At 42.0% G+C, this 115,343-nt stretch carries 125 protein-coding genes and 1 other annotated feature (2 of these 126 running past the window's edge); of the genes, 21 read left to right on the top strand and 104 right to left on the bottom strand.

What is annotated here, in order from left to right; all coding sequences use genetic code 11:
• Together IEV27_RS11115 and IEV27_RS11110 are read right to left on the bottom strand one after the other, a co-directional pair.
• On the bottom strand, nt 1-126 hold the 5' portion of the coding sequence (locus tag IEV27_RS11115; RefSeq protein WP_229735150.1) for an aspartyl-phosphate phosphatase Spo0E family protein. It extends 30 nt beyond the left edge of the window; 126 of the gene's 156 nt are visible here — the first part of the coding sequence; the start codon lies at nt 124-126; the stop codon falls past the left edge of the window.
• A gap of 19 nt (nt 127-145) precedes the next feature.
• Nucleotides 146-784, bottom strand: a complete 639-nt coding sequence (locus tag IEV27_RS11110) for a cell wall hydrolase (protein ID WP_229735148.1) — start codon at nt 782-784, stop codon at nt 146-148.
• Nucleotides 785-1,464: 680 nt separating this feature from the next.
• On the opposite strand from IEV27_RS11110, the gene IEV27_RS19975 reads away from it, so the two are divergent.
• From IEV27_RS19975 to IEV27_RS20090, 3 genes are all read left to right on the top strand, one after another.
• Nucleotides 1,465-1,665 (top strand): aspartyl-phosphate phosphatase Spo0E family protein, encoded by a 201-nt coding sequence (locus IEV27_RS19975; RefSeq protein ID WP_268235658.1) that lies wholly within the window; start codon nt 1,465-1,467, stop codon nt 1,663-1,665.
• Nucleotides 1,666-2,160: 495 nt separating this feature from the next.
• A complete protein-coding gene (locus IEV27_RS20095) occupies nt 2,161-2,316 on the top strand; it encodes a Spo0E family sporulation regulatory protein-aspartic acid phosphatase (RefSeq protein WP_188377522.1) in 156 nt (51 codons plus the stop codon).
• A gap of 517 nt (nt 2,317-2,833) precedes the next feature.
• Nucleotides 2,834-2,956, top strand: coding sequence for a poly-gamma-glutamate hydrolase family protein (locus IEV27_RS20090; protein WP_188377521.1), 123 nt, complete (start codon nt 2,834-2,836; stop codon nt 2,954-2,956).
• A gap of 496 nt (nt 2,957-3,452) precedes the next feature.
• Here IEV27_RS20090 and IEV27_RS11090 read toward each other — a convergent pair whose 3' ends face one another.
• The 21 genes from IEV27_RS11090 to IEV27_RS10990 form a co-directional block, all read right to left on the bottom strand.
• Nucleotides 3,453-4,595: a DegT/DnrJ/EryC1/StrS family aminotransferase gene (locus tag IEV27_RS11090; RefSeq protein WP_245345372.1), complete on the bottom strand. Its 1,143-nt coding sequence runs from the start codon at nt 4,593-4,595 to the stop codon at nt 3,453-3,455.
• A gap of 2 nt (nt 4,596-4,597) precedes the next feature.
• A complete protein-coding gene (cysQ, locus tag IEV27_RS11085) occupies nt 4,598-5,386 on the bottom strand; it encodes a 3'(2'),5'-bisphosphate nucleotidase CysQ (protein ID WP_188377520.1) in 789 nt (262 codons plus the stop codon).
• A gap of 54 nt (nt 5,387-5,440) precedes the next feature.
• A complete protein-coding gene (cysC, locus tag IEV27_RS11080; protein WP_188377596.1) occupies nt 5,441-6,040 on the bottom strand; it encodes an adenylyl-sulfate kinase in 600 nt (199 codons plus the stop codon).
• A gap of 9 nt (nt 6,041-6,049) precedes the next feature.
• Nucleotides 6,050-7,825 (bottom strand): SLC13 family permease, encoded by a 1,776-nt coding sequence (locus IEV27_RS11075; RefSeq protein ID WP_188377519.1) that lies wholly within the window; start codon nt 7,823-7,825, stop codon nt 6,050-6,052.
• A gap of 12 nt (nt 7,826-7,837) precedes the next feature.
• Nucleotides 7,838-9,016, bottom strand: a complete 1,179-nt coding sequence (gene sat / locus IEV27_RS11070; RefSeq protein WP_188377518.1) for a sulfate adenylyltransferase — start codon at nt 9,014-9,016, stop codon at nt 7,838-7,840.
• A gap of 12 nt (nt 9,017-9,028) precedes the next feature.
• Entirely contained in the window at nt 9,029-9,988 is a 960-nt protein-coding gene (locus tag IEV27_RS11065) for a GNAT family N-acetyltransferase (RefSeq protein WP_188377517.1), read from the bottom strand.
• A gap of 101 nt (nt 9,989-10,089) precedes the next feature.
• Nucleotides 10,090-10,896, bottom strand: coding sequence for a sulfotransferase (locus tag IEV27_RS11060; RefSeq protein ID WP_188377516.1), 807 nt, complete (start codon nt 10,894-10,896; stop codon nt 10,090-10,092).
• Between the two features lie 4 nt (nt 10,897-10,900).
• On the bottom strand, nt 10,901-11,518 hold the full coding sequence (locus IEV27_RS11055; protein WP_188377515.1) for a sugar transferase: 618 nt from the start codon (nt 11,516-11,518) through the stop codon (nt 10,901-10,903).
• 74 nt (nt 11,519-11,592) lie between these two features.
• Nucleotides 11,593-12,813, bottom strand: coding sequence for a glycosyltransferase family 4 protein (locus IEV27_RS11050; protein ID WP_188377514.1), 1,221 nt, complete (start codon nt 12,811-12,813; stop codon nt 11,593-11,595).
• A 77-nt stretch (nt 12,814-12,890) separates the two neighbouring features.
• Nucleotides 12,891-14,117, bottom strand: coding sequence for an O-antigen ligase family protein (locus tag IEV27_RS11045; RefSeq protein WP_188377513.1), 1,227 nt, complete (start codon nt 14,115-14,117; stop codon nt 12,891-12,893).
• A 13-nt stretch (nt 14,118-14,130) separates the two neighbouring features.
• Nucleotides 14,131-14,991, bottom strand: a complete 861-nt coding sequence (locus tag IEV27_RS11040; RefSeq protein WP_188377512.1) for a sulfotransferase domain-containing protein — start codon at nt 14,989-14,991, stop codon at nt 14,131-14,133.
• Nucleotides 14,991-16,460, bottom strand: coding sequence for a lipopolysaccharide biosynthesis protein (locus IEV27_RS11035; protein ID WP_188377511.1), 1,470 nt, complete (start codon nt 16,458-16,460; stop codon nt 14,991-14,993). Before IEV27_RS11035 ends, IEV27_RS11040 begins: the two co-directional genes overlap by 1 nt.
• 124 nt (nt 16,461-16,584) lie before the next feature.
• Nucleotides 16,585-17,913, bottom strand: coding sequence for a UDP-glucose dehydrogenase family protein (locus IEV27_RS11030; RefSeq protein WP_188377510.1), 1,329 nt, complete (start codon nt 17,911-17,913; stop codon nt 16,585-16,587).
• Nucleotides 17,914-17,933: 20 nt separating this feature from the next.
• Nucleotides 17,934-18,812 (bottom strand): UTP--glucose-1-phosphate uridylyltransferase GalU, encoded by an 879-nt coding sequence (gene galU, locus IEV27_RS11025; RefSeq protein WP_188377509.1) that lies wholly within the window; start codon nt 18,810-18,812, stop codon nt 17,934-17,936.
• Between the two features lie 11 nt (nt 18,813-18,823).
• Nucleotides 18,824-20,674, bottom strand: a complete 1,851-nt coding sequence (locus IEV27_RS11020; RefSeq protein ID WP_188377508.1) for a polysaccharide biosynthesis protein — start codon at nt 20,672-20,674, stop codon at nt 18,824-18,826.
• Nucleotides 20,675-20,704: 30 nt separating this feature from the next.
• Nucleotides 20,705-21,472, bottom strand: coding sequence for a tyrosine-protein phosphatase (locus IEV27_RS11015; protein WP_188377595.1), 768 nt, complete (start codon nt 21,470-21,472; stop codon nt 20,705-20,707).
• Between the two features lie 275 nt (nt 21,473-21,747).
• Nucleotides 21,748-22,515: a tyrosine-protein phosphatase gene (locus tag IEV27_RS11010; RefSeq protein WP_188377507.1), complete on the bottom strand. Its 768-nt coding sequence runs from the start codon at nt 22,513-22,515 to the stop codon at nt 21,748-21,750.
• 498 nt (nt 22,516-23,013) lie between these two features.
• Nucleotides 23,014-23,778, bottom strand: coding sequence for a tyrosine-protein phosphatase (locus IEV27_RS11005; protein ID WP_188377506.1), 765 nt, complete (start codon nt 23,776-23,778; stop codon nt 23,014-23,016).
• A gap of 107 nt (nt 23,779-23,885) precedes the next feature.
• Nucleotides 23,886-24,221 carry a helix-turn-helix domain-containing protein gene (locus IEV27_RS11000; protein ID WP_308808311.1) on the bottom strand — a complete coding sequence of 112 codons (336 nt, stop codon included), beginning with the start codon at nt 24,219-24,221 and terminating at the stop codon, nt 23,886-23,888.
• 271 nt (nt 24,222-24,492) lie between these two features.
• The gene (locus IEV27_RS10995; RefSeq protein WP_188377505.1) at nt 24,493-25,260 is read right to left on the bottom strand and encodes a tyrosine-protein phosphatase; all 768 of its coding nucleotides are present in this window, start codon (nt 25,258-25,260) and stop codon (nt 24,493-24,495) included.
• Nucleotides 25,261-25,399: 139 nt separating this feature from the next.
• On the bottom strand, nt 25,400-25,729 hold the full coding sequence (locus IEV27_RS10990) for a helix-turn-helix domain-containing protein (RefSeq protein ID WP_188377504.1): 330 nt from the start codon (nt 25,727-25,729) through the stop codon (nt 25,400-25,402).
• A 175-nt stretch (nt 25,730-25,904) separates the two neighbouring features.
• Here IEV27_RS10990 and IEV27_RS10985 point away from each other — a divergent pair, with 175 nt between their 5' ends.
• Nucleotides 25,905-26,627: a CBS domain-containing protein gene (locus IEV27_RS10985; RefSeq protein WP_188377503.1), complete on the top strand. Its 723-nt coding sequence runs from the start codon at nt 25,905-25,907 to the stop codon at nt 26,625-26,627.
• Nucleotides 26,620-28,344, top strand: coding sequence for an ABC transporter ATP-binding protein (locus tag IEV27_RS10980; RefSeq protein ID WP_188377502.1), 1,725 nt, complete (start codon nt 26,620-26,622; stop codon nt 28,342-28,344). Before IEV27_RS10985 ends, IEV27_RS10980 begins: the two co-directional genes overlap by 8 nt.
• 282 nt (nt 28,345-28,626) lie before the next feature.
• Here IEV27_RS10980 and IEV27_RS10975 read toward each other — a convergent pair whose 3' ends face one another.
• Both IEV27_RS10975 and IEV27_RS10970 read right to left on the bottom strand, forming a co-directional pair.
• Complete coding sequence (locus IEV27_RS10975; RefSeq protein ID WP_188377501.1) at nt 28,627-29,034, bottom strand: hypothetical protein; 408 nt, start codon at nt 29,032-29,034, stop codon at nt 28,627-28,629.
• A gap of 44 nt (nt 29,035-29,078) precedes the next feature.
• Nucleotides 29,079-29,987: an ArsR/SmtB family transcription factor gene (locus IEV27_RS10970; protein WP_188377500.1), complete on the bottom strand. Its 909-nt coding sequence runs from the start codon at nt 29,985-29,987 to the stop codon at nt 29,079-29,081.
• Between the two features lie 208 nt (nt 29,988-30,195).
• Between IEV27_RS10970 and IEV27_RS10965 the strand changes: the two genes are divergently transcribed.
• The 7 genes from IEV27_RS10965 to dgoD all read left to right on the top strand — a co-directional run bounded on the left by IEV27_RS10965 (nt 30,196) and on the right by dgoD (nt 38,926).
• Nucleotides 30,196-31,476, top strand: coding sequence for an ABC transporter substrate-binding protein (locus IEV27_RS10965; RefSeq protein ID WP_188377499.1), 1,281 nt, complete (start codon nt 30,196-30,198; stop codon nt 31,474-31,476).
• A gap of 72 nt (nt 31,477-31,548) precedes the next feature.
• Nucleotides 31,549-32,430, top strand: coding sequence for a carbohydrate ABC transporter permease (locus IEV27_RS10960; protein WP_188377498.1), 882 nt, complete (start codon nt 31,549-31,551; stop codon nt 32,428-32,430).
• An 11-nt stretch (nt 32,431-32,441) separates the two neighbouring features.
• Nucleotides 32,442-33,278 carry a carbohydrate ABC transporter permease gene (locus IEV27_RS10955; RefSeq protein WP_188377497.1) on the top strand — a complete coding sequence of 279 codons (837 nt, stop codon included), beginning with the start codon at nt 32,442-32,444 and terminating at the stop codon, nt 33,276-33,278.
• An 18-nt stretch (nt 33,279-33,296) separates the two neighbouring features.
• Nucleotides 33,297-36,071: a glycoside hydrolase family 2 protein gene (locus IEV27_RS10950; RefSeq protein ID WP_188377496.1), complete on the top strand. Its 2,775-nt coding sequence runs from the start codon at nt 33,297-33,299 to the stop codon at nt 36,069-36,071.
• A 37-nt stretch (nt 36,072-36,108) separates the two neighbouring features.
• Nucleotides 36,109-36,747: a bifunctional 4-hydroxy-2-oxoglutarate aldolase/2-dehydro-3-deoxy-phosphogluconate aldolase gene (locus IEV27_RS10945; RefSeq protein ID WP_188377495.1), complete on the top strand. Its 639-nt coding sequence runs from the start codon at nt 36,109-36,111 to the stop codon at nt 36,745-36,747.
• A gap of 8 nt (nt 36,748-36,755) precedes the next feature.
• Nucleotides 36,756-37,781 (top strand): 2-dehydro-3-deoxygalactonokinase, encoded by a 1,026-nt coding sequence (locus IEV27_RS10940; RefSeq protein ID WP_188377494.1) that lies wholly within the window; start codon nt 36,756-36,758, stop codon nt 37,779-37,781.
• Nucleotides 37,778-38,926, top strand: coding sequence for a galactonate dehydratase (dgoD, locus tag IEV27_RS10935; protein WP_188377493.1), 1,149 nt, complete (start codon nt 37,778-37,780; stop codon nt 38,924-38,926). Before IEV27_RS10940 ends, dgoD begins: the two co-directional genes overlap by 4 nt.
• 475 nt (nt 38,927-39,401) lie before the next feature.
• Here dgoD and IEV27_RS10930 read toward each other — a convergent pair whose 3' ends face one another.
• From IEV27_RS10930 to IEV27_RS10920, 3 genes are all read right to left on the bottom strand, one after another.
• Nucleotides 39,402-39,611 carry a hypothetical protein gene (locus IEV27_RS10930; protein WP_188377492.1) on the bottom strand — a complete coding sequence of 70 codons (210 nt, stop codon included), beginning with the start codon at nt 39,609-39,611 and terminating at the stop codon, nt 39,402-39,404.
• A 335-nt stretch (nt 39,612-39,946) separates the two neighbouring features.
• Nucleotides 39,947-40,738, bottom strand: coding sequence for an aminoglycoside adenylyltransferase domain-containing protein (locus IEV27_RS10925; RefSeq protein WP_188377491.1), 792 nt, complete (start codon nt 40,736-40,738; stop codon nt 39,947-39,949).
• A gap of 41 nt (nt 40,739-40,779) precedes the next feature.
• The gene (locus IEV27_RS10920) at nt 40,780-41,226 is read right to left on the bottom strand and encodes a DUF4871 domain-containing protein (RefSeq protein WP_188377490.1); all 447 of its coding nucleotides are present in this window, start codon (nt 41,224-41,226) and stop codon (nt 40,780-40,782) included.
• 165 nt (nt 41,227-41,391) lie between these two features.
• Between IEV27_RS10920 and IEV27_RS10915 the strand changes: the two genes are divergently transcribed.
• Nucleotides 41,392-41,676, top strand: a complete 285-nt coding sequence (locus IEV27_RS10915; protein ID WP_188377489.1) for a hypothetical protein — start codon at nt 41,392-41,394, stop codon at nt 41,674-41,676.
• Nucleotides 41,677-41,794: 118 nt separating this feature from the next.
• Here IEV27_RS10915 and IEV27_RS10910 read toward each other — a convergent pair whose 3' ends face one another.
• From IEV27_RS10910 to IEV27_RS10895, 4 genes are all read right to left on the bottom strand, one after another.
• Nucleotides 41,795-42,001 (bottom strand): hypothetical protein, encoded by a 207-nt coding sequence (locus IEV27_RS10910; RefSeq protein ID WP_188377488.1) that lies wholly within the window; start codon nt 41,999-42,001, stop codon nt 41,795-41,797.
• A gap of 2 nt (nt 42,002-42,003) precedes the next feature.
• Nucleotides 42,004-42,531, bottom strand: coding sequence for a GrpB family protein (locus IEV27_RS10905; RefSeq protein ID WP_188377487.1), 528 nt, complete (start codon nt 42,529-42,531; stop codon nt 42,004-42,006).
• Nucleotides 42,528-43,280: a hypothetical protein gene (locus tag IEV27_RS10900; protein ID WP_229735147.1), complete on the bottom strand. Its 753-nt coding sequence runs from the start codon at nt 43,278-43,280 to the stop codon at nt 42,528-42,530. Before IEV27_RS10900 ends, IEV27_RS10905 begins: the two co-directional genes overlap by 4 nt.
• Before the next feature lie 263 nt (nt 43,281-43,543).
• Complete coding sequence (locus IEV27_RS10895) at nt 43,544-43,828, bottom strand: hypothetical protein (RefSeq protein ID WP_188377486.1); 285 nt, start codon at nt 43,826-43,828, stop codon at nt 43,544-43,546.
• 133 nt (nt 43,829-43,961) lie between these two features.
• Between IEV27_RS10895 and IEV27_RS10890 the strand changes: the two genes are divergently transcribed.
• Entirely contained in the window at nt 43,962-44,138 is a 177-nt protein-coding gene (locus tag IEV27_RS10890; protein WP_188377485.1) for a hypothetical protein, read from the top strand.
• Between the two features lie 226 nt (nt 44,139-44,364).
• On the opposite strand, the gene IEV27_RS20085 is transcribed toward IEV27_RS10890, so the two are convergent.
• From IEV27_RS20085 to IEV27_RS10875, 3 genes are all read right to left on the bottom strand, one after another.
• Nucleotides 44,365-44,436 carry a putative holin-like toxin gene (locus IEV27_RS20085; RefSeq protein WP_373868097.1) on the bottom strand — a complete coding sequence of 24 codons (72 nt, stop codon included), beginning with the start codon at nt 44,434-44,436 and terminating at the stop codon, nt 44,365-44,367.
• Between the two features lie 206 nt (nt 44,437-44,642).
• Nucleotides 44,643-44,855 (bottom strand): hypothetical protein, encoded by a 213-nt coding sequence (locus tag IEV27_RS10880; RefSeq protein ID WP_188377483.1) that lies wholly within the window; start codon nt 44,853-44,855, stop codon nt 44,643-44,645.
• Nucleotides 44,856-44,931: 76 nt separating this feature from the next.
• The gene (locus tag IEV27_RS10875) at nt 44,932-45,474 is read right to left on the bottom strand and encodes a GNAT family N-acetyltransferase (protein WP_188377482.1); all 543 of its coding nucleotides are present in this window, start codon (nt 45,472-45,474) and stop codon (nt 44,932-44,934) included.
• 651 nt (nt 45,475-46,125) lie between these two features.
• Here IEV27_RS10875 and IEV27_RS10870 point away from each other — a divergent pair.
• Nucleotides 46,126-46,524: a hypothetical protein gene (locus tag IEV27_RS10870; protein ID WP_188377481.1), complete on the top strand. Its 399-nt coding sequence runs from the start codon at nt 46,126-46,128 to the stop codon at nt 46,522-46,524.
• Nucleotides 46,525-47,535: 1,011 nt separating this feature from the next.
• Here the strand turns inward: IEV27_RS10870 and IEV27_RS10865 are convergent.
• Entirely contained in the window at nt 47,536-47,853 is a 318-nt protein-coding gene (locus IEV27_RS10865; RefSeq protein WP_188377480.1) for a MazG nucleotide pyrophosphohydrolase domain-containing protein, read from the bottom strand.
• Nucleotides 47,854-47,937: 84 nt separating this feature from the next.
• Here IEV27_RS10865 and IEV27_RS10860 point away from each other — a divergent pair, with 84 nt between their 5' ends.
• On the top strand, nt 47,938-48,522 hold the full coding sequence (locus tag IEV27_RS10860) for an LOG family protein (RefSeq protein ID WP_188377479.1): 585 nt from the start codon (nt 47,938-47,940) through the stop codon (nt 48,520-48,522).
• Between the two features lie 394 nt (nt 48,523-48,916).
• Here IEV27_RS10860 and IEV27_RS10855 read toward each other — a convergent pair whose 3' ends face one another.
• The 6 genes from IEV27_RS10855 to IEV27_RS10830 all read right to left on the bottom strand — a co-directional run bounded on the left by IEV27_RS10855 (nt 48,917) and on the right by IEV27_RS10830 (nt 56,299).
• On the bottom strand, nt 48,917-50,044 hold the full coding sequence (locus IEV27_RS10855) for a GerAB/ArcD/ProY family transporter (protein ID WP_188377478.1): 1,128 nt from the start codon (nt 50,042-50,044) through the stop codon (nt 48,917-48,919).
• 40 nt (nt 50,045-50,084) lie between these two features.
• Entirely contained in the window at nt 50,085-51,290 is a 1,206-nt protein-coding gene (locus IEV27_RS10850) for a Ger(x)C family spore germination protein (protein WP_188377477.1), read from the bottom strand.
• Complete coding sequence (locus IEV27_RS10845; protein ID WP_188377476.1) at nt 51,283-52,851, bottom strand: spore germination protein; 1,569 nt, start codon at nt 52,849-52,851, stop codon at nt 51,283-51,285. Before IEV27_RS10845 ends, IEV27_RS10850 begins: the two co-directional genes overlap by 8 nt.
• Nucleotides 52,852-53,251: 400 nt before the next feature.
• Nucleotides 53,252-54,478 (bottom strand): MFS transporter, encoded by a 1,227-nt coding sequence (locus tag IEV27_RS10840; RefSeq protein WP_188377475.1) that lies wholly within the window; start codon nt 54,476-54,478, stop codon nt 53,252-53,254.
• Between the two features lie 62 nt (nt 54,479-54,540).
• Nucleotides 54,541-54,802, bottom strand: a binding site (T-box leader).
• A 483-nt stretch (nt 54,803-55,285) separates the two neighbouring features.
• A complete protein-coding gene (locus IEV27_RS10835) occupies nt 55,286-55,648 on the bottom strand; it encodes a hypothetical protein (protein ID WP_188377474.1) in 363 nt (120 codons plus the stop codon).
• A gap of 282 nt (nt 55,649-55,930) precedes the next feature.
• Entirely contained in the window at nt 55,931-56,299 is a 369-nt protein-coding gene (locus IEV27_RS10830) for a DUF3221 domain-containing protein (protein WP_188377473.1), read from the bottom strand.
• A 505-nt stretch (nt 56,300-56,804) separates the two neighbouring features.
• Here IEV27_RS10830 and IEV27_RS10825 point away from each other — a divergent pair.
• Complete coding sequence (locus tag IEV27_RS10825) at nt 56,805-57,992, top strand: Ltp family lipoprotein (RefSeq protein ID WP_229735140.1); 1,188 nt, start codon at nt 56,805-56,807, stop codon at nt 57,990-57,992.
• Between the two features lie 126 nt (nt 57,993-58,118).
• Here IEV27_RS10825 and IEV27_RS10820 read toward each other — a convergent pair whose 3' ends face one another.
• The 10 genes from IEV27_RS10820 to IEV27_RS10775 form a co-directional block, all read right to left on the bottom strand.
• On the bottom strand, nt 58,119-58,736 hold the full coding sequence (locus tag IEV27_RS10820; RefSeq protein WP_188377472.1) for a YdeJ family lipoprotein: 618 nt from the start codon (nt 58,734-58,736) through the stop codon (nt 58,119-58,121).
• Nucleotides 58,737-58,880: 144 nt separating this feature from the next.
• The gene (locus tag IEV27_RS10815; protein WP_188377471.1) at nt 58,881-59,489 is read right to left on the bottom strand and encodes an FMN-binding negative transcriptional regulator; all 609 of its coding nucleotides are present in this window, start codon (nt 59,487-59,489) and stop codon (nt 58,881-58,883) included.
• 18 nt (nt 59,490-59,507) lie between these two features.
• Complete coding sequence (gene paiA / locus IEV27_RS10810) at nt 59,508-60,023, bottom strand: spermidine/spermine N(1)-acetyltransferase (RefSeq protein WP_188377470.1); 516 nt, start codon at nt 60,021-60,023, stop codon at nt 59,508-59,510.
• Nucleotides 60,024-60,044: 21 nt separating this feature from the next.
• Nucleotides 60,045-60,497, bottom strand: coding sequence for a MarR family winged helix-turn-helix transcriptional regulator (locus IEV27_RS10805; RefSeq protein WP_188377469.1), 453 nt, complete (start codon nt 60,495-60,497; stop codon nt 60,045-60,047).
• A gap of 105 nt (nt 60,498-60,602) precedes the next feature.
• On the bottom strand, nt 60,603-60,800 hold the full coding sequence (locus IEV27_RS10800; RefSeq protein ID WP_188377468.1) for a hypothetical protein: 198 nt from the start codon (nt 60,798-60,800) through the stop codon (nt 60,603-60,605).
• A 19-nt stretch (nt 60,801-60,819) separates the two neighbouring features.
• Nucleotides 60,820-61,053, bottom strand: coding sequence for a hypothetical protein (locus IEV27_RS10795; RefSeq protein ID WP_188377467.1), 234 nt, complete (start codon nt 61,051-61,053; stop codon nt 60,820-60,822).
• A gap of 16 nt (nt 61,054-61,069) precedes the next feature.
• Nucleotides 61,070-61,276 carry a hypothetical protein gene (locus tag IEV27_RS10790; RefSeq protein WP_188377466.1) on the bottom strand — a complete coding sequence of 69 codons (207 nt, stop codon included), beginning with the start codon at nt 61,274-61,276 and terminating at the stop codon, nt 61,070-61,072.
• Nucleotides 61,277-61,291: 15 nt separating this feature from the next.
• Complete coding sequence (locus IEV27_RS10785) at nt 61,292-61,567, bottom strand: hypothetical protein (RefSeq protein WP_188377465.1); 276 nt, start codon at nt 61,565-61,567, stop codon at nt 61,292-61,294.
• Nucleotides 61,568-61,692: 125 nt separating this feature from the next.
• The gene (locus IEV27_RS10780; protein ID WP_188377464.1) at nt 61,693-62,664 is read right to left on the bottom strand and encodes a class F sortase; all 972 of its coding nucleotides are present in this window, start codon (nt 62,662-62,664) and stop codon (nt 61,693-61,695) included.
• A 15-nt stretch (nt 62,665-62,679) separates the two neighbouring features.
• On the bottom strand, nt 62,680-64,014 hold the full coding sequence (locus IEV27_RS10775) for a copper amine oxidase (RefSeq protein WP_188377463.1): 1,335 nt from the start codon (nt 64,012-64,014) through the stop codon (nt 62,680-62,682).
• A 308-nt stretch (nt 64,015-64,322) separates the two neighbouring features.
• Between IEV27_RS10775 and IEV27_RS10770 the strand changes: the two genes are divergently transcribed.
• Nucleotides 64,323-64,934, top strand: coding sequence for a poly-gamma-glutamate hydrolase family protein (locus IEV27_RS10770; RefSeq protein ID WP_188377462.1), 612 nt, complete (start codon nt 64,323-64,325; stop codon nt 64,932-64,934).
• Nucleotides 64,935-65,271: 337 nt separating this feature from the next.
• On the opposite strand, the gene ggt is transcribed toward IEV27_RS10770, so the two are convergent.
• The 14 genes from ggt to IEV27_RS10700 all read right to left on the bottom strand — a co-directional run bounded on the left by ggt (nt 65,272) and on the right by IEV27_RS10700 (nt 81,379).
• Entirely contained in the window at nt 65,272-66,933 is a 1,662-nt protein-coding gene (ggt, locus tag IEV27_RS10765; RefSeq protein ID WP_188377461.1) for a gamma-glutamyltransferase, read from the bottom strand.
• Nucleotides 66,934-66,937: 4 nt separating this feature from the next.
• The gene (locus IEV27_RS10760) at nt 66,938-67,108 is read right to left on the bottom strand and encodes a hypothetical protein (protein ID WP_188377460.1); all 171 of its coding nucleotides are present in this window, start codon (nt 67,106-67,108) and stop codon (nt 66,938-66,940) included.
• Nucleotide 67,109: 1 nt separating this feature from the next.
• Nucleotides 67,110-67,586, bottom strand: a complete 477-nt coding sequence (pgsC, locus tag IEV27_RS10755; protein ID WP_188377459.1) for a poly-gamma-glutamate biosynthesis protein PgsC — start codon at nt 67,584-67,586, stop codon at nt 67,110-67,112.
• A 13-nt stretch (nt 67,587-67,599) separates the two neighbouring features.
• Nucleotides 67,600-68,793, bottom strand: coding sequence for a poly-gamma-glutamate synthase PgsB (gene pgsB / locus IEV27_RS10750; protein ID WP_188377458.1), 1,194 nt, complete (start codon nt 68,791-68,793; stop codon nt 67,600-67,602).
• Nucleotides 68,794-69,541: 748 nt separating this feature from the next.
• Nucleotides 69,542-70,201, bottom strand: coding sequence for a carboxymuconolactone decarboxylase family protein (locus tag IEV27_RS10745; RefSeq protein WP_188377457.1), 660 nt, complete (start codon nt 70,199-70,201; stop codon nt 69,542-69,544).
• A gap of 163 nt (nt 70,202-70,364) precedes the next feature.
• The gene (locus IEV27_RS10740) at nt 70,365-70,538 is read right to left on the bottom strand and encodes a hypothetical protein (RefSeq protein ID WP_188377456.1); all 174 of its coding nucleotides are present in this window, start codon (nt 70,536-70,538) and stop codon (nt 70,365-70,367) included.
• 12 nt (nt 70,539-70,550) lie between these two features.
• Nucleotides 70,551-72,212, bottom strand: coding sequence for a gamma-glutamyltransferase family protein (locus IEV27_RS10735; RefSeq protein ID WP_188377455.1), 1,662 nt, complete (start codon nt 72,210-72,212; stop codon nt 70,551-70,553).
• Nucleotides 72,202-73,362, bottom strand: a complete 1,161-nt coding sequence (locus IEV27_RS10730; protein ID WP_188377454.1) for a CapA family protein — start codon at nt 73,360-73,362, stop codon at nt 72,202-72,204. Before IEV27_RS10730 ends, IEV27_RS10735 begins: the two co-directional genes overlap by 11 nt.
• A 12-nt stretch (nt 73,363-73,374) precedes the next feature.
• Nucleotides 73,375-73,824 carry a poly-gamma-glutamate biosynthesis protein PgsC gene (gene pgsC / locus IEV27_RS10725; protein ID WP_188377453.1) on the bottom strand — a complete coding sequence of 150 codons (450 nt, stop codon included), beginning with the start codon at nt 73,822-73,824 and terminating at the stop codon, nt 73,375-73,377.
• A gap of 10 nt (nt 73,825-73,834) precedes the next feature.
• Nucleotides 73,835-75,025 carry a poly-gamma-glutamate synthase PgsB gene (gene pgsB, locus IEV27_RS10720; protein ID WP_188377452.1) on the bottom strand — a complete coding sequence of 397 codons (1,191 nt, stop codon included), beginning with the start codon at nt 75,023-75,025 and terminating at the stop codon, nt 73,835-73,837.
• Nucleotides 75,026-75,318: 293 nt separating this feature from the next.
• Nucleotides 75,319-78,402 carry an efflux RND transporter permease subunit gene (locus tag IEV27_RS10715; protein ID WP_188377451.1) on the bottom strand — a complete coding sequence of 1,028 codons (3,084 nt, stop codon included), beginning with the start codon at nt 78,400-78,402 and terminating at the stop codon, nt 75,319-75,321.
• The gene (locus IEV27_RS10710) at nt 78,403-79,743 is read right to left on the bottom strand and encodes an efflux RND transporter periplasmic adaptor subunit (protein WP_188377450.1); all 1,341 of its coding nucleotides are present in this window, start codon (nt 79,741-79,743) and stop codon (nt 78,403-78,405) included.
• 245 nt (nt 79,744-79,988) lie between these two features.
• Nucleotides 79,989-80,534: a transposase gene (locus IEV27_RS10705; RefSeq protein ID WP_188377449.1), complete on the bottom strand. Its 546-nt coding sequence runs from the start codon at nt 80,532-80,534 to the stop codon at nt 79,989-79,991.
• Between the two features lie 221 nt (nt 80,535-80,755).
• Nucleotides 80,756-81,379 carry a hypothetical protein gene (locus IEV27_RS10700; RefSeq protein WP_188377448.1) on the bottom strand — a complete coding sequence of 208 codons (624 nt, stop codon included), beginning with the start codon at nt 81,377-81,379 and terminating at the stop codon, nt 80,756-80,758.
• A 193-nt stretch (nt 81,380-81,572) separates the two neighbouring features.
• On the opposite strand from IEV27_RS10700, the gene IEV27_RS10695 reads away from it, so the two are divergent.
• Nucleotides 81,573-81,752: a YjfB family protein gene (locus IEV27_RS10695; protein ID WP_188377447.1), complete on the top strand. Its 180-nt coding sequence runs from the start codon at nt 81,573-81,575 to the stop codon at nt 81,750-81,752.
• Nucleotides 81,753-81,826: 74 nt separating this feature from the next.
• Nucleotides 81,827-81,988, top strand: coding sequence for a hypothetical protein (locus tag IEV27_RS10690; RefSeq protein ID WP_188377446.1), 162 nt, complete (start codon nt 81,827-81,829; stop codon nt 81,986-81,988).
• A gap of 49 nt (nt 81,989-82,037) precedes the next feature.
• On the opposite strand, the gene IEV27_RS10685 is transcribed toward IEV27_RS10690, so the two are convergent.
• Both IEV27_RS10685 and fabZ read right to left on the bottom strand, forming a co-directional pair.
• Nucleotides 82,038-82,295: a hypothetical protein gene (locus IEV27_RS10685; protein ID WP_188377445.1), complete on the bottom strand. Its 258-nt coding sequence runs from the start codon at nt 82,293-82,295 to the stop codon at nt 82,038-82,040.
• A gap of 210 nt (nt 82,296-82,505) precedes the next feature.
• Complete coding sequence (gene fabZ / locus IEV27_RS10680; protein ID WP_188377444.1) at nt 82,506-82,928, bottom strand: 3-hydroxyacyl-ACP dehydratase FabZ; 423 nt, start codon at nt 82,926-82,928, stop codon at nt 82,506-82,508.
• A 139-nt stretch (nt 82,929-83,067) separates the two neighbouring features.
• On the opposite strand from fabZ, the gene IEV27_RS10675 reads away from it, so the two are divergent.
• Nucleotides 83,068-83,214 (top strand): lmo0937 family membrane protein, encoded by a 147-nt coding sequence (locus IEV27_RS10675; protein ID WP_188377443.1) that lies wholly within the window; start codon nt 83,068-83,070, stop codon nt 83,212-83,214.
• A 39-nt stretch (nt 83,215-83,253) separates the two neighbouring features.
• Here IEV27_RS10675 and IEV27_RS10670 read toward each other — a convergent pair whose 3' ends face one another.
• The 36 genes from IEV27_RS10670 to IEV27_RS10495 all read right to left on the bottom strand — a co-directional run.
• Nucleotides 83,254-84,339 carry a class I SAM-dependent methyltransferase gene (locus IEV27_RS10670; RefSeq protein ID WP_188377442.1) on the bottom strand — a complete coding sequence of 362 codons (1,086 nt, stop codon included), beginning with the start codon at nt 84,337-84,339 and terminating at the stop codon, nt 83,254-83,256.
• 3 nt (nt 84,340-84,342) lie between these two features.
• The gene (locus IEV27_RS10665) at nt 84,343-85,671 is read right to left on the bottom strand and encodes an FAD-dependent oxidoreductase (RefSeq protein WP_188377441.1); all 1,329 of its coding nucleotides are present in this window, start codon (nt 85,669-85,671) and stop codon (nt 84,343-84,345) included.
• A 194-nt stretch (nt 85,672-85,865) separates the two neighbouring features.
• Nucleotides 85,866-86,138 (bottom strand): DNA-directed RNA polymerase subunit beta, encoded by a 273-nt coding sequence (locus IEV27_RS10660; RefSeq protein WP_188377440.1) that lies wholly within the window; start codon nt 86,136-86,138, stop codon nt 85,866-85,868.
• Between the two features lie 19 nt (nt 86,139-86,157).
• Nucleotides 86,158-86,976, bottom strand: a complete 819-nt coding sequence (locus IEV27_RS10655; RefSeq protein ID WP_188377439.1) for a flagellar hook-basal body protein — start codon at nt 86,974-86,976, stop codon at nt 86,158-86,160.
• A gap of 15 nt (nt 86,977-86,991) precedes the next feature.
• Nucleotides 86,992-87,819 (bottom strand): flagellar hook-basal body protein, encoded by an 828-nt coding sequence (locus IEV27_RS10650; RefSeq protein ID WP_188377438.1) that lies wholly within the window; start codon nt 87,817-87,819, stop codon nt 86,992-86,994.
• A 15-nt stretch (nt 87,820-87,834) separates the two neighbouring features.
• Nucleotides 87,835-88,836, bottom strand: a complete 1,002-nt coding sequence (locus tag IEV27_RS10645) for a rod shape-determining protein (protein ID WP_188377437.1) — start codon at nt 88,834-88,836, stop codon at nt 87,835-87,837.
• A 168-nt stretch (nt 88,837-89,004) separates the two neighbouring features.
• Nucleotides 89,005-89,283 carry a sporulation transcriptional regulator SpoIIID gene (gene spoIIID, locus IEV27_RS10640; RefSeq protein WP_188377436.1) on the bottom strand — a complete coding sequence of 93 codons (279 nt, stop codon included), beginning with the start codon at nt 89,281-89,283 and terminating at the stop codon, nt 89,005-89,007.
• 377 nt (nt 89,284-89,660) lie between these two features.
• Nucleotides 89,661-90,599: a stage II sporulation protein SpoIIQ gene (gene spoIIQ / locus IEV27_RS10635; RefSeq protein ID WP_188377435.1), complete on the bottom strand. Its 939-nt coding sequence runs from the start codon at nt 90,597-90,599 to the stop codon at nt 89,661-89,663.
• A 261-nt stretch (nt 90,600-90,860) separates the two neighbouring features.
• Nucleotides 90,861-91,871, bottom strand: a complete 1,011-nt coding sequence (spoIID, locus tag IEV27_RS10630) for a stage II sporulation protein D (RefSeq protein ID WP_188377434.1) — start codon at nt 91,869-91,871, stop codon at nt 90,861-90,863.
• A 125-nt stretch (nt 91,872-91,996) separates the two neighbouring features.
• On the bottom strand, nt 91,997-93,307 hold the full coding sequence (gene murA / locus IEV27_RS10625; RefSeq protein ID WP_188377433.1) for a UDP-N-acetylglucosamine 1-carboxyvinyltransferase: 1,311 nt from the start codon (nt 93,305-93,307) through the stop codon (nt 91,997-91,999).
• A gap of 34 nt (nt 93,308-93,341) precedes the next feature.
• Nucleotides 93,342-94,061 (bottom strand): YwmB family TATA-box binding protein, encoded by a 720-nt coding sequence (locus tag IEV27_RS10620; RefSeq protein WP_188377432.1) that lies wholly within the window; start codon nt 94,059-94,061, stop codon nt 93,342-93,344.
• A 135-nt stretch (nt 94,062-94,196) separates the two neighbouring features.
• The gene (locus tag IEV27_RS10615) at nt 94,197-94,430 is read right to left on the bottom strand and encodes a DUF1146 family protein (RefSeq protein WP_229735136.1); all 234 of its coding nucleotides are present in this window, start codon (nt 94,428-94,430) and stop codon (nt 94,197-94,199) included.
• A 703-nt stretch (nt 94,431-95,133) separates the two neighbouring features.
• Nucleotides 95,134-95,538, bottom strand: a complete 405-nt coding sequence (locus IEV27_RS10610) for a F0F1 ATP synthase subunit epsilon (RefSeq protein WP_188377431.1) — start codon at nt 95,536-95,538, stop codon at nt 95,134-95,136.
• Nucleotides 95,539-95,624: 86 nt separating this feature from the next.
• Nucleotides 95,625-97,037: a F0F1 ATP synthase subunit beta gene (atpD, locus tag IEV27_RS10605; RefSeq protein ID WP_188377430.1), complete on the bottom strand. Its 1,413-nt coding sequence runs from the start codon at nt 97,035-97,037 to the stop codon at nt 95,625-95,627.
• A gap of 38 nt (nt 97,038-97,075) precedes the next feature.
• Nucleotides 97,076-97,939, bottom strand: a complete 864-nt coding sequence (gene atpG, locus IEV27_RS10600) for an ATP synthase F1 subunit gamma (RefSeq protein WP_188377429.1) — start codon at nt 97,937-97,939, stop codon at nt 97,076-97,078.
• A gap of 52 nt (nt 97,940-97,991) precedes the next feature.
• Nucleotides 97,992-99,500 (bottom strand): F0F1 ATP synthase subunit alpha, encoded by a 1,509-nt coding sequence (gene atpA, locus IEV27_RS10595; RefSeq protein ID WP_188377428.1) that lies wholly within the window; start codon nt 99,498-99,500, stop codon nt 97,992-97,994.
• Between the two features lie 15 nt (nt 99,501-99,515).
• Nucleotides 99,516-100,064 (bottom strand): F0F1 ATP synthase subunit delta, encoded by a 549-nt coding sequence (locus IEV27_RS10590; RefSeq protein ID WP_188377427.1) that lies wholly within the window; start codon nt 100,062-100,064, stop codon nt 99,516-99,518.
• Nucleotides 100,061-100,582 (bottom strand): F0F1 ATP synthase subunit B, encoded by a 522-nt coding sequence (gene atpF, locus IEV27_RS10585; protein ID WP_188377426.1) that lies wholly within the window; start codon nt 100,580-100,582, stop codon nt 100,061-100,063. The genes IEV27_RS10590 and atpF overlap by 4 nt, the downstream gene beginning before the upstream one ends.
• Before the next feature lie 216 nt (nt 100,583-100,798).
• Nucleotides 100,799-101,011, bottom strand: a complete 213-nt coding sequence (atpE, locus tag IEV27_RS10580) for a F0F1 ATP synthase subunit C (RefSeq protein ID WP_026799008.1) — start codon at nt 101,009-101,011, stop codon at nt 100,799-100,801.
• A gap of 50 nt (nt 101,012-101,061) precedes the next feature.
• Nucleotides 101,062-101,784, bottom strand: coding sequence for a F0F1 ATP synthase subunit A (gene atpB, locus IEV27_RS10575; protein WP_188377425.1), 723 nt, complete (start codon nt 101,782-101,784; stop codon nt 101,062-101,064).
• Between the two features lie 24 nt (nt 101,785-101,808).
• Nucleotides 101,809-102,177 carry an ATP synthase subunit I gene (locus IEV27_RS10570; RefSeq protein WP_188377424.1) on the bottom strand — a complete coding sequence of 123 codons (369 nt, stop codon included), beginning with the start codon at nt 102,175-102,177 and terminating at the stop codon, nt 101,809-101,811.
• Between the two features lies 1 nt (nt 102,178).
• Nucleotides 102,179-102,397 (bottom strand): AtpZ/AtpI family protein, encoded by a 219-nt coding sequence (locus IEV27_RS10565; RefSeq protein ID WP_188377423.1) that lies wholly within the window; start codon nt 102,395-102,397, stop codon nt 102,179-102,181.
• Between the two features lie 209 nt (nt 102,398-102,606).
• Entirely contained in the window at nt 102,607-104,760 is a 2,154-nt protein-coding gene (locus IEV27_RS10560) for a S8 family serine peptidase (protein WP_188377422.1), read from the bottom strand.
• 210 nt (nt 104,761-104,970) lie between these two features.
• Nucleotides 104,971-106,113, bottom strand: coding sequence for a non-hydrolyzing UDP-N-acetylglucosamine 2-epimerase (wecB, locus tag IEV27_RS10555; RefSeq protein WP_188377421.1), 1,143 nt, complete (start codon nt 106,111-106,113; stop codon nt 104,971-104,973).
• A 10-nt stretch (nt 106,114-106,123) separates the two neighbouring features.
• Nucleotides 106,124-106,756 carry a uracil phosphoribosyltransferase gene (upp, locus tag IEV27_RS10550; RefSeq protein WP_188377420.1) on the bottom strand — a complete coding sequence of 211 codons (633 nt, stop codon included), beginning with the start codon at nt 106,754-106,756 and terminating at the stop codon, nt 106,124-106,126.
• Nucleotides 106,757-106,982: 226 nt separating this feature from the next.
• Nucleotides 106,983-108,239 (bottom strand): serine hydroxymethyltransferase, encoded by a 1,257-nt coding sequence (glyA, locus tag IEV27_RS10545; RefSeq protein ID WP_188377419.1) that lies wholly within the window; start codon nt 108,237-108,239, stop codon nt 106,983-106,985.
• 33 nt (nt 108,240-108,272) lie between these two features.
• The gene (locus IEV27_RS10540; protein ID WP_188377418.1) at nt 108,273-108,818 is read right to left on the bottom strand and encodes a TIGR01440 family protein; all 546 of its coding nucleotides are present in this window, start codon (nt 108,816-108,818) and stop codon (nt 108,273-108,275) included.
• A 66-nt stretch (nt 108,819-108,884) separates the two neighbouring features.
• A complete protein-coding gene (rpiB, locus tag IEV27_RS10535; protein ID WP_188377417.1) occupies nt 108,885-109,325 on the bottom strand; it encodes a ribose 5-phosphate isomerase B in 441 nt (146 codons plus the stop codon).
• A gap of 206 nt (nt 109,326-109,531) precedes the next feature.
• Entirely contained in the window at nt 109,532-110,146 is a 615-nt protein-coding gene (locus IEV27_RS10530) for a low molecular weight protein arginine phosphatase (RefSeq protein WP_188377416.1), read from the bottom strand.
• Between the two features lie 53 nt (nt 110,147-110,199).
• Complete coding sequence (locus IEV27_RS10525; RefSeq protein WP_229735125.1) at nt 110,200-110,742, bottom strand: manganese efflux pump MntP; 543 nt, start codon at nt 110,740-110,742, stop codon at nt 110,200-110,202.
• A gap of 60 nt (nt 110,743-110,802) precedes the next feature.
• On the bottom strand, nt 110,803-111,840 hold the full coding sequence (locus IEV27_RS10520) for an L-threonylcarbamoyladenylate synthase (protein WP_373868096.1): 1,038 nt from the start codon (nt 111,838-111,840) through the stop codon (nt 110,803-110,805).
• Nucleotides 111,841-112,074: 234 nt separating this feature from the next.
• A complete protein-coding gene (locus IEV27_RS10515) occupies nt 112,075-112,392 on the bottom strand; it encodes a hypothetical protein (RefSeq protein WP_188377414.1) in 318 nt (105 codons plus the stop codon).
• Nucleotides 112,393-112,442: 50 nt separating this feature from the next.
• A complete protein-coding gene (spoIIR, locus tag IEV27_RS10510) occupies nt 112,443-113,054 on the bottom strand; it encodes a stage II sporulation protein R (RefSeq protein ID WP_188377413.1) in 612 nt (203 codons plus the stop codon).
• Between the two features lie 56 nt (nt 113,055-113,110).
• Nucleotides 113,111-113,950, bottom strand: a complete 840-nt coding sequence (gene prmC / locus IEV27_RS10505) for a peptide chain release factor N(5)-glutamine methyltransferase (protein WP_188377412.1) — start codon at nt 113,948-113,950, stop codon at nt 113,111-113,113.
• A 1-nt stretch (nt 113,951) separates the two neighbouring features.
• On the bottom strand, nt 113,952-115,022 hold the full coding sequence (prfA, locus tag IEV27_RS10500; protein ID WP_188377411.1) for a peptide chain release factor 1: 1,071 nt from the start codon (nt 115,020-115,022) through the stop codon (nt 113,952-113,954).
• A gap of 80 nt (nt 115,023-115,102) precedes the next feature.
• Nucleotides 115,103-115,343, bottom strand: partial view of a hypothetical protein gene (locus tag IEV27_RS10495; RefSeq protein ID WP_188377410.1) — the 3' portion only. It continues 167 nt past the right edge of the window; 241 of the gene's 408 nt are visible here — the last part of the coding sequence; the start codon falls outside the window, past its right edge; the stop codon is at nt 115,103-115,105.

Raw genomic sequence — 115,343 nt, 5'->3', positions numbered from 1 at the left:
CAGCTCGTCCAGCTCCTGCACCAGCTTAACCATCTCTTCGTAGTCTTGACTGGTATGATAAACCGTGGACAGGTCTTCCTTACGCGCCTCCCCTACAAAGTTCACTATAATGGACATTTGGACCATACGTTTCCTACCCTTTGAGTTATTCCGCGACGGTAGCAAAGAGATGGCCACCGATTTGCCTGTGAGAGCGTGTATGGGCAAAAATCCAATCAGAGGTAGCGGTGTGAGGGTTGTAAAAGTATGTAGAGCCGTCACTTGGGTCCCAGCCCCTCCATGCGTCTTTCACCGCGCGGTACGCGTAGCTGCCGGGGTTTAACCAGTACTGTCCGTCAGCCACAGGGGTAAATCCATTCTTCTGATAAATCACTTCCTCAATGGATGAAGGAAACTCTGAAGAATAGACACGATTTTTAATGACGGAGGCTACCGCAACCTGTCCTTCATATGGCTCCCCGCGGGCCTCTCCATGAACGACACGGGCAACCTTTTCGATCTCGATCAGCCGATAAGACGTTTGAGGACCGAGTACACCGTCTACAGGAAGGTCAAAATCCTGCTGAAGCTGCTGAACCGCCGCCTCTGTTAACGAGCCGTAATACCCGGTGGGTGCCGGATCCAAATAGCCGAGTAAATGAAGCTTTTCTTGCAAATCTGTAACCCCAGCGCCCTGATCCCCATTCGACAAGATGTCGGATTGGGCGGAGGATGCTATCGGAAAAACCCCGATGCCCAATAGTAAAATAATAAAAATGGCTAAGAATATCCTGCGTTTCTTCAAAGACTCACCTCTTCTACACATTTCTGTAAGAATTAAAACAATTTGACAAAAACCTACAAGACGCTTTCCCTATTAAAACTCGCTCAAACGCGTGAGGCTAGGAACAGGAGAATAAGGCTAAATCTTCACAATAAATGGAATTTTGTTTCATCCAATTTTTCATTTATTGGTGACAAAAGTCATGACAGTGGATTCAGGAGTTAAAAAACAGGCAAGGAGTTCCCTGCCTGTACACACGTTCTTTTTAGAATAAACCATCCAAGTCTTATAGAATGACCCGTCTTCCCTGCACAATCTAAGCTTACTATTTAGAAGGATCTAAAAGCCAGGAGAACTAACTTGAACGATCCATCTTGCTAGACAGTTTACATAAAAAGGGTTCGTTGTTAAATTGGTGGGGTATTAACAGAATGGGAATAGCAATTGCGGAAAAGAGTAGGACTGAAACCAAAATTGAGATATCTTCTTGTTATTAGAGTTCCCTTATTATAAGACGATTCAGCATTTAACCTTGTAAGGATCTAAGTAAAGTATCTGTTTGTTTAGAATACTAAAGTGGACTGAGGTTATTACTGAATAAGAAGCATCAAGGGAAGCAAACCAATTTACTAGCTAGAGGATAACTATGGTTTAGTCTGAAGTTGTATTAATCAGTGAACTTCTCCACTTATACCTTACGGATGCAATTTAAGTGGAGAGGGAGTATAGAACTGTCGAGTATCAAGGATTTACAAGAAAAGATAGAAGCACTCAGAACAAAAATGTATAAAACGTATGAAAATAACCCGAATGACCCGCAATTACTTGCTATTTCCCAATCGCTGGATAAGCTTTTAAATGAGTTGGAACGATCAATGAGAAATGAGAAAAAACCTAAATAATAACCATTCAAGGTTATTATTCTGTCATTCTTACTTCTCAAATAACACGAAGATGTAAAAGGTTTTCGGCAACCTACTTTAGTCTTTCGTGATGGGTTATTTTTGTATGTTGGCCCAATACTTTTATGAAAGAGTATTGGGCTTTTCATTTGTTGTTTCTCTTTTTATTATGTTTGTAAAAAGTACCTAAAGCTCTTTTACAATCCCTTTCCTCAACTTCCCCCTAGTTAAGTTTCTTCATTTTACTATTCTATTTTTTTGACCACTTCTTTTGAATCCAAGCTGAAAAAATGATTATAAAGACACTAAAAAATCTACTCTCTTAGACTTCTCATCAGGTAAAGCGTGTATGTTTTCCCTTAAAAACTCCTTTAATTAAGCCAATTTAAACCATCCTGTATTTACTCCAAATAATACTCAACATGTTTTGCTTTTAATAAATAAGGTACCATATTGATATGTTATTAATTCTTTCTTGAAAGGAGTAAGGAAGGATTGAGCAGAGAAAAGACTGAGCTAGAAAAAAAGATAAAGGGTGTACGTAAAAAAATGTTTCGAGCTTATCATACTAAGCAAAATTATGACGAACTCCTTAACATCTCTAGACAATTAGATAAATTACTTAAAGAACTAAGACGTTTGGACAAGTAGCTTGTCTACTAACAGGACCGTTAAATGTATTAACAAATTTCGAAAAATAGATTATTTGTCAATTATAATGAACTGCAACAAACATATTCTGCAGTAAATCATTCTTAGGTTAGAAAATTTAAAACTCCATTTTAAAAGAAGGGATATTATGAAGAGAGAGAATTATAACTTAAGTGATCGGGTATGCGCTAAATGTAAGAAGAAGAAAGCGTATCATCACTTTTTAGGAAAAGGGCAGGATTATTTGAATTGTCATTCTTGCCGTGTATTAAAAAAAAGGAAACGGGAAAAAGCTAGGAAACAGTTTTTGGAGGAAGGGAAAATTTATTGGGACCGTCTATAAAGGCGAATTTCTACCGGCTCTATCCTATCTTAAATAGGTAGCGGTCAATTTTTAAAATTCTCCATTACAAAAGAGGATCATATTTGCCTAAACTGTTTAAACAAGGCTCTTTTATATTCATGAAACTAACAGTAAGAGTGTTAGCTTTAGTACTGGCAACCCTACTGTTTCAAAATGGATAGTCACATAATTTTCAGCAACTTACATATAAGTTCTACTCGTTTCGATAAGCCTCAAGCATTACAGATGATCTCAAACATTAAGTATCACATAGCCTTTCACATGCATTCGGAGTAGAACCGAAAACTAAGAGGAGTTGATCGGATAAAGAGCAGAAGAAAATGGTTTCGATGTCTCAGATTACTGAACACCATGACGGCGACCACCCCTGAAATTATATCAATAAAACTAAGACAGAAGACGGAAGAGTTCAAATCGTATGAGGAGCAAAGTTAACTCGGATATAGTAAAGATAAGAACAGTGTAAAACTACATCACTCTCCAGCTGAAGCACAAGTGGACTTTTCAGGACGTAGAGTAGGACAAGAGGATCACGAATAATTGGGAGAATATTAAGTGAAAGAGGTGGAGCAAAAGATGGCATGACAAAAGCACTTAAAGGGTGTAATTGAAGTACATTTAAATTCTTTTTGTCAATCTTCTACCATTTTCTATTTACCTTCTATTGAACGATGAGGGTTCAACAATGAGTATAATGTTATGGGGAGGAGGCATGAAATTCCACATCACAGGAGTTTCATGCCTAATTTGTTTAAAATTAATTTATCGAGCATTAAGATCTCGGTAGTAACATCTTGATATGTTCAATTACTCTTTCTTGATCCTCTACACTCATGTTAGATCCACTTGGTAAGCAAAGACCATATTCAAACAAATAATCCGAGACACTATTCTCTTCCTCATGAGAATAATATTTCACTCCCTCGAATAGAGGTTGAAGATGCATAGGTTTCCATACAGGACGCGCTTCTATATTATTTTCATTTAATTTTTCTACGATTTGATGGCGTGATACTCCTGTAATTTGTGGATCAATAGTTAGTGCAGTTAACCACCGATTTGATATGGAGCCCTCTAACTCAGGTTGAAAATTCATACCAGGTACATCATTAAAAGCCTCATAATACCTTGCAAATATCGAACGACGCTGGGAAACTCTCTCATCTAGTACTTCCATCTGGCCACGTCCAATACCAGCCACTATATTACTCATACGGTAATTATATCCACTCTCAGAATGTTGATAATGAACTGCTTGATCTCTCGCCTGTGTGGCTAAGAACCTAGCATCTTTTAACGCTTCTTCATCATTAGAGACAAGGGCCCCTCCCCCTGAAGTAGTAATGATTTTATTTCCATTAAAAGAAAACACTCCAAATCGTCCGAATGTTCCACTTTTCTTACCTTTGTATGAACTTCCTAATGATTCTGCTGCATCTTCTATTACAGGAACATCATAGCTGTTACAAATGGATACAAGTTCATCTATTTTTGCACTCTGGCCATATAAATTTACAATTATGACTGCCTTTGGTAGGTTGCCTTCTTCTTCAGCTTCAGTAAGCGCAGTTTTAAGGGCCTGAGGCGACATATTCCAAGTATCCAGTTCTGAATCGATGAATACAGGATTTGCACCTTGGTATAAAATTGGGTTTGCACTAGCAACAAATGTTAGTGAGGAGCAAAATACAGTATCTTTTTCCCTAACATTCAATAACCTTAATGCTAAATGGATAGCTGCAGTACCTGAGTTTACTACTGCAGCGTCCTCAATAGAATTATATTCTGCTAAATCTTTTTCCAACCCGTTTACATTATTGCCAAGTGGAGCAATCCAGTTTAAATCAAATGCTTCTTGTATGTATTTTTGTTCATTTCCACTCATATGTGGTGAGGATAAATATATACGCTTCATTATTATTCAGCCCTTCTTGCTAAAAACCAAGGATTTCTTAGGTTTTCTTTATTATAAACTAAAGGTGTATCGTCATTTGCTATATCTACCTTTCCTCCAGACAGTTCAACGATCGCTTGGCCTGCCCCAGTATCCCACTCCATAGTAGGAGCATAACGAGGATAAAAATCAGCCTTTCCTTCTGCCACTAGACAAAGTTTTAATGAACTTCCTGCTGAAATTGTTTCAACTTTCTCATACTTATTCTCTAAGTTTTCTATAAACGCTTTTGTCTCTTCAGACATATGAGATCGACTTGCCACTACTTTAGCAACTTTGGTATTAGGTGGTTCTATAGGTAATAATTCTGCATTTAATGAATAATCATCAGTGGAATTAGTGAGTACTGAAGAAACTTTATATGCGCCTTTACCTTCTTCAGCAACATACAAATTATCAAGTGCCGGAGCGTAGACTACTCCTTTTATAGGCTTTCCATCTCTAATTAGGGCAATATTGACTGTAAATTCACCGTTCTTCTTAATAAACTCTTTCGTACCATCAATCGGATCCACTAACCAGAACTCTTTCCATTGCTTTCGCTCTGCATAGGATAAATGTTTACCTTCTTCACTTAAAATCGGAATACCAGGATAATGGTCTTCGAGTGATTTCTTAATTACTTCATGAGATCGTTGATCCGCAATGGTTAACGGGGATTCATCTTCCTTATACTCGACTTCAAAATCTGTTTCGTAAATTTTCATAATTTCTTTTCCTGCTTCGATAGCTGCTTGAATAATTGGCTGCATGTTATTCCTCCTAGTAAAAATCGCCAGCTCACAGAAAGCTGACGACTATTATCGTTAAATGTATTGGTTATCTTTCAAGTAAGATACGACTCTATCGACAGACTCCTCTAGAGTTAACTTATCTGTTTCCACAACAATTTCGGCCTGCGCAGGTTCTTCATATGGATCATCAATACCTGTGAAACCTTTAATTTCTCCAGCACGAGCCTTCTTATATAACCCTTTAGGATCACGGTTTTCTGCTTCTTCTAAGGAACATTTTGTGTAAACTTCGATGAATTCTCCGTCTTCAAAAAGTTCACGTGCTTGGTCGCGGTCTTCTTGATAGGGAGAAATAAAAGCAGTAAGAGTAAGTACACCTGCATCGTTCATTAGTTTAGCTACTTCACCAATACGACGGATGTTTTCGGTCCGATCTTCAGCACTAAATCCTAAATTTTTATTTAACCCCTGTCTTACATTGTCTCCATCCAGACGGTAAGAGTGAATACCTAATTCAAATAAAGCTTTTTCCACTTCCACAGATAGAGTAGACTTCCCTGAACCTGACAGTCCGGTAAACCATAGGACAGGGCTTTGGTGATTTTTCTGCTTCTGACGATCTTGTTTTGTTACTTTTGAATCGTGCCACGTTAAATTTGATGCACTCATAATTATTTCCTCCTATACAAATTGATAATAAATGATAAATACTGAAGTGACCATGACAAGTAGGGTTAAAGGTAATCCAACTTTTATATAATCTTTAAATCGATACCCCCCAGGACCATAAACAATGAGATTTGTTTGATATCCTATTGGCGATAAGAAGCTAGCTGATGCAGCAATAGCTACTAAAATCGCTATGCCCATGGGATCGATTCCTGAATCTATGGCTACCTCGTATGCGATGGGAAACATGATGACAGCAGCTGCATTGTTCGTAATAAACTCAGTAAATAGATTCGTTAAACAATAAATAACGATTAGAATAGTAATAACCCCGAGAGGAGCCAATCCATTAACTAACTGTGTTGCAATCCACTTAGCCGTACCGGTTTGTATGATTACATTTCCTATTCCTAATGCACTGGCAATTAAGAGTAATACTTGAAACTGAACAGATTGTTTAGCCTGCTTAGGAGTTATCATTTTTGTTAATAGCATGATTCCAGCCGTGATGACCATAGCTTTAAAAATCGAAAGTACTTGGAATGTCACTAAAGCGATCATACTCATTAACAAAATAAGAGCAAACCAGCCCTTTGATTCGTTTTCATAAAATTTCTGATGTTGTACGGGAGAGATAACGTAAAAATCTTTTTGCTCTTGAGATTTCTCTTCGAACTCTTCACCAGTAACGACGAGCATTAAATCTCCTGCTTTTGGAACAATGTCCCCTATTTTCCCTTCCACTCTCTCATCGTTACGATGGACAGCCATCACAGCAGCATCATACCTTTTTCGAAATCGGCTTTGTTTAATGGAGCGCCCCAGTAATGATGATTGATGGGATACTACGATTTCTTGAAGCTTGTTGCTGCCATTTTTCAAATCGTCTAGGGATAAATCTGTACCTGTATCTAATTGCAATCCTTTACGTTTTTGCAAATCGGCAATTGTTGAGATCATTCCAGTAAATATTAATCGATCCCCTACCTGAATCTTTGTTTTTCTTGTTACAGGGGAGATCTTACCTGAACTACGTATAATTTCTATAAGGTATAAACCTTTTAGATTGCGCAAGTCTGCTTCCCCTACTGTTCTATTTAAATAAGGAAAATCACCTGTAACGACCATTTCACTCAAATAATCTTTAGTGCTCTCGCTCACCTTGTCAATTAAACTTCGATGATTAGGTAAAACTTTTGGGCCAATAAAAATCAAGTAAAGTAAGCCAATAATAGTAATAGGTATGCCTACAACAGCTAATTGAAAAAATAAAAAGCCGTCCATTCCAAAATCCAGCATAAGACCATGGATCACTAGATTCGTAGAGGTCCCCATCAACGTAATCGTGCCTCCAAGAATTGATGCGTACGACAACGGTAAAAGATATTTAGAAGGAGCGACGTCGTTCTCTGAAGCCCATTTCCTCATAATAGGTGTTAAAGTTACTACAATTGGTGTGTTATTTAAGAATGCCGAAAAGCCTGAAACAGGGACAATCAATCTTGATAAAGCCCCTTTATGGGACTTTGCTCTTGCAAGAAAAGAAGAAATTAACCTCTCTACTAAGCCACTTCTTTCAAACACGCCCGCTACAATGAACAGTAATGCAACCGTCAGCATCCCTTGGTTAGAAAAACCGACGAGTGCTTCATCTGTTTCAATAAAACCTAGCAAAATGAATAAAAAAAGTGTAGAAAATACTAATAAATCAGGCCGGGCTACCTCAAAGAAAAGCCCGACCAACATAAGCAGTAAAGCGATGATCACTATGATCATTTCGTAGGTCATGCTAGATCATCCTTAGTTTTGTTTCATCCCTTTAATAAGTACATCGGCTACCTCAGGACGAGAGAATTCTTTTGGTGGACGCTCCCCATTACGAAGAAGTTCACGCACTTTAGTTCCGCTTAAGTGGACATGATGTTTTTTATCATGTGGACATGTCTTAGCAGAAGCCATGTTCTCACAAACTTCACAGTAGAACGCATGCTCAAACTTAAAGATACTGATACCTAACTCATCTTCGTATTCCGAGATTAGATCCTGCGCATCGTACGTACCATAGTAGTCACCTACACCAGCATGGTCACGGCCTACAATAAAGTGAGTACAGCCATAATTTCTGCGTACAATCGCATGAAGGATTGCTTCACGTGGACCAGCATACCGCATTGCTGCGGGGTAAATAACTAAACGCACACGGTCTTCAACATAGTAGTTTTTTAAAATCGTTTCATAGCTTTCCATACGTACATCCGCTGGAATATCATCAGATTTCGTTTCACCGACTAGCGGGTTAAGAAGTAAGCCATCTACAGCTTCCAATGCTGTTTTTTGAATATGTTCGTGAGCTCGGTGAACAGGGTTACGTGTTTGGAAACCAACAATGGTTTTCCAGCCAAGATCAGCAAACATTTGACGAGTTTCCGCAGGATCAAGGTAGTAATCTTCAAATCCACCATGATCTGGACGGTTTAATAGAGTGATTGGTCCACCTAAGTAAACATTGCCCTTTTCATATACTTTCTTCACACCAGGATGTGCTTCTTCTATAGTGCCGTATACATTTTGAGCTTCTACTTCTTTATCGTATGTATACTTTTCTTCAACTTTAATTGTTCCGTAAGTTACTCCGTCTTCGCCAACTAATGCTACTTCTTCACCAATACTAATTTCTTCGGCTTGATCTTCATTCACTGGTAGAGTAATAGGAATACTCCATACAGTACCATCTTTTAAGCGTAGTTCTTTTACTACTCTTTCATAATCTTCTTGGCCCATAAAACCTTTAAGAGGGCTAAATCCTCCTATACCTATAAGTTCTAAATCAGAGATAGCCCATTTATTAATAGTCAACTTTTTTAATTCATAAGATTCGTCTATCTTTGACTCCCTATCAATTCCTTTTAATTCTAAATTCACCAAATTAAAAAAAGTTTCTTTATTTAATGTATGATTAGTCATTGTCTGACACTCCATTTCTACAAAATATTACTTTCTATATGCAGGAAAAAAATTTGTAGTTAAATCATTTCCTTTTTTATAAGTTAGTTCTTTATAAACATCTGGTATGTGTATCTTCTTACCAATGTAAAATGGAATTGTTCCATCTTTAGCGAATCTAATTTTAAATTTAAATAGTGGATCTGAGTTACTTTCATAACCTCCGCCTAAATGAAAAAATTTAAACCCATTTTGTAAAAGAAATAAGCTAGTTTCATACAATAACAAGTCATTGGCAGCTACTTTTAAACCTTTAGATAACGTTCCTGAAAAATGATAATGTCCAGATGGATATGAAAGCATAACTATAGAAGATGATACTATACTTTCATCTAAGTAAGCATTAACTAATATCACATTTTCTTCTAAGTATTTAAAAGTATTATAGAAAAAACTAATATTAAAATAATAAGATTCTGGTGCATTCTGTTTTTTCATTGTATCAATGTAAATATTATAAAAATCTTCTATATCTTCAATAGATGGATTATCAATAAATTCAATTTTCACTCCATTTTTTTTTGCTTTTCTAATCATGTTACGTTTTTTAGAGTGTACATTTCCCCATATTGTCTCTTCATCAGACAAGTTCATCTTAACAGTATCACGAACGTAGTTTATATCATAACTATTAGAAAAATAATTAACGTTTTTTTCAAGTGGATGGAACCTTACAAATTCAGATACTATATTATTCTGGAGACAATACTCAGAAAAAGATTTATCGAATTCTTTAATTAGACTATCAGCATCAGTCTTTTCAATATGGCTACTTAAACTTTTAATTAAGGGGCCCGAATAACCGTACACAGTACTAATATCAAACATTCCGTTAGAGTCAGGAATTTCCCTTTTGAAAAAAGGATAAATAATTTGTAAGCTTCCACCCTTGTAAAACTCGGCAACACAGATTATATCCTTATCTTTAGTACTATTATAAATTTTCATATAATCCACGTTATAATAAATGTCTAAACCCTTCGTAATATAGCAAGGACCATCGTTACTTCCAATTTCATAAACTTTTAGAATAAGTACTCACCTCCAAATTACAAAAATCTATGTAAACGAGTATCTTTCACCTCTGTATAAATTCGATTTATTATATTATCTGGTAATTCTCTCTCCCATTCTTGAATATCTTTCTTACCCTTAAAAACACTATATACGTCTTCATGGTGTAGCGATTTTGACTTTCCAATAAAATCATTAGTCTGACTATTTTTCGTCAATGATGCAAACTCAAATAGATCATCAATAACGTTATTAGTATCTCTAACTAAATTCTCGTATCTAACCACTTTAAACTTCTTTGGATATTTTGATTCCATATAAAGAAACAAATTTGTGAGTTCCTTCCACTTATTGAACCCATACCATTCCTCAGGACGAAATAAGTTCTTACTCTCCCCAAAATACCATTGCTCTTCAAAGTCCCATTCTGGTAAAAATTCACGTGGTGCTTTTCGCCACGAATTCATTACTGCTGCAGGATTCCTTACAATACCAACTACTTTAGTATTTTCAAAATGTTTTAGAAATGAAGGGATCATGTAGTGGTACCGTACCATTTTCATTACTAAAGAATGTGGATTATAGTCTTTACTCTTAAATGAGGGATAAAAACCTGTTTTCTTCTTATCAGCTTGATCCAAAAAAACATCTTTTGTAACATATAATTCTTTAAAAAATTGATCAATTTCTCCTTTAGTACTATGAGGTAATACTCTATTCTTAAATTTATAAGAAAACAGAGGCTGAAATTTATACACTGTTTCTGGCGAACTATCGAATAACTGTCCTAACCAAGATGTTCCGGACCTAGGAGCTCCGTGAATTGAAATAATATTTTTCATTTACCTACTTCTCCTTCCTTTTGTCATCAAAATCTTCTTGCTCACCCATAGTTTGATTATTTGAAACCCCTTCCCTAAATAAAACTACTTTTATAGTTTTAAGAAGGATTTTAAAATCTAACAAAAAGGAATAGTTTTTGACATACCAAACATCATATTCGATACGCTTAGACCAAGGAATTGAGTGTCTTCCATTCACCTGGGCCCAACCAGTTACCCCTGGTTTCATACCTAATCTTTGTTTTTGGTAATTATCATACTTATGTAAATGGTTTGGTAACACTGGGCGAGGCCCAATTATACTCATGTCCCCTTTAAGAATATTTAAAAGTTGTGGTGTTTCATCTAAGCTTGTTTTTCTTAATAATACTCCTGGCCTAGTTACTTTTTGATTAATTTTTATCTGCTTATCATTATAACTTTCAGAATGATCCCCCGAAGTCATTGTTCTAAATTTAAATATAGAAAACTGCTTCCCATCATATCCAAGTCTTTGTTGTTTAAATAAGACTGGTCTTCCATCATCAACTAGGATTGCTATTGCTATAAGGAGAAAAAACGGACTCATTAAAAATAGACAGCCTAATGACATTAAAATATCAAATACTCTTTTAGCCTTCACAATACACGCTCCTTTAAACTCTTTCACTAAACTAGATACTAGTAAAAGGGTGAAACACTTATATAAATTAAATTCTATTTATAATTCAAAAGTATTTTTTCAACTTTTTCAGCTAATTTTTTTCGATCATATTGTTTTTCAGCAAGTTGTCTTGCCCTTCTTCCCATTTCTTTTAGCATCTCTTTTTCTTTCTTTAGGTCAATTAATAATTCCCCTAATTCACTTGGTTTCTCTGGATTTACGTAAAATCCAATTTGATTATCTTCAACTATATCTTTAGTCCATCCATTAGAATTTACAATAGTAGGCCTAGCTGCGGCTAAGGAATCAAAAAACTTATTAGGTGAATTAGTAGCTAAAATAGGTAAATTCTTAAATATAGTTAAAGTTATATCGCTTCCTTCCAGCACATTAGGCATATTTTCCTTGGATATTTTCCCCAAAAAAATCACATTATCTAATCTATGTTTGTTTACCATGCTCTCAAGTTTTGGTTTAGTTTTTCCATCTCCAGTCAAGACAAAACAGATATCTTCAACTCCTTTTTCTTTCAGATATTTTGCAGTTTTAATAATATAGTCTAGGCCGTTGGCAACGCCCATTGAACCTCCATGAGTAACTATTAAATTATACTTTTTCTTTAATGTTGACAACATAGGAACTGCTTTAGCATTTTTCTTACCAAACAAGTCAATATCCGAGCAGTTAGGTACTAAAGTGGTTTTATTTTTACTAATACCAGTATTTATAACTCCATCTTGCATTCCAGGAGATAATGCTACAATGTGTTCAGCATTTTTGTAAGTTGTGGTTTCTAAAATCTTTAATAACTTAATAATAATCTTATTTTTTATAGCGCCTACTTTAATAGGGACTTCCGGCCATAAATCCCTAACTTCAAATATATATGGGGTTTTATTAATTTTCTTAGTTATTAAAGCAGGTACAGCTACTGTTAAAGGAGTAGACGTAGCAAAAATAACATCATATTTTTTTGATTCTTTTAAACTTATGAAAGTAGAATTTATCATAAAAGACAAAAAAGATAATATTCTCTTCGGATAACTCATATAATTAGAATATTTTCCTTTGACCGCAATTACTTTCATACCATCTATATTATAAACTTTCGCATTTTTACTAAATTTTTCTACAGGATAATCGTAATTTATATCAGTGGTAAGTACAGTTACCTCATGACCTTTGTTAACTAGATGTCTTCCAAACTCGTAGGATCTTGTGCCACCAGCATCTCCTCTAGTTTTAAAATACTGATGTATATATAATATACGCATTTCTTGGCCTCCATAATTAATTTAGGTACGTCATTTCCAATATTGAATTTAAATAAAACTACTCAGAAAATCCCTTATTATTCTTCAATTGGTAAAACCTTGTATAAATTCATAGAAAAAACGGAAAAGAAAAATATAAACCTACTATCAAATAAGTCTCCCGAAAATTGACTTGTAATTAAGGAAAAAGTAAAAGCTAGTAATCCAAAACTGACAAGTGAAAAGCTTTGTAAAGATTTGTTTTTTTGTTGGAGAATAAATAATTTATTAAAATTAAATAAATTAGATATTATAAAAACAGATAATATAATTAACCCTAATATCCCAAATTCTGCAGCTATCTCTAAAATTAGATTATGGGGATATATATCCCATTTACTATAAAAAGGGAATGAGTTTGTACCCTCGCCCAAAAAAGGATTTTCATAAAATATATTAATGGCTTCACTATACATATCTCTTCTCGCACCTATAGAATTTCCGCCTTCTACGTCATTAAATAAGTGTTTGATCCTACTTTCATAAAAGAAAGTAATTTGACTAGAAAAAATATAGAACAATAGGGGAGGAGTAATTAATATTAAAAATAGTAATTTGATATTGATAACTATCCTTCGACTAAGAAACAAGAGCAATAAACCTAGTAAAAAAGCCACAAACATAGCTAAGTAAACTCCTCGTGAACCTGAGAAAATTATCGCGATACAGAATAAAGCGAGAACAGCAAGGAAGATCACTTTAAGATAAAGTTTTAAATTTTTCTTTATTGAGTAAAATATCACCAGTCCAGATAACAGACCTGTAAACATAAACCTCCCAAAAACGTTAGGTCCTCCGCCCAAGACAGAGATCCTTGCTTCATTTACACCACTATTAATGATGTTGAGTGATAATATTTTTGGAAGAGCAATAATTAATAAAATAAAGGATATAATAAAAAAACCTAATACTAGATTTTCAAAATTATACTTATTACTCAGATTAATTGTTGCTAATAAGCAGGTTACTACAATTATTGAAAATTCAAGTACTTTTTGTACACCTTCATACGGCACTGGAGAGTTTATTACTCCAATCAAGAGCATTAAAAAGAAAGTGATATAATATTTCTCTGAGTAAGTAATGTTTATACTATTCATTTTTTTTGATTTGTTAATAATCGTTAGTAAAACACAAAAAGATAAAATACATAAGGTGATACTATATTCTTGGTGAATTTCTATTCCTATTCTTTCAAAAGAGCTCTTCCCTGAGAATAATACAAAAGGTAAGTAAATACAGGGGTCTAAAAATCGCTTCATCATATCCATTTATCCTTTAAATTTTTAACCAATGGTCTAAGTTTTTATTTAGTAATTTTGAAGTTTTCATGGTTGAGTCCCTATAATGATTTAACAATTCTTTTTTTACTCTTTTATCGACTTTTATATTTTCATTTTTTTTATTAAGTTTTCTGTACATTTCACCTAATCTAATCTTTCTGATTAGTAGGATAACCCATGGTGCGTTGCGCTTCATAAATTTGTATAGAGTTACTCTGATTTTTTCTAATTTATAGTATTTAGGTACTATACCAATACTAACTTCTTTGTTAGTGGTTGCTGCTACATAATTACTTTTAACCTCCAAAAAATTATATAAATCTTCCAAGACAGTTTGTGGTTCTCTATCTATATCGTCTTTAAGAATAATATGTATATTGCTTTCTCCAAAAATTTCAATATAATTCATTAATTGATTGTAATACTCACCTTTCTCCAACAACTCTGGGTATAATTTAATAGCTCTTTGGTAATTTTCTATATTAATATTACTAATATTTAGATTCTCCCCTTTATCCTCATTTCTGTAAATATGTTTATAATGAGAGATAAACCTTTCAATAGGGTTTCTTAATGATATTACAATTTTAACTTCACCTAGTGAGTTATAAATTCTTTCTGGTGCAAACTCATCATCTAGATAGGAGGTGGAAAACTCTCCTACAGCCTTATAATTCTCAGAACCCTTGAAGTTTTTTTCAATGTACCAATTATAACCATTCTTGTAGTGCCTTGAAAAATAATGGATTTCTTTAATTTGGCTTATGAATATCTCGGGATGGTACCTCAAACATTCAGAAATCCATGTGGTTGCACACTTCATACCACCTACACCTATAAAATTAGGACCTGACATCAACTATACCTCGCTTTGTTATTAATTTGTTTTATTTTTTTAAATTTTGAAAACATCCACAAAACAGTATCCTTATTAATTAAATAAGAAATTATTAAATATAAAAATAGTTGTAATATTAATAATATACATAAGTAGAGAAGATCGGATTGGAAACTCCAGTAAACACTTAATAGATATTCTTTAAAAGTAAAATAAAATATATACGTTATGGTTGTTGCTAATAAAGGTTTATAAAATGAAATTATTACCTGCTTAAAGTCTATCTCTAAGGTTTTAACTATTTTAACAAATAGGCGAGTTTCAAATAAGATTGTATTAATTAATATCCCTACAGAAACTGCGATGATTCCCCATTGAGAAGTGAAAACAATAATAGGTACTAACAAAATCGTTGAATATAGTTTATTACTGAGATCTATTTCTGGACTCCCAAGTCCTTGGTAAATTCTACTGATGACATGACCGAAGGAAGCTACACCACCAGTTGCTACAAGTACTTCTAGTACATGCACTGTTGGAATCCATTTCTCCCCATAAACACCTAGTATAAATTCATTTGATGTAAAAACAAATCCAAAACATATTGGTAGGATCAAAAATAGAAATTTACTTAAAATGTTTAAAAAAAATTGGGATACCTTATACAAGTTATCTTGATTCCTAGCTACTTCTGGAAAGACAACTTTTGATATCGACCCTCCAATGTAAAACTTTGTTAGCATCCCCCACTGGAATGCAATTGTGTACAGACCCAAACTATAGCTACCTAGTAATTTTCCAATAATTAAATAATCTATATGATTACGAGTGAATTCCACTACCCTAATCCCTAATACTTTTGAGCCAAAGGGAATTATTTCTTTAATTAATCTATAATCAGGATAGCTCAGAAAGTTGTTTATTCCGAAATATTTCAATAATATTACTGAATGAACAGCAGGCTTAATAACTAACCTAGCACTTATAGCGTAGAAAATCATATTATAATATAGCAGTATAAATGTTAAAGTAACTGCAATTGCTTCAGATAATAACTCTGTTATTGTATATTGTCGAAATTTCCTTTCTCGCATAAGTAGACCTTTATAAGTAACTCCTAACGCCCCTAAAAATATACCCAAAACAGAAAAATTTAGAATAGTTCTAATACCTTCCATATCATAAAATTGGGCTATTATAGGCGCCAACCCTAATATAATAATACTCAAAATAACTGAAAGAGTTATGTTCAAGTAAAAGGTCGTTGAGATTAATTTATTCGAGATTTCTTTTTTTTGTATTATAACTGCGTTTAACCCTGCCTCTTGAACAATATATATAAAAAGTATTATCGTTGATGTGATTCCTATTACTCCGAAATATTCTGGGGATAGAATTCTTGCTAAAGCAATATTCGTAATTTGTGCAATTACTTGAACTAGTATTGTGCCGCCGGTCATCCAAGCAGCATTTTTAAAAAAACTCATATTACCCGACCTTTTACCTTTGCATTTTCTTTATGCTGTTTGTAGTACTACAATATATTAATTTAAGACATTCTATCGGTCTATTATTATTTTATTAAGCGATTATAATCACTACTGGTAAGCTTTAATTGTGAATTTTTTCTTTACTCAAACTTACTGTAGGTCTTCCAATAGAGTGATATTCAATATATTCATCTTCCATAGTTTTCAAAGAAAAACAGTTTCTTCCATCAAACAATAGAGGGTATTCCATTATTTTAAAAGTACTGGGAGGAAGATATTTTATTTCATTCCATTCAGTAAGTATAATTGCAGCGCTACTGCCTTTAAGTGCATCTTCGATACTAGAAGCATATTGGACCGTAGAGTTGAAAATCTTTTTTGCTTTCTCTATAGCAATTGGATCATAAGTTACAACTTCTACATTCTTATCTACTAAACTTTTTATAATTGGAATTGAAGCCGCTTCTCTCATATCGTCAGTGTTAGGTTTAAAGGATAAACCTAACACTGCAATTCTTTTTCCTTTAATATTTGGAACCCTCTTGTAAAGTTTATTTAGCAATAATCTTTGCTGATATTGATTGACTCTTATAACTCCTTTAAGTAAATTAAAGTCATATTCTACATTCCCAGCAATTTGAACCAATGCTTTTGTATCTTTAGGAAAACAAGATCCACCATATCCAATACCTGCATTTAGGAACTTATCGCCAATTCGCTTGTCCATCCCCATGCCGTTAGCTACGTCTTCTACGTTCGCATTTAGACGCTCACAAATGTTTGAAATTTCATTAATAAAGCTAATTTTTGTAGCAAGAAAGGCATTAGAAGCATATTTAATCATTTCGGCACTTTTGACATCTGTTCTGAAAACTGGTACGCCAAATGGTTGATTAATTTCTTCAATTACATTAGCAGCTTCTTCGCTGGCAGTTCCTACGACGATTCGATCACCATTAAAGGAATCATAGATGGCTGAACCTTCTTTTAAGAATTCAGGATTAGAAACAACTTCTACCTTAACATTGGCAACCAAGTGATGATCTATAATGGATTGAATTCGATCGTTTGTACCTACAGGCACCGTACTCTTCGTTACTACGATAGTATCTCTAGAAACGTTTGTCGCAATGTCTTTTGCTACTTGCTCCACAAATGCTAGATTAGCTGAACCATCTTCTTTTTCTGGAGTACCCACAGCTATGTAAATGACTTCAGCATTTTCAAACCCTTCTTCATGTTGAGTAGTGAAAAACAACCTGTTTTCATTTATATTTTTAGTCATCATATCAGATAGTCCTGGTTCGTAAATAGGGGAGAAGCCCTGTTGCATTTTTAATACTTTTTCTTCATCAATATCAATACACGTTACGGTATGACCGATTTCTGATAAACTTACGCCTGTAACCAATCCGACATACCCAGTACCAACTACTGCTATTGTTCTCATCTTCATTCCTCCATCCGATGTTATTGACTTACTTTATTACCAACCAGCGATTCTAATAATTCTTCTACATCTGAACCAATCTCTTCATTTTTCAAAGCGAATTCAATAGTCGTTTTTATAAACCCGAATTTTTCTCCAACATCGTAGCGACTTCCAGCAAAGTCATAAGCAAACACACTTTGTAATTCGTTCAGTTCTTGAATCGCGTCTGTTAATTGAATTTCTCCACCAGCACCGGTTTTATGCCGCTCTAGGAAATTAAAAATTTCAGGGTTTAACACATATCGTCCCATAATCGCTAAGTTTGAAGGAGCTGTCCCCTGCTTAGGTTTCTCTACAAACCGATTCACCTGATAGAGACGTTCACTTTTATCGGATGGATCAATAATGCCATAACGATGCGTTTGATGATCCTCTACCTGCTGCACACCAATAATTGAAGAGTTTGTTCCTTCATATTGATCGATGAGCTGTTTTAGACAAGGTATATCAGATTCTACAATGTCATCACCCAATAGTACCGCAAATGGTTCATTACCAATAAATTTACGAGCACTCCATACGGCATGTCCTAAGCCTTTGGGTTCTTTTTGACGTATGTAATGAATATCTACCTTCGACGTTTCATTAACCTTTTCTAGTAAATCGAACTTTTCTTTTTTCATTAAGTTATCTTGTAATTCGAAGTTATTATCGAAGTGATCTTCAATCGCCCGTTTTCCTTTACCTGTTACAATAATGATATCTTCAATGCCTGATTGAATAGCTTCTTCGACGATGTATTGAATGGTTGGTTTGTCTACAATAGGTAACATTTCTTTTGGCATCGCCTTTGTAGCTGGTAAGAACCTGGTACCTAAACCCGCTGCAGGAATAATCGCTTTCTTAACTTTTCCCATTTAAACTCCTCCTATTTCGTCAAAGATACTGGTTTATTCTTAATTAATTTAAATACGGTATCCTTAATACGCTCAGGTTCAATATTCACAAACTCTACATCAATAAAATTATATAAATCTTCTACTCGAACATCATTGTTTTTTCCAATGTAGATTTTTGGATAAATTTGTTCAGGATGCACTTCATTATCACCAAGTAATTCTTCATACATTTTTTCACCCGGACGTATTCCGTTAAATTCAATTGGAATTTCTTTTTCCGAAAACCCTGAAAGTGAAATAAGGTTTTTAGCCAAGTCCACAATTTTAACTGGCTCACCCATATCAAGTACAAAGATCTCACCGCCACGCGCTAACGCGCCTGCTTGAATTACTAGACGAGAGGCTTCAGGAATCGTCATAAAGTATCTCGTCATATCTGGATGAGTAACCGTAACTGGTCCGCCGTTCGCAATTTGTTTTTTAAATAGTGGGATAACACTTCCCCGACTACCTAGCACATTGCCAAATCGTACGGCTACGAATCTCGTTTTGCTCACTTTACTTAACGATTGTATCACCATCTCAGCTACTCTTTTTGTTGCTCCCATTACGTTCGTCGGATTCACGGCTTTATCAGAAGAGATCAGTACAAAGTTAGGAACTCCAGCTGAATCAGCTGCTTCTGCCACATTCTTGGTACCAAACACGTTATTTTTCACCGCTTCTTTTGGATTGGCTTCCATTAACGGCACATGCTTATGAGCTGCAGCATGATAAATATAAGAAGGTTGATAGTCATGAATGATTTCAAAGATTCGATCACGGTCCTGGATATCGGCTATGACGGTCATAAGTTCGGTTTCTGTATCGAGTTGCTTTAACTCCATGTGAATGGTATAAATGCTGTTCTCACCGTGACCTAACAAAATCAATCGTTTAGGTCCGAACTTGATCAACTGCCGGCAGATTTCAGAACCAATAGAGCCGCCCGCTCCTGTTACGAGTACGGTTTTCCCATTGATCTCACTAGAAATGGATTGAATATCTAATTCCACAGGTTCTCGGCCTAATAAATCTTCAATTGACACATCGCGAATACTACTGACCGATACATTACCTAATGCAATATCTTCGATCATAGGCAGCGTTTGCACATTTTGAACGACGCCTTTAGCCTCTTTAATAATTTGCTTCATTCGTGATAGTTCAGTTGAAGGCATGGCAATAACGACATGATTCACGTGATACTTTTTAGCGACGGCTTCTAAGTCGCTCGTTCCCCCTAATACAGGAAGACCGGCTATCGTTAAGTGCTGCATCGTAAAGTCATCATCAATAAAACCAACCAAATTTGAATTCACTTCATTCGAGTTTTTCATCTGCCTGGCCAGCATCTGTCCCGCTGAGCCAGCTCCTATAATTAACGTCTGTTTGGCATTTGGATTATTACGAACCAGCTTGGCTTTTTTCCCTTTAGGATTAAGTGTAATTCCATATGTCTTATAGTAACGCCACGCAAATCGAACACCGCCGATGAGTAAAATATGTAGCATCCAAGTAATGATTAGAGCTCTTCGATAAATAAGTTCAAAAGCTAATAATTGTACAACGGCTGCCGATACAATGGATAAGGACACAACAATAAGAATTCCTATTAGTTCCTCCATACTGGCATACCGCCATTTTCTTCGATACATCCCAAACATGCTAGAAAACAAATGATGAGTAGCTAGTAAAGTAAGTGCAGACACAAACATCATTAGATCAAATACCGTGTTGGAAGGTCCTAAGAAAAAGTGCGAGAAGTAAATAGAAAACGAAACAATAGCAGAATCAATAAGAATTAAGAGAAGCAATCTTTTTCTAAAAGCTGTAGTCAAAGAAAATCACTCTCCTTTCAATGAATAGATTTAAAATATTCCTAAGAATTTTTTCTTCTTAATAGGCTGCGGTGAATCCGCTGCAAGTGCGTCACCTTTTACTACATACTCCGCATTTTCCGCAAACAAATAAACCATGGACGGTCCATAGTTCTCTTTTAGTACGTCGTATGCATCTGTCATACAAAACCCTCGGCTTGTGGTGTTGTGCGCATCAGATGCAATCAGGTGGGTTAAGTTAGCTTCGATTAATTGGTGGGTGAATTTTTTGATGTTTTTCCCAAATCTTCCGGTTAAGCTCGCGGCCGTAATCTGGGTATAGGCCCCTTTACTGACCATGTCGAACAGGAGACTGGGATGCTGGATGATTTGTCGGTTGCGTTCTGGGTGTACGATTATTGGTTGATAACCTTCAAGTTGAATATCAAATAGCAGTTGCTTAGCGTATCTCGGTACAGCATCGGATGGAAACTCAACAAAGACATAGTTTCCTAGATTCGTTAAAGGAAGAATCTCGTTTGCTTGCAGTCCTTCGATCATATCTCCGTGAATTCTCGTTTCTTGTCCAGGTAATACTGTGAGGGGAATCTCAGAGATTTCTAGATTCTTATTAAGATCTGCTACTTTATTTAAAATGTTTTCTTTAACGTTCGTGTACTTGCCGTTTTGATGGTGTGGGGTTGCAATGATTGTATGTATGCCATCTTCTACGGCTGCTTTCGCCATTTCTAAGCTGTCCTCTACCGTTTGAGCGCCATCGTCTACTCCAGGTAGAATATGGCTGTGGATATCGATCACTACATCTTTCTCCTCTCTGACGTTCACAGTTCGTTCACTTTAATGGAAATAATAATACTAGTATAGCAGGTTTTTCCTGTGGTTTGAAGGTAGTTCTTGATAGATTTACACTAACTTTGTAAATAATTAACGAATACCGGTGTCATAACAAGGATTTACCAATTCTTAATTTTTTATGGATTTTTGACGTATCCGCTTTCATTATCTGAATTTTTCCAAGATAAAAATAACTAAGCCTATAAATTTTAGGCTTAGTTATCGGCTCACCTATTTAATTAGAAAATCCCGAGTACTTTCTTTTTCTTCACGTGGAGTGGTGGATCGCTTGCTAATGGTTCGTTATCAATAACGTATTGCGCGTTATCAGAGAAATAGTCCATCATCGATTGCCCGTAATGCTTTCTAATTTCATTATAGGCTTCCTTCAATTTAAATGCTCGTCCTTTCGCATTTTGGGCATCAGAAGCAATCACATGGGTTAAGTTCGCATCTATAAGTTGATAGGCTATTTTTTTGGCTGTTCTTCCAAATTTCCCCGTTATGCTTCCAGCCGTTACTTGTGAGAATGCTCCATTTTTGACGAGTGAATAAAGAAGGTTTGGATTATCTTGTAATTGTAGGTTACGTTCAGGGTGCACGATGATTGGCTGATAACCCTCAACTTGCAAATTGAATAACAGGTTGCTTGCATAAGATGGTACCTGATCATGTGGAAACTCTACAAATACGTATTTGCTATATTCATTAATTGGTAGGATTTCTTCTTTCTGTAAATCCTCTACCATTCCTCCATGAATTCTCGTTTCTTGACCTGGCAATACAGTAAGCGGGATCTCTTCCTCTTCCAGAACCCGATTCAGTTCACTTACTTGAATAAGAATATCGTTCTTGTAATTTTTAAAATCGCCATTCTGATGATGCGGAGTAGCTACTATGGTATCGATTCCTTCTTCCACTGCAACTCTCGCCATTTCGATACTCTCTTCTATTGTCTGCGCTCCGTCATCGACACCTGGTAGTATGTGACTGTGAATATCGATCATAAGATTATCCCTTCCCTCTATAGAATCTATGCCTGTTCCGATAGCTAGAAATTTGTCTATTTATATTCTAGGGGTTAACTGACCGTACCACTTTACATTACATCTTAAACCAGGTTTTAAATAAATAAGTCATACCTCTCAATTACTGACTATATAATTTGTACTATTTTAAGAGAGACTGATCTATGCTTCTTCATTTAAGGGTTCTTCGCTAGAATTTTTGACCTGTGATTAGGTAGTTCACCGATACAACCAATACTTTATCTTCTAATCAGTGAATCGAGGGATGATACTGTTTTTTTTCGATAGAACTTACGTAACACTTCGCAAAGCACGCTCGTTTCCCTAATTATGCCATAGAGAATCCCCATTGTTTGCGAACGGTAGGAATATGATCCCCGATCTTTTCACCTTCTTCTTTTGTCAATGTGCGATGTTCCGTTCACTTCAAACGAAAAAATAACTAAGCCAAGAAGGCTTAGTTATTGAATCACGTCTCTAAAACAACCCTAGCACTTTTTTCTTTTTCACTCGTTCTGGCGGATCACTTGCTAAAGCTTGTCCATCAATGACGTATTCGGCATTCTCTATGAAGTAATACACCATGGATTGCCCGTACTCTTTTTCCAATTCATTGTAGGCTTTCTTCATATAATAGCCGCGTTTTTTTGTATTGTGCGCATCTGATGCGATTAAGTGAGTGAGGTTCGCTTCAATCAATTGGATCGCTGTCTTTTTAGCGGTTCTTCCAAAGTCCCCTGTCACACTTCCAGCGGTGACTTGAGAAAATGCACCATTTTTAATTAAGGAATAGAGAACATTCGGGTTCTCTTGAATTTTTAAATTGCGCTCAGGGTGGACGATGATCGGCTGGTAGCCTTCAACCTGAAGGTCAAAAATCAGTCTACTTGCATAGTGAGGCACATCGTCGTGTGGAAATTCAATGAAAACAAACGTACTGTCTTCGTTAATGGTTAAGATTTTTTCTTTTCTCAAACCTTCGATCAGTTCATCGGATATACGAGGTTCTTGCCCAGGTAATACTTCTAGTGGGATGTTCTTTTCACGGAGTATGCGGTTCAGTTCGCTTACTTGAATAATAATATCGTGCTTATAGTTGCTGTATTGTCCGTCGTGATGCGGAGTAGCGACAATGGTCGTGATCCCTTCTTCAACGGCCGCTTTGGCCATTTGAATACTTTCTTCGATCGTCTGTGCTCCATCATCAACGCCCGGTAAGATATGACTGTGAATATCAATCATTTGATTTCCCCTTCCCTTTATTTCCTATCCCTATTTTTGTCAGGTTCTCTTTTTTGTCCTGACTTTCTCTTTACGTTTTCTCTTTCTAACGAGCTGTCCTACAAAAATTATTTCTTATCTTGCTTCTTCCGCCATCTGTTGAATTCGAGATAATCGCGGAACTGCTCCTTCGATACTCCTGAGTTCATGGCTTCTACGACGAGCTCAATCCAACCTTCGTCGAGAGGTTCTTCATTCTTCTCCCCGAGAATGAGATAGTTGACGGAGACGTCTAACTCCAAAGCTACCTTCTCTACGAATTGAATGGACGGATTGGATTGAACTCCCCGTTCGATGGAACTAATGTACGATTTCGCAAACCCCGTTCGTTCCGCTAACTGGATAATGGACAATCCTTTTCTCTTCCTAAGCGCCTGAATCCGATCCCCAATCACTACATTCACCTACTTTACCTGATCCGCCATCAAAAATTTCGTTAATGGAAAATACATGAGACTTTTTAATTATTAATATACCACATAAGGTACGATAATCCAATATATAGAATAAATGTTTTTTATAAAGAATTCATTTTCTCGAGAGTGCATTATAGAGGAATCTTTCGGTGTTCGAAACAAATGGAAAGTAAGTTGTTCATTATAATATGAAGAGTTTCCCATAAAACAAAAGACCCATTTCTTTTGTCGAAATGTGTCTTTTTATGGCGGGATCTTATTAAAGAATGGAAAATACCTTCTTACGCTTTGGATGTTCGGGTGGTTCACTATAAAGTTCTTCACCTTCGATGATGTAATGCGCGTTGTCCATTAAGGCATAGGTCACGGCTTGACCAAAATGCTTTTCTATCGTCGTAAAGGCCTGTTTCATATACAGTCCTTTTTTCGTAACTTCATGCACATCTGAGGCAATCACATGAACTAAATTGGCTTCAATCAGCTGCATGGAAAGCTTCTTCACAGCCCGTCCGTACTTCCCGCATAGGCTGGCGGCGGTCACTTGCGTGTAGGCACCGTTTTTCACAAGTGTGTAAAGCAGCTGCGGATTCTGCTGGATTTCGGGATGACGCTCGGGATGAGCGATGATCGGCCGATACCCTTCTAACTGCATACTAAAGATGAGGTTTGTCGTATAGTGAGGCACGTGATCTTTAGGCAAATCGAGGAGCACGTACTTCTTGTTATCATTAATGGTTAACATCTCGTTGTTGAGGAGATCTTCTCCCATTTCTCCATAAATGCGCGTCTGCTGGCCCGGGATCACTTTGACGTGAATGTCTCTTCGCTTGAACGCCTGATTCAGCTTCTTCACTCTTTTGATAATGTCTTCTTTATGGTTGGTATGCTCCCCGTTTAAATGATGAGGAGTCGCCACTATCGAATCGATCCCTTCGGCAAGTGCTGCCTCTGCAATCTCTATACTTTCCTCGATCGTCTGTGCGCCATCATCGACTTCCGGGAGAATATGACTATGAATATCAATCATGACTTGTCCCCTTCCTGCTACCCTATGTTCTTTTTTTATTTATCGTAGCACCTGAGGGGTGAAAAATTTGTCGGATTCACGCTATTCGCTTTTTATAATTTTGTAGAAAAAAGCACTTGATCGAGGGATCAAGTGCTTCTTAATTGTTGCGGTTCGTTCGCCACTTATTAAATTCAAGGTATTCGCGAAACTGTTCTTTCGAAAGTCCAGAACTCTGTGCTTCTTGCACAAGCTCCAGCCAATCGTCGTCTAAGTGGACTTCTTTCTCAGCTGCATCTCCGTGGAGGAGATAATTCATGGAGACATCCAGTTCTCTGGAAATCTTCTCAAGAAACTGAATCGAGGGGTTGGATTGAAGATTGCGTTCTATTGAACTCAAATAGGACTTGGCGACCCCTGCACGTTCGGCGAGCTCTGATAATGATAAATGGCGGTTTTTACGGATTTGTTGGATGCGATCACCGATCATCCTATCACCTTCTTTCATGTGTATGAAACAATTGTAGCATAATTTGTCGCGGTGTTCTATTTAAAGCACAAAATTTTTGCTAGTAGATGTTTCCTATTTTTTGATTGAGTTGGCAGAGGTGTTGAAAGCGCACACTTTAGTTATAATAAGAGTAGTACAAAAAGGTGGTGTTCAGATGAGTGAATTAGTGGCCCGGTTTGAGCTGGCATTTAATCAGATTCATCAAATATTAAAGGAAATGAATCGTTTTCCGAAAAACGATAACTTCGTGGAGCTGCTGCAGCGTTCGAAGGAGCGCAGCGTGATTAAGGAGCACTTTGATTCGCTTCGGCAGTATGCGAAGCTGCGCAATGCGATTGTGCATGAGCGCGTGAGGGATGACTACTATATTGCTTCCCCTCATCTTGAGGTTGTGGAGGAGCTTGAGTTGATTAAACAAACGCTTGACCAACCTCCAAAAGCGCTTGATATCGCGACTCGGCCGGTGATGTTTTTTTATACGGACTCCGAGCTACTAGAGGTCATGAATGCGTTTCGTGAGCATGGCGTCTCGCAGTTTCCGATCTATGACGGCATGGGCGGCCGCTTCCTTGGACTGCTGACAGATACGGCGATTGTTCGCTGGATGAGCAATCATGCCGTGGAGGGTTGTGTACCTGTTGAAGGGGTGAAGGTGCGTGACGTGCTGGCTCAGGACTGCGCGAAGAATGTGGAGTTTCTGCCTGAGAAAGCGACGGTGTTTCAAGTGGAGGATATATTTGAAGAAAGTCATATGGCTGCAAGAAAACTAAAAGCCGTGATTGTGACAAAAGACGGCGGGGTTGACAGCTCGCCGCTTGGCATCGTGACGACGTGGGATTTAATTAAAGTCGACGCTGAGGGAACGGAGGATGAGTGATCAGAAGCGTTCGGTGAAAGACTTTTTCTCCTATATAAAGGCGGGTTTGCCGGCGAAATGGCTCGTCGCTGTAGCGCTCGTATTAAGTTTACTTGAAACGGCTGCTAGTTTAATTGTTCCATTGTTTGCAAGAGATCTCGTGGATCAGCTGGCGGGCGGTGGATTAAGTAAGGGCTTGATCGTATTTCTGGCCGTAACCTTTTTGGTCCAGACAGTGTCCGGCGGCTTTTCCTACTACATCCTGGCTTATATTGGCGAACATATCGTCGCGCATATCCGCCGGCAGCTGTGGAATCACATCCTTCGTCTGCCTGTCCGTTATTTTGACGAACATGAGTCAGGTGAGACGATGAGCCGGATTACGCAGGATACGACGATGGTGAAGAATTTGATTACGAATCACCTGGTTTCGTTTGTCACTGGTGTGATTACGATCATCGGGGCAGTTGTGATCCTGCTGACGATTGATTGGCGGATGACGGTGATTATGCTGTTGTCGGTTCCTGTCGCATTGTTCGTTTTAATGCCCTTAGGCCGGATCATGTACCGGGTGTCACGAAGGCTGCAGGATGAGATGGCGGACTTCAGTGCGAATTTGGGCCGGGTGTTAAGCGAGATAAGGCTGGTGAAGGCTTCGAATGCAGAAGCAGCCGAGAGTCGTAAGGGTGCGCACGGCATTGGGCAGCTGTTTACATATGGATTAAAAGAAGCACGCATTCAAGCGATCATCTCCCCGTTCGTTACGACGATTATTATGGTCGTACTGGTTGTTTTGATCGGGTATGGCGGCGTACGTGTCGCATCTGGTGCGCTTAGCGCCGGGTCGCTCGTCGCTGTGATCATTTACGTGTTTCAAATTATCGTGCCGTTCAGCCAGATGGCGACGTTCTTTACCGCGTTTCAAAAAGCAATGGGGGCGACGGAACGGATTCAATTTTTACATAAGATCGATGTGGAGAAGGAAGCAGGTGATAGAATGATTGAAGTCGATAAACTTGCGTTTCACGATGTGTCGTTTGGCTACGCGGGGTCAGAGCGTGTGATCCTAAAAGGTGTGAGTTTTGCCGTGCTGCCGGGAGAAACGGTCGCGCTTGTCGGACCGAGCGGTGCTGGGAAAACGACGGTATTTTCTTTAATTGAAAGGTTTTATTCCCCTGCGGAGGGGGAGATTGTGGTCGGAGATGTGCCGCTTGAGTCGATCGAACTTGAGGAGTGGCGGCGGTCGATCGGCTACGTGTCGCAGGACAGCCCCGTCATGTCAGGAACGATTCGCGATAACATTTGCTACGGATTAAAGGGCGAGGTGTCTGATTTTCAAATTGGCGCGGCCCTGCAGCAGGCGAATGCGATTGATTTTGTGGCGGATTTAGAAGAAGGCATTCATACGCGCGTCGGTGAACGCGGCGTGAAGCTCTCCGGCGGCCAGCGGCAGCGTATTGCGATTGCCCGGGCACTGCTTCGTGATCCTGACGTGCTCTTGCTTGATGAAGCAACGTCGAATCTGGATTCGGAGTCAGAAGCTGCGGTGCAGGAAGCCCTGCGGACGCTGATGGAAGGCCGGACGACGTTAGTGATTGCGCATCGTTTGTCGACCGTAGTGGATGCGGATCAGCTGTTGATGCTTGAGGATGGCATGATTACGGGACGGGGCCGGCATGCGGAGTTGTATGAAGGGAATGCGCGGTACCGGGAACTTGTGGATCAGCAGATGCTGTAGAAAAAAGCTTATATTCTCGATAGAGAAAAGGGTTTTAGGAAACGACTCCCTTTCCACGGGCGAATGGTGTGCCTCCTCAGGCTAACGCCTTCCGGGGTCACACCTTATTCGTCTCTCCCGTAGGAGTGTCGCCATTTCCTAAAACCCTTCGCGATAATGTAGTTTAAATGAAACCATTGGCCTGCCCCTACCGAAAAATAGTCCTCTCTTCTCACGAGCAGACAGACTTTCCGTCTTGCTCTGCTTCAGATAGTTACTTTTTTCTGTTCTCCTTTCATGGAATTATCCTTCAACTAAAGACTGGTAGATGGCCTCTTCATCATTTTTCTCTACCATAATAAAGGCAGGAGCATCCCCTTTTGAGTACTCTCTGTCATTGACTGAATAGATCTTTGTGCCTTTTGGAAGCTTTGACGCATACAAGTTTCGATACCACCACGTGTTCGTTGTTTGTTTTTTCACTTCTCCAATAGCCTTGTTTTTGGTGTAGTCATTGTCTTTAATCCACTCTCTGTCAGAAACATTGGTATAGATCAATCCATCGAGCTTAAGGATGTCGGCGTCGGGGTTCTCGCTTACTATCTCTTTTGCTGTGGGATTACCTGCACTTTCATGAGATTGAAAAATCATGGCCAGTACCATAATGACTAATCCAGCCACGCTTATAAACATTATCAGTTTTTTCTTCAAAGAAATCAGCCTAAGTTAAACTCTAATAAACAATCTCCACTGTTTTATTTGTATGAAATCTCTAACACTAAGTCTTGGTCATAATTCCCGAATTTTGAACCAAATACATTTAATCCACCTGAGTTTACTGCTTCTTTCTTCGCTTCTAACCGTATTGAAATGTAAGGGTTGTTTTGTAGGTTTAGTTCTTCGATCGTCACATTTGAAACTTTTTCTCCATCTACAAAGGTACCCTCTTGATTAACTTTCCAGTTTTTTAACACGCCATATTGCGTATTGTTTGTCCCCCACCAGTAAGGCGTTAAATTCCCACGTACCCCTCCGAAGTCTCCAGGGCTTGTCCAATACCCTATATCTATGTCGTTTATGACACATGAGATATCTGATGGCCAGTCATTTTTATAATAAGTGGCTTCCGAACATAACTCCGCTGAGAAATTGAGTTCTTCCACAGTCACTTCATCCGGGATTCGGTTCGGGAAATGATAGTCGATATATCCCGATCTGAACCATATGAGTTGTGCATTTTTTCTTTCTGGTTCATAAAAAGAGCGGGGTTCATCTTCCACATGAATGATTCCATTCTCACTTAATAGACCGCACGTTGGCTCCACCTTGCAATTGACGAATTCCCCTACCGGTAATTCGTATCTGAATAAATTGGGAATAGGCTCTTCTTTATTCCTTAAATTAATGATGATTCTATCAAATTTTTTTGAACTCACTTTTTGAGATCCTCTGCCGGGAACCTTTTCTGTAGAAATTAAGTTTGCATCTTCTAACTTATTTACATTGGTAGCTGTTGAGGAAAAAGGAATTTCTAATGACGCCGACAAATCATTGACGTTTTTCGGACCTTCACTCAACAGTTTAAGAATGTCCATACGATGGTCATTTCCTAAAGCTTTACAAACTTCTATAGCTTCTTTTAGGGATAATTCAAGTGTTCTCATTTTTCACTCTCCTATTATTACTCTATTTTAAGTAATCATCTTATAATTACTACTTTTTTTCAAGTAAAAAAAGATTTTATTTTTAATAAATCGCTTTAAACCAATGTTTTATTTAATAAAACTAAAATATCTGACAAATTTCCATTGATTTATTATCATTTTTTATGTAATAATAACCCTATACTAAAACAAGGGGAGGATTTTTTAGATGAAAAATGTAACCGTATTCATTTTTATGTTGGCTTCTACACTGCTTTTCATTTCTGGTTGTTCGAATGGGAACGACGAATCATCTGAAGGAAGCAGCGAATCGGGGGTCACTGAATTAAGCTTTTGGGCTCCGTTTAGCGGAGGAGATGCAGATTTTATGAAGTCGATGATTTCGGACTTTAACGAGGAGCATGAAGATGTGGAAGTCGACTACTTAACCGTAACGGATGATGAGTATTATACAAAGTTCCGTACTTCTGTTACATCTAATCAAGCCCCTGATATTGCTATTGCTCACGCTTCAAGAATAGCCGAACTGCAATCCGCTAATTTAATTGAAAGCATAGAAGGACCTGCAGAAGAAGCGGGAATTGACTGGGATACGTATAACGAGAACATTGTAAACGCTACGATGATCGACGATGAACATTACGGTGTTCCTTTGGACACACACGCCTTGATTATGTTTGCTAATAAAACCATTTTAGATGAGGCTGGCGTCTTAAATGATGATGGGATGCCTGAGGTAGGAGAAGGAGCAGAAGGATTTAAAGATTTTCTAACACAAATTCAAGAAAATACTGAAGATGATGTGTTCCCTCTTTCAGCAACTTCCAGTGGATATTCTCCATTGCGCATTTGGTGGACGCTGTATAGTCAAATGGGTGGAGAACTATTAAACGAAGAAGGTACGGAGGCCGCTTTTAATAATGAAGAAGGACTTGAAGCTCTAAGCTATATGGGAAGTCTTACTGAGGAAGAGTTGTGGCCGAAAAATATTCAAGATGGTGGAGAGATTTTTCAATCTGGAAATGCCGGCGTTCACATTAATGGTGTATGGATGACTGGAGTCCTTGAGCAAAATGATGATTTGGACTTTGTAGCACTGCCTATTCCTAATATGTATGAAGAAGAAGCGACTTGGGGAGATTCTCACTCCTTTGTATTGCCGACAAAACAAGATCAGGCTGATGAAAAACGCGAAGCCGCTATTCAATTTTCAGATTGGATCGCTGAAAATGCTGCGACCTGGGGAGAAGCTGGCCATGTTCCAAGTAAATCATCGGTTGTAGAGTCTGAAGAATTTCAAGAATTGGAATACCGCAAAGATTACGCAGAACTCACAGATTACGTAAGTTTTACTCCGAGCAATGAAAATATCACAGCAATCAATGATGCGCTTGCTGATCAGCTCTCTACTTTCACAAGTGGACAAACAAATGAAGAAGAAACGTTAGAGATGATGGAACAAGAAGTAAATAATATCCTTTCTGAATAAAGGAGAACGGAAGCAATAAAAGAAGGGTGGTCTTTGATAAGGGCCCCCTTTCTTTTTAAGGAGGCGAATTACATGAAGGACCTTTTCAGCAAAAAAGGAGACCATCTGGCTGCTTATTTATTTCTAGCTCCCTTTTTAATGATATATGGAATGTTTATGGTCTATCCGATTATAAAAGGAATGAAGATAAGCCTCAGTGAATGGAAGTTCGGTTTAGACCCTGAATTTGTTGGTTTGAAAAATTATAAAACGATGTTATCGGATGGCTACTTCTGGGAGGCTCTTGGGAATACGTTGTACTTCGTATTGATTTCAACTCCCGTGTTAATCATTCTGGGGCTGCTTGTCGCGCTGATTGTAAATAGTGGATTAAAAGGAACCGTTTTCTTGCGGGCGGGATTTTTCCTCCCATTCATTCTTTCTATTTCTGTAATGGCGAGTATCTGGGTGTTCATTTTTCAGCCATACACAGGTCTTATGAACTCTATACTACAGAAATTCGGAGTACAGCAGGAGATATTTTGGCTGAATGAACCGAATCTTGCCTGGATGTCGATTTTAATTGCTACGGTATGGTGGACGTTAGGTTTTAATATGGTTCTGTTCTTAGCGGGACTTCAGGAAATACCAAAAGAGCATTATGAGGCTGCCCAGATTGATGGTGCCGGCCCGGTCCGCACGTTCTTTTCGATTACATTGCCTTCGTTAAAGAATGTCATTTTACTTATCGTCGTTTTGCAAACGATTAATTCATTCAAATTATTTGGACAGCCATATTTGATGACAGAAGGTGGTCCGGGAAGTTCAACTAGACCGTTGGTACAGTACATCTACGAAAAAGGCTTTGTTGAACAAGATATGGGAGTAGCTTCATCCATGTCTTACGTATTGTTCGCTATTACCATTCTTGTCGCAATCATTCAATTTAAATTCTTCACAGGGAAACAGGAATAGGGGGGAGATTAATGACAGCACGCAAGAGGAAAAAGATGAACGTAAGTCGGAAATTACTCTATATATTCAGCTATCTATTTATAGCCGCCTGGTTAATTCCTATCGTATGGATGTTTATTACTTCCATAACTCCTAGAGGTGAATCCGTCACCATTATTAGTGAGCTATTCACACCTCCTTTCACATGGGCGAATTACGAGTACGTATTAGAAAATGCGATGATTTGGAGATGGACCTTTAACAGCTTTTTTGTCGCTTCGATTACGACGGTATTAACATTACTGCTGACCTCTTTAGCTGCTTTTGCCTTGTCCAGGCTGAGATTTGTGGGGCGAAATTTAATTTTCTGGCTCATCATTGCAGGGTTAATGGTACCGATTGAAGCCATGATCGTTCCATTATTTCAAATCATGATCGAGTTGAATATAGTGAATACCTATAGTGCTTTGATTCTGCCGAACTTAGCTATGCCGTTAGGTGTCTTTTTATTAAAGCAATTCTATGATGGAGTACCAAATGAACTAATGGAAGCAGCAAAAATGGACGGTGCGGGTTTGCTGAAAATCTACTGGAAAATATTCCTTCCCTTATCCCGGTCAAGTATGGCTGCGCTAGGTATCTTTACCTTTATTATGTCGTGGAATGACTTCTTATGGCCCTTCCTGGCTGTAAATAGTGAATCTATGTTTACTCTTCCAGTGGCTATTCCGACCTTCCAAAGTTCATTTTCTTCGGAACTTATGATTCCGATGGCTGTTAACACATTAGCTAGTGTACCAGCGATCATTGTATTCATTTTATTCCAAAAACACATTATTCAAGGGATTGCTATGACTGGGATTAAGTAGCAGAAAGGAATCGATTCTATGAGAAATCAAATGACGTTATCAGGTCAATGGGATTTCAAAATTGACCCATTAAATAAAGGCGAAACAGAATTATGGCATAAGGGGATTGGGGAGAGTGAAATAATCACTGTCCCTCACATTTGGCAGCAAGATGAAAAGTATCTCGATTATAAAGGGGCAGCTTGGTATCAAAAGCGCATAGATGATGTATCTTGCTCTGATGAAAACGAGCTGTTTATATGTTTTCAGGCTGTCGATTACCAGGCAGATGTCTGGTGGAACGGAAATAAGATCGGATCCCATGAAGGAGGATTTACTCCTTTTGAATTTAGGATTAATAAGGATTTAATAGAAGAAAAAAACAGCTTAATTGTGAGAGTTTATGACCCGGCTGATAATGCTGAAATTCCAATTGGTAAACAAGGCAGCTGGTACACAAGAGTGAGCGGTATATGGCAGGATGTTTTTATCGAAGAACGACCTGCGCCATATATTTCAGAAGTTTTTCTAACTCCTATAGTCGATGAGGAACGACTGGAATTATCTTTTCTCTTAGAGGGTGAAACGAATGACCAGTCAATAACAGGCTTTCACTATTCCATCGCTCCTCACAGCTTGGGGTTAGAAAAATGGTCACAAGGCGAGCATTTTTCCGGCACCGTTTTAATGGAAGACATTAAAGTGGAAAACCATAAGGTTACTTGTCACATTAAGGTGCCGGGGATAAAAGTTTGGGAGCCGTCCCTCCCTTATTTATATGAGTTGAAAATTAGCTTGCTGGAAGGAAGTAAAGACAGCTCCACTACAACTTTCGGTTTTCGTAAAATCGAACAGCACAACAACGAATTGTACTTAAATAATGAGAAAATTTTTATTCGGGGGGCTTTAGACCAGGCGTTCTATCCAGACACTATATACATAGCTGATTCTGATGAGACGATCATTAAGGAAATAGAATTAGCTAAGGAGATGGGATTTAATTTATTAAGAAAGCATATCAAAGTAGAACTTCCACGTTACTTATATTGGGCCGATCGCCTCGGTATGCTGATTTGGGCAGAACCACCGAATTACGTGAAGTGGACGCCTCAGGCAAGAAGAAGATTTATTCAAGGTTTAAAAGATATGATTACGCGTGATTACAACCACCCTTCTATTATTATATGGTCCGTGTATAACGAGGAATGGGGACTCGAATGGGACCTCGATAATGACAAAGAAAAGCAAGCACATGTGCAGCAATCCTACGAACTTGTGAAAAAATGGGATCCCACAAGATTAGTTTGTGATAACAGTGGATGGTCCCATATTCAAACGGACATCAACGATTATCATCGATATTTTGTTTTGCCGGAACAACATAACCAATGGAAGGAAGACGTACACTCACACATTATTGGCGAACCTGACAAAAACTTTGTGCCAGGTTTTCAATCGGATAACGAGCCGCAGATCGTATCAGAGTTTGGGGTGTGGGGGCTTCCAGACGTTGATAAGCTGAAGAGCTTTTACAATGGGGCAGAGCCCTGGTGGTTTGTGAATCAGGGTGAACAGACGCATCAAGATGATTATAAAAGGCCCTCCACTCTATTCCAAAACTTCGATAAATTCGGGATATCCAAAGCTTTTCAAAACTATGAAAAGCTGGCCGTTTTATCTCAAAGAAGAATGTTTCGAGCGACTAAAGCGTTAATAGAAGAAATGCGTAAACAGTCAGAAATGGCAGGGTATGTCGTCACAGAATTTACCGATATTGAATGGGAAACAAACGGATGGCTGGATTTTATGCGTGAGCCGAAAGAAGGCTTTGAAAATCTAATTGATTTTAATGGGGCAAATGGAATATTTGCTGAGCTGCCGACTCATAATTACTGGCAGGGAGATCTCGTATCCATAGATTTGTTTTTACTTGCCGATCTTAAGAGGGAAGAACCTGCACAAGTGAAGTGGTCAATTGTAAAGGAAAATCAGGAGGAAGTACAATCTGGTGAGTCAGAACTGTTAGTATCGCATAATTTGACTACTCATAAGAATGCAATTGAATTTGAAGTGCCAGAGATAGAGAAACCTGTGTTTTTTTGGTTGAAGTTAGAGCTTTTCGTGAACGGTGTGAGGGTGGCGAAAAATGAAGAAGAATTAACCTTCACTCCCTCCTTGGAAATAGAAGATTTAAATATGTTTGTTGATGTTAAGGACGAGAATTTTAAAAACACACTTATGGAAGCAGGATTTTCTCAGCCTCAAGAGGAGATTTCCAATTCCTCCACTATTATCTCAGATTATTTGGATGACAAATTACTCAATCATGCGAAAAAAGGAGGCCAAGTCATTTTTCTGGCAGAAGAAGGAGATAAGATAAAAGAAAAAAGTATGTATACATTTAGAAAATTAGATTTAGGTGAAAGCTGGGCCAGAGCTTCATCCATGAATTACGTGGATAAAGAATGGTTTGGTGATCTACCTCTAAGAACAGAAATGGGATGGGAATTTGAGGGGATGTTCCCAGACTACGTCATTCCGTTTACAGACTATAAGAAAAATAGTAATAACCGTACAATTCATATGTTCGGAAACCCGTCCATTGCAGAAAGTGCTGACGTTATATCCGGGTATTTCCAGGGATGGCTCGGACAAAATGGCGGTACATTGATAGAGCAAAAATATGGAGAGGGAAAGATTTTAACGACGACATGGAAAATAAAAGAAAGCCTTTCCTCTTCCCCAATCGCCCAATATATTTTAAAAGGCATGATCCATAATCTATCTCAGAAAAAGGTAACGGTTAAAGAATGAGAAACAGATAACACTTTGATAGGCAGGAAGTGAGTGAATGAAAAGAACACTAGATCGGATAAATGAAGAGAAAATCGTGGCTATCATCAGGCTGGACAACACTGAACATATCGAGGATATCGTTAAAAGTTTATATAAAGGCGGAATTCGGGTGATCGAAGTGACACTTAACACGCCCGGGGCATTAACGTGCATAAACAAAATGAAAGAGAATTACAATGATTTAGTCGTCGGAGCTGGCACGGTGCTTGATAGTGAAAGTGCAGGCGCATCCATTCGGGCAGGCGCAGACTTTCTTTTAGCACCCACCTTAAAAAAAGAAACGATAGAAACAGGAAACCGATACAATATTCCTGTTATACCAGGCATTATGTCTCCGACAGAAGCTTTGACTGCCTACGAATATGGGGCGCAGCATGTGAAAGTATTTCCTGCCCCCTCGGTCGGTGAAAATTTTGCGAAGGACTTAAACGGTCCCCTTCCCTTTTTAAACGTCATGGCAGTGGGCGGCATTACGGTCGATAACGCAGCGAGATACTTTAAGAAAAACTGGAACTCCGTTGGAATTGGCAGTTCGTTAGTAAGCAGCCAACTGATAGCTGATAGAAATTTTGATGAAATAACAGCAAGAGCGGAGCAGTTTATTCAGGTAAGAGATCAATTTAACACTTACTAAAGAAGCGGGTGAAAAATATCATTATCATAATAGATTCCGGAACAACAAATTCACGAATTCGTCTTCTAGATGAAAAGGAAGTATCCATTATCACTTCTATAAAACTAGAGGTGGGCGTAAGAAATACAGCGATCGATGGTCATAACGAAAAGTTAAAACAAGAATTGGCGCAAGGAATTCAGCGACTGCTTAAGCAGCAGTCCATTTCCTCCCATGATATTTCGTATATAGTCGCGGCCGGAATGATTACTTCAAACTTAGGAATTCATGAAGTGCCACATATTACGGCCCCGGCTCGATTAGATGATTTTATTAAAGAAGTGCAAGTTGTAAAGACTGAGGAATTCTTAAATATACCTTGTCTTTACATTCCGGGTATGAAAAACGTGGTGGCTGATTCCTTAGAAGAAAATCTAAGTGTGATTAATCAATATGACGTGATGAGAGGAGAAGAAGTTGAAGCCTACGGGCTCCTTAAACAACTTTCTCCTAAAGGAAAAGGTCTAATGATACTGCCCGGATCTCACACAAAGTACGTTTTAATTGGCGAAAACAAAGAATTACTGAGCTGTCGATCCACGCTGGGTGGTGAAATGTTAAAAGCAGTGAGAGACGAAACCATCCTTTCTGATTCTTTAAATTCCACACTCGTTGAAGAGGTAGTTCCCGAATACCTTATTAAAGGCTTTCTCGCTGCTCAAAAAACAGGAGTTACGAGAAGTTTGTACCATATCAGGCTGCTTCAGCTCTTCTCCGAATTAAATGCGAACGAGCGAGCCAATTACTATGCAGGTGCCATCTTATATTACGATGTAGAAGCTTTGGAGCAAATGATGGAAAATGAACAAGTTAACTGGATAATGATCGGTGGGTCTGAACCATTAAAAAGTTTGTTCTATCACCTGCTGACCTATGTATATGAGAGCACAGAAATTCTTATGGCTGAAGAAGAGAAATCCGAAATGGCGAGCGTTTACGGAGCGGCCGAAATTGGACAATTATATCATTCTATTAATGAGGAGCTGTCTGAATGAAAATACTAGACTATGAACTTTTTCAAGTACCACCCAGGTGGCTGTTCCTAAAAATTGAAACAAACGAGGGTATTACTGGATGGGGAGAACCCGTTATCGAAGGAAGAGCTCATACCGTAAAAGCTGCGGTTGAAGAACTAATGGAACAACTCATCGGAAAAGATCCACTTCGTATTGAAGATCATTGGAACATGATGTACAGATCAGGCTTTTATCGTGGCGGACCGATTTTAATGAGTGCCATCGCGGGCATTGATCAGGCACTGTGGGACATAAAAGGAAAATATTATAATGCTCCAATCTATCAGCTGTTAGGAGGAGCCTGTCGTGATTCTATTAAAGTTTATTCCTGGATTGGCGGGGATCGTCCTTCTGATGTAGGTCAGGCTGCAAAAGAAGCAGCAGCGACAGGATTTACTGCGGTGAAGATGAATGGAACCGAAGAACTTCAATACATCGATTCGTACAGCAAAATTGACCAAGCCGTCGAACGAGTTGCAAATGTTCGAGAAAGCGTAGATCAAGATGTGGGGATTGGCATTGATTTTCACGGAAGAGTTCACAAACCTATGGCGAAAATCCTTGCGAAAGAATTAGAACCCTATCGTCCGATGTTCATCGAAGAACCGGTACTTTCAGAAAATAATGAAGCCTTGCGGGATATTGCAGCTCATACACATATCCCTATTGCGACAGGCGAAAGAATGTATTCAAGATGGGATTTTAAGTCGATTTTATCTGAAGGATTTGTTGATATTATACAACCTGATTTATCTCATGCCGGAGGAATTACAGAAACTAAAAAAATCGCTTCCATGGCTGAAGCTTATGACGTAGCTGTAGCTCCGCATTGTCCACTGGGACCCATTGCGTTAGCAGCCTGCCTGCACGTAGATGCTACAGCTCATAACGCCTTTATTCAGGAGCAAAGCTTAGGCATTCACTACAACAAAGAAAACGATTTACTGGATTATGTTAAAGATCGCAGCGTCTTTGATTACAAAGATGGGCACGTTAAATTTCCACAAGGTCCTGGACTAGGTATTGAAATTGATGAAGAGTATGTAAGAATGCGTGCGAAGGATGGCCATAACTGGAGAAATCCTGTATGGCGGCATAAAGATGCAAGTATAGCAGAATGGTAAAATGAATTCATAAATAGGTCGGCTTCACAGAAAATACATCGAGTATGAGACTTCTATAGTTTCATACTCGATATAAGCTTTTGTGTTCCTAATGTACATCAGGAAGTAAAGCTTGTTTATACCATCTTGTCTTCTTTGTTTAATAACTCCTGTAAATTACAGATAAATCGAATGAATTAAATGCTTTATCCCTATGATTGTCGTTTAACGCTCTTTCAATCTTCCTGCCATTCTCCCTATTCCCCCGCTTTTTCCTTTACTACAACAACTCTTACTTTAAGTCGATACAGAACCCCGCCAATTTAACGTAAAATAAATGGGATGATCCGAGGCATTTTTCATATCCTTCTTAAGAAAAGAAAGGTAATCTGCTGGATAAGTCCATTGATAAATGCATTCTACGTTGATTGGTTCATATTGCTCGAACGCATGAGATGACTTTCTTCGTATGTATATTCAACGTCTCCTGTGCCCCTTAAGATTTTCTAATAAATTCAAAGGTTAAAGCTGAAAGTATGAATGAGACAAGGATCATGATTGGGTTGACGATGATTAAAGCAATTAAATTCGTTTTATAATTAATGGGAACAAACATCTCCCACAGTGCCCCGACTCCTTTCCATAACACGTAAAAAAACATAATGGCTAAAGCAAGACGGATCACTTTTTCAAGCAGCTTCCTCAACGTTACGCCTCCCTCCCTTTCCAGTAAGACGGTGCCCCTTTACATCCAGATCCGATCACTAACATCAGGGTTATGATCAAAAGAAAAAGAGGCAGAAGGAGCAGGAAAGGTGAGTACTTCATGAAGATTTTTTCTTTTCGGATCATACCTATTATGGAACACGCAAAATTTCATCACCTGGCGAGAAGATAGAATTAATAAAACAAATACACCCAAACTTAATAAAAGTTACTTACCTTACTATTCTATAAACTAAACCTCTATTTTATCGTCTTTATGAATATCTTCCGTGCCAGCTTCCAATGCCGTCTCGTAGTACCAGCACTTATGCTCGATCAGTTCCACGCCTCTAATTCCTTTACATCGCGATCAATTGAATGTTTGAACAAAAGGAGTTCTTTTCTTTCAAACGAATAAAGGGGTTTATCACTTCGATAACTGCCTAAAGCTTTCTCAATGGTTCTGCTCATCTTTTCCGGGAATGAAATGACTCCCCATTCCCCCGCTTCTTCCTTTGATACGGCAGCCCCGGTTTTAACGTACAACAAGACGCGCAGCATATTTAATGTACAATAAATAGGGTCATTCTCTATATTTTCGATACACTCTTCATAATCGCCCATAACGGAAGATAAGTAGTCTGCTGGCGGAATCTCAGGAAATACTTCAGTGATGGGCGGCCCTGTAAGGCAGATGCCTCGCTGATTGATGATATGAATATGGGCAGCTAGATCCGGATCTGTTTTTATTTCTTCATTTATGAATATGGATGGATCGTTTGATAAAGCAGCTCTCCAATGCTCGCTGTAATGAAAATCAAACGGAAAAGGATGGGTGCTTTTATGTAATTGCTCTTGATGCAAGAAGCTGATTTCGATTGGATAAGGATCGTTAGAGTTTTTCAAAAAGAGTGCCGCCAGCCTCGCTTTTGTTTCATTCGATATTGGATGATGGGTGATTACGAGCAGGTCCAGATCACTGCGGCGGGGGTTGAATCCGCCCATGGCCAGTGAGCCGTGCAAGTAAAAGCCGAGGGGCTGGTCACCCAGAATGTATTTTGTCTCCTGTACAAGACGCCAAACGAAATTCTTTAGTTTGGAAGGGGCATTTTTCCAATCATAAGTCATAGAAGCACCTCCCTGTCTATTGCTCACATTTACCGATCATTTTACGGTTGTTCGTTTTCTCCCTCCTGAACTTCAATGTAAACAGACCCATGAAGGGAGTCATTGATATAGGCGTTTAACTTCCACATTCCGCTATCAGGCAAGGACATAGTTGAAGGAACGGAAGCATCTGCACCATTATGTTCTTTTACTGCGACAGGGACTTCGTCCAGCACATTCACTTCATCTCCCGATTCGTGGATGCCGACGACTTTTAAATCACCTTCTAACTCTTCTTCCTCCCCCCAGAAATGCCACATATACTTTTGGATTTTATCAGGATAAAATTTAGTGACTTCACTGCCATCATAAATAAAACCTACATGATCTTTCTCTCCAATCATCTGATAAGAACCTGATTCAAACCGTTCGCTTTCTTTCCATTCTTCTTCCGAACAGCCCGTTAACCATACAAGTAAAACAACAAGCAAAGGGTATAATTTTCTCAAGGGCTCCCTCCTTTTGGAAAAAATTCTCTATACTAATCATTCCAAATACTTACAGATAATGCAACCTTCTTCTTCAAGGCTATGGTATTGAAATCATATACGTGTTCCCCTTAAACTAACAGGCAGATTAGTTTAATAAGCAGATAGCAAACGGAGGATTTCCAATTGAGAACGGATGCCATAATTTTTGTTTTAAGTACGATTGTATGTATTGCGATGGCAATCTTTTTATCCAAATACCTTACAAACAAAGGGTTTAAAAAAGGAGCACTCATTATACCGAGTCTTCTTCTAGGAACTGGGTTAGGTGTGGTTATAAGCATTATGGCAGGCGGAACATTTGTAGAGTCTTTAGTGGTGATTGGAGTAATGGTGTTGATTTCGTTAGGGTACACGCTGGGTTTAGCAAGAATGAGAAAAACCTATCCATCATTAACAAAAAATAAATAGTTTCTACTTCTACTATAAACACCAAACTTTAATAGAGGGTTACCTTCATTAGGTAACCGCTCGTTTCTATATGACTTTTTGTTTTTTCATTCTGCCTACTCCTTTATTGAACCTGTCTTTACTCACTCTTTTTTTCTGCATAAACACCCACCAGATATTTTAAAATGTAGTAAACCATCAACACAACGACACCCACTAGAAATACGTTGTAGTCATCAAAAATCGTTGATGCAAGAACTACGGCTGCCACTAAATAGATGACGGCGAATCCCTGCTGATATTGTTTCTTTTTTGATAAATCATCAGGATTTTTTACAAAAAACACCCCTATCCACTCTCATGCCCCTTGTCATACCAAATTAGCGCTTTACTCTCGCTTTCCCTCACCAGCTGCTCTTTCCCCTGGATGTACGACGCTATATCATATGGGAATTGCTGAGCCATCTTCTGTTTTAACTCTCCATACTGCTGCTTTTCATAGGGATGCGTTCTGAGGTAATCACGAAACGCCAGATGCCGCTTGATTTCATGGCTATCTTCTTCATAAAAATGAACATGATGCGAGCGTTGATCGCCGCCTTTTTCAAAATACCTGCGCTGCGGGATCCCATTCTCCCCCTTAGGCGTGTACCCCATCTGCTTCATTTCTTCATTATATTGATCCACGAGCGTAATGTCTTTTACGACAGGCATGATGTCAATAATGGGTTTCGCCTGTAATCCTGGCACAGAGGTGCTGCCGATGTGGTGGATCTCAAGTATCTCAGTCGTGAATACCTCACGCAGCTTTTTCGCTTCTTCTAAAAACATCATCGGCCATTTTTCCAGATAAGGTTCAACTGCAACTTTTCTCAAAAAAACCACCCTCCGTCCATGTTAAAAAAGCGGGTTAACGGGACCTTTCTTCCTTCACGGTGCCATTTATGATATTCCTTAAACAATTGGTGAACATCATGTTCAAACCGACCTTCGACCAAATTCTTTACAGCTAGGAAGCTGCGCCAGTAATCGAACATAATGCCCGTCAGGCTGCCTTGATAGCTGGCATGTCCGAACGCATCCAATAAATGATCGCCGTACTTGTCTTTAAACATCTCGACCAATTGTGACTCAACCTCTACGATCTCTTGAAACTCTGAATCACTTAAGATGTATTTTCTTGCTAAGTAATCACACATCCCTTCCTCAAACCAGATGCTGTCCTCCCGCTCGTCCTCAAACTCATCGACAAATAAATCGATGTGATGCGTTAACTCGTGACCCGCGATGGTAAGTAATTGGTTGAGCGGCAGGTTATGATAATACTCTTCAATCGAAGCATTCCTTTTATCCTCCAGCTGATCGAGAAACAGCTTCTTCCAGGCTGATAAATCAGGAGTAAGGTAAATCGTATCTTTATTCGTAAACGCGGGAATCGGAAGGTCGGAAAATATGCTGGTTGCTGCCTCTTTGGACGTCCATACGAATGCTTTAGGCAGATCGTTAAGAGCAAAGTTTTGTTCTAAGTATTTTTGATAGTCGGTAAGTTGATCTTTGAAGTGTTCGATGACGGCTTCGTGTTGTTCATATTCTGTTTTAGATTCAAATGCGTAGAAATGTTTCATGGATGGCTGCTCCTTGTGAAGGTTTATGACTTAAGATTCTCTAATAATTTTAAAGATTAAAGCAGAAAGAATGAGCGATACGGCTGCCATTACGGGTACGACGAAAATGATGGCCATGAGGTTCGTTTTATAATTAATCGGTACAAATATCTCCCATAGTTCCCCCCACTATGTTCCTAACACGATAAAAAATCCGAGGGTCATAGCAAAATAAATCACTTTTTCAAGAAGCTTTCTCAATTTTATCTTCCTTTCTCTTTGGCTCATAATCTAACCCCAATCATCGGCCCCAGGCTGATAATCAAAAGAAGAAACGGCACCAGTAAAATGAAAGGAGAGTACTTCATGTAGCTCTTCTCTTTTCTGCTCAAAGCTATTATGGAAAAAGTAAAAGAAGCTATGTAGAGAATCAGCCCTGTGAAAAGAACCTGGCTATATTGAAAGATACCTAAGGGTGTAAAAGGCGTGATGATCAAAAACATACCTGCTAAACCTGATACGAGAGAGCATAAACTATTAATCTTTATTTTGGTTTTCGTTAAAGCCAAACTAATCACCTCCCCAGCTGCTACATGGCATTAGAATGATTTTCCCTTTCTTCTATTATTTTGAAAACAGGGGTTTTAGGGTATAGCTCTATATTCATACATAAGAGCGAATGTTAAAGGGGGAAAAGTAAACTTGAGTAAAAGAAAGAAGAAATATTTAGAACTTATCATTGTTTTCGTTCTCTTTTTATTAGTTACCCTTTTAACAGAATTACCAGATTACCTACTTGTTACATTAGTTACCTGGTTATTATTAGAGATATCGTCCATCGAATTTAAGCATAGGAGGAAGAAGAAATCCTCTGATTAATTTTAAATTTACTACGTGAATAACGAAAGTATGAGACGGCCCCATGCCCGGTCCATGTGTTTATTTCTGAGAAAATGTGGTATGATATAAGTAACAAATCATATAATAAAGAAATGACCACAGCGCGAACTGTGGTCAGATAGATACCCACTCTTCTGATAGGGGATTGGCGTTATCTATTCTGTAGAGAAAAAATAGCCCTTACCCATTTTGCCGAACAGGGGGGCTATTTTTTTGTGCTAAAAATAGCGACAACGACAGCGATTAACGTTATGATCAGTGAAGAAAAAGAAATCATAAGCGTTAAAGCCTCAAAGGTTGTCATGGAATCACCCCCTTTAGGGGACAACTCCAACCACCCTATCCTTTACCAAACGATGATAAATCGAATGGAGTATCTATTACCTATTATACCATAATCATCCATTAATCACCTTTGCTTCCAAAAATAAACCCCTTTGATATCAAGGTTCTTCAGCCATGTTTCACCTGCTGGCGTGGCACTCAGCCGGTGTTATGCTCCTCATTTTTTGTTCCGTTCTTTTTCTTATAAATCACGTAAATTACGTTGCCGATCACGATCAATAAAGAACCAGTCAGTGACCCTAATATAGAGAACGGACCAAGATTAAATATGAGACTTGCAATGGTTCCCCCAATAAACATCATTAAAGCATACCAACTAAGACGCCATTCAGAAGATAATATACCTTTCATATTTTCTTGCTCCCTTCTTTGATACCATATGTCACTTTTTCACCACTTCTGTACCAGATCCTTACCTGATCTTTTTCTATCGTAAACTCCCCATCAGCAAAGTGTTGTAATACTCCCCGTCAGATAACCATTTGTCGTTTTGTAAAATTCCCTCTACTTTAAACCCACAGCTCTTATACATACTGATAGCTTTCTCATTTGTTTCGAGGACACTTAACGTCATTTTTCTTATATGATTAGAATCTGCCCAGCTAATCGATTCTTTCAATAAGTTCTTTCCTATCCCATATCCCCAATAAGCCATTAACACACCTACACCAAATTCCACCTTATGCGAGCTTCTCTTTAATTCATTTCCTTCGCATCTAGAAAAGCCAGCAATTGCTCCTTTAACTTCAGCTACTAAAAATATATTGGTAAGACTGTCTGAGTCCTTCTTAATTATTTTCTGAAACCCTTCTTCGTCTATGTATGCTTCTCCCTGTACTCTATCCATATATTCAGTTTCACCATCGATCTGTAATCTAACTTCCGACAGGGCTTTAGCATCTTTGCATTCAGCGGACCTAATGAGGTATTGCAGATTATGAATAGCGTACTCTCTTGGTTTTACGATCATTTCAATCTCCTTCCTTAATACTTCTTCCCATATGAAAGATTTTACATTTGGAAGTGAAAGAGGCTTGCAATCGACCTTCCTACTTACTTATTTCCGACCCGAAATTTATGAACTCAAGTAACATAAGCAAATACAACGATAGAGAAACAGAGGATCCCGCTGCTCATAAAAATAATAGTGAAAATTTTTCAACCAATTGTGGCAGCGTTCATCATAAATAAGCTAATTGTTATCAAAGCCAAACATTCTTAAGATATAAAAACCCGTTTAATAAAGCACCACCCAGTAAAATAAATAATCCAATCATCACGAATCCATATGTAAAACCTCTAACCATCGAGAGTAAATCTAGAAACATATTTTTTATAGTATTTATAATAAATTGCAACTCAAAGTCACCCCCCCTTTTTATTCAATTGTAAAACAGTTAAATGGCGTTTAAACATTTCACTAAACTGCTTTGTTAGTGAAAAAGCGATCCTCCATATTTAACAATCGCTCCCTAGTGTTAAAGACTCATATAGAGATATCCTAAACTGCGTTAGAGTTCTTTTTAATACTTTCCTTACAGAACGTCTCAAGTGTAATTATATGGTAAAGTTGACACGGAGATGTTTTGGTTAAGTTTCAAATAAAAAGAGGTGACACGTAATGGGTGATTATGTCCTATTGATCCCGTTATTAGTTGTAGTTATTGCTGTGTTATATCGTTCAAATGCTTTCCGTAAGATTGTTAGATATATTGGTTATGGGTACTTCCTTGGACTGACGTTAGTCTTCATTATAGTGAGAGAAAGAATTAGTTATCTTTATGAACATCCTCCTATCCCTGATATTTATTGGGAGAAAAACTCAAATTGGAGTGATGCAGGACTGTTTCTATATTTAGTGCCAACAGTAATTATATTTTTCATCTTATTCTTTTCTTGGTTCAAAAGAGAGAAAGAATTAATAGAAAAACTCCTTATTCTCCTTTTTTTTATTGGTGTATTAGTATTAATTTTCGTATATGCCTTTTTCTTTAGTATGACTTTAGGTTATAGACCTTAAAGTAACTGCTTATAAGGGTACAGTTAAACTATATATGGGAAACCCTGATAAAAGAGTTTCCCATAACCACGCAATCACTAGGAGAGAAATCCCCCCTTCATTTATATCAATTGCATAGTATATGTAATACAAATTGGAAAAAAGTGAATTTATTACATTTAAGTGTAACATAGCAAAGTTAAAGAACAGCTCACTTCCTATCTTTATTTCGGCCCTTCAAAAACCTTTTGTAATTATTAAGTGAGTGGGCAAATATTCTTTATGGGATAAACGGTTCCATTAAACGAAAGACTTGAATCCAAGATAAACCTGCTATGATTTATTGTTAGAACTACCGTTCGTTAAATAAGAGGTTAATGTTTAAATATGTTTAAGGTTCTTGAAAACCGTAAACACCAACAAAAGTTAGGATTAGACTAACCAATAGCATTGCAATACTACAAATAAACAATAATATTCTGTACTTGTTCCTTTCAGCAAGACAAGCAAACAAAAAACCTAGAAAATTGTAGAGATTAAAAAATACAATAAACGCTGTACCTTTTGTTTCGAAAGTTAAGGTTTCATAAAGATTTCCACTATTTGAAATAGAAATAATCATACTTAATCCCAATAGAGTAGATATTACTGATACTATTGAAAAAATTCTCCTCATTTCTCTCAACCCTCTTTGAATATTCTTATTCTACGAAAGTACCTAGGATGAAATAGAAAGAAGCTTTTATTTATTATCTGCTAGGTAGTTCAATACTCTCATCTATAATTAGAATGGAACAAACGATGGTTAGAGATTCGCCCCGTTTGCTGAAGACTTGATTTCGAGATAACTTGGAGCAGAACTTAAACTAACGCCCCGATAGCCTTCTACACCTTAATATAAACTCCAATCCATTGTTTGTTGAAAGGTAATCAGACCGTAATCATTAACTTAACCTACTCTGTTAGCACAATAAGTGATAGTCACTATGCAGCTATCGCCCTCGTTTTTGGAAGACTTGAATTCAAGATATATTAAACATCATATCGTTTTGAAAGTTTTTCTTTATGTGCATGGAACACTTCTTCTAAGGAGATATCATATTTATTCGCAATAATGATGAGATTTCCTAATACATCCCCTAATTCTTCCGTTAACTCTTGTTTATTTCTTGAATAAGATTCATCCTTTTCGTCTGGACGATCTCTGCCTATCTCAAGAGATCTGATAGCCCGGGCTACCTCTCCCGTTTCCTCAGCTAAAAAGCCAATTCTTATAAAGATATCTAGCTCAGACCACCCTCTAGTTTCATAATATTCTTTGATCCATTGTTGAAACTCAGTAACATCCATTTTTACTCCTCCTTACATTAGCCATAGTTTAACAAAGGATTCTAAGTTTTGTATAATACTCATGGTGAATTTAGGAGGGATAGGATGAAAAGAATAGCTGTATTTTGCGGTTCAAGCTCTGGAGCATCTGAAGCTTACATAGAGGGGGCGAAAAAACTCGGGAAAGAAATGGTTCAAAGAAATATCACTCTCGTCTATGGCGGGGCAAGTGTAGGAATGATGGGAGCTCTTGCAGATACGATCTTAGAGGAAGGCGGACAAGTGATTGGTGTTATGCCCGACTTTCTGGAAAAGAGGGAAATCGCACATAAGCGCCTAACTGAACTAATCGTTGTTGAATCTATGCATGAAAGAAAAACCAAAATGTCAGAACTAGCTGATGGATTTATTGCTTTACCAGGTGGTCCAGGAACGATGGAGGAGTACTTTGAAATTTTTACTTGGGCGCAATTAGGACTTCACCAAAAGCCATGCGGCCTTTTGAATGTTAATCGTTATTTTGATCCACTTTTAGCTTTATTTAAACACATGACAAAAGAGCAATTTCTAAATGAAAAATATCTGTCTATAGCTTTATCAGACCCGAACCCATCTCGTTTGTTAGACCAATTTAATTCCTATGAGCCACCAAAAGTAAAGACTTATATCACTTCCAAAGATGAGACTTAACGCGAAACCACAGACCATTTTTTGTCTGTGGTTTCTTTTAAAATACTCGACAGGAGCTCCTTAAGTAACTAATCGCTCCCCCTATAATGGAATTATTAAGGAATAATCTTTAACATTTTTCATTATAGCCCTGAGGGGATTGCATAATAGAAGCGATTAAGCTCGCTGTTAACCTATTATTAAAGTGGTGGATTTTCCACACCTAATTGTATAAAATTTTATATTTACAGGGATTATAAATAGGAATGATCTCATTTAAATAGGAGGTAATTTAAATTAAAACATGGCTCATCTTCTTGTTAAACATCCTCTTAGCTACAGTTACTGCCTATATCATAGATTATTTACAAGGCATACCGATCAGGAACTGGATTCCCCAAACATATACCTCCATTTATACACTTGTGTTTTTATTAGTTCTTCCATGTTTGTGCTTACTCGCTTTTTCTTTAATAAAAGCAATAAGACAGTAAAGCATTGGGAACCCAACAGCGAAGAGTGGAAAAATAGTGATCAGCGCAAATTTCCCTTCGTCTAAATGAGCAGGGAAATTATCTGCGATGATAATGGATGTATAAAGAATGACAATAGCTGTTGGGAAAATCAGCTTTTCTTTCTTTTCAACTTTAAATAGATCCGCCATTGCGACAATCGCAGCGTAATAAAAAACAGCGGTTTTAAAAAAAACCCCTATAACCAAGGTAAGAACAGCTATTACATCAAGATGTTCAATAAGTTCCATGATCTCTATTCCTTGAATGGCACTCAACAAAGGAAATTGCGACCGAGTCACTACATCTACTCCAAGGACAGTTAAATTGATAAAAGTAGAATAAGTAATTAGAATTCCGCTTACCAAAATGCCGGATATCCCTGTCTTTAAAACTTTTTTTCTATTATTGATATAAGGAAGCAAAAAAGCAAAGGCGACCATCTCACCAAAGGGAAACATAATGGTTTGGGTGTAGACCGCTTGGATAACAGGCTCCCATCCAAACTCCAACACAGGTAACACTTGTTTTATATTTATCAGTCCAGATAAGAAAAAAAATAAGCTCCCAAGCATACTCAAAATGATCACGAGACCCCAAAAAATCTCGGCTGTCCTGGCAAGCACCTCCATCCCCTTATAAAGAACGTAAGCGATAGAAAAAATCATTAGCCCGCTAACAAACAAGCTGGGGGTTTGACTTAAAACAGTAGCGCCAATAAGTCCTCCTACATCACGCAAATCCCTGGCTGCAGCATAAATCAAAAAAGGAATATAGAGTAAACCAATAAACCCGCCGATATACTTTCCCAGCAGCTTTTGAGAGTAACCAATTAAAGATAGATCGGGATAAAGCTTGTAGAGATAATAGTAAATCATAAATAACAGGATCCCCCCAAATATACCGATAAAAATGGCGATCCAGGCATCTTTTTTTGCATCTAAGCCGCTTCCCACAACCAAAATTGTTCCAAATACAAATAAATTAAGCAAGGCAAAGAATTGCCCCGAACTTATTTTCTCCTTTACCACGGTCTCACCTCCCAATGTTTAGTCCCTATCGCCCCACTTTCTACTCCCTACGGTAGGTTTCTTTCCTCATTCCCGTCTTTATTACATAAGCGTCTACTTGGATATTGACTTCTAATTCAGGAAAAATCTCCTCATAATTTTTTTTAATATCTCTCCAGGCTTTTGGACGTTCACGATTGATAGCTTCCCCAAAGCCAAAAACATCACTATTTTCCTCTTTAGCTATCTCGATTGCTTTTTCGATTTCCTGTTTCGTTTTTTCTTCTAATTGTTTTTCAATGTCCAAAATCGAATGGCGGTCCGCTACGTCCATTTCGCAAAGCACTTCCTCCACTTCCGCTTCCTGCTTTACATGAATATCAATGGCAGGGGTCCTTTCTGTTTTAAAAGCTCGGAAAGTAGTTCGTGTATCTGTCACACTAATGGAAAGCGCCTTTGTTTTTTGATTACAATCTAGAGTAACAATTGCCCTGTCAATTTTATTAATTACATATAGAATGCCACGGGCCTCCTCCCTATCTACCCAACGAACAAGCTTACCTTTTTTAAAAAGCGCCACCCCCTCAGATTTAATAAGGGAATTGGGTGTAGTTTGTTCTATATTTGACTGACTTTGTCCGTCTTCTGATTGCCCTATAATACTAACCCCACTGGCAAGAGGTTCAATTCCCTCGCTAGTGAATTTCCGGCCAAACTCTAACACTTTTACTGAAATCGTTTCTCCTAATGACTCTCCAGATACTTTACTTGTTTTTAAAAGCTTTTCAGCAGGGATCTTTTCTAATGGAGAAAGAATGCTTAATGTATTTTTGGCCGTATTGTCTTTAGCAATGAGTACCCTGGGGGTGGACCGAAACTCCTGATTCCTTTCTAATAAATCAAAGATGTCTTCTATTCCACTTCTCGCTAATTCTTCACCGATGATGATCACTTGAGTATAAGGGAAAAATGTTTCCCGCGGAGTTTGCTGAGATATTCTCCTAATAGCTGATACAAGCGTATCCCCTTTGGCTGAATAAATCGTTGTTGTAGAGGAACGTCCAGATGCAGCCTCCTTTCCTCCAACGACCTCTGGCGGATTAATAAGTTCAATGGTCACTTCATATCTTCCTTCATCTTCAACCTTATCGATACCTAAGGCTGCCACAATAGAGAAGTCATCCATTTCTTTCCTATCCCAGCATCCTGTCAATAATGCACAAACTACAGCTAACATAAGAAAAACAACCAACAATCTTTTAGCCATTAGAATCCCCCTCTTTGTTCAAGGGGTTCGCCGTATTTACAGTATTGTCTCGTTTGAATGTAAACTTTTGTTTTACTTTTGGTGGAAGTCTCACAAATGTATCTGCCTGAGCCGCTAAATTGAATGGAGATAAAGGTTCTAAGTAAGGGACACCAAAAGAGCGCAGACTATTCATATGAGCTGCCATCATGATTACAAGTAAAATCATTCCATAAAAACCGGCAGTAGCTGCTGAGACCATGAGTAAAAACCGAAGAATTCGGGCTGGTATTGCGATTGAAAAGGACGGGACAGCAAAACTTGAAATCGCCGTAATCCCTACGACGATAACCATCGCTGGAGAAATGATACCCGCTTGGACAGCGGCTTCTCCAATGACAATGGCCCCCACAATAGAAACCGCCTGCCCCACAGCTCGCGGCATACGAACCCCTGCTTCTCGTAATATTTCAAAGGTGACTTCCATTATTAAAGCTTCAACAAATGCCGGGAAAGGCACCCCTTCCCTCTGAGCAGCAAGATTAATAAGTAAAGGAAAAGGAAGCATTTCCTGATGATAAGTTGTCAATGCGATATAAATCGAAGGGGCAAATAAGGAAAGAAAAAACACAAAGAATCTTAATAACCGTAAAAGAGTCGCAATATCTGCTCTCTGGTAGTAATCCTCCGGTGATTGGAAAAACTGAAAAAACGTTGCAGGAGCAATAAGCACGAATGGGGTTCCATCAACTAAGATAACCACTCTACCATCAAGCAAATTTCCTACCGCCGCATCCGGACGCTCTGAATTAACCAGCTGTGGAAAAGGGGTACTCGTATGATCCTGAATAAACTCTTCAAGATTACCTGATTCAATAATAGAATCAGTGTCTATTTTTTCTAATCTTCTCTTAACTTCTTGTATTAAATCATCTTTGGCTATGCCCTTCATATACATAATTGAAATATTTGTTCTTGAAACTGTACCTATTTGAAAGGTTTCAACCCTCAAATTTACATTTTTAATCCTTTTTCTAATCAAGGTAACATTTACTTTCAAAGACTCTGTGAACGAATCTTTAGGTCCTCTAACAACCGTTTGAGAAGTCGGCTCTTGAATGGCACGCTCTTCCCATCCTTGTGTTTCCCCGCTGAGGACTTCGTTCCATCCATCAATCATAACCAGCGTACTACCTGAAAGAATAGTCAGAACCAGTTGGTCCCAATCATTTATAACCTTCACATTAGAAAGGGTTAGCGCATTCATCCTCAGTTCGTTAAACACATCCTTTTTTGGTGTGTTTTTGTCAAAATCTGAATGATTAAGTTTTAAGGATTCCAGAATGAATTCGTTTACCAACGTTTGGTCAACAAGTCCATCCATATAAATGGAAACCACCCTAATGTCCTTTTTCATTCCCGTATTCAATTCTCTTATGATGATTTCAGAATTATCCCCAAACTCATCTGAAAGTCGTTTGATATTCTGTGAAAGATCATCAGAAATAGGCAATTCTTTCTGCGAATTGCCTGATCTAGTCTCCTGTTTTTTTTTGTGAAATGGATTCCAGTCAAATTTCATGATTCCCACCCTATCCAGGAATTACCTCTTTTATCCATTTTCGCCAAAAAGAGAGGGAGAATATACGTGCAAAATACAGTTTTATTATCTGTCATTTGACTGGATCGTGGAAGTGAGTTTTAAAACAGCAAGAAAGACTGCCCGATAATGCGGTCGCTGAAACTACATGAAAAGTGATTAAGACAGAGTTTGTTTATGGAGAAACCTTTAACTCCACTAGTTGTATCTAAACAAATAAGAACCTAAATAGTGTTATCTTAGTATATTTCGAAACTGAGTCTTCCAGATAACTGCCCTTATATGGAAGACCTGAATTCGAGAAAACTGTTCTTACTATAAATTATTTTTATTACTCCTTACTACAGTAAACTGCTTCGTTGAGCTAACACACTGAATGGCCCTACGCTTTCACAGCCTCACGCTCATCTACTTGTTTATCAAACTTTTTCACAGTATAAAAACTCATAAAACACAATCCCCCAGTAACCATAAGCATGATAAACACCCCAAAGATGACTGACATTTGAATCGATACGAATTGAGCAGCCAGCCCAATAGAAATCGTGGCGACTATGATAAAAAAAGCTTCGATCAATCCATAGATACTTGCTACCCTCCCCATTATGTGCACAGGGATGCGATCCTGGTAGAAGGTGTGAAAACCTGTATTGGCGAATGCGAGTGAAAAGGACAGCAAGACGAACCCTAACGCAGCCATTGCAAAATGAGTTGAAAATGCGTATACGATATAGCCGACAGAAACAAGTAATGAACCCAGCCCAATTAAAAATGATGTGGTTATTTTTCTAGCAAATAAGGCGTTCACAACAGCCCCTGCTGCAATTCCAAATCCTGCGATACTGACGAGAAAGCCGTACTCCGTGTCCGATAACTGCAACACTTCCTTAGAAAACGCCGCCTCTAACGAATCTAACGCTGCAGCCATAACCATCATAAGGCTGAACAGAAAATAAATCGCCATCACATAGGGAAAGTTCCGAGTAAACAGCAGCACGATATTCCTATCCTGCTTTAGCACTCCTAATGATAGCTTCTCTTGTTTCACGGATGAATCCGCTAGTTTAGGCAGCATCAGAGTAATCAATCCTGACCCTAAAAAAGTTAAAGCATTGACGTAAATCGCCATGTAAGGAGTGCCCAACATAAACAGCAAACCAGCTATGGCAGGTCCCAGCAAAAAGCCACCAGAATCTATGAGACTTCTAAATGAATTGAACCTTTTTTTATTTTTGGAAGGGATCCATTTAGTTATGTAGGTCATAGAAGCAGGTTCAAATACTGAGCTTCCCATGTTGATTAGGAATACGAGGGAATAGATCAGCCATAAGGATGAGAATGAAGGAAGCATAAAGATCAGTAAAGCCCTTATGATATCCAGCCCTACCATAAGGTTTCGCTGGTTCAGGCGGTCAATGATGGTTCCCGACCAGAAATTTGTAAACAGAGTAGCAAGTGGTTTTAAAATATAGAGAGCGGCAACAGCGAGAGGCGACCCCGTCATATCTAATACGATCAAGTTTAGTGCGATTAAATAAATCCAGTCCCCTATATTCGATAATCCGATACCGAATAGTAAAAGAAAAGGTTTTTTCCACGATTCATTCATACAAAATCCTCCTTCGCGATTGATTTTGACAATAAAAAAACCCCACCCCCAAGACATGTCGTCTTGGAGGCGAGATTATCGTTTCATCGCGGTGCCACCCCAGTTTGTTAATACGTCGCCATATTAACCTTGTCAGGTACGCCAGCTGACCCGCTGGTTATACCCTATCTCTATAACGGGAGCTCCCGTCACACCATCTCCTCAAAAAGGTTCCGATGTGATGCTCTGAGGTTTGATTCAGTAACTTATTCCTGCCCCTTTTCACCTGACGGGGCTCTCTGGAAAGAATAATCGTTTACCTACTCTTCTCTTCATCGCAGTTTGCTATTTCTCTGTATTATCCATTTATCTGTTATTTTTGTAAATAATGTTCACATAATTTCAACGTAAATTTTAGTTCATTCTATGGCATTTCTTTTCGTTGAGGTTCCACTTCAGATTCGCAGTGAAGCTACCAAGAAAAAAAGCCACGAAAAGGTACCAAACATATGTTAATACCCGTTCACCAATAAGAGTAGTAGGATCTAAATAATGGTCAAAAGAAAGAAGAAAAATTAGCAAATACATTGCTGTAAAGAACAAACTTCTTTTGACCATATATGACTGCTTGCCTTTTCTTTTGTGTGCGGACCATTTAGTTAGAACTTGTCTGTCTTTGTTACTCAATATATTCCCACCTTAAAAGCAGAAGTTTATAATTAGATATTTTATGTAATTTGGTATGTTTTTTGTAAGGTGTGTCTTAACTACCCCTTATTAAATAGTTGCCCCGAATAACGGAAAACTTAAAATTGAGATGTCTAAATACTATGGTTCCTCTTTTTCAACAATAACTTCACTAGCCGTTTTATTGTCAATTTCGTTATTTTCGCCTTTGTCTATTACCCATATATGGACAATGTGATGATCTGTTTGACTTACAAATTCATCTAACTCCTCAAACCGTTCAACCTCGCCGCTGAGCTCCGTCTTATCGTCTATTAAAATTTTATAGGTAGGATAAGAGGCTTCCGGGTCTACATCGTCTTCCCCTACAATGATACTGTTCTCTTTGACTTCATTAATTGTCCCTTGAAAATCCGCATCGTACATATTATCATCTTCACGATCACAGCCTGCGGCCAAAAGCGAGATCACTAGTATGGTCATGCTTACTACTTTTTTTCTCATAAATTCCCCTTCATATATGGTCTTCTGTCAGGTTTAATTAAACGTGCCTACCATTTCCATCACACCTATTATCACAAAAAATATCACAAAGAAACTTGTCGTTTTTTTATAAAAACTTTAAGGTCCGTCAGAGTAATTTGATTTCCAACTTTCCCCTACTACCCACCACGAATACGGTGAAGCAACTCCCAAAGTGCCTACTAGTAAGAAAAAAACACCTAAAAACATTTAAAAGCCTCCTCATCATTTTACCTTGAGTATCTGAAAAACAAAGCCCTTATACTAATTTATAGTAACCTTTTCTACCATCTCCGCTCCACGTTTGGGAGGGTCTGAGTCCTCTTGTCCTTCATTACGATCCCAGTAAACCACTACTTGATCTCCCGTTTCTACGTTGTCATAACTGTTTGATGAGATCGAATAATAGGCTCCTTCACGATCTTGAGCCATAGCTATTACTTCCTCTGAAGTCTTATCTTTAATCTCATCTTCAGTCATGTCTGGCACCACTAGAATTTGATTTTCCTCTTCATCTTTTTCTACGATGACTCCTTCTACTTTTTCGATGTCTTCCTCTTTTTCAGTTAAAGAGGAACAAGCAGAGCTGGTAGTAACCAAAAGGATTAGAAATATACAAACAAAGAACCTCATATCTATTCCCCCTTTTAAAGCGATCACTTACAACAAGTAATTATCTATAATTACCTGCGCCCTTTCATCAATGTTTAGCGGTAAAATGTACCCATGAGCAAAACACAACGGGTTTTGGACAATGTTCAGAATGCGGTTATGAAAATTTAATTCCTATTAGAAAGTTTACACCAAATCCATGAAAATTTGGTAAATTCCCTCAAGTGGACGTTTCCGATTCAAAAGTACAAACCACCGTCCCCCGTCGCAAGGGAGATGTTTTAAAGCTCTTTGTAAAGCCAATGGATTATGCTAATCCCATTATTCTTTATTAGCTACCAATGTAGAGATCAGTTAATAACAAGGCCTGTTTTTACATTTTTTATAAAAGGTGCTAATAAATTACTAACACGAATTACCTGAGTAAGCATGGCTTTGGAAGTGGTATAATAGAATCAGAATGAGGGCAGAAATCCTCGTACGATGTAATCAGTTCGTTTAAAACTTAATAAGGGGAGGTTAATCAATGGATGCATTCTTATTCATCTTAATGGTAGCAGCTTTATCAGGCATGATATTCTTTGCTGTCTTAGCCTTCGTCAAAGGGAAGGAGAACAGGCTGCGGAATTTTGCTAAATCAGGTGGTTTCCTGTTCGCACTTCTAGCTTTATCTATGATTTTTGGATCAACGGGTGATGATTCGGCATGGGAAACAATTTTATTGATCTTAATCTTAGCAGCATTAGCAGGGATGGTCGTTTTTGTTGTCTTGGCCTTTGTGAAAGGTAAGGGGACCAGGGGCAGAAACTTTGCTAAATCAGGTGGTTTTCTGTTTGCCTTTGTAGTTCTAGCCGTGATTTTAGGATCGATCGCTGAAGAAGCACCTGTTGCTGAAGAGGCTGCAGTTGAAGCCTCCGCAGAAGAGAAAGAAGCGGAAGAGGAAGCTCAAAAAGAAAAAGAAGAGCAAGAGGCTAAAGAAGCTGAGGAACAAGCTCAGAAAGAGAAAGAAGAGCAAGAGGCTAAAGAAGCCGAGGAACAAGCTCAGAAAGAAAAAGAAGAGCAAGAAGCTAAAGAGGCCGAGGAGCAAGCTCAGAAAGAGAAAGAAGAGCAAGAGGCTAAAGAAGCCGAGGAACAAGCTCAGAAAGAAAAAGAAGAGCAAGAAGCTAAAGAAGCCGAGGAACAAGCTCAGAAAGAAAAAGAAGAGCAAGAAGCTAAAGAAGCCGAGGAACAAGCTCAGAAAGAGAAAGAAGAGCAAGAAGCTAAAGAAGCTGAAGAAAACAGCGTAACAGGTTCACAAGAACAAGCTGTTCGCACGGCTCAAAACTATCTAGATTATACGGCATTCTCTAAAACAGGATTGATTGATCAATTAGAGTATGAGGGATTCAGTACGGAAGATGCCACATACGCTGTAGAAAATATCACGGTTGATTGGAGAGAGCAGGCGGTTATCGCAGCGCAAAACTATATTGATTATACGGCTTTTTCAAGACAGGGGTTAATCGACCAATTAGTGTTTGAAGGATACAGCACAGAAGATGCAACACACGCTGTAGAGAATATCACAGTGGATTGGAGAGAACAGGCAGTTATTGCGGCTCAAAACTATCTTGATTATACTTCTTTTTCAAGACAGGGGTTAATCGACCAATTAGTGTTTGAAGGATACAGCACAGAAGATGCCACATACGCTGCAGGTCAGGTTGGTTTGTGATAGAAATGTAAAGGGAGCAGCTGTTTGCTGCTCCCTTTATCTCTATCATCGTTAACACTTCTTGAATCTCTTACAACTTTTGGTCTTACATTCGGGCATGAGGCACGAAATTTTATCAATTTTTATTTATTGCATATTTATCTTTTCGATAATGTTTATGATTTCTTCGTCATTCCCCGGCTCTACGTACACTTCTTCTGTGTTGTTAATCATGTCTTCCATGTCTTCACGAATGGCGTCATCATCGAGATGATCAGGACGGGAAAGACCGCCATACCAACGTATCGGCACGTCATACACATTAATCGTACCATCCCCATTCCCACTATAGATTACGCCCTCTCCATCGACGAGGCGAGAGCCGCGCAGCTGGACGACATCTTCTGGATAGTCCAGACTAATTTCCTCATCAGGATTAAGCGGTGTGCCGGCCGGGATGTGCTGGACACTTAATTCTTCAATGTCCTGATTCGGTCCGAGCTGTCTCCAGACGCGGGCATACTCAATCTCTTCGGAAGAATATTCATCGAGGGCTTGTTCTTCTTTTTCATATGTATCCTCTGAATCGTCATCGTTTGTTTCTTCAGAAGGAGTTTCATTCTCTTCCGTATCTTCTGCATCTGATTCGTCGCTTTCCTCGTCTTTTGGCTTATTTTCTTCTGAGGCCGTGTTTTCTTCTTCAGAGTCAGCAGGTTCTGTTTCTGACTTCCCCTCCGTTTGAACATGCAGCGAGCAATAGTGCAAGCAGCAGCAGGGCGAAATAGCTCAATTTCGTTCGATTCTTCATTGAATCACTCCTTTATAAGTAGTCTCACTCACCCTCACTAATTATTCCAGAATAATCCAATTATTTCAATTCATTTTTTACATAATTTACAATTCCCATTCTTACTTTTTAAGATTTTCCTTCATAAGCGAGGCAATTTTTCGATCACCCTGCTGCGAAGAGTTCTCTAACTGCTTAATGACTCGTTCCTGCCGTTCCACCGGGTGGTTTTGACTTAATTTTGCTTTTGCCTCAATCTTAGTAATTTTTACTCGAAACGCTGTAATACCTTTACTCATCCCCTCGATAAAACCAGGCTCCAGGTCATTTAAATCGTACGTACTGTCAGGGTTTTCATATTTAGTGACCAGCTCATGCAGGGAATCGTAAATCGTTTGACTGTCCTCTATTAATTCCATTTTTCCATAAACATGAGCTGATACGTAATTCCAGGTAGGCACGGCTTTCTCTGTTTCATACCAGGACGGTGAAATGTAGCAATGGGGTCCCTGAAAAACGGCAAGTACCTGCTGGAACTCCGCATCCTTCCACTGCTCGTTCGCACGCGCAAAATGGCCGTACAGCGTGTGTTCTGATTCATCTAACATGAGCGGAAGGTGTGTAGCGCACGGTTCTCCGTTATGCTGTGAAAAAAGAATCGCAAATCCATTGGCATGGATAAACTCATAGACTTCATCCTCATTCATTTTAAAATGCTTGGGAATATACAATCAGCATCCACCTTTCTACTATAGGTTTTTCACCATGATGATGTCCGTCTGCTCTTCGTCGCCCATATAAAACGAGTGAGCTCCCGTTTGAACAAACCCCATCTTCTTATAAAACGCGATCGCATTCTCATTCTTTTCCCATACGCCGAGCCAGATGGTCGTTTTATGCTGTTCTGCTGCCATTTCGATCGCTAGATGCAGCAGATCTTTCCCCAGTCCATGTTTCTGAAATTTATCGATGATATAAATCCTTTCGATTTCAAAGGAGTTCTCTCCCATATCCTCCGTCTGGGCATCGCCGGTATTCACCTTTAAATAGCCTGCGAGCTCCTCATGAACATAAATAAAATAAAAGTGCGAGTTCGGGGCAGCCAATTCTTTTTCCACTTGATGAATGGTAAACGCCTTGTTCAAATAGCTCTCCATATTTTCCGGAGAATTCTGATGCTGAAAGGTGTCCTTAAAGGTCATATAGCTGATTTCCTGAAGCTGTTGAACATCTTCGTGGGTACACTTACGGATCGTTATCGTCATTTATTATCCGAGCACTCCTTCTTAATAATTTCGCTTGTTTCCTTTTTTCACAAATTCCCAGTCTTTTTCGATATTGGTTCTGACTCTTTGAAGTAGATGGAAAATATCTTCAGCTTCACTTTCGGAAAATCCCTCTAATGCTACGCTATTGGAGTAATCGTTCTCTCTTTTAATTAAAGGGTACACCTTTTTCCCTTTCTCTGTGGGATAGAGTTTTTTTATCTTTTTGTTGTGTGGATCTTCTTTCTTTTCAATGAAGCCGTTTGTTTCAAGGTTTTTGATGGCGCGGGCGGCTGTTGTGCGGTCTACTTTGATCATCTCGGCGGCTTTTTCCTGGATGATGCCCGGGTTTTCATAGATGCGTACCAGGTACAGATACTGTCCTTTTGTTAAATCATATTCTTTAAATTCGATGTTACTGATGGAATCTAATGCCCGCGCGATCATTCCTATTTCTCGAAGTATTTCCTTCATGATGAGCTCCTTTAGGTTAATTTTGTTGTCATTTATTTTAAAGTGTTTTTGTTGCAAATGCAACATTTTTTAGTCATAAAAAAAGTCAGCACAATCGGCTGACTGCTATTTCTTTTGCCTTGTAACCACGGATCCTACAATAATAGAGATAATGAACAATACAATGATGCCTATGATGCTTATCGTAAATTCACCATCGCGAAAAGTAACGGGTGTGAATAGATCCGTATTCAGTAATGCGCCGATAACATATAGAACCAGCGCTGTAGCAGCAACGATCAGGATGCCGATTTTATTTTTCATTTTTAATCACCTCAAAAAATTAAAAGAATAAGACTACCCCATAAATCCCCAATGCAATGGCTAAAAGTCCCCCGAATAAATACAAAAACTTGAGAAGCCAAAAATTAACGGATGGAGGAAAAAAAGTAAAAGAGGATAAAAAATAGTTGTAATCTTCACGATTGGAAACGCGTTCTCGTGTGGTCCAGAAAAAAGCATAAATTGCAAAAACACCAAAACTTAAGGCGATTAAACTGCCAATTAAATCTTTCATTCTTCCATCCTTTTCCTTATGAAATATCAATCGTACCTATGAACAAACCAAGCGCGAGCCAAACAACGATGAGTAAAGTAAAAGCGATCACTTTTTGTTTTCTCGTAAAGCCTTTAAGATCTTTCCACCAGGCACCAGTGTCTAACGTGATCATGACGAGAAGAAGTATAATGATCCCCACTACTGCTAACAAGGCAATGCCCAGTCCAGTAAGAATTTCCATTATGTACACACCTACCTATCTAAAAATCCAGAATATACTGATGAATCCGCACATCAATACTCCAAATAGAAAAGCCGCTGCCCGGTACACTTTGCGATGAACTTGTTCTGGAAACAGCTTTTTCGTCATCCATAGAAATAACTCGGCGACGAATTGCATCCATGTAGGATACGTCGACATGATGTCTAAGAAGTGATCGTCAGGGTTGTACCGTTTAAAGGCATGATAAAACCCAACTGCTCCGAGAAATCCAAAAATAAGCGTTCCTGCTAAAGGAACCAAAAAATCCATCCATACCCTCACCTTTATACTTTTGCTGATTCGTAAGTATAAAGGGTTTGGTTGAACCTCTCAACCCCTTTGTACACGAAAAAACGGAGCCCCGGAATATAGAGGCTCCGTTCATTTATTCCTTTCTATTCTTTACTTACGCTCTCAGATGGTTCTGATTCCGTCCCGTCGAGGTAAACGGTTGTGACGTAGTACGTGTGGCCCGCTGCTTCTTCATCTGTGAACGATTTACGTTCGTGCGCTGAAATGCTTTCGACGTGGTCAAAATTTTCACCATCGTCGCTCTTATAGACGCGGTAGCCGGCGACGCCTTCGACACGGACGGCGTGCCACGTGATGAAGCTGCCGCTAATGGCAATATGGTCCGGCGGTGTTGGTTCTGAAGCCGCGTCTAGTTCGTCTGACTCGGCAGGTTCTTCTAATTCGGTATATACGACGAGTCGTTCTTCGTGCGTTCCTTGATCGCGGTTAAAGGTGCCTGTACAGGTGATCAGATTCAGTTTTTTTTCATCAGATGGTCCAAAGATGTCCTGTATGGGTGCGTCCGCATATGGGTAGCTTTCCATGTGCTGGACGGTGTAGGTCCGTTCGTCGCCGTTGTCGTTGGATACGATGATTTCATCGCCTTCTTCGAGCTGGTCGAGGTAGAAGAAGACGGCGGGACCTGATTTGCTGTCGACGTGGCCGGCGAGGACGCTGTTTCCAGGGTCGCCGGGTTTGGTGCCGGGCTCGAACCAGCCGACGTTGTCGATGTTTTCTGGGACGCCCATTTGTCCGTTGTCGAGGATGCCGACTTGTTCGATCGGGGCGTCGACGTCAATGCTTGGGATCTTGATATGGGTTGGTGTAATGCCTTCGTCTTGTTTGCTCTGCTGGAATTTTTCGATTTGCTGGTCGTTCAGCAGGGTGAATTCTTCATCTAATGGGACGTCTTCTTCTGGCGGTTTTAAATTTTGATCGGATTCGGAAGAGAGCTGGCCTCTTTCTAGTCCTTCGTCGTCGGTGTCGTTAGTCCAGTTGGCAAAAACGTCTGTGCTATAGGCAGCTAGTAAGAGGGCAACAAAGCCCACGACGGTAAAATAGATTTTCCACTTCATTGCCCGTGCCTCCTTTTATTTAGTGGTTGTTTTTCGTATAAGGAATCCAGCGGCTGTTAAGGCTGCTGCTGCGAATGCGATCCACAGGGTAGTTGAGTTGTGGTCAGCTGTTCCTCCGAGTCCTGTTTTCGGCATGTCAGATGGCATGTCTTCGCCTGCGAATTGATCAGGCATTTGCGTAATGATGGCTTCGCTTACGTTTTCGCCGATGCCGAACATGAAGCCGTAGCCTTCACGGAAGGAATCGTAGGCTGCTTCGTAATCACCTTCTGTGTAGTGATCGAACGTTTGCAGGACATGCTCTTCGTGCTGCCAGATCGCGTCGGTTGCGTCTTCAGCTGGCATGTTGCCATCTGTCGATTCGCCCAGGAAGCTTCCGAAGCGTTCAGCAAAAGCTTGCAGGCTGTCTTCGGCTTGTCCGCGTAACTGTTCATCCTCTTCAAGAGCAGCTGTGATGACATCTGATTGCGCGTTAATGTGGTCTTGCTGCCACGCGTTTTCAAATTGGTCGGAGCCTTCACTGCCGTAGATGGATTCGATCGCTGCTTTGAAGTCTTTAGTGTGCATGTCTTCGGCCCAGGTGACGAAATCGTAGTCGGCTGCTTGATCGTAGCCTTTTTGCATTTCAAGGGCAGCAAGGGCAAAATGTTCAGACGCCAGGCTGTTTAGGCTGGAGCGCAGGTCAGCGGCTGGTGTATCGGCTTTAGTGTTGTCGAATTCATCCGGCATTTGTGTAGTGATCGCTGTGGAAACGGCTTTGCTTATGTCAAACATGCGGTGGAACCCTTCACGGTACGCACCGTACGCTTCTTCATAGTCTTCATTTGTGTAGTGATCGAACGTTTGGATGACGTCCTGCTCATGAGCGGCGATGGCTTCCTCGGCCGCTTCTTTTGGCATATGGTATTCAGTCGCTGTGGCTAGAAATTCGCTGAACTCCTCGACGAATTCATCGACTTCGGCTTCTGCCTCTTCTCTTAACGCTTCGTCATCATTTTTCGCGGCTTCGACGAAATCTGGGGAGTAGTCGTTATGGTTTAGGAAAATCTCTTCGAACTGTGCCGCTCCTTCTTCGCCGTAGACAGATTCAATCGCCGGGGTCATGGATTTGGCGTTTTCATCAAGAGCCTGATACGCTTGTTCTGTATCTTCGGCGTCATGGTAATCTTTCATCATGGCGGTTGTGGCTAAGGTGAAATGTTCCGATAGCAGCTGGTCCAGTGTCGTTCGGAGGTCAGCTGCTGGTGTTTTCGCTGTTGGCTCGCTGTGGTCGTGCGCCATTGCGACGGATGGGGTAAGCAGGGTGACGGCTGTGATCGTAAGTAATGTGCGTTTGATGGTTTTCTTCATAAGGGGTTCACTCTCCTTTTGATTTTTGGTGTTCTTGTGTAGCTAACGTAAAGGGGGAAGGATTGGATCACTTTTTTGGGGGATTTTTTGTGGGGAGGCGTTTTGGTACCAGGTACAGCCGTCTCCCTTTTGTGTACCTGGTACCTTTACAATAGTGAAATTTAAATTTTCTCTCCTTTAATTGTTGTAAAATTAATAATTGTAGGTGGTTGAGGGTGTGAATGTACTATATTCGTGTGTACCAGGTACAGGTTATTACATTCTGCGTACCTGGTACACTTTGCTGAGGACAGAGAGGAAAGATAACAATGGGAACGTTGTACAACACATTTGATGACCTAAAAAAAGAAAACGAAGCTGGGCGGGACTACACCATCATCAGCGAGCCGTGTGATTCCGATGTTATCATTATAGCGATTCATGGCGGCGGTATTGAAGCGGGGTGTTCGGAGCTTGCGATGGCAACGGCTCAACGCGGCCGCTTCTCTTATTACTGCTTTGAGGGGTTGCGGCGCAAGGGAAACCGCGATTTGCACGTGTCTTCGATTCGTTTTGATGAGCCGAAAGCGCTGCAGATGACTGGCGCACACTCGTATTCACTCGCTTATCATGGGTATGAGGAGGCGAAACTGAAGCATACGCTCGTCGGCGGTGCGGATCGCGCCGGGCGGCAAAAGGTATATGAGGCGTTAACAGCCGCTGGGTTCAGTGCGGAAATGTTGTCTGATAAAAGTCCAATGGCTGGGATTGATCCGCGGAATATTGTGAATCAAAATAAGCGTGGAATGGGCGTGCAGCTTGAAATCAGTAAGGCTCAGCGTGAAGCCTTTTTTGGGAATAATACGAGGATGGAGCTCGGGTATACACAGACCGATGAATTCTATCGATATGTTGAAGCAGTATGTAAAGGAATACGGTGAAGAGATTTGGTACCAGGTACAGACTTCTCCTTTTTGTGTACCTGGTACCTCAATCATAGCAAAAATTAAATTTTCTCTACTTTTTGTGATCTGAAATTCACAGCGGGTCGATGGTAGGTGATCGTGTGTAACCATGTACAGCCTTTCCACTTACGTGTACCTGGTACCAAAAAAGAGCCAAATTTAAAGTTTGCTCTAAAAAATGTAAAAAAGCTTGCAGGAAAATAAACATTTCCCTGCAAGCTTTCTTTATTGATGGAGAGTTGGTACCAGGTACAGGTTTTCACCCTTGGTGTACCTGGTACCATCTTTCCCTTCTCTCCCATCTACCCTTCTATCACTCTGACTCCCAGCTGCCTTGTCTTCTTGGGTCGCTGGCGCCGTGGATGTTGTCGTTTTCGTAATCGATGACGAGTCCTTGGACGCTTCCGAAGTACGAGGTCCGGTCGGAATATTCAACGTTAATATCAAGGTTTTCTTCCGGGTCTTCTAAGAACACGTAATCGTTCTCCACCTGCAGCTTATCTTCATCAAGTTCCAGGAATGTCCGCGGTTCTTCGACAGCCGCTTGAATCGGCTCATTGAATTTCACCGTTCGTACTAACTGCTGAGAGATGATTGGTGTAATTCTCCGACCACCCGAAGCTCCAATTCCGATTACTGGATTCCCGTTTTTAGCCAGGACGGCCGGGGTCGTATAGCTAAATGGACGTTTTCCTGGCTCCGGCTTGTTTGGTGAGTTTTCACTGTTGCTGAAGTTTTTCAATTGGTTGTTTAAGAAAAATCCTTCGACATACTCGCCGGAACCGAAAAAGTTACTGAGCGTATTCGTGACTGATACCATCATGCCGTCTTTATCGACGACGACGAAATGGGTCGTGTTCTCGTGATCTTCTAAGTCGGCGTCAGAATCCAGGTTCGAGCGGTATTCATCGGAAAGCTCAGAGCCCTCAATATTCGATGCGAGATCCTTGATGTGATCGTCAGAGAGCATCTCATTTGTCGGGACTTCTGTGAAACTTGGGTCTCCGACTTTTTCTAGTCGGTCTTTGTAACTGACACGATTTATCATGCCCATCATCATCGCAAAATCGACTGGCTTATCCTTCGTGTCTTCGATTTGAAGCATCTCGGCCATTTCTAAACTTTGCAATAGCATAATGCCTCCGGATGGCGGGGGCGGCGCTAATACATCATAGTCGCCGAACTGCCCTTCGATCGGTTCTGAGACTTCTACTTCATAGGACTCCAAATCTTCCTCGCTGATTTTATCTTCTTGATCGGTTATTTGTTCTGCTAGCTTCCCTGTGTAGAAAGCGTCTGGTCCTTCTTCCTTAATCGCTGTAAGCGTATCAGCCAGCTGCTGCTGCTTTAAGATTTCGCCCGCTTCAATGGGTTCACCGTCAGGATACATATGATCTAAATCGGGCATGCGGTACTCGGCATCATTCAGCCGGTTGTGCAAGGTTTCAGAAACCGTCACGCCGTTGCTGGCGAAATTAATCGACGGCTCAATGAGCTGCTCCATCTCGACCGTTCCGAAATCATCGTGCACGTCATACATCCCTTGCACAAATCCCGGGACGCCTGTACCGCTGTCCGGCAGTTCCTCTGACTCAGGGGCGACTTCACGATAATCATAGATGACGGGCGACTCGTCGCTCCCTTTTTCCGGATGAATCAGCATCGTTCCGCCTCCGCCGATCCCGGACCCATAAGGCTCCCCGACGCCTAACACAAAACTTACGGCTATTGCTGCATCAACGGCGTTTCCGCCTTGTTCTAATACTTTCATGCCTACTTCCGTCGCAATCGTACTATCAGATGTTACACCATAAGAGCCAACCTCTTCTTCGTCGGGAGCTGTGTCGTTCAACGTATAATCATCGTCCTCCGCGTTTTGTTCATCAATGATTCCACTCTGCCTAATATTTAACAAAACGAGAATGATGATAAACAAGCTGATGAGTATAATGTTGAACGTTTTGTTTTTATTCATTGGATTATACCAGGTTGATTAAAAAGAGAGCTGCAGTAATGATTAATCCCAACGTAGCATCTGTGGTCGTTCTTTTCTTATGGCGTTTGATGGTTTTTAACACCCATTGGCTAAAGGTTAATTTTGGTTCTTTCTTGGATTGTCTATTTTTTCTATAATTTAAAGTCGCTTCCATTTTAAATGCCTCCTCCGATTACACTTGATAAGGTTACGATTCCAAAGGTTACGCCGCTAAGCAGCAGTGTACTTGCTGTTGTCGGCAGTACCCCTTGTTTTTGAATAGTATTGGCGATCAATCCAGGGATTATAACTCCGATCGCCATCATGCCGTCGACGATATCCGGGGTTGAAAAACCGGGGACCGCCATATCAAAGCTGATTTTAAGAATGATGCCCACGGTTAACATAGCCGTAAATTTCCTGCGGCCGTATAAGATCGTGAACTTCGCGATCACCTTCATGACAATTAAATAGGTAAGGAAACTGATCATAAAGACGACCGCAATGCTGACAGGAAACGTAAACAGCATGGCGATATAACCCGGCACGACGAGTCCCGCCGGCAGGACGCCTGTTTTCTCGGTATAAAATAAACTAAGAACGATTCCAGCAACTAACGCTAAATATACATCTCCAGTATCAAATACAAACATAATGAATTCCTTTCTATGCCGTTCCTTTTATGATTTTCTTTTGTTCCAGTCGAGTCACTAGTTCTTCTGCGCCTCCATGGATATTGCCAATCCCGTAGATCGTTTTACCGGATAAGAATGGCTGAAGCACGCGAACAATTTCTTCGGTTTCATAGCCTTCTAGATCCAGCAGGTTCCTTACAGGCAGTGCGCCTTTTTTATACGCATCAAGAATTGGCCCTGGCGTCTCTCCCATTAAAATTAACGTTTCACAAGGAAGATGCGGCAGCACCTGCTTCGCAAATTGCTCCGTACGATCGACGCGGTCCTCCCGGCAGTTCATAATAATCACGGGCTCTTCTGTCGGATAGCTCAGCTGCTTGACGCGCTCCCAAATGTTCAGTGTTGAGGTCGGATCGTTCGCGGAGAATCCATTGACGAGAAAGCTCGGGTTGTGCGGGTCGCCAATCGGCAAAATCTGCATCGCCCCCGGATCCGGCCACGCTTCAAGCATGCCCTGCTTCGCTGTTTCGTGATCAATCCCTAAAATATCCGCCACTGCTAACGCTAACGCTGCGTTTTCCGGGAACACCATGTATTCGAATTTTTTCAAGAAATCTTCTGAAATGAGTGATGTATCACATATGTGCACCTTCGTATTACGTTGCTCTGCGATCTCTTTGAAGTGAGGCACAAACTTACTTTCATTGACGATCAAATCTCCGTCATACGGGATCGCGTCACCAAATGAATCGGCAACCTCCTCAAGCGTCGGTCCTAATACATCCATGTGATCCTCTAACACGTTTACGATCAGGCCGATATTCGCCTGCAGCAGCTCGTTTTGGAAAATCACCTGATAATCCGGCTTCACCGCCATGCACTCACTGACGAGCGCATCCGCTTCTAACTGGACTGTTTTATCGAGGACCTTCCGCTGTTCGCCGATGTTTGGACCTTCCATCCTTCGCTGAATCGGCTCTTCCTGCGCATCAAACCAGTACAGCATCCGCGCATCGGTTCCTGTCGTTTTACCGACGGTTTTGTAGCCGGCCTTCTGCAGAACCCCAGTGATCAATCGTGTCACCGTCGACTTTCCGCGTATGCCATTGACATTGACCCGCACCGGGATGCTTTCTATGTTTTTGTTGTTCTTCACCTTCTCCTTTGCGCCAAGGAAAAAAGCAATCAAACCTAGAATAATAATGATGCTTAGTTCAACTACCATGTTTTACCTCCGTAGCAAATGTTCCGTCTTTCATGTATTTGGATGACAGCCTGTCAAAAAAGAAACATTCATTAATCCGCAGACCAATATACTAGAAGATAATTACCTGTGGGTTACACATGGGTTAAAATATATATCATCTTTATTACATACTAGATTTGGTTTTTTATGGATATATACCCTGTTTTTATCAACATGTATGGGTGAGGTTACCTTTATTTCCATATGCATTCCACCCTCCTATGAAGGAATTCCTAGTGTCAATCGTTTATTCGGGAATTTGATCTTACTTATCTATCAATCTACTAATCGAAAGGTCCTTCATAGGTGTAAAAAATATATTTCAGAAGCGCTTACATTTTGTAGCGATCGTGAAATAATTCAGGAAGAATAAAACTAGAAAGCTATTAATTGTAACTGTTAGAAAAATGTTCTTTTGAAGTGGTACGAGGTTTCGGCTGTGTTCTTCTTTTCTTTTGTGGGATTTATGGTCGGAATTGGACCGCTTATAGGTGAAAACAGCGTTTTGGCGAAACGTCAAAAACCCATGATTAGGGTTCTTCTAATCATGGGTTTCACACGGTATGCAGAAGTAACTTAGAGGGAATCGAAAAATGACGAAATCGGACGATACTAGTTTTTCTTGTTCATCAAGAATATCTTGAGAAAACGCTTTATGATTGGATGCCGGCTAACCAAAAACCTCTATGTTGTTTTTCCAACATAGAGGTTTAAACATCTTCATCGATTATTCACTATCATACGCATTTAGTGCATTCACCGAATGAGCGAGAGCCGATCCGGCTTTTAACGCCGTCGCTACAAAAATACTTTCCGCCACTTCTTCTTTAGAAGCACCTTGCTCTTTCGCTCCTTTCGTATGAATGTCTATGCAATACGGACAGCCCGTTGTATGTGCAACGGCAACAGCAATCAGTTCTTTCTCCTTCGCTGAAAGAACGCCTGCTTTCATCGCTTTTTTATCAAAATCCATAAACCCTTGAAACGCATCGCCTGAAAGCTCCGTAAATTCTTTGATTCGATTAAAATATTCTTTTTTGTACAGATGATCATTTGAGCCAAAGTCGTAGGCATTAAGAGCATTCACTCCGTGCGCAGCGGCAGACCCTGCTTTCAGCGCTGTGGCGACAAAGATGCTTTCGCTCATTTCTTCCTTCGTCACGTTTTGATCCTTCGCATTATTGACATGAACGTCAATGCAATACGGACAACCCGTTGTGTGGGCGACAGCAATCGCAATAATCTCTTTTAGTTTCGTGGAAAGTTCTCCAGGGGCTACAGCCTTTTGATCAAACGCGACGAATGCTTTAAATGCTTCCGGCGTAAGGTCGCCAAGTTCCGGCAGTCTTGAAAAATATGACTTCTTGTAAAGTACCTCATTACTCACAATGAATCCCACCTTTTATTGAATGTAGTGCCTATTTTACTGAATATTTCGATCAATTGAAAGGAAGGAGACTGATAAGGGTACCAGGTACCGAAAAGCTGTAAAAGAGCAAAATGGCAAGTGTGAATTTCAGTACCTGGTACCCGGCGCTTAAGCTTGTTGGTTAATTGCTGATTTGAGTGTCGTCCTGATTATTCGTTTGTTCCGTATTGTAGTTCTCGATAAACGTTTTGTCTTCGTCGTTGATCGTATCGACTTGTTTGAATGTCGCCATAGCGATGATCACGAGTCCTAGTAATAAGAAGGAGCGTGATTCTTTTAATAGTTTTTTGATCATATGTGGTCTCTCCTAGTTTTCTTTGATTTGCCAGTCGCCGGCTCGGCGGCTGTCGGCAGCTCCGTACATGAATCCTTCTTCTCGGTCGATAACGAGACTGTGGATGGCGCCGTAAAATTGGTCAGAGTTATAGGTGTCAAGTGTATAGCCTTTAGCTTGCAGTTGCTGCTTCACGTCTTCATCTAAACTGTCCGCGAAGGCCTCCTCCATGATCACCTCCTCTTCTTCAACGTAGAAGCGCGGAGCTTCGACGACGTCTTCGAGTGGTTCATCAAGCAGGAGGTGACGCGTAAGCACGTCTGTGATCATCATTGGAATCCGCTTGCCTCCTGGTGTTCCGATGCCCATGACGGGTTGTCCGTCTTTGGCGAGAATGGTTGGTGACGTGTAGCTTCTTGGGCTTTTACCTGGTTCGGGTGCGTTAACCGATCCAGGGGTTTCGCTAAAGTTTGAGAGCTGGTTGTTTAAGAAATAGCCGTCAACGAATTTGCCGGAACCGAAAAAGTTGCTGAGCGTGTTCGTCGTTGAGGCCATATTGCCTTCTTTATCAACGATGACGAAATGGGTTGTGTTGTCGTGGTCAGCTTCGTCAGCCGGACTGTCATTAATCTCGTAGTCTTCTGATAGATCGCTTAGCGATATGTCTTCCGCAAGCTGGGCTGCGTAGGCGTCACTGGTCATCTCGTCTACATTTATCTGATTAAATTCAGGGTCGCTGATGTTGCTTAACCGATCGCTGTAGCTTCGTTTGATCACTTCCCCTAATAGGTGAATATAATCCTGGTCATTCGCTGCAGCTTTTTCCAAATCAAGATCTTCTACCATGTTCAATGACTGGATTAAAGTCGTTCCTCCAAACGGCGGGGGGGCTGTAATGACGTCATATCCGGCAAAGGAGCCCATTGCGGGAGCTGCTGTTTTGACTTCGTATTGGGTTAAGTCCTGCTCGGTGTGACCGGACGTATTGGCAAGAAAATTCTGCCCGAGCTGATCGTTATAAAAGCTTTCTGCCCCTCCGTCGCGGATCACTTTAAGCGTATCGGCTAACGCTTCCTGTTTGATTTCAACACCCGGGTTAACCGGTGTGCCGCCTGGATACAGGTGGGGCAGATCGGATATCGGCATGCGATATTGAGCGGCTTTCAATCGACCGTGCAGGCTGTTGTCGACGGCAAAACCTTCTTCAGCAATGTCAATGGCGGGCTGAATGAGTTCGCTCATTTCTAAGTTGCCGAGGTCGGCGTTTAATGTTTCCATACCTTTGACAAAGCCGGGCAGTCCGACGTTATCCTCCGGCATTTCACCGTTTAATGGAGCGTTTTCGTTATAGACGTACGTGATCGGTTCCCCGTCTGCCGGGTGGTAGAGCGTTTCTCCTCCTCCGCCGATGCCTGATCCGTACGGTTCAACGACGCTTAAGACGTACGAGACCGTGACGGCTGCGTCTGCCGCCGATCCGCCTTTCTCTAATACTTCCATTCCAGCTTCTACGGCAAGCGGGTTCGAGGCACTGACGCCGTAGCCTTCATCGGTTTCTACAGGCTCACGGTCCGCTTGTGTATCGCTTTGATTAAAAATCGCAAGCTCAGGCGATACACCTTCGACTTTATAGTAAAACCACATGCCGCCGGCGACGATGACAGATAGGACGGTGATTAAAATTTTATTCTGCAAGGCTGCTCTCCTCCTCGGCTGTAATGTGTGAATGATCGACTGGGATGACGGCACGGTTGCCTTCTTTTGTCCAATCCGTTTCATCCAGCTCCTTCGTCATTTTTCGCAGGATCGTTGTGTTGCGGTAACGATTCTTCTCGGATAGCGGAGCCGGCTTTGTTTCTTCAATATAAGCAGGCATTACTTCAAATTGGGCGGACCCGTCTTCTTCTAAATGATACTGTACGATCGCTGATTCCTTCGTCCGTGACCAGCCCTGGTCAAAAATAAAGTTGCCGAGGCTGTAGAAAATCACCGTATCTTCATATTTCTCAACCGGGGCCAGGACGTGCGCATGTGAGCCAAAAATAGCGTCCGCTCCTGCATCCGCCATCGCATGGGCGAAATCGCGCTGTCTCGGCTGAACCGCATTTTCGTACTCTTTGCCCCAGTGGACGTGAACGAAGACAAGATCAGCGTTTTGTTTTGCTTCTTGAATAAGAGGCAGGAAGGTCTGCGGATCTGCGCCGAGCACCCCGCCTGATGTGTCGGTCGCCAGCGTGCTGTATTCAAGAATGTCATTGAAGCCGAGACTTGCGACGGTGACGCCGTTGTAATCTTCATAGTGGATCGCTTCAGCTTCTGAAAGATTCTGTCCAGCTCCGATGACGTCTGTTTCAGATTCGTTAAATGTGTTGATCGTATCGGTTAATCCGGTTATGCCGTAATCGAGAATGTTGTTATTGGCAAGGTTCGCAACGGTAAAATTCGCGTTTTCAAGTGCTTCAACGGCATCAGGTTTTGTTTTAAAATTGTATGCTTTTTCAATCGGAACAGCGTCATCGTTAAGGACAACCGGATGCTCAAAGTTGCCTGCGACGTAATCGGAGCTTTTAAACAGCTCGCGAACGTTGTCAAAATGAGCATCGTACGTATCTCTTTCAGCGACGTGCTCCACAAACCGGCCGAACATGATGTCACCGACAACGGAAGCTGTAAAGATCGAATCATCTTTTTCAACAGCAACGGCTGCGGGCTTTAGTAAGTAATTGATCGGATAAATGAGCGCCATGACGATAAGAGCGGCGACAAGCGTGTGAGCGGAAGCCCGTTTCTTATGCCATTTGCTATGCTTGAGCAGCGTTTCTTTAAAGTTCAATTTTTTAGCCATATCATAGTCACCCTATAGTAAGAAGTAAGCAAACATAATTAAAAACGTGAGACCGCTGAGCAGCACGGTGCTGATCACCGTAGGAAAAAGTCCCTGCTTCTGAATCGTGTTTGCGATTAAGCCGGGCACGATGACGCCTATGCCCCGCAGTTCATAGATTTCAAACGGTACGACTGGATAAACAGCATCGAGCAGCAGCTTAATGACGATTCCTGTCGTCAGCATCGCTGCAAATTTTCTTCGCCCATAGAGGATCGTAAATCGGGCAATGCCGTGCTGGACGATAAAATACGTTAAAAAGCTGATCAAAAATACGGTCAGCATGTACACGGGCTGGTCAAAGCTTAATGCTAAGTAGCCGGGCACGATGAGACCGGCCGGTAAAATGCCCGTTTTCTCTGTGTAAATCAAGCTTAAAATTACGCCTACAACTAACGATATATACAAATCAGATCCAAACATGGGACGCCTCCTAGCTGACAACTAATTCTTTTTTAGGTTGATGCTTCGTCTTGAATTTTTCGATTAATGGTTCAGCAGCTCCGTGAATGTTGCCGACACCGTAGATCATTTTTTTCTTAAGATGGGGTTCTAACGCTTGGTAAATCTCATCGGTTGAGTAGTTTTCTAGATTCATAAGATGCTTCGCAGGAATCTCTCCCGCCTGGTAGGATTCAACGATCGGGTGAGTTACTTCCCCGATTAAGACGAGCCGGTCGGTTTGAATATGAGGAAGCACGTCTTGTGCGAACAGCTCGGTGCGCTCGAAACGGTCTTCCCGGCAGTTCATAATCACAATCGGCTCTTCATGCGGATAGCTCGTCTGCTGGATGCGGCGCCAAATCGTAAGGGTCGAGGCCGCATCGTTTGCTGCAAATCCATTCACAAAAAAACACGGCTCCTCCTCGTCCATAAAAGGAAGAATCCTCATCGCACCGGGGTCAGGCTGCGCCTTCAACATGCCGCGAAGCGCCGTTTCTTCATCAATGTTAAGCGCCTCCGCTACCGCTAATGCGAGGGAGGCATTGTCCGGGAACACCATATATTCAAATTTTCGTAAGTATTCTTCTGAAATGCGTGAGTTGTCGGCCATAATGACGCGCGTTTTACGCTTTTTCGCAATTTTTCTAAAGTATGTCGTGTACGGTGAATCAGCTAGGATCAAGCAGCCGCGATAAGGAATGGTTGCGGTAAAAGCCTCCGCTACCTCATCTAGGGTCGGCCCCATAACGTCGAGGTGATCCTCCAGCACATTTACAATCACGCCAATATTCGCCTGCAGCATATGGTTTTGAAAGGTGATCTGGTAGTCCGGATTGACCGCCATACACTCACTGACAAGCGCTTCGGCATTTAATTTCTTCGCTTCTGCCACAACGGCCTTCTGCTCACTTATGTTAGGCCCCTCCAGACGGCGCTGGATCGGCTTCTCTTCGGTTGTATTCCAATAAATCATTCGCGCTGAAGTCCCTGTCGTCTTGCCGACGGTTTTCTTGCCAGCTTCCTTCAACACACCTGTAACCAATCGCGTGACGGTTGATTTCCCTCGTACACCATTCACATTCACACGAATCGGAATCGATTGAATGCGGCGCTGATGCCTTTTGATCTCAAAGATGCCTAGAGTGAGTGCGATAATGATCATAAGCGGTATAAGTAACATCTGATCCCCTTCCCTCTCTTTTACAAAAAGTGCTATTTCTTTCTACACTCAAAAACTATCATACGAGTTTGTATGTTTTTTTATAGTTTTGTAAGGGTTGTGTAAAGGTTTTCAAATTATTGTAAATGTACTTTAGATAATGGGTGAATAGTCGACAGGCGCGGATTGATTTCGACAGGATGAATAGTTGTGAGTGGGGATGTGGTAAGGTAGAGGAATAAAATATTTCCCCGGAAATAATCGAATATTGCCGGAAAATAAAATCCCCTGCTTTAAACGGCAGGGGATGAATATTAAGCTTCTTCGTCTCTGTTTTTGCGACGGAAGATGCCGGTAATTTTCTTCGAGAGGTCGTCGAAATACGTGTAGACGACTGGAATGAGGATGAGCGTAAAGAAGCTTGATACGGTTAAGCCGAAAATAATTGTCACCGCAAGCGGCTGCTGAGCTTCAGCTCCCTGTCCAATACCGATCGCGAGCGGCACCATTCCTAAGACAGTGGTTAATGTCGTCATGAGGATTGGTCGCAGACGGTTAGGACCGGCGTCTAGTATCGCTTCGGTGCGGTCGTATCCTTTCCTTCGTAAAATATTAATGTAGTCAACGAGCACGATGGCGTTGTTGACGACAATACCGGCGAGCATGATAATTCCGACAAAGGCCGGTAAGCTAAACGGCAGGCCGGTGACGAACAACCCCGTGGTAATCCCGACGATTGTTGCAGGGAGCGAGAACATGATGATAAACGGGAACAAGAAGTTCTCAAACTGAATCGCCATGACGGCGTAGACGAGGAAGATCGAGAAGATCAGCGCTAGGCCTAAGTCTCCAAAAGCTTCTTCCATGTCTTGTGCCTGGCCGCCAATTTCATACGTGTATCCATCAGGAAAGTTAAGGCTCTCAAGTTCAGCGCGCACATCTTCTGTCGTACTGCCAAGATCTCGGTCGACGATTTCCGATTCCACGTTAACCTGAGGTTGCTGATCTTCACGCAGAAGATTGACCGGGCCCTGCACCTGTTCGAGGTCCGCAATTGTAGATAGCGGAATGATGCCGCCGCTGGCTGTCTGAACGGACATGCCTTCTAAATCATTGATCGTCTGGCGTTCTTCTTCAGGTAAAATCATCTGTACGTCAATTTCTTCACTTGCTTCGCGGTACCTTGTCGCAACCTGACCCGTGAAGGATGTTTGAACCTGCGCGATAATTTCCTGCTCGGTCAGCCCATACTGAGATGCTTTGTCACGGTCCACTTCAATGTTCATCTCTGGACGGCCTTCTTCTGTGGAAGAGGTCGGTTCACTGACTCCTTCGACGTCTTCCATAACGTACGTCACCTGCTGGGACAGTTCATCGAGCACTTCGTATTCAGGTCCGTTCAGTTGAATCTGCAGTGGGGCTCCAGTGCCGAGGCCGGCATCAAGTTCAGTCACGGAAATTTCTGCACCCGGGATATCGCTCAGCTCTTCGTCCATTTGCTTCATGACGTCCTGAGTTGAGCGTTCCCGCTGATCCGGGTCGACCAGCTGCAGGGTGTACGTGGCACTATCAGAGCTGCCGTTTCCGATATCCCCTCCCATGCCTCCGCCGCCAATGGACAGGTAGCTGACATCGATTTCTTCGCTGAAGTTTTCCAGACGCTGGTCAATGATCTCCGTCGTCTCTTGGGTGCCTTCGAGTGACGTGGCGGCTGGCATTTCGACGTCGATTTCGATTTGTCCCTGGTCAGACGGCGGAATGAATTCAGTGCCAATGCTCGGGATGATTGCGACGCTGCCAACAATGGCGGCCAGTGTGAGGGCGACCGTCGTTTTACGCCATTTGAGTACTTTTGAGAGCAGTGTTCGGTATTTGTCATTTACTTTTTGTAAAAAGCGATCGAACCAATATCGGCGTCCGCTCGTCTGCAGCGGTTTCGTCAGTAGTTTGGACGAGAGCATTGGAATGAGCGTAACGGATACGGCAAGCGCTGTAATCAAGGCGAAAGAAATCGTGATCGCGAGCGGTGTGAACAACTCGGATGCGATGCCTTCTACGAAAATGATCGGCAGGAACACGACGAGTGTTGTTGTCGCGGATGCGATAACGGCAGGTGCTAGTTCAGAGGCCCCTTTTTTCGCTGATTCGACCATTGAGTACCCGCGCTGCCGGTAGCTGACGATGTTTTCTAATATAACGATCGAGCTGTCGACCATCATTCCGATGCCGAGCGCGAGTCCGCCCATCGTAAGGACGTTCAGCGTTTCGCCAGTGAAATACATAAGCGTAAACGTGGAGATAATCGCAATTGGAATAGCGATGCCGATGACGAGTGTCGCCCGGAAGCTTTTCAGGAAAAGCATAAGGACGATAATCGAGAAAATTCCACCGAGAATGATGTTTAAGACAACACTGTTGATGGACGTCTTAATGAATTCACTTGTATCAAGCACGACTTCTGTGTCGGCATTTTCAGGAAGATCGCCTTCGACTTCTTCAAGGGCGTCGCGTACGTTGTTGGCGGTCTCCACCGTGTTGCCGTCGGTCTTTTTCATTATCGAAAGCACTACGGATGATTCTCCGCCGACTTCTGATACGCTGTCGGACTCATACTTTTCTTCCACTTCCGCAATTTGATCAAGCGTCACCTGGGCGCCGGAAGGAGATTGAATGTTCGTTTGTTCGATGTCTTCGATGGATTCAAATTCTCCGTCGATCCGGATTTGAATGTCCTGGCTGCCTTTTTCTACAGAACCGGCTGAAGCCGCCTGGTTGGAAGCGTTGAGTGTCTGTGTAATGGTTTCCGTATCGAGTTCGTAGCTGGCCATTTTCGCCCGGTCGATCAGAATATCAACCTGTCGGGTGCTGCCGCCTTCAATATCGACTGACGCGACACCTTCCTGGCGTTCAAGCTGCGGAATCAGCTGGTCTTCAGCGACACGCTGCAGCTGCTCGGGAGAATCACCCGATAAACCGATTGTCATAATCGGTAGAGCCTGGGGGTCAAAGCGGAGCACGCTCGGCTCGCCTGCGCCTTCAGGAAGCGCTTCGGTCACCTGGTCGACGTTTTCTCGTACTTCAAGAAGCGTACTGTCGAGATCTGTACCCATGCTGAACTGCATGAAAACGAGCGAGGCTCCTGCCTGTGACTGTGACTGCAGCACTTCTAAGCCTTCAATTGCACTGACGGACGATTCGACCGGCTGACTGACGAGCCGCTCGACTTCTTGCGGTGCGGCTTCATCATAGCTGGTGGAAACAACCGCTACGGGCAGATCGATTTCCGGATAAAGGTCGATCGTGAGTGAGCGCAGCGAAACAAAGCCGAGCGCTAAGATGGCAGCGACGACCATAATGACGCCGACAGGGCGCTTAACGGATAGGTTGACGAGCTTCACTTAGTCGTCCTCCTTCATGACTTCGACTTTCGCTCCGTCTGTCAGCGTCAGCTGCCCGCTTGTCACGACTTCATCTTCACTTGTTACATCACCAGTTATGGCCGAACGGTCGGATTGTGATTCTACGACTTCGATGTCAATGCGTTCGACTACCGCTTCTTCCTCTTCCTCATTTAATAGGTACACATACGTTTCGCCGCTTTGCTCAACGATCGCATTCGTTGGAACGATTAATGCGTCTTCAACGACGTTTTCAGGTAAAAGAAAGGAAGCCATCATGCCTGGCTTGATCGTTTCTTCTGCATTATCCACAGATGCTTCGACGGGGTAAAGGTTTGTATCATCAGGAACCGAGGGGACGTAATCGATCGTTGCTGTTACGGTGTCATCCAGTGTTGGAATTTCCACTTCGATTTCCTGGCCTTCTTCAAAAAGCGATAGCTGCTCATCCGTAATGGATGCTGTGATCGTCATCGGATTGAGGCTGATGATCGTGGCAAATGGCTGCTGATTAGAGACTTGGTCCCCTTCATTCGCTTCTACGGATGCGATTTCCCCAGATTCCTGGGCGATAACAGGTTCGTTTTCTGATTGTTCACGAGCATCTTCCAGCTGAATTTGCGCCTGCTCTACACCGAGCTCCGCTTGTTCTACAGCGGATTCGGCCTGAGCGACAGCCTGTTCAGCCTGCTCTACTTGAGCTTCCGCTTCGGCTACAGCTGAAGAGGACATGCCGCCTTGGTCGGACGCTTGATTAAACTGCGATTGAGCTTGATCGGCGCGTTTTTGCGCTTCTTCATAAATAGATTCAGGGACCGTTCCTTCATCTGCAAGCTTTTTCGCTTCATCGGCAATTTGCTGAGCCGACTCGTATTGCTGTTGTGCTTGTTCGGTCATCTGGCTGGATTCTGAGTTTGTAGCCTGGCGAGCGATTTCTACTTGATCTTCTGCAGTTTCTACGCCTTCGACGGCCTGGTCATATTGCGTACGGGCGTCATCAAGTTGAGACTGTGCCTGACGGACGGCGATTTCCTGAAGTTCTACCTGGCTCCCCTGGTCGGGCGGGGATACAACGCCGATCGTCTGGCCTTGCTCGATACGGTCTCCCTTGGCTACGTTTAACGTCACCAATTCACCGGCGATGCTCGGAGTGACGGGTGTTCCTCCATCTGCGGCTGCTCTGCCTGCTATTTTTCGTTCAATCGTGAAGTTATCTTGTGTGACTTCGGCAACTTCTACGGGAGTGGTGCGTTCTTCTTGGGGTTCTGTATCTTCGTTGTTGTTACAGGCGGCGAGTGTCGTGGTCGTAATGAGCAGGAGGCTGAGTAACGTTCGTTTCATATGTATGTCTTCCTCTCTCTTGTGGTGTGACTGAGTGGTCATAAGTATGGATAATGTTACTAGAATTTGGGGTCTGATGCAAGGTTTTGTCGAGGGGGGATGTGACAGTTGTGTGGAGATAGGGATGGATGGCAGCGATGGATGGTACCAGGTACAGAGTGGCTGAATTAGTGTACCTGGTATCGGGGTGGTGCTTTTGTGTACCAGGTACGCGATTCTCTTTTTGGTGTACCTGGTACACATTTTTATTTTTCTTCTATTTTTAGTTTTTGAGCGGTAAACCATTGGTCGTAGGGGGTGTTGCCAAGGTAGTTATGGAATAGTTCTTTTGAGAGGATTTGATCAGATTCGTTGTGGGCGTAATAATAGTGAGAGGACCAAAGGGGATTGCTTTCTTCATCAGTGAGAGTCGCACGGTTGGGGTTTAAGTGGATGTAGCTGAACACATCCATGAAGTAGTAACGGTCCATAATGAGTTTATCATGGTATCGGTCTTGGAAGAGATGGCCGTTGTGATCATATTTTTTGTTGAAGTATTTGGCGTAATTGAGGTGTAGAAGATGAAGGATTTTTCCTGGGGGAAACTGGGTGGTTTCGAGCAGTAAGTGGGTATGGTTGCTCATTAAGCAGTAGGCGTGAATCTTGAAGGGATACTTCTTGCTGACTAGTTTGAGGGTATTCAGGTATTTCATTCGATCGTACTCATGGTGAAAGATATTTTCCTTGCGGTTTCCTCTCGCCGTAATGTGATACATGGCTCCTGGGTACCAAATTCGTTTGACTCTGGGCATAGAGCACCTCCTTTATTTTTTAATAGTATACCATAGAGCTGTACCAGGTACAGGTTCTTTCCCTCTGTGTACCTGGTACTCGTTTTCTCTTTCTGTGTACCTGGTACACAGAGAAAAAAGAAAAAGAAAAAGATAAAAGAAAAAATAAACAAAAAACAAAAGGAAGGGAATGAAAAGGAAAAATAACCGCCGGCGATGGGCCGACGGTTATGTATAGGTGGTTATTGCATGTTGCGTCCGAGCTGAGCGACGATGAGTTCGAGTTTTTTCACTTCCGGGAGTTCACGATGGTCCGGGAATTTCTCGTCGAAGTGATCGATCAGCGGTTGGACCGCTTCGTCATCAAGTAACTCTTTATAGGTGTTGAATGTGTGTTGATATTGTCCCATGTAGCGTTTCATTTTCTTATCGAACCCGGATAGATGATAGGTAGATGAGAAGTCGAAAGCTTTCGCGATGTCGCTGTCGTACGATGGGAATACGGGATTGATGGCGTGCAGCATGGCTGCGGCAAGCGGGAATTGCATCGTTGGATTTCCTTTGTGGTTCTTAATGTTGTACAAGGATTTTGTGATGTGTACGATGTTTGGGCGTTCTTCGTTGCGTTGCTCTTCCATCAGTTTGAAGTATTCGTGCTCGAATTCGTTCGTTAAGCTAGGGTTGTCCAGCTTAAAGAAGTGACGGAAAACGAATTGGTAGATCGTGTCGTCTGGCACGTAGGTAATATCAAAGTTATAGTTGAGATAGGCGTACACGTCTACTTTCTCCCGTGGGATCTGGTTGACGACTCTTTCTTCTTCATCGAACAGTAATGGTTTTAGATCTTCGGCTGTTCTGTATTTCATCGGAAATCACCTCTCGTTCCCCTATTCCACACATTGTTGACCGGAAAACTTCTATTTTTAAAAATGTGTAAAATATTTTGGGGCTTTCCTTCTATTCTACCTAATTGTTTATCTCATTGACAATAAATCATGGACTTAGTTGTTAATTTTTTACCAAATTCGCCGATGCTAAGGGGGAAGGGAGTGTGATCAGATGGATGTAGCGGCAGCTTCGATAGCGATGAGCCAGGCGAACGTAAAGCAGCAGACGAGTGTGGCTGTCATGGATCAAGCGAAGACGAACGCTGAGCAGCAGGGCAGTCAAATGATTGAGATGCTCTCTGAATCGGCTCCTCACCCAACGAAGGGGAGTCAAATTGATGTAAAAGGGTAAAGAAGGACTAGGTGGGTCATCCGCCTAGTCTTTTTTTGAAAGATGTGATTGTGATGAGGCAGGTGTCGAAGCTTATGGCACTGTTGGGCGCAGGATTATTTTATATCGGAATTGGCTTGTTTGTCGTCGAATGGTTTGAGCGCCCTGGTTTTGTTGTTCCGTTCCTCACGATGGGCGGACTTTCTGTACTGATCATTGCTGTGTTTCTGCAAGAATCAGGGTTCGGGGAGAAATAAAAAGCCGCTCCTTTTTGATAGGCGCGGCTTTACATAGCTGGGTTGAGGATTATTCTTCGTCGTCTTCCATTGTATCTTCGTTCGTTTGATCTTCTTCGTTCATATCCTCTTCGTCTTCTTGCATATCTTCTTGATCTTCTTCCATGTTTTCTTCGTCGTCCTGCATGTTCTCTTCTTCTCCGTTTTCTTCTCCGTTTTCTTCTTCCATGTTCTCTTCATCTTGCGCTGGCTCTTCTTCAGTAGCACAAGCTCCAAGAACGGAAACGGCTAGCATGGCGATGAGTAGTTTGAGTAGAGCGTTTTTCATTAGGTATTCCTCCTTGATAGTTAGGTTTACGATTGCTAGTGTGTCCACTTTTATAAATGGATATACATGGATCGTCTGGTATTTTGGCAAGAGGGTTATGATTGATTTGAGGATGATTTTGAGCGGATCCAGCGGAATACGGTCACTTTCCAAAGAAATCGAGGGGGAAAAAGAAAAAACCGCCCCTCGAAAGGACGGTTTTTCAAACAGTTATTTAAGAGCGAACATAATTTCTGCTTCACACGCGACTTCGCCGTCGACAGTGGCTGTGGCTTTTCCTTTGCCCATTGGCCCTTTAAGACGTACGATTTCGACTTCGAGCTTGAGGCGGTCACCAGGCTTCACTTGGCGCTTGAAGCGGCATTTGTCAATTCCGGTGAAAAAAGCAAGTTTGCCCTGGTTTTCTTCCTTTTTCAGCATCGCGACAGCTCCGGTTTGAGCGAGCGCTTCTGTGATGAGGACACCGGGCATGACCGGGTAGTCCGGGAAGTGGCCCTGGAAGAATGGTTCGTTCATGGTTACGTTTTTGTAAGCGACCGCACGTTGGCCTTCTTCAATTTCTTCGACTTGATCGATGAGAAGGAATGGATAGCGGTGCGGGATGATTTCTTTAATCTCTTGTATGTCTAGCATAGAAAAGCTCCTTTCCGTACAAACTACTCCTATTATAAAGGTATCGACTCATTTGGACAAAATTTTTCCGCAAAAAGGTTTCAAATCTTACAGCTAAGGAAATCTTATCATTACTACCGATAAAAAGGAGGTTAGCTTCATGCTGTGGACAATAGTAATTGTCATACTTATCATTTGGCTACTCGGTCTTGTACTCGATATAGCTGGCGGCCTCATTAATCTGTTGTTGATTGTGGCAGCTATTATTATCATTATGAAAGTGGTTCGAGGACGAGGAAAGCCATAACGATGCGAAAAGCCGTCACCTTCATGGGTGACGGCTTTTTTATGAGGTTTTTGTCAGCTCAGCATGCTTCTGTCCAGGGATTGGCTGCTCATTGTCATCCGTCCCTGTTCGCTGGTGCAGCTCTTTGATGTGGACGCTTGGGCTAAGCCAGAATGTATACCACGACCCCTCTTTAATGATCGGATCAAGATCAAACAGTTCAAATTGACAGCACTCTGAAATTTCTTGCAGCTGCGGCTTATTTGGCAGTGCAAAAAGGTTCGAGTGAGCGACAAAGAAGCTGTTGAATGCAGAGGAAAAGGCTTCGCCGTGCTCTGTATCACTAATTGGCGTAATAACGGATATCAATCCATCTCTAGCTACATAACTGTTTAAGTGGTCAAGCAAGCCCGTACGCGAGTCCGGATGAATGTAGTGAAAAATGTTATGCAGTAAAATGACATCGACATTGCCTTCTTCCGGCGTCCAGGAATTAATATCTCCCACTTCAAATTGGATATTTGGATAGTCTCTGGATTGCTCCCGCGCTTTAATGATTACGTTTTTATTAAGGTCGACGCCGATCATTTCAACATCCGGATGATCATCCGCCAGTTTTCTTAAATACCCGCCGTGTCCGCAGCCTAAATCGACGATGCTTTTGACATTGCGGTCGCGGATCATCTTTTTAATTTTCTTAATCGCGAAGTGTTCGAGTAAGGCAGACGTTTCAGCAACGACCTGTCCGTGCCGCTCATGATCAAAGCGTGCGCGCTTCTGTGATCTCATGTATTCTGGATAGTTTAGTAAGGTCGGCATGTGCAGCTCCATGATTTCTTTTAACAAAGCTTTTACTCCAGGGGAAGCATTGTTGCCTACGATGGAGGCACAGCGTTTTTTTGACGTGCGAAAGGTTTGGTTCGGCCGGCGCTTCATATGCTTTACGGCCACGCCAACGCGGACCCAGGAGCCGATTAAATCAGCGGGATACCCTGTCTCTTCACTGACCGATTCTACCGTTCGTGCTTTTTTAAAAGAATCGAATAATTGCAGTTCGGAGCCGACATAAGCGTGCCAGACCGGTAGAAACGATTCATTTTTCTTCATCCATTTGCGTGCCTGCATAGCGTTTACCCATTCATTCATCCATTACACCTTCCCTTTTTGTTCAAATCTCCACGGATAATCTTCCGCTTCACTAAATAGCTTCTGATGCTGCTTATCATCACTGATTTGTTTCGAACGGACGGGAAGGACACTCCCCTGTATCGCACGGTCAACTAGTGAAAAGTTCCACCGTCCAAGTCCTGAGATGTTGAGCATTTGTTTGACATGAAGCTGGTCGTCATCGTAAATTCGCTGCACCGCCCGCATACGCAATTTTCGCCACCACGGGTTTGGAAACGAATAGACGAGCGCTGACATGTGGCTTAATGTTAATAAAAATGAAACACGTGGTTTACGGACGTCTTCATAATAATGAAGGTTCTCATGATACGGCTTGCCTTCCTCTTTACACCAGGCGAGCAGCTCACCGAGGACATCGGCGTCTTGAATAGCAAGGTTCATTCCCTCACCCGCCATCGGATGCACCGTGTGTGCGGCATCACCGATTAAGGCAAGGTTGCCGGAATAGTAGCGATCGACGTGGTACGTATATGGAATCATCAGCTGAATCTGCCGCCAGTCATCCAGTGATTTGACCGTTTCTGCAAGCTCGGGCTCCAGTTCGCCGTACGCTCGATAGAGATGTTCAAGTCCCTTTTCTTTTATTTTTTTAAATTCACCGGCTTTAATTAAATAAACGGTACGTATTTCATTATTGGGCAAAGGAAACAATCCGAGGAAGCTGCCCGTCGTCGTGATGATTTTCCCTTTTGTAAATGTCTCCGGGCGCGGAATGGTAACGGTTAGAAAATGGTGATTGTAATCCTTCCGCTTCACGCTGACATTCATCGCATCCCGCGTCGGGGATGTGCGCCCTTCCGCTCCAATGTACACTTGCGCTTTAATATGAAAAATCTTTTTTTGATGACGAACTTGCGCCATTCCGCCTTCAAAACCTAGAAAACGAGCGCCAGGGAGGTAATGGAAAAACTCTTCATACTCCTTGCCTTTTTCTCGTAGAATATCTTTCGTCCTTTCATGCGGCACCATGAGGGCATGATCGTAGCGGCTCGCTACTCGGCTGTAGTTTAGTTCGGTAAGCTGCAGCGGTTCTGGTGCATCATTTGGCCTGATGTTGATTTCGTGAAACCGCAGCTGATCAATGACGTGGCCGCTGGCTTCGATTTCATCGAGCACGCCGAGACGGTCAAGAATCGCGAGCGTCTTCGGCTGGAGAAGTTCTCCTTTATAAGCGTTCGATTTTGATTTAAGCTGTTCTGCGATCGTTACGTGAACGCCGCGGCTCGCCAGTTTTGCAGCAAGAGCTAGTCCGCCCACGCCTCCTCCGGCGATAAATACTTCTGTTTTCAACGTGGCTTTCCCTCCCCCGTTGTTCATTTTTCTAATTACTGAATAGTTCCACAAAAAGAGGGTTTGGAAACCTTTTGATTGGTTGATGAGTTTACGAGCGATTCTTCACTAAACAAAAAAACACAAGCCCTTTAAAGAGCTCGTGCATTCATAAAACAGCTTGTCCCTTCATATATAAAAAGAAAGGACAACCTTTATTCAGTTTCACCTGTTACGATATCGATAATATGCTGCCAGGTCGACCAGCTAAGCGCATCCAGCGGATCTCCATCCCCAATGATGCCATAGCCGATCATAAGGCCTAGGGCGAGCGCAACAGCGCTGAGTACGAGAACAAGCAGAATGCGAAGCCAAATCGGAAGGAGACGTCGACGAGTACTTTTCGTCCGCTTTTCCTTAGGCTTTTTATCTTTCTTCTGTTGTGGTCTAAGCTGTTTCTTCTTAACGTTCTTTTCCTCTGTAGCCATGGAATGCTTCTCCTTACCCTTAAGATCTTAGTTGATTCACAAGTCCCATCATTTCATCTCCTGTTGAGATGGAGCGGGAATTAAATTCATAGGCACGTTGCGCGTTTTGCATGTCGGTCATTTGCTTCGCCAAGTCAACGTTTGATGATTCAAGTGTACCTGATGCCACTTGTGCATCTGCGCCGACTAAAATGTCATCAGCAGCAGCGGCGGCTTCCTCTGGAATACGGAAACGATTTTCCCCAGCGGCTTCAAGCATGCGCGGGCGAACCGCTTCGACAACTCCAAGCTGACCTTCCGCTTCCTGCACGCCATCACGCGTCACCATAATCGCTCCATCTTCCCGCACGCTGATGTCTTCCATATTATCTATAAATGTTAATGGTTCTTCATTTTCATCAAGCACAGGACGGCCGTTAGAGTTCGTGAGCATCACTTGTCCATTTTCCATAGGACTTAAGTAAAAATTCCCCGCTCGCGTGTACTGTGTTTCAGGACCCTCTTCCGTTTCTACTTGCAATTGAAACAGATGATTGTCTTCTCGTAAAGCAATATCTAACCCGCGTCCAGTTTCTTCCAATGATCCTTGCGTAAGATCAATATTCGTATGGGCTAGTTTCGCCCCTGAACCAACACGGATGCCGTTTGGCGTTAAACGATTTACTTCTGCTTCCTCATCCGACTGATTGTTGATTTGCTGGGAGAGCAGGGAAGCGAAGTCAGCTTGTCTGCTTTTATAACCTGGGGTGCTTGTGTTGGCCATATTGTTACCGATTAAATCAAGCTTATGGTGAAGTTGGCCCATCGTATTGGAAGCTTGCAGCATTGATAGATTCATAGTCGACTCCTCCTACTACCCTAGTTTACCTACGTCATTAACCGTTTTTTGCATGCTTTGATCATAGGCTTTTAATGCCCGCTGGTTCATTTCAAACGTGCGGTATGTATTCATCATTTCAGTCATTGTTCGAGATGGATCCACATTTGAACCTTCTACATGACGTTGCCTCACTTCAAAATTCACGCCGTCGACGTCACGTGCGTTTTCCACTGGATCCGCCTCATCACCCGAGGTGTAAAGGTCGTCACCTTCTTTGACCATATCTGCCGCATTGGAGGAGTACGTTAATCCAAGCTGGACATTTTGATCACCAATTTCAAGCGTGCCATTTTCTTGAACGATAAATTCCATTCCGTCCGTTTGAATGGGACCCCCGTCGTTATCAAGCACATAGTAGCCCTGGTTGGTCGTAAGGAACCCTTCTCCATCTACGGTAAAATTACCGTTCCGGGTTTGACGAACGTCGCCGTCTGCATTTTGTACGTTAAAGAAAAGAAAGCCTTCATCGTCCGGTAAATTGCCATTTAAGAGAGCCAGGTCTGTCGTATTCCCTGTCTCCCTTAAATCGCCCTGAGAAAAGTCAGGTACGGCCTCCTGCATATAAACACCAGTGTTTAGAGATCCGAGTTCTTTTTGCGTCGGAAGGGTCAGGCCTCCATTGCTCGTCGGAATCGTTTCCCCTCCCATTTGCTGCAACAATAACTCCGGAAAAGCTCTCATTGTTCCTTGATCCGCCTTATAACCTGGCGTGTCTGAGTTCGCTATGTTGTTTGATAGGGTTTCCTGCATGCGTTGGTTGGCTATCATTCCTGAAGCCGCCGTATTGAATCCTCTCAGCAAGACGATCGCTCCTTTTTAACCGATTTTATTACGTGTAATTTTGTCGATGTTATCAAGCATAATGCCTGTACCTTTTGCCACACAATCCATTGGATCTTCCGCTACAAAAACAGGAACCTTCAATTCTTCTGCTAATAGCTGGTCGATTCCATGCAAAAGCGCGCCTCCACCTGTCATAATGACTCCGCGGTCAATAATATCCGCAGAAAGCTCAGGCGGTGTGCGCTCAAGTACTTGCTTGGCTGCTTGTATAATCGTTTGAATCGGTTCACGAAGCGCTGCTTCAATCTCTTCCGAATTTACAGTGATGGTGCGCGGTAAACCAGAGACCATGTCGCGGCCGCGGATTTCAATCTCTTCTTTGCGAGATCCTTTAAATACCGTTGCCACTTCTACTTTAATGTTCTCGGCCGTACGCTCACCAATAAGAAGTTTGTACGTTTTCTTAATGTATTGCAAAATTTCACTATCAAATTTATCTCCGGCCATTTTAATGGATGAAGCGGTTACGATATCTCCCATCGAAAGTACGGCAACATCTGTCGTCCCGCCACCGATATCAACAACCATATTACCGCTCGGCTGGAAAATATCCATGCCCGCTCCAATTGCTGCTACTTTAGGCTCTTCCTCAAGATAGACTTTTTTCCCGCCAGATTTCTCCGCCGCTTCACGAATCGCTTTCTGCTCCACTTTTGTAATGTTCGTCGGGCAGCAAATCAGCATGCGTGGCTTCGATAGAAACCCTTTTACATTTGTTTTTTGAATAAAGTGACGCAGCATCGCTTCGGTTACGTCAAAATCAGCAATAACCCCGTCTTTTAACGGACGTAAAGCCTCGATATTCCCAGGCGTACGTCCCACCATACGTCGAGCCGCTTCGCCGACCTCAAGAACTTTGCCGCTATTACGATCCATAGCTACAACGGACGGCTCATTTAATACGATCCCTTTTCCTTTTACGTGAATAAGTACGTTGGCTGTACCTAAATCAATTCCAATATCTCGCGCAAACATCTTGAGTAGATCCTCCCTATTTATCAGAAAAACTATTCGGATTGTTAGAATGTAAAGAAATGCACATCTAATTCTATATTCTATCACAAAGTTACATCATTCGTCTTATGACTTAAGAAAAAAGTTCCATTTTGAAGGGTGAAAATTGAACCGGGAGGAAAAAACTATTTAATGAGTAGGCTCTGCAGGTGTATCTTTTCCGATCGTACGGTATTTCATACGTGTGGCTTCCCCACCACGTAAATGCCGGATCTCCTTATGATGGTCTAGGATTTTCTTCACTTCTTTCGCAAGAGGAGCGTTAATTTCCGGGAGTCGTTCTGTTAAATCCTTATGCACCGTACTTTTCGATACACCAAACTCTTTCGCAATTACACGTACCGTCTTTTTTGTCTCAACAATGTACTCACCAGTCTTGATCGTTCGCTCTTTGATGTAGTCATGCACATCTCTCGCCTCCTGATATTGACTATCCAAGGGGGTGGGGTGAGACGGGATAGGGTTTTAGCGTCTATGTTGGTAGTGAAGCTCTCGTTGTATCACCCTGGATGGTACCGATTCTTCGGTTATGTTCATTCTATTATTAGAACCGCGGAGTTATGCGCTAAATTGTGTACCAGGTACCGAGAGGGTGTTTTGGTGTACCAGGTACCAGAGTGGGGATTTTGTGTACCAGGTACTGAACTGTCACTGCTGTGTACCTGGTACCGGCACTCCGCTTTGGCGTACCTGGTACCTAAAAACAGAGGAAAACGAAAAAATGGAGGCCGAATCAGCCTCCATTTTTAGCACGTGGGTATTGCTATGGTGTTTCTATTTGCTATTTACGATTGTGTTGTTGAACGAGATGAAGAGCTATCTTCGTCTAAAGATGGGTCTTCAGTGTCATCCATTTCACCTGCATCGTTAGACTCAGTTCCTTCACCGTCACCTTCAGGAGCTTCGTCCTGTTCTGGTGCTAGTTCAAAATCTGATTCTGATGGTTCTTCTTCAGGTGTTGGCTCATCTTCAGTAGCTTCTTCAGAATCCTCGGATCCTTCAGATCCATCTTCTGCCGTAGCTTCTGCTGCTTCAATCGAACTTACAGCTTGACCAAAGAATTGTTCTGGATTTACAGGCTGGTCATCTTTTCTTACTTCAAAGTGTACGTGTACGCCACTTGCTTGTCCGAAAGAATTTTGTCCTGCTTGTCCAAGTACATCGCCTTGTTTCACTTCGTCACCAGATTGAATAGCGACTTCACCTAAACTGGAGTAAACCGTCGTTACCTCATTGTCGTGTGTTAATTCAACGACATTTCCATAAAGTGGATCTTCTTTAACTTCTGTTACGGTTCCAGATAGAGCTGCTGTAACGTCAAACGTTTCGCCATCACTTGTTGCGACATCGATTCCTTTGCTCTGGTAGTACTTATTGTTGTAAAGGACTAGTGCACTTTCTTGTTCTTCATCTGTTGCTTCGTAGTCAAAATACTTCGTGACGATTGCTGCTTCTAAGTCGCTGGCTACCGGCATTTCCAAATTCTCATCGTGCCCTGTAACTGGTACTGCTTCCTCGCCATCCTCGTTCACAAAAACATCATCTTCTGCTTGGTTGCCTTCATTCAGCTGATCAGCTACATCATTTGAACTTTGCTGATACCAAAAGACTCCAACCAACACCAACGCGGCTACCGCTAAATATAAAGCGGGATACAGCCATTTCTTGCGCATCAAGCGTTTAAACTTTAATTTAGTCACGCTTTTCTTTCCTTCCTCTCTCATGTTCATCACCTCAAGAGTCATTCTGAACGCTTTTTTGGAAATATATACATGACTACAAAAATTTTTATTGGGGACTGTGGTTGTGTACCAGGTACAGAGAGGGAGAATTTGTGTACCTGGTACCACAAAAAAGCCGCCTACATGGGCGGCTTTACTATGTTTTAGTGGATATATCGATGTACCTGGTACGCGATATTGAAGGTGGTGTACCTGGTACCTGCTTTTCTTTTCTGCGTACCTGGTACACTCTTTTCACCTGCATCAGGAAATGGATGCGGTTTGTTTTGTGACTGGTGTGATTTCTGTATTTTGGTAATAATGCTGGATGATTTCTTTATAGGTTTTGCCTGCTTCAGCCATGCCGTTGGCGCCGTACTGGCTCATGCCGACTCCATGTCCGTAGCCTCTTGTCGTAAAGATGATGTGGTCTTCTTTTTGTTCAATGGTAAAATCACTGGATTGGAGGTTTAACTTCTCACGAATTTCTCGCCCGGTGAACTTCTGTTCCCCGACTGAGAGTTCAGCTACTCGGCCGCCTGGTGTTTTTGCTAGATTTATATTCTCTAACCCATTGGCAATCTTTACATTCAGTGCTGCTTCAATTTCTGAAACGGGAACGACCTTTTGATCAAAAAATTTAGGGGAGTCTTGATCCCAGGGACTTTCTACACTTTTTAAATAAGGGATTTCATTATCCCAATAGTCTTCTGAGTTTTCCGTATAGCCGTTACTTGTTGAGAAGAAGGCGGCAGTGATGGGTTCTTCTTCATAGGTAATAATCTCTCCAGCCGTCTCCTTAACGGCTTGGTTAATCCGGCTCATATTGTTCGTGTACTGTTCTTTCCATTGTTCACGAAGCTCATCATCATTTTTGTACACTTGATGCTGTGTCGTGTCGGTGACATCGGCTTGTTCGGAATAAGGTTCCCCATCTGTTAACTGTTGAGTGATGTACGTGCGGGCGGCTAATGCCTGGGCCTTTAGTGCTTCTAATTCAAAATTAGCAGGCATTTCAGATGCGACGACGCGTGCAACGTAATCTTCAAGTGGCACCTCTTCCACTTTTTCACTAGTACTCCTCATAACATTAATTGAAAATGGGGAAAGACTCGCTGGGATGTCGACCGTTGATGTTTCGTTCGTTGTCGTTTCTTGAACAGTTGATGTGTCGTTTTTTCCGATGAATGGTGCGACGATGAGGGCTGGAATAAGAAGAATGCCCATAAACATACTTATCATAGTGATGATCCCAATGCGATGCTTTCGGTTCATATCTCGTCCTCCTGAATCAATAGTAGACCTCTCTACTAAAAATATATCCATCAAGAGGTGTTGATAGAACTAAAAAAAGCAATCCCCATCTTAGAAAGATGAGGATTGCATTCGTTATAAATAAATTATAAGGTCGATACTGATTCGCTAGGTTCAACTTCTTCTAGATAAGATTCATCTTCGTTAATACGTTCAATGTCTGCACCAAGTTGCTGCAGCTTCTCTGCAAAATCAACGTACCCTCTGTCCAAGTGCTTCAATTCTGTGACACGCGTATATCCATCCGCCACGAGGCCTGCTAAAATCAATGCGGCTCCAGCACGGAGGTCGGTTGCCTGAACTTCTGCACCTTGTAAGTCAGAAGGTCCTTCAATAATAACACTGCGGCCTTCAATCTTCATTTTCGCGTTCATGCGACGGAATTCTTCAACGTGCATGAAGCGGTTTTCAAATACCGTTTCCGTAATGACGCTTGTTCCGCTTGCGTTTAGCATTAGTGCCATCATTTGTGACTGCATATCTGTTGGGAAACCTGGATGCGGCATCGTTTTAATGTCGGTAGCTTTAAGGTTTGCAGGTCCGATTACTCGTAACCCTTCTTCCTCTTCTTGAATAGTAACGCCCATTTCTTCCATCTTCGCTACGACAGATCGTAAGTGCTCGTGCATCGCACCTTGAACTAAAACATTTCCACCAGTGATTGCTGCTGCTACCATAAAGGTACCTGCTTCAATTCTGTCAGGAATAATATGATGAGTGGCGCCGCAAAGCTTGTCGACACCTTCAATTTTAATTGTTTCTGTACCTGCGCCAACAATGCGGGCACCCATTTTATTTAAGTAGTTAGCGAGATCTACAATCTCTGGTTCTTTTGCACAATTTTCAAGAACAGTCTTGCCTTCTGCTAACGCAGCTGCCATAATAATATTTTCTGTAGCTCCGACACTTGGCACATCAAAGTAAATTTTTGCACCTTGTAAGCGACCTTCTACATTCGCTTCAATTGTGCCATTGCCTACAGTAATTTCAGCGCCCATTGCTTCAAAACCTTTAAGATGTTGATCCAGTGGACGTGAACCAATTGCACAGCCGCCTGGCAAGGCAACTTTTGCGTGTCCATACCGGGCCAAAAGTGGTCCCAATACAAGCACAGAAGCCCTCATCTTGCGTACATATTCTATAGGTGCTTCTGTTTTTAAATCAGTAGATGCATCAACTGTAACGGTTCTTCCATTCATGTCAACATCCGCATTTAAATGGCGGATGACTTCATTAATCGTGTATACATCAGCTAATGCTGGTACATCGTGTAACACACTTTTTCCTTCACTTGCGATTATACTTGCTGCGATGACAGGCAGTACGGCATTCTTTGCACCTTCAGCTCTTACAGTGCCTTTAAGCTGCCTTCCACCACGGACGATGATTTTTTCCAAGGTTCATTCTCCTCCGCGTCCATATTCATTATTATTAATATTCAGCAGTTAGTATAGGTGTGCCAAATGTAACGGTTGTCCGATTGCCCAAATTCCTTGTAGCGAATTGGACGTTCATCGAACCGTTAGGTAAATCAATGGCTTGACCCCATCTTGATGTGTAGCCGGATCTGCTGCTCCAGCTTTCTTCGGTTGATTCTTCGATCGTTGCTATATTGAATGCTCTTTTGAATTTTTGATAGAATAAAACTTCATCCATAATACCACTATATTCACTTTTAATAAATGAGTAATTAGTGACATTCTCTGAGAACATTTGATGTTTTACTCTATCTGTGAAATGTTCCATTATTTGTGGTGCTAGTGGTGTTGTACCCTCGGACGTTACCGTATAAACTACCTCAATTGAATTGTTTTCTTTTTTTGGCACGAGCACGGTAAAACTTTCGACGATAGTAGCGTTTTTCTGTCCGTCGTGATATTCATATTTAGTTGCTTCTGGATTATTTTCCTGGCTCATTTGAGGTACGTCTAAATAGTCAGCTATGCGTTGTTGAGTTCGTTCAAGTTGGGTTCTATCTAGTTCTTCTTTTAGTGTTATATTTAATTCTTTAACGTCGAGCTGTTCATCCTCAGCAAAGGCCGTCAGTTCAATTAATGGAGAAACGTTACTCCAACCCTCAGCCGTTCCCTGAGGATAAACACCTGAACCGATTGCGATCATTGCCACTAAACTTAAAATAAGTAGTTTCATATGTATCTCTCCCGTTTCTCCTTGTTTAGTTACAAGTGTGAACGGGTTCAGTCAGATTCATACGAAACAATTGATGACACGATTAGACATTGTTGGGTAGTGTAAGCTAATTTACCTGAGACCAATATTGTTTAACTAGAATAAATAACTAATACTGCTTGACCATCGAATAAGATCTAAGAAAAAATTGCTTACTGAAGTAGCGATGGCTATTGTAATGAGTATCATTAATACTCGAATCTCGAAAATGCGTCCCTTTCTAAAGAAAGCATCCAGATTCACTGCTTGTAACACCTTCCACGTTATGATGATAAAAATAATGTGGGAAGTCATACTCATTAAGGCTTCTTCAACGAAATATTGATCCACTAGTTCCACCTCGCTTACATCTACCTATAATACGCACATACTCAAGAATCACATGATATAGATCTATTGTCAACAGCTCAGCTGGGAATGATTGCGCTTTAAATATGACAATTTCGTGAATTATCATTAGACGGCAGGAAATGCCATAAAAATAATTTCCCGCGCAATATAATTTATTTCCCGGGGAATACTGACACCGCCGTCGAATGAAGGTGGTTGATGAAGTGTGGTTGTCGACGATGGTGGTGCTTTTTTTGTAGCTTTTACTGTTGGTGGAGCTTTTGGTACCAGGTACCGAAGTTCATACTCGGTGCTTCGCTCTTTTTATAGCTTTTCGGTACCTGGTACCCTTATGCTCTCTCCCTGCAATTGAGCTAAACCGCTGTTGCACTCTTATTGATCAATGGCTTTTGTTTCAGCTCTTACTATGTGCTGTGCGCTGGGTACCAGGTACCGAAGTTCTTATTCGGCGCTTCGCTCTTTTTACTGCGTTTCGGTACCTGGTACCCTTATGCTCTTTCTCTGCAATTGAGCTACTCAACTGTTGCACTCTTATTGATCAATGGCTTTTGTTTCAGCTCTTACTATAGACAGTGCTCCTGGTACCAGGTACCGAAGTTCTTATTCGGCGCTTCGCTCTTTTTACAGCGTTTCGGCACCTGGTACCATATAATAAAAAACTGCTTTCAATGAAAGCAGTTTTTTAAAAGTTATTGTTTTTTACGTCTAAACGGTTAATGGCTCGTTTCAGCGCTAGTTCTGCTCTTCGGAAGTCGATATCTGATTGTTTGTTTGCCATGCGCTGCTCAGCGCGTTCTTTCGCACGACGGGCACGATCGATATCAATATCTGAAGGCTTCTCTGCTGATTGCGCCAGGATAGTTACTTGATCTGGGCGAACTTCGAGAAATCCGCCGCTTACGGCGATGCGTTCGGAGCTGCCCTCTTGTTTGAGGCGTATCGAGCTAATGGTTAATGGAGCTACCATGGGGATGTGTCCAGGCAGGATACCAAGCTCCCCGCTTTCCGCCTTACAGCTAACCATTTCATAGGCGTCTTCTAAAACCGGGCCATCAGGAGTGACAACACTCACCGTTAGTGTCTTCATAGCTATTCCTCCTAAGGCAGATCATAAGCGCCGGTGTCAGATGCTCTTATGAAAAGAACACCTGAGTGACACTTGCAATGATATGCTTATTGCATTTCTTTTGCTTTTTCGACGACTTCTTCGATGCGGCCGACTAGGCGGAATGCATCTTCTGGGATGTCATCGTGCTTACCTTCAAGAATCTCTTTAAATCCTTTAACTGTTTCTTGTACTGGAACATAGGAACCTTTTTGTCCAGTAAACTGTTCAGCCACGTGGAAGTTTTGAGATAGGAAGAATTGTACACGACGTGCACGGGCAACGGTAAGCTTATCTTCATCAGAGAGCTCATCCATACCCAAAATAGCAATGATATCTTGTAGTTCTTTATAGCGCTGCAGCGTTTGTTGCACTTCACGAGCAACTTCGTAGTGTTCGTCACCTACGATGTCTGAGTCAAGAGCGCGTGATGTTGAAGCAAGCGGGTCCACGGCAGGATAGATCCCTTGCTCGGATAGTTTACGCTCAAGGTTTGTTGTTGCATCAAGGTGGGCGAACGTTGTCGCTGGTGCAGGGTCAGTGTAGTCATCGGCAGGTACATAGATCGCCTGGATGGATGTTACTGATCCTTTATCCGTTGATGTGATACGTTCTTGAAGCTGACCCATCTCTGTAGCAAGTGTTGGCTGGTAACCTACGGCTGATGGCATACGGCCAAGCAGGGCAGATACCTCTAAACCACCTTGCGTGAAACGGAAGATGTTATCGATGAAGAATAGAACGTCCTGTCCTTGCTCATCACGGAAGTATTCCGCCATGGTAAGACCAGTTAGGGCTACACGCATACGTGCTCCAGGTGGTTCGTTCATCTGACCGAATACCATCGCTGTTTTAGAGATTACGCCTGAGTCTTTCATTTCGTAGTAAAGGTCGTTACCTTCACGTGTACGCTCACCAACACCGGCGAATACGGAGATACCGCCGTGCTCTTGAGCGATGTTGTTAATTAACTCCTGGATAAGTACGGTTTTACCTACTCCGGCACCACCGAACAAACCGATTTTACCACCTTTTACATAAGGTGCCAGCAAGTCTACTACTTTAATTCCTGTTTCAAGAATTTCCGTTTCAGTTGCTAGGTTTTCAAAAGTTGGAGCCAGGCGGTGAATCGGGTCACGACGTACATCGCCAGGGATTGGCTCGTCGAGGTCGATTTTGTCACCAAGTACGCTGAATACTCGTCCTAGTGTTACGTCACCTACAGGTACAGAAATTGGTCCACCTGTGTCAGTAACTTCTGTTCCACGCTGCACACCTTCAGTGGATGACATGGCAACGGTACGTACAGAGTTGTCACCGAGGTGAAGGGCAACTTCCAGGGTAAGGTCAACGTTTGTTTCGTTTTCAGATTTTGCTACGTAACTTACGTGCAAAGCGTTATTAATGTCAGGGAGCTGACCGTCGTCGAAGGCTACGTCAACAACGGGACCCATGATTTGGGTTACGCGTCCTTTACTCATCGATTTCCCTCCTTACTTACTGTTCGAGTCCAAGAAACCTATTCGAGGGCAGCTGCACCGCCGACGATTTCGGTAATTTCTTGGGTAATGGCTGCTTGGCGGGCACGGTTGTAAGAGAGTGAAAGGTCACCAATAAGTTCATCGGCGTTATCCGTTGCACTCTTCATAGCCGTCATACGGGCAGCGTGCTCACTTGCTTTACCATCTAGAAGAGCTCCGTAGATCAAGCTTTCTGCGTACTGAGGAAGAAGAACTTCAAGGATCTCCTCTTCATCAGGCTCGTACTCATAAGAGCTTGTACCTGCTTTGCCTTCTGGATTTAAATTTGTCAACGGAAGTACCTTTTTCTCAGTTACTTCTTGAGTAATGGCACTTACGTAGTGGTTGTAATAAATGTATAGCTGATCAATCTCACCGTCTGTGAAAAGTTGAACCGTTTCAGAAGCGATATCTTTAATATCGGCGAAGTCTGGCTGGTCAGCGATTCCGGTGATATCTTTATCGACTGGCATATTACGTTTACGGAAAAAGTCGCGTCCGATTCGGCCCATTGTAATCAGTGTGTATTCTTCAGCTGAATTATGATGCTGACGAATTTGCTGATACACTTTTCGCAAAACACTACTGTTGTAAGCTCCAGCTAATCCACGATCCGAAGTGATGACTAAATATCCCGTCCGTTTAACGTCACGTGCTTCAAGCATTGGATGACTTGCATCACCGCCGCCTGCTGCGATACTTGCAACGACTTCTTGGATCTTTTCACTATATGGAACAAAGGATCTAGCATTTTGCTCGGCTTTGTTCAGCTTTGATGCGGATACCATTTCCATGGCTTTCGTAATCTGCTTCGTCTTTTTCGTTGACGTAATCCGACCTTTAATATCTCTAAGGGATGCCACGCTGTTTCACCACCCTTTCTAGCTATTTTACGCATCGCTTGCGGGTCGTTACTTATTCAGATACGACAAACGTTTTGCTAAATGCTTCAACAGCTTCATTCATATCTTCTTCTGCTCCCAGTTTACCTGTTTGACGAATTTCAGAAAGAAGTTCCTTACGGTTATTGTCTAACCAGCTATGGAATTCGCTTTCGAAGCGAGTCACATCTTCTACTGGAATTTCATCAAGATATCCTCTTGTCAGTGCATAGATAATCATAACTTGCTTCTCAACAGACAGCGGCTGGTGAAGTCCTTGTTTTAGTACTTCAACCGTACGCGCCCCGCGGTTAAGTTTCGCTTGTGTTGATTTATCTAAATCTGATCCGAACTGAGCAAATGCTTCTAGCTCACGATAAGACGCTAAGTCTAGTCGCAGTGTACCTGCAACCTTCTTCATCGCTTTGATCTGTGCAGAACCACCTACACGAGATACGGATAGGCCGGCGTTAATCGCTGGACGTACCCCTGAGAAGAAGAGGTCAGATTGCAAGAAAATCTGTCCATCGGTAATGGAGATAACGTTTGTTGGAATGTATGCTGAGATGTCGCCTGCTTGCGTTTCAACGAATGGAAGTGCTGTTAAGGAACCTCCACCTTTTGCATCACTTAGCTTAGCGGCACGCTCTAGCAAACGGGAGTGCAAGTAGAATACATCCCCTGGGAAGGCTTCACGGCCCGGCGGACGACGTAATAGCAAGGATAGCTCACGGTAAGCGGCTGCCTGCTTCGATAAGTCATCATATACGACAAGTACGTGTTTGCCGTTGTACATGAAATCTTCACCAAGCGTAACACCTGCATATGGTGCTAAGTAAAGAAGCGGTGCAGGTTGAGAAGCACTCGCTGTAACAACGATTGTATAATCTAGAGCACCATGGCGGCGAAGTGTTTCAACCGTACCACGTACCGTTGATTCTTTTTGACCGATGGCTACATAAATACACACCATGTCCTGGTCGTGCTGGTTCAAAATGGTATCAACCGCTACAGATGTTTTACCTGTTTGACGGTCACCGATGATTAACTCACGCTGTCCACGGCCGATTGGCACAAGGGCGTCAATCGCTTTAATCCCTGTTTGAAGCGGCTCATCTACGGATTTACGATCCATAACTCCTGGTGCAGGAGATTCAATTGGACGAGTTCGTGTCGTTTCGATTGGACCTTGACCATCAACTGGCTGTCCAAGCGGGTTAACGACGCGGCCTAGCATTTCCTCACCTGTAGGAATCTGCATGATACGGCCTGTACGACGAACTTCGTCACCTTCTTTAATATCTGTATATGGTCCAAGAATGACAAGACCAACGTTACTTTCTTCTAAGTTCTGTGCCAATCCCATGACACCGTTAGAAAATTCAACAAGCTCCCCGGCCATGACATTATCAAGACCATGAGCACGTGCGATACCGTCACCAACTTCGATAACTGTACCTACATCGTTGACTTCAATATCTGATTCGTAGTTTTCAATTTGCTGCTTAATCAGCGCACTGATTTCTTCAGCTTTGATGCTCATGCCATTTCACCCCTATCATCTATTATTCGGAGAAACTAACTGACGTTCGATACGGTTAAGCTTCCCACTGACAGAACCATCAAAAATGCGATTTCCGACTCGAAGGCGAATGCCTCCAAGAATCTTCTTATCGACAACATTTGTCAGGTTTAGAGACTGTTTGCCTACTTTAGGTGCAAACGTTTCTGAAATACGTTGTTTTTCAACTTCAGAAAGTGGATTTACAGAGTACACAGTGGCATCTGCAATTCCTTTAATATCGTTCATTTTCAGAATGAAGTGATCCGTCATATCCAAAATAATCTCTTCACGATGACGGTCGATTAACAGCATCAGGGTGTTGAGCGTTTCTTTCGAAAAACCTTGCAAAGAATCGTTCAATAGCTGCTTCTTTTGACTCGCCGCTAAACGTGGATGTTTAAGGAACTTCACAAGTCCTTTATTCTTCTGGAAAATTTCACGTAATGCACGTAATTCTGTTTCGATTTGTTCTAATTTTGATCTTTCTTGTCCGAGTTGAAAAAGAGCGTTAGCGTAGCGTTTTGCAACGATTATCTCACTCATCGCTCTTCTCCTGCCTCGTTGATGTATTGATTAATAAGAGCCTGCTGATCCTTCTCAGACAGTTCTTTTTCAATCACTTTCGATGCAATCATGACAGACATCGATGCCACTTGATCTTTAAGGACTTGTACAGCTTTATCGCGCTCTTGTTCAATTTCCTGACGAGCAGACACCTTAATGCGTTCTGCTTCTTTTTTAGCGGATTCAACAATGTCACGCTCTTGCTGTGCAGCTGTTTTACGAGCTTCTTCCATAATGCTTTGCGCGTCTTGACGCGTCTTCTTCAACTCTTCCGCGGCTTCACGCTGCTGGATCGCAGCTTCTTCACGGCTTTTTTCAGCAGTTTCTATTTCGTTGGCGATATAATCTTCACGGTCTTTCATCATGCCCATTAATGGTCCCCATGCGAATTTCTTTAAAAGCACGAGTAAAATGATGAAGAACGCCAGCTGAGCGATCATATCCCCTACAGCAAATCCTGAGGCTCCCAGGACTAAGTTCGTCGTCAAACCTTGCACAGTAGTCACTCCTTTCTACACTAAGAAAAGCGAAGAGGGGCGGTTTAGGCCTCCCTCATAAAAAGAGGCGTCTTTATCGACACCAGTAAAAATGCCAGATCACAGAAAAACCAACATACCTAGGTTTTTCCTATTATAAACTTGGGTAGTACCTATTAGAAGACATAAAGGAAAGGCGAAGATTCACGAACTATGAACTTCGCCACCGTTTTAACTTTACTGACCCATTACGATAAATGCGATAACAACGCCGATGATTGGAACTGCCTCAACTAGTGCAACACCAATGAACATTGTTGTTTGAAGTGCACTGCGCAATTCTGGTTGACGCGCAATCCCTTCTACTGTACGACTTACGATAAGACCGTTACCAATACCTGCACCAAGTGCTGCTAAACCTACTGCAATTGCAGCTGCTAATAGACCCATAATGAAAATCCTCCTCATATTTTGTAAAAATAGTTTTTTATGTTTTTATGTTAATGGTCTTCGCTCACCTTGTGAGACATGTAAACCATCGTCAACATAACGAAAATAAATGCCTGGATGAAACCAATAAATGTACTAAAGCCCATCCATGCCACCATTGGAATTGCTGCTCCAAGGGTTCCTAGAATACTTGTTGTAGCAAGTCCTACTAATAAAGATAGTAGAATTTCACCTGCGTAAATGTTTCCGTAAAGACGGAGACCAAGCGTTAGAGTGTTTGAAAACTCTTCAATGATCTTAAAGGGTAATAAGAATGGCAGGGGTTGGACAAATGTCTTTCTGTATTCTTTACCACCTCGTAGTTTAATCCCATAATAGTGGGTTAACACGATCACCATGACAGCTAACGTCATCGTAATACCTGGATCTGCTGTTGGTGATTTCCACCATAAATCATGACCTACAACTCCGTTGGTAACGACCCCGAGCATATTCGACACAAATATGTAGCCAAAAAGGGTAAGACCTAAAGGCAGGAAGAGCCGGCCTGTGCGCCAATCCATATTTGAACCTATAATGCCTTTAATGAAGTCAATGAGCCATTCCATGAAGTTTTGAAAACCTTTTGGGTTACGCTGCATGTTTCTTGTTGCTGCGACCCCTAGAATGAATACAATTAATGAAGCAACAAACATCATTAATAAGTTGGATAAGTTGAAATCCAGCCATGGAATCCCAAATGCATCCTCCCACATCGGTGCTTCGTGATTCAATCTGTTCACCTCTCTTCCATCATGCTAATCTGTTGCTCTGTTGAACAGGTAATCTATAACAATGACAAGATAGGCTGCCATTAAGCCCAATACTACAGAAATTAAATGGAAATATTCTTCAAACTGAAGGGCGATTACAACGGCTAATGCGCCGGATGCAAGTCGCGTAAACGTGCCAATCCCTTTCGTGCTCATGCTGTTTGCTGAAGATTCGCCTAACTTCTGAATCTTCCGCTGCATCAGCCAGAGATTGTAAAAACTAAGGATGCTTCCTAAAAGAAGCCCGAGGAAAACCGGTTGCCAGGGGGTCACACCCCAACCTAAAACGAGAATTGCCAGAAGGTAGAACATCCATTTTCGCTGACGGGCTATCATCTGCTGATAATCTTCCAAGTTAATCGTCTCCCGTGTACGCTCGTACTAAATGAATCGTTCCGTATGTACCTGCTCCTACCCCGAGGAATATGCCCAGGATTAAGAATAGTGGACTTGTGGAAAATTGGCTGTCCACCCACTTCCCTAGAAAAACACCAACAAGCGGCCCACCTGCTAATTGAGATACAATTGCACTTGTAAGTGACAGGGATCGAAATGGAAATTGTGAGTGCTTCAAGTCAACACCTCTTTTAAATATGTAAAAAAGCGATGCGTTTTTATATGAAAACCTTATCATTCCACACTATGTAAGAATACAATAGGGGTCATATCATGTCAATGTGTTTGTGAGCAAAAGTACAAAAGTCCGACACGCATTTATCATAATTTTGTCACATTTTACAATTAAAAAGAAGAACAGCCTCCGAACAGGCTGTTCTTCTTTTATTACAATTGAACAGGAAATGGATAACTATACGTTTTTCCGTCGATTTCTAAGGTGACGACAGCTAAGTAAGGCCCGGCATAGTCATCGATCATGTTCAGCTTAATCTCCCCTTCATTTAATCCTTCCGCTGGGTCATCAAGATCCAACAATTGCCCTTGATGAAGCATCGTTCCTGCTCGATAAAGGTCGATTGATAAATGATCCACCGGTTCCGTTAGGTTAAAGCGGTAGGTTAAATCAGCATCGGTTTCCCAATCTTTGTATAACTCTAACCCGGAAATCTTTTCGTAATTCGACGTATCTACCATGAATAAGTACGGAATATGGTATTGCTCTCCTCCTCCTTCAACAGTCACATATCCTTCGTGAACCCCGTCGTTCATAAAGGACTTATTCATGTGCACTTCCATTGAGAGTTCTTTTTTCTCTCCAGGTGCCAGTTGAAACGAAGTCGGTATCGTCCAGCCGATCCCTGGTTGTTTCTCGGGCGGCTTCATATGATAGGTTTCCGTGGTATCTCGTTTATTTTCAAATGTGAGCTTCACCTTTTTACGATAAAGGTTTTCTTCAATCCGCCCAAAGTTGAGAGCCCCCGGATCGATCCAAAGCTCAGGCTGAATCGCCGCTTCCGTATCGACATATCCTGCACCCTGCTCTGTTGGCGGTAATGGTACACCTTTTTGCTGCAAAAGATCCGCGGAACTCATCAGGGATTGTTTAATATCCAGCGGCGTCCATTCCGGGTAGGCTTCTTTTAACAAGGCAGCCACTCCGGCAATATGTGGAGCGGCCATACTCGTTCCTTGTAAAGCTTGATAACCGCCTGGCACCGTGCTGACTACGTTAACCCCAGGTGCTAAAATATCTGGCTTTACACTCCACGATGAGGTGACGGGACCGCGCGAGCTAAACGGGGCAATCCCGTGATCCACTTCTTCGGTAACGGTATCTACCCATTGATCTTCAGCGAGTCCCTTTTCAAGCAGCCATTCCCCTTCCTCTTTCGAAACAGCTGCTACTGGAATGGGCAAGTTAAGTCCTTCGATTGATCCATGAAGCGGCTCGTTCGTATGATTAATAATCATCAAGGCTTCTGCTCCTTTTTGATAGGCATGCTGGGCTTTCTCTGCAAAACTCGTGCCCCCTCGTCTCATGAGAACAATTTTTCCCGTCACTCCTTCAACTTGATCTCCTTCCATCTCAATCAGCGGATATTTTTTTGCCAGATTCCACGGTTTCGAACCTTGTAAAATCCGTATCGGAATTTGCCTGTCTTCTCCTGAAATGGTGAGCAGCGATTGTTCAGTCGGCAAGGAAGAAGCTCCTACCGTAATCGCATTTTCTGAAGTCGCCGGGGATCCAATCGTCCACGTATCCGGTCCAGCGTTCCCAGCAGCAACGATCACTGTGGTCCCAAGCTCAATCGCCCGTTCCACCGCTTTTGTCGTCGGCCAATCCGGACCGTTTACATCATTCCCAAGCGATAGATTAATGATATCCATCCCATCTTCTACAGCTTCTTCAATCGCTGCAATCACTTGTACCGACGTCCCCATGCCGCCAGGACCTAAGGCGCGATACGCATACAAATCGACATCAGGAGCCACTCCTTTCATCTCCCCATCTGCTCCAATAATGCCTGCCACATGCGTTCCGTGCAGGGTAGCCCCATCTTCAGTCGTCTCCATCGGATCATCGTCAAAATCAACCAAATCAAAACCGCCCTGGTAATTCCCTTCAAGATCCGGGTGCGTATAATCCACACCTGTATCGATGACCCCCACCTTCACTCCTTTTCCTGAGTAAGGAGTGTTTGGCCGCACGACATCTGTCGTAAGCGGCAAAGAAGGTTCCGCCAATACTTCCTCCTGTGTTGTGTACGTCTGCACTGGATACTGGTTGGCCACTTCCTTCAATCGCGATATTTTCTCAAGCTCAGACGGCATTCCTTTTACAGCCACACCGTTAAAGATCGTTTCATATTCAGCGACGATTTCAAGCCGCGGCAAACGAGACGCTACATGATTTTTAAATGTAGAAACTGGTGTGTCCTTCAGCTCAAGGATGATGGTCATTTCTTCGTCAGGATCAGGCTGACTGAAGCCGGTTAAAAGTGTGATTGTGATGAGGATCGCGGCGATTTTGAGCGGCATAACGCAGAGGCTCCTTTTTACGGTAGTGTGTGTTATTGGAAGGTGAGTTATGCGAAGTTTTATGGGCGACGTTCAGCGATTTAAGCAAAAGTTTGAATGTATAGGCTGATCGAATATTAGCGTTCGCGAGCAATTTCCCCGAATTTATGAGCCTTTCATTCCCTCAACAAAAAATCCAGCCTCTTATTAAAAGAGGCTGGATGCTTCATTTTATTCTGTTTCAAACGGGGCAGGCTTATCTGCTCTCTCTTTGAAAAAGTAGCGGATCGATTCAGCTATGCGAGCCGAAGCCTGACCGTCGCCATATGGGTTTGAAGCTTTTGACATGGACTCATGCTTTTCATCATCCGATAAAAGTTCATTTGCCAGGTTAAAAATGTGATCTTCATCTGTACCGGCAAGCTTCAGGGTACCTGCTTCAATGCCTTCAGGCCGTTCGGTTGTATCTCGAAGGACGAGAACAGGAACACCAAGGGATGGCGCTTCTTCTTGAACGCCTCCTGAATCCGTTAAAATCAGGTGGGCGCGGGCCGCGAAATTATGAAAATCAATAACATCAAGCGGTTCAATCAGCTTAATGCGGTCGTCATTTCCTAAAATTTCATCGGCCACTTCACGAACAGCCGGATTCAAGTGCACAGGATAAACGACTTCTACATCATTGTGCGCCTCCACGAGACGCTTAATCGCACGAAACATTTGCTTCATGTTGTTGCCGAGATTCTCACGACGGTGTGCCGTCATGAGCACAAGACGTTTGTCCTCGCCAACGGATTGCAGCACTTCGGAGGTGTAGTTTTCATCGACTGTCGTTTTTAACGCATCGATTGCCGTATTCCCCGTGACAAAAATATGCTCACCCGGTTTATGTTCAGCTAGCAGATTATCACGTGATTTGTTCGTCGGTGCGAAATGCAAATCGGCCATGACCCCTGTTAACTGACGGTTCATCTCCTCTGGAAAAGGAGAATATTTATTCCACGTGCGTAAGCCAGCTTCGACGTGGCCTACCGGGATTTGATTGTAGTAAGCGGCAAGAGAAGCGGCAAACGTTGTCGTCGTATCCCCGTGAACGAGCACGATGTCCGGCTTTGTTTCTTTCATGACGCCGTCAAGCCCTGTAAGTGCTCGTGTGGTGACTTGGGCCAGCGTTTGACGATCCTTCATAATGTTTAAATCATAATCCGGTTCGATGCTGAAAATCTTCAATACTTGATCAAGCATCTGTCTATGCTGAGCGGTCACCGTGACGATGGGTTCAAATTGCTCTGACCTTTTTTTCAATTCTAAAACGAGCGGGGCCATCTTAATGGCTTCGGGTCTTGTGCCGAAAATGGTCATGACTTTAATCATGGAAGTCTCCTTACTTCGTGCCGAATAGGCGGTCGCCGGCGTCGCCGAGTCCTGGTTCGATGTAGCCTTTTTCGTTCAGTCTGTCGTCCATCGCTGCGAGATAAATGTCGACGTCAGGATGAGCTTCTTGTACAGCTTCTACGCCTTCAGGTGCAGCTACGAGACACATGAGGCGAATTTGACGTGCGCCGCGTTTTTTAATGGAAGTGATGGCTTCGTTGGCGGAACCGCCAGTAGCAAGCATTGGATCGATGACGATCAGTTCACGTTCTTCGATATCGCTTGGAAGCTTCACGTAATATTCAACGGGCTGTAGGGTTTCGGGATCACGATATAGTCCGACGTGACCGACTTTTGCAGCTGGAATAAGCTGGATAATCCCATCTACCATACCTAATCCTGCACGTAGAATAGGAATTAGACCAATCTTTTTACCTGTTAGTACTTGGGCTTTGGCGTTCGAGACAACAGGGGTATCAATTTCAACTTGTTCGAGCGGCAGGTCGCGCGTGATTTCAAAAGCCATCAAAGCAGCTACTTCGTCTACGAGCTGGCGGAAATCCTTTGTGCCTGTCTCACTCTTCCGTATGTACGTTAGTTTGTGTTGAATTAATGGATGGTCCAAAACATATACTTTTCCCATGTCAGTCACTCCTTTTAATAGTTTGCATCCCGATAATTGTACAGAAAAAGTCGATAAAGAGCAAGGGAAGATGTTGGATGGGAAGTCGTTGCGGTAGTGGCGCTACCGGTACCAGGTACGCCGATATAAAATTTGGTACCAGGTACCGCTGTTTTGTCTCGGCGTACCTGGTACCGAAAAGCAATAAAAAAAGCCTACCTGCTTACAGGTAGACTTTTAACATTCATTATGGGGTGCTTGGCATGAGTGATTGGTACAGTGGGAAGCGGGAAGTAAGTTCACTTACGCGTTCCGCTGCTTCTTTTAGTTTTTCATCGTTGTCGTGGTTTTTCAGTGTGAAAGCAATCAATTTACCGATTTCTTTCATCTCGTCCTCTTGGAAACCACGGCTTGTTACGGCAGCTGTACCGATACGGATTCCGCTTGTCGTAAATGGTCCTTCTGGATCAAATGGAATCGTATTTTTGTTCGTCGTAATACCTACTGCATCTAGTGCTTTTTCAGCCACTTTTCCTGTTAAACCAACTTCACGCAAATCAAGCAGCAGCAGGTGGTTGTCCGTTCCGCCTGAAACGATGCGTACACCGTTTTCAGTCAGTGTTTCCCCAAGCTGCTTGGAGTTTTTAATGATTTGACGGGAATACTGTTTGAATTCAGGCTGAAGTGCTTCTTTAAAGGAAACAGCTTTCGCTGCGATAATGTGCATTAACGGTCCGCCCTGCATGCCTGGGAATACGGATTTATCAATTTTCTTCGCGAATTGTTCTTCGCAGAAAATCATTCCGCCGCGTGGTCCGCGCAATGTTTTATGCGTCGTTGTTGTAACGAAATGGGCATGTGGAACTGGGTTTGGATGAAGACCAGATGCTACTAAACCTGCGATGTGAGCCATATCGACCATAAGGTAGGCATCCACTTCATCTGCAATTTCTCTAAATTTAGCAAAGTCAATCTCACGAGGGTACGCACTTGCACCTGCTACGATCAGCTTAGGCTTTACTTCTTTTGCTTTTTCTAAAACGGCATCATAATCAATGCGTTCGTCGTTTTCGTCAACGCCATATTCTTCAAAATTGTAGAGTGTTCCACTGAAGTTTACCGGGCTTCCGTGGGTAAGGTGTCCCCCGTGGCTTAGGTTCATTCCAAGCACAGTGTCACCTGGCTCTAGAATTGTGAAGTAAACAGCCATGTTTGCTTGTGCACCGGAGTGAGGCTGTACGTTAGCGTGCTCAGCGCCAAAGAGTTCTTTCGCACGATCTCTCGCTAAGTTTTCTGCAACGTCTACGTGCTCACAGCCTCCGTAGTAACGGCGGCCTGGGTAGCCTTCCGCGTATTTGTTCGTTAATACAGAACCCATCGCTTCCATTACTGCTTCTGACACAAAGTTTTCTGAGGCAATTAGTTCGATATTGTTCTGCTGACGATTCTTTTCATCCATTACCGCGTTGTACAGTTCTTCATCTGAACGTTTTACATGTTCCATTTGTAAAAAATCCCCTCTCTCCGATTCCAATTGTTAGCATTCATAAATAGCTCGTGCGCCGCCAATGAGCGGCGGGCGTGTTCGAGCAACCGTGACGTGGGCGTGGCCAATTGACTTTTGTTCGATACGAAGCGGTACGGCGACGCGTTTCAAATGCATCCCGATAAGAGTATCTCCAATGTCGACTCCGCCTTGGGCTTGAACGGATTCTACAAGCACAGGGTCGTCCATGTGTTTAAAAGCATAAGATGCCATCGATCCACCTGCATTTGACACAGGGACCGCTGTCACCTCTGTGTACCCGTTAGCTTGCTGAACTTTCCGTTCGACAACGAGCGAGCGGTTTAAATGCTCGCAGCATTGAAAGGCGAGGTCAGCACCTGATTGTTTTGAGAACTTGCGCCATTCTTCAAACAACACTTCTGCGATCGCTTCACTTCCTGATGTTCCTATCCTTTCACCTGCTACTTCACTGGTGGAGCAACCAACGACAAACAAACCGTCTCTCATATGACCGGTTTCCAGGAGCTGCCGAGCAACATTAGCTACATCTTGCTGAACCGCCTTTACATCTGCCATCCTGGCCATCTCCTTTTTTTGCTGAAATGTTGATTTCTCACTGGTTACACTTATCTATACATTCTATTACTTATTCTCGTAATCGGCAATCTTATTTATGCGATTTTTGTGTCTTCCTGCTTCAAATTCAGCTCGGACCCATGTTTTCGCGATTTCGCGAGCGAGCCCGGGTCCAATGACGCGTTCTCCCATGCAAAGCACGTTGGAGTCATTGTGTTCACGTGTCACTTTTGCCGTGAAAAGATCATGAACGAGTGCAGCACGAATGCCTTTAACTTTGTTTGCCGAGATCGACATACCGATGCCTGTCCCACAAATCAGAATGCCTTTATCAAACTCCCCGCTTGCTACACGTTCTGCTGCTGGGAGGGCATAATCGGGATAGTCAACGGATCCTTCACAATCGCATCCTAGATCTACATATTCGATACCCAACTCTTCTAAAACGTCTGCTACTTCACGGCGTATGTTTATCCCGCCATGGTCAGAAGCAATAATGACTTTCATGCTGGTCACACTCTCCTCTATCTAATATTCACATCTTCAATTTTTATAGTGACAGGTATCACGGGCGCTGTCAATCGAACAAAGGGTGGTGAAAAGGGTTTCATAGGGTGTCTTATATAGTGGAGAAACTTCCTATTAAAATAGAAGTTATAGCAGGGGATATGAGAAGGTCCTATTCAAAACATTGAACAGGACGTTAAGATGATCTACGAATCTTTCTCGTTTTTTAATTTTTCGACTAAAAGATGGATCGTCTTCTCTAATTCATCACGCGTTTCCCGATAGATTTGGACACTTTGACCGTACGGATCTGTAATATTGAGGTTTGGCAGCTGATCCTCCGCTTGCTGAATCGCTTGAATCTCTTCATTTAGTTCTTCAAGTAAATGCTGCTCAAGTTCAACTTCATTTAAGTTCTCATCGGCTTGACTGAGCACCCACGCCCGCTTCTCCTCGAATTGAGCATACAGATCCGTTAAGTGCCTCCATTGATCCTCATCGATAAGGACATATTCTTTGAGTGTATAAAATTTATGCTGTAGATCTGGATATTGTAAAGCTAAGGTTTGTTTATGACTCTCTGTCATACAGAGTACAATATCTGACCAGTTTAGCAGCTCTTGGGATACAGGGGTTGATGTATTATCGAAGTGTAACCCGATTTCCTCCAGGACCTCGACCGTATTTGGTCCAACAGGTTGATTTACATCAGCGAAGATCCCTGCTGATTTAACATTATTTTTATTATCTTTTGCTTTCATAATCGCTTCTGCCATTGGACTGCGGCACGTATTCCCTGTACAAATAAATAGTACATTCATCGGTGGTCCTCCCCTTCACATCATCTTTTACCATTTTAACACAGGTCGTTATATTAGAATATGGTATAGAGTCCTAGCGCGCACAAAATGCTGCCTCCAAGGAGTTCACTATAAGCACCAACGTAGCTTGTCGCTCGTCTGCCAACGAGGAAACCAAGCCATGTTAACCCCGTACTCATCATGCCAAAGGAGAAGATAGAAACGATCGGGTTCATATTGTGTAAACCGAGACTGAACCCTACCGGAAAGCTGTCAATGCTTACGCTGAAGGCAAAAACCCACAACCCAAATCCCGCCATCGAATGAGCAGGGGAATGCTTTTCCGTAAAAGAAGCAAATAAGGTATAGGCCCCTAATGTCAACAGTAAAAAACCTCCCGCCAGCGATGCCCATTCACTGACATTAACAAAAAGCCATTTCCCTAAAAGGATGCCAAGACCAGGCATCACCATATGTAAAAAACCTACGAGTAAGCCAGCGATTCCTATATATTTTAAACGAACGGACTGCATTCCCATCCCTAATGAAATGGAAAATGCATCCATGCCTAATGCAATAGATAAGAGTATGATAGACGCCATATTTTCTAATTCCACGAAAAAGCCCCCTCCTCGGACATGCTACTGTAAAGTATGCGAAGGAGATGGGGCGTATGATTAGTACTGTGTAATTTTCTGTGTGGCGGCTTTGTGCAGGCGGTTCATAATTGCCGCGCCAACACCATGTTCCGGGAACGACTCACATAAGATGACGTCAACGTCTGCTTTTTTATAATACCTTAACGCGCGATAGAGCTCTCCAGCGACTTCCGTCAATTGTTGGCGGGACCCACAAGGCGTAACATACTCATGATTTAATTGGCCGACAAGCTCTCGGCTGGCAATTACGGCTACTCGCTGCCCTTCGGCTTTCATCGATTCAAGCTGATGTTGAAAAAATTCATCATCCCCTTCCACTAACCAAAGCGGGGCTTCAGGAGCATAATGGGTATATTTCATGCCTGGAGATTTTGGCTGGTCTTCCGCTTGATCCGCTAAAGCCGGATCAATGACTACATTTGGGATGAATGATTCTAAGTCTTCTTTTGTCACGCCGCCAGGACGGAGAATGATCGGAACTTCTGTCGTACAATCTAGAACCGTCGATTCAACACCGACGCCTGTCGGCCCTCCATCCACAATTCCAGCAATCCGCCCATCTAAGTCCTGCTGCACGTGAGCCGCGTCTGTCGGGCTCGGGCGTCCAGAGCGATTGGCACTGGGAGCGGCTAATGGCAGCCCCGTTTCTTTAAGAAGGGCTAAAGCGATCGGATCGCTTGGCATGCGAATGGCGACCGTGTCTAACCCTGCTGTCACATTGCGAGCCGCCTTATGATTACTTGGTAAAACAAGCGTTAAAGGACCTGGCCAAAACTGATCCATCAGCTTGTCTGCTATTTCTGGAATATGCGTCACCAGCTGTTCCACTTGAGAACGGTCGCCGACGTGGACGATCAGCGGGTTGTCTGATGGTCTTCCTTTCGCTTCGAAAATACGCTGAACAGCCGCTTCACTCGTAGCGTCAGCTCCTAAGCCATAAACGGTTTCCGTAGGAAAAGCAACGACCTGTTGATCCTTCAACAGGGCCGCTGCTTCTTCAATTACATGATATTGTTCATTTATTTTTGTCGTACGCTGCCATCGTTTCGTTTGCAAGGTCATGCCTGATTGCTCCTTTAATCAACACGTTTCTCTTTCATATCTCTATCTATTATGAAGAATTGGGTGTTAATTCGCAAATCCAGACACTACTCACAGGATATCCTCAACTTACCCACAACTTTATCCACATATCCATAAGATAAAAGCCATTCCTACGTTCGTTTAAAATTTTTATATCCACAATTTATCCACTAAATAACACTCAAATGTGAATAACTCGGTTAGTTATCAACAATTCACACGATACGTCCACAATTGTTCTTTTCCATCTTTCAGCTCAAATCGTTGATGGAGAAGTAACGTGTCTAGCTCTTTCGAATGACTTTTCACTTGAATCTCTTGAATGTTTTCTTTTTGAATATACTGCTGGATCAGTTCAAATACGTAGAGAATGCCCGTTTTGGAGACATCCCCGTCGACTTGTAAATTTCTTAATCGTTTAACTCCATTCCCTTGCTCACTTAAAATAAATCGTCCGACTTCTGTACGATCCTTTTTAATGGCGTACTGGCTTTCCTCACCAGCTTGAACTTTTTCAATATACATAGGCACCCACCTTTCTTCTACCACTCTATGAAACGAGGGTGCCTATTATGCTAGGATATCCACTTATTCCAAATCTTCACGAGGAAAAATTCCACTTGCTCTTCTTCGTCTTCTTCCACTTCATCAACAGGCTTCTCCGCTTCTTCTTCTTCTTCTGCTACACTCGTTCCGTTTGAAAAGTCTAGAAAGCATAGTGGCGGAAACAGTACGCACCACCAGTTATCCCCTTCCCCTTCACCAAGTGTAATTAAAATCGCTTCGTATTCACCAGCTGGATAAACGTAAGAGCCGTAAAGCTTCGTTGGAAACTGCACTTGCGAATCGTAATCAACCGTATAGGTTTGCTCATCGCCTGAACGGCGGATCGTTTCTTCTACAATCTCATCTATTTCATCGATGCGCTGTTGAATTAACGTGCGCGCGGCTTCGATTGACGTTAAGGATTCCACCCATTTCGTAATTTCGGCGTTTACTTCATCACGCACTTCCCGCTTTAATTGCTGAGCATTCGGATCATTGTTATCCGCGAGAATCCTAAGCCGAATCGCTTCATCCGGAATCACTTGATATTCCGCTCCGTCTGCCTTTTCTTCCGTAGCTCCGAACATTAGGGTGGTCCAACAAACTGTGGATAATATAAGAATAATCATGACATTTTTCATAAAAAAATTCCCTCCCTGTTGATAACTATTGTGGTCAGGGGGGAAAAGATTTAAACCTATGAATCTAAAATTGCAAAAATCATTCGATCTTTCTTGTTGATGTCTTTTTCAACGGTGACTTGATAGTTTGCTAGCTGGCTGTGGATGATCTGCTTTATGGCTTCTCCTTGCTGATGACCGATTTCAAAAGCGATCACTCTTGGTTTCTGTCTGCGGCGAGCGATTTGTTGAATGATCGTTTGATAGGCCGCAAGCCCCTCGTTATCAGCAAATAGCGCAAGGCCGGGATCAAAATTTTTCACCGTGTCATCGAGCATTTCGTCGCGAGCGATGTAGGGTGGATTGGACACGAGGACATCAATGGTTTGGTCGCGAAGCGGTTCAAGAAAATCTCCGCAAAACCATTCGATCTGAGCCTTGTGATTTTCTGCATTAGCCTTGGCCGTTTGCAGAGCTGCCTTTGATAGATCAGTTGCGAGCGTGCGACGGCGTGTTTCGAGTTGTAATGTAATGGCTATAATTCCACTGCCTGTTCCGATATCGGCTATTGATTGATCGCTTGGCTGAAGGCGCTGGCGGACACCTTCAATGAGTTCTTCCGTTTCGGGCCGAGGGATTAGAACGTGTTCGTTCACGGTAAAGACACGGCCGTAAAAATGAGCTGCGCCAATCAAATGCTGCACAGGAATGCCGGTTTCCGCATGCTGCTTGACGTACGCGGTGAAGCGATCAAGCTTCTCTTTAGGAAAAGGATCTCGTTCATAAGCCATCAGCATCGCCGTATTGAGCTCAAACAAATCCTCTAGCAGCAGGTCAGCGACACGCGGCTCTCGATTATGCTGTTTCAAAAAAAGAGAAGCCCAGCGGCGGGCTTCCTCAATCGTTGTCTGTTTCATGTTATTCACCAATCGACTCTAGTTTTTTCGTTTGCTCTTCAATGAGCAGAGCATCCAGGATTTGGTCTAAATTCCCTTGCAAAATTTGATCCAGCTTTTGCAGTGTCAAGCCGATGCGGTGATCGGTTACGCGCGTTTGCGGGAAGTTGTACGTACGGATACGTTCAGAACGATCGCCCGTTCCAACGGCAGACTTACGATTTTCATCGTATTTCGCCTGTTCTTCCTGCTGGAATTTATCATAAACCCGCGCACGAAGCACTTTCATCGCTTTTTCTTTGTTTTTGATTTGTGATTTCTCATCCTGACAAGAAACCACAGTACCCGTTGGCTCATGCGTCAGTCGCACAGCAGACATCGTCGTGTTTACACTTTGACCACCAGGTCCGCTGGAAGCGAATGTATCCACACGTATGTCTTTCTCATGTATTTCGACTTCGACTTCTTCCGCTTCTGGTAATACAGCAACCGTAGCGGTCGACGTATGAATACGTCCGCCTGATTCCGTTTCCGGTACACGCTGCACGCGATGAGCTCCGTTTTCAAACTTCATTTTAGAATAGGCACGATCGCCTGAGATCATAAAAATAATCTCTTTGTAGCCACCGACTTCATTCGGTGTCGATTCGATGACTTCCGTCTTCCATCCCTGCGACTCCGCATAACGGGCGTACATACGGTACAAATCGCCGGCGAACAGCGACGCTTCGTCTCCGCCTGCCGCTCCACGGATCTCCATGATAACGTTCTTATCATCATTTGGATCACTTGGAAGCATTAAGATTTTCAAACGTTCTTCAAGTTCGGACTTACGGTCGGAAAGCTCGCTGATTTCCTCTTTGACCATTTCCTCCATGTCGTCATCCAGGCTGTCGCCAAGCATGGCCTTCGCATCATCAAGCTGCTCGGTGACTTCTTTATACTCGCGATAAGCTGTCACTGTATCTTCTAAGCCTGCTTGCTCTTTCGAATATTCTCGCAGCTTGTTCGTATCTGATATCACTTCTGGATCACTTAAAAGTTCATTGAGCTTTTCATAGCGATCTTCTAAGGTTTGTAAACGTTCGATCAATGGTATGCACCTCTTTCTCCATAACAGTACAATTATATTATAGAGAGGTTGCGGTTACAACCACATCCGTTGATTAGCTGTTATTGTGCGTTTACTTTTACGGTAACATCGTAATCAGGTACGGCATTCCTTATTTTTTCAGCGACTTTCTCGCTCCATTGCTTGTGTTCTTCTTTTGTTAATTCTTCGTCAACTCTCACGGTTACCCAGGCATTGTCTTGTTCTAAAATAATACGCTCCACATTCACGCCTTCAACGGTAAGAGCGGCTTCGCGTATTTGATCGCGGTTTTCTTTTTCACCCCACGTATCACCAACGCGC

Origin of the sequence: Halobacillus andaensis (assembly GCF_014636475.1) — a bacterium.
Taxonomy (GTDB): domain Bacteria; phylum Bacillota; class Bacilli; order Bacillales; family Halobacillaceae; genus Halobacillus_A; species Halobacillus_A andaensis.
The sequence above is the reverse complement of the archived record's forward strand: the minus strand, read 5'-3'. Positions and strand labels throughout refer to the sequence as shown.

Excerpts from the sequence above, each read along its gene's own strand:
- IEV27_RS19975 (WP_268235658.1), top strand. The coding sequence starts at position 1,465 with ATGCAATTTAAGTGGAGAGGGAGTATAGAACTGTCGAGTATCAAGGAT.
- IEV27_RS20090 (WP_188377521.1), top strand. The coding sequence starts at position 2,834 with ATGGATAGTCACATAATTTTCAGCAACTTACATATAAGTTCTACTCGT.
- IEV27_RS11090 (WP_245345372.1), bottom strand. The coding sequence starts at position 4,595 with ATGAAGCGTATATATTTATCCTCACCACATATGAGTGGAAATGAACAA.
- cysQ (WP_188377520.1), bottom strand. The coding sequence starts at position 5,386 with ATGCAGCCAATTATTCAAGCAGCTATCGAAGCAGGAAAAGAAATTATG.
- IEV27_RS11075 (WP_188377519.1), bottom strand. The coding sequence starts at position 7,825 with ATGACCTACGAAATGATCATAGTGATCATCGCTTTACTGCTTATGTTG.
- sat (WP_188377518.1), bottom strand. The coding sequence starts at position 9,016 with ATGGAGTGTCAGACAATGACTAATCATACATTAAATAAAGAAACTTTT.
- IEV27_RS11065 (WP_188377517.1), bottom strand. The coding sequence starts at position 9,988 with ATGAAAATTTATAATAGTACTAAAGATAAGGATATAATCTGTGTTGCC.
- IEV27_RS11060 (WP_188377516.1), bottom strand. The coding sequence starts at position 10,896 with ATGAAAAATATTATTTCAATTCACGGAGCTCCTAGGTCCGGAACATCT.
- IEV27_RS11050 (WP_188377514.1), bottom strand. The coding sequence starts at position 12,813 with ATGCGTATATTATATATACATCAGTATTTTAAAACTAGAGGAGATGCT.
- IEV27_RS11045 (WP_188377513.1), bottom strand. The coding sequence starts at position 14,117 with ATGATGAAGCGATTTTTAGACCCCTGTATTTACTTACCTTTTGTATTA.
- IEV27_RS11040 (WP_188377512.1), bottom strand. The coding sequence starts at position 14,991 with ATGTCAGGTCCTAATTTTATAGGTGTAGGTGGTATGAAGTGTGCAACC.
- IEV27_RS11035 (WP_188377511.1), bottom strand. The coding sequence starts at position 16,460 with ATGAGTTTTTTTAAAAATGCTGCTTGGATGACCGGCGGCACAATACTA.
- IEV27_RS11030 (WP_188377510.1), bottom strand. The coding sequence starts at position 17,913 with ATGAGAACAATAGCAGTAGTTGGTACTGGGTATGTCGGATTGGTTACA.
- galU (WP_188377509.1), bottom strand. The coding sequence starts at position 18,812 with ATGGGAAAAGTTAAGAAAGCGATTATTCCTGCAGCGGGTTTAGGTACC.
- IEV27_RS11010 (WP_188377507.1), bottom strand. The coding sequence starts at position 22,515 with ATGATCGATATTCACAGTCACATACTACCAGGTGTCGATGACGGAGCG.
- IEV27_RS11005 (WP_188377506.1), bottom strand. The coding sequence starts at position 23,778 with ATGATTGATATTCACAGTCATATCTTACCGGGCGTTGATGATGGAGCA.
- IEV27_RS10995 (WP_188377505.1), bottom strand. The coding sequence starts at position 25,260 with ATGATTGATATTCATAGTCATATTCTCCCGGAAGTCGATGATGGCGCA.
- IEV27_RS10990 (WP_188377504.1), bottom strand. The coding sequence starts at position 25,729 with ATGATCGGTGATCGCATCCAACAAATCCGTAAAAACCGCCATTTATCA.
- IEV27_RS10985 (WP_188377503.1), top strand. The coding sequence starts at position 25,905 with ATGAGTGAATTAGTGGCCCGGTTTGAGCTGGCATTTAATCAGATTCAT.
- IEV27_RS10980 (WP_188377502.1), top strand. The coding sequence starts at position 26,620 with ATGAGTGATCAGAAGCGTTCGGTGAAAGACTTTTTCTCCTATATAAAG.
- IEV27_RS10970 (WP_188377500.1), bottom strand. The coding sequence starts at position 29,987 with ATGAGAACACTTGAATTATCCCTAAAAGAAGCTATAGAAGTTTGTAAA.
- IEV27_RS10965 (WP_188377499.1), top strand. The coding sequence starts at position 30,196 with ATGAAAAATGTAACCGTATTCATTTTTATGTTGGCTTCTACACTGCTT.
- IEV27_RS10960 (WP_188377498.1), top strand. The coding sequence starts at position 31,549 with ATGAAGGACCTTTTCAGCAAAAAAGGAGACCATCTGGCTGCTTATTTA.
- IEV27_RS10955 (WP_188377497.1), top strand. The coding sequence starts at position 32,442 with ATGACAGCACGCAAGAGGAAAAAGATGAACGTAAGTCGGAAATTACTC.
- IEV27_RS10950 (WP_188377496.1), top strand. The coding sequence starts at position 33,297 with ATGAGAAATCAAATGACGTTATCAGGTCAATGGGATTTCAAAATTGAC.
- IEV27_RS10945 (WP_188377495.1), top strand. The coding sequence starts at position 36,109 with ATGAAAAGAACACTAGATCGGATAAATGAAGAGAAAATCGTGGCTATC.
- dgoD (WP_188377493.1), top strand. The coding sequence starts at position 37,778 with ATGAAAATACTAGACTATGAACTTTTTCAAGTACCACCCAGGTGGCTG.
- IEV27_RS10925 (WP_188377491.1), bottom strand. The coding sequence starts at position 40,738 with ATGACTTATGATTGGAAAAATGCCCCTTCCAAACTAAAGAATTTCGTT.
- IEV27_RS10900 (WP_229735147.1), bottom strand. The coding sequence starts at position 43,280 with ATGAAACATTTCTACGCATTTGAATCTAAAACAGAATATGAACAACAC.
- IEV27_RS10880 (WP_188377483.1), bottom strand. The coding sequence starts at position 44,855 with ATGAAAGGTATATTATCTTCTGAATGGCGTCTTAGTTGGTATGCTTTA.
- IEV27_RS10875 (WP_188377482.1), bottom strand. The coding sequence starts at position 45,474 with ATGATCGTAAAACCAAGAGAGTACGCTATTCATAATCTGCAATACCTC.
- IEV27_RS10870 (WP_188377481.1), top strand. The coding sequence starts at position 46,126 with ATGGGTGATTATGTCCTATTGATCCCGTTATTAGTTGTAGTTATTGCT.
- IEV27_RS10865 (WP_188377480.1), bottom strand. The coding sequence starts at position 47,853 with ATGGATGTTACTGAGTTTCAACAATGGATCAAAGAATATTATGAAACT.
- IEV27_RS10860 (WP_188377479.1), top strand. The coding sequence starts at position 47,938 with ATGAAAAGAATAGCTGTATTTTGCGGTTCAAGCTCTGGAGCATCTGAA.
- IEV27_RS10850 (WP_188377477.1), bottom strand. The coding sequence starts at position 51,290 with ATGGCTAAAAGATTGTTGGTTGTTTTTCTTATGTTAGCTGTAGTTTGT.
- IEV27_RS10845 (WP_188377476.1), bottom strand. The coding sequence starts at position 52,851 with ATGAAATTTGACTGGAATCCATTTCACAAAAAAAAACAGGAGACTAGA.
- IEV27_RS10840 (WP_188377475.1), bottom strand. The coding sequence starts at position 54,478 with ATGAATGAATCGTGGAAAAAACCTTTTCTTTTACTATTCGGTATCGGA.
- IEV27_RS10835 (WP_188377474.1), bottom strand. The coding sequence starts at position 55,648 with ATGAGAAAAAAAGTAGTAAGCATGACCATACTAGTGATCTCGCTTTTG.
- IEV27_RS10830 (WP_188377473.1), bottom strand. The coding sequence starts at position 56,299 with ATGAGGTTCTTTGTTTGTATATTTCTAATCCTTTTGGTTACTACCAGC.
- IEV27_RS10825 (WP_229735140.1), top strand. The coding sequence starts at position 56,805 with ATGGATGCATTCTTATTCATCTTAATGGTAGCAGCTTTATCAGGCATG.
- paiA (WP_188377470.1), bottom strand. The coding sequence starts at position 60,023 with ATGACGATAACGATCCGTAAGTGTACCCACGAAGATGTTCAACAGCTT.
- IEV27_RS10805 (WP_188377469.1), bottom strand. The coding sequence starts at position 60,497 with ATGAAGGAAATACTTCGAGAAATAGGAATGATCGCGCGGGCATTAGAT.
- IEV27_RS10800 (WP_188377468.1), bottom strand. The coding sequence starts at position 60,800 with ATGAAAAATAAAATCGGCATCCTGATCGTTGCTGCTACAGCGCTGGTT.
- IEV27_RS10795 (WP_188377467.1), bottom strand. The coding sequence starts at position 61,053 with ATGAAAGATTTAATTGGCAGTTTAATCGCCTTAAGTTTTGGTGTTTTT.
- IEV27_RS10790 (WP_188377466.1), bottom strand. The coding sequence starts at position 61,276 with ATGGAAATTCTTACTGGACTGGGCATTGCCTTGTTAGCAGTAGTGGGG.
- IEV27_RS10785 (WP_188377465.1), bottom strand. The coding sequence starts at position 61,567 with ATGGATTTTTTGGTTCCTTTAGCAGGAACGCTTATTTTTGGATTTCTC.
- IEV27_RS10780 (WP_188377464.1), bottom strand. The coding sequence starts at position 62,664 with ATGAAGTGGAAAATCTATTTTACCGTCGTGGGCTTTGTTGCCCTCTTA.
- IEV27_RS10775 (WP_188377463.1), bottom strand. The coding sequence starts at position 64,014 with ATGAAGAAAACCATCAAACGCACATTACTTACGATCACAGCCGTCACC.
- IEV27_RS10770 (WP_188377462.1), top strand. The coding sequence starts at position 64,323 with ATGGGAACGTTGTACAACACATTTGATGACCTAAAAAAAGAAAACGAA.
- ggt (WP_188377461.1), bottom strand. The coding sequence starts at position 66,933 with ATGAATAAAAACAAAACGTTCAACATTATACTCATCAGCTTGTTTATC.
- IEV27_RS10760 (WP_188377460.1), bottom strand. The coding sequence starts at position 67,108 with ATGGAAGCGACTTTAAATTATAGAAAAAATAGACAATCCAAGAAAGAA.
- pgsC (WP_188377459.1), bottom strand. The coding sequence starts at position 67,586 with ATGTTTGTATTTGATACTGGAGATGTATATTTAGCGTTAGTTGCTGGA.
- pgsB (WP_188377458.1), bottom strand. The coding sequence starts at position 68,793 with ATGGTAGTTGAACTAAGCATCATTATTATTCTAGGTTTGATTGCTTTT.
- IEV27_RS10740 (WP_188377456.1), bottom strand. The coding sequence starts at position 70,538 with ATGATCAAAAAACTATTAAAAGAATCACGCTCCTTCTTATTACTAGGA.
- IEV27_RS10730 (WP_188377454.1), bottom strand. The coding sequence starts at position 73,362 with ATGGCTAAAAAATTGAACTTTAAAGAAACGCTGCTCAAGCATAGCAAA.
- pgsC (WP_188377453.1), bottom strand. The coding sequence starts at position 73,824 with ATGTTTGGATCTGATTTGTATATATCGTTAGTTGTAGGCGTAATTTTA.
- pgsB (WP_188377452.1), bottom strand. The coding sequence starts at position 75,025 with ATGTTACTTATACCGCTTATGATCATTATCGCACTCACTCTAGGCATC.
- IEV27_RS10710 (WP_188377450.1), bottom strand. The coding sequence starts at position 79,743 with ATGAAACGAACGTTACTCAGCCTCCTGCTCATTACGACCACGACACTC.
- IEV27_RS10705 (WP_188377449.1), bottom strand. The coding sequence starts at position 80,534 with ATGCCCAGAGTCAAACGAATTTGGTACCCAGGAGCCATGTATCACATT.
- IEV27_RS10700 (WP_188377448.1), bottom strand. The coding sequence starts at position 81,379 with ATGAAATACAGAACAGCCGAAGATCTAAAACCATTACTGTTCGATGAA.
- IEV27_RS10695 (WP_188377447.1), top strand. The coding sequence starts at position 81,573 with ATGGATGTAGCGGCAGCTTCGATAGCGATGAGCCAGGCGAACGTAAAG.
- IEV27_RS10690 (WP_188377446.1), top strand. The coding sequence starts at position 81,827 with ATGGCACTGTTGGGCGCAGGATTATTTTATATCGGAATTGGCTTGTTT.
- IEV27_RS10685 (WP_188377445.1), bottom strand. The coding sequence starts at position 82,295 with ATGAAAAACGCTCTACTCAAACTACTCATCGCCATGCTAGCCGTTTCC.
- fabZ (WP_188377444.1), bottom strand. The coding sequence starts at position 82,928 with ATGCTAGACATACAAGAGATTAAAGAAATCATCCCGCACCGCTATCCA.
- IEV27_RS10675 (WP_188377443.1), top strand. The coding sequence starts at position 83,068 with ATGCTGTGGACAATAGTAATTGTCATACTTATCATTTGGCTACTCGGT.
- IEV27_RS10670 (WP_188377442.1), bottom strand. The coding sequence starts at position 84,339 with ATGAATGAATGGGTAAACGCTATGCAGGCACGCAAATGGATGAAGAAA.
- IEV27_RS10660 (WP_188377440.1), bottom strand. The coding sequence starts at position 86,138 with ATGGCTACAGAGGAAAAGAACGTTAAGAAGAAACAGCTTAGACCACAA.
- IEV27_RS10655 (WP_188377439.1), bottom strand. The coding sequence starts at position 86,976 with ATGAATCTATCAATGCTGCAAGCTTCCAATACGATGGGCCAACTTCAC.
- IEV27_RS10645 (WP_188377437.1), bottom strand. The coding sequence starts at position 88,836 with ATGTTTGCGCGAGATATTGGAATTGATTTAGGTACAGCCAACGTACTT.
- spoIIQ (WP_188377435.1), bottom strand. The coding sequence starts at position 90,599 with ATGAGAGAGGAAGGAAAGAAAAGCGTGACTAAATTAAAGTTTAAACGC.
- spoIID (WP_188377434.1), bottom strand. The coding sequence starts at position 91,871 with ATGAACCGAAAGCATCGCATTGGGATCATCACTATGATAAGTATGTTT.
- IEV27_RS10620 (WP_188377432.1), bottom strand. The coding sequence starts at position 94,061 with ATGAAACTACTTATTTTAAGTTTAGTGGCAATGATCGCAATCGGTTCA.
- IEV27_RS10610 (WP_188377431.1), bottom strand. The coding sequence starts at position 95,538 with ATGAAGACACTAACGGTGAGTGTTGTCACTCCTGATGGCCCGGTTTTA.
- atpD (WP_188377430.1), bottom strand. The coding sequence starts at position 97,037 with ATGAGTAAAGGACGCGTAACCCAAATCATGGGTCCCGTTGTTGACGTA.
- atpA (WP_188377428.1), bottom strand. The coding sequence starts at position 99,500 with ATGAGCATCAAAGCTGAAGAAATCAGTGCGCTGATTAAGCAGCAAATT.
- IEV27_RS10590 (WP_188377427.1), bottom strand. The coding sequence starts at position 100,064 with ATGAGTGAGATAATCGTTGCAAAACGCTACGCTAACGCTCTTTTTCAA.
- atpE (WP_026799008.1), bottom strand. The coding sequence starts at position 101,011 with ATGGGTCTATTAGCAGCTGCAATTGCAGTAGGTTTAGCAGCACTTGGT.
- IEV27_RS10560 (WP_188377422.1), bottom strand. The coding sequence starts at position 104,760 with ATGCCGCTCAAAATCGCCGCGATCCTCATCACAATCACACTTTTAACC.
- wecB (WP_188377421.1), bottom strand. The coding sequence starts at position 106,113 with ATGATTAAAGTCATGACCATTTTCGGCACAAGACCCGAAGCCATTAAG.
- upp (WP_188377420.1), bottom strand. The coding sequence starts at position 106,756 with ATGGGAAAAGTATATGTTTTGGACCATCCATTAATTCAACACAAACTA.
- glyA (WP_188377419.1), bottom strand. The coding sequence starts at position 108,239 with ATGGAACATGTAAAACGTTCAGATGAAGAACTGTACAACGCGGTAATG.
- IEV27_RS10540 (WP_188377418.1), bottom strand. The coding sequence starts at position 108,818 with ATGGCAGATGTAAAGGCGGTTCAGCAAGATGTAGCTAATGTTGCTCGG.
- rpiB (WP_188377417.1), bottom strand. The coding sequence starts at position 109,325 with ATGAAAGTCATTATTGCTTCTGACCATGGCGGGATAAACATACGCCGT.
- IEV27_RS10530 (WP_188377416.1), bottom strand. The coding sequence starts at position 110,146 with ATGAATGTACTATTTATTTGTACAGGGAATACGTGCCGCAGTCCAATG.
- IEV27_RS10515 (WP_188377414.1), bottom strand. The coding sequence starts at position 112,392 with ATGTATATTGAAAAAGTTCAAGCTGGTGAGGAAAGCCAGTACGCCATT.
- spoIIR (WP_188377413.1), bottom strand. The coding sequence starts at position 113,054 with ATGAAAAATGTCATGATTATTCTTATATTATCCACAGTTTGTTGGACC.
- prmC (WP_188377412.1), bottom strand. The coding sequence starts at position 113,950 with ATGAAACAGACAACGATTGAGGAAGCCCGCCGCTGGGCTTCTCTTTTT.